Genomic DNA, 115,343 nt, shown 5'->3' on the forward strand with positions numbered 1-115,343 from the left:
AGCTCACAGCTCACAGCTCACAGCTCACAGCTCACAGCTCACAGCTCACAGCTCACAGCTCACAGCTCACAGCTCACAGCTCACAGCTCACAGCTCACAGCTCAGGAAACGACGGATCTCCGCCGTGATCTCGTCGGGGTTTGTTCCGCCATGAAGCGGACGCGGGTGACGATGCCATGGCGGAGGTGGGGCGCCCGAGCGCGCCAAGGTGCGACCGCGTCGGGGCCGCGCTGCCGGTCTCCATCGCGCACGCCCCGGTCTCCAGAGCAACCCGTCACTGTCCTCGTGTGCGTGGGTCCTCACCGTCGTGTGCGTGGGTCCTCACCATCGTGTGCGTGGGCCCTCACCGTCGTACCTGGCGGGCGGTGAGGACGGCCGCGGCCACGTCGTCGTCCGCACGGCCCGCTGCGATCGCTTCGTGCCGGCGCTTCGGCAGTGCGTCGGCGAACCGCAAGGGCATGCCGACGATCACCGATGATCAGCAGCTGGACTTCCTGCGACGCCAGGTCCTGACGTCGCGCTACGTGCGCGGCGGCTGGTTCAGCGACGTGATGCCGGGCGGGCTCGACCACCAGACCGAACACCACCTGTTCCCGAGCCTGCCCACGGTCCATCTACGCCGGGGCCGGAGTGGGTCCCCCCATCGGCCGGCAGCAGGCTCAGGCAAGAGGCTGAGGCGGCAGGAACCGCCGACCGGCGAGGAGAATCCGCGTCCGTCCGGGCATGTCACCACTCAGCCGACACCCGTGGGGCGATCGGGTGTCGATGCCAGGTGTCTTCCGCGGCGTAGCACCTGCAGCCATCATCCGGGGCCCGAGTATTGACTCGGAAGGCGGCACTGGCGATCCTCATGGCGCACAGTTTGCATAGGACATGACAAATCTATGCGCGGGCGCCTCCGGGTCCTGACCTCCTTTCCGGTCTACCGCGCATCACGCCGACCGAGGGACGTGGGCCGTGGCCATGACCAGACTCCCGTACCGCCGACGCAAAGACGTCACCGTAGTATCGCTGCTCCTCCTCGTATGGGCCGTCGTGCTCGGCCCCACCCCGAGTTCGGCGGCCGGAAACGACTGGTGGGTCCCGAGCGCACGACCGGCGCCGGACTCCCAGATCAACGTCACCGGCGAGCCGTTCACGGGCACCAACACCAAGGGCGAGGTACGCGGGTTCGTCGACGCCCACGACCACCTGTTCGCCAACGAGGCCTTCGGCGGGCGCCTCATCTGCGGCAAGACGTTCTCCGAGGCCGGGATCGCCGACGCGCTCAAGGACTGTCCCGAGCACTACCCGGACGGCTCGCTGGCCGTCTTCGACTTCATCACCAAGGGCGGTGACGGCAGACACGACCCGGTCGGCTGGCCCACGTTCAAGGACTGGCCCGCCCACGACTCGCTGACCCACCAGCAGAACTACTACGCGTGGGTGGAACGCGCCTGGCGCGGCGGCCAGCGGGTGCTGGTCAACGACCTCGTCACCAACGGCGTGATCTGCTCGGTGTACTTCTTCAAGGACCGCAGCTGCGACGAGATGACGTCCATCCGGTTGCAGGCGAAGCTGACGTACGACCTGCAGGCGTACGTCGACAAGATGTACGGCGGCACGGGCAGGGGCTGGTTCCGGATCGTCACCGACAGCGCGCAGGCCCGCGAGGTCATCAAGCAGGGCAAGCTGGCGGTCATCCTGGGAGTGGAGACCTCCGAGCCCTTCGGCTGCAAGCAGATCCTGGACATCCCGCAGTGCGACAGGAAGGACATCGACGCCGGACTGGACGAGCTGTACGCACTGGGCGTGCGCAGCATGTTCCTGTGCCACAAGTTCGACAACGCGCTGTGCGGAGTCCGCTTCGACTCGGGCGGGCTCGGAACGGCCATCAACGTCGGCCAGTTCCTGTCGACCGGCACCTTCTGGAAGACGGAGAAGTGCACGGGGCCGCAGCACGACAACCCCATCGGCTCGGCCGCGGCGCCCGGGGCCGAGGCGAAACTCCCGGCGGGCGTGAGTGTCCCCTCCTACGCCTCGGACGCGCAGTGCAACTCCCGTGGGCTCACCGACCTCGGTGAGTACGCCGTACGCGGCATGATGAAACGCAAGATGATGCTGGAGATCGACCACATGAGCGTCAAGGCCGTCGGCCGCGCGCTCGACATCCTCGAGTCCGAGTCCTACCCCGGTGTGATCTCCTCGCACAGCTGGATGGACCTGAACTGGACCAACCGGGTCTACGGCCTCGGCGGCTTCATCGCCCAGTACATGCACGGCTCCGAGGGATTCGTGGCCGAGGCGAACCGCACCAAGGCGCTGCGGGACAAATACGGCGTCGGCTACGGCTACGGCACGGACATGAACGGTGTCGGCGGCTGGCCGGGTCCCCGGGGAGCTGACGCGCCCAACAAAGTCACCTACCCATTCCGCAGCGTCGACGGAGGCTCCCTCATCGACCGGCAGACTACCGGCGAGCGCACCTGGGACCTGAATACCGACGGAGCCGCGCACTACGGCCTCGTCCCGGACTGGATCGAGGACATCAGGCTCGTAGGAGGCCAGGGCGTGGTGAACGACCTCTTCCGGGGTGCCGAGTCCTACCTCGACACCTGGGGAGCGACCGAGCAGCACCAGGCGGAAGTGAACCTCGCCAACGGAGCGTCGGCCAAGGCCAGTTCGACGGAGTGGAACCCGTTCACCAGCTACGCGCCGAGCCGCGCCGTCGACAGCGCACGGGACACACGCTGGGCCAGCGACTGGAGCGACGACCAGTGGCTGTGGATCGACCTGGGCTCCACTCACCGGGTCGGACGGGTCACGCTCGACTGGGAGCGCGCGTACGGGAAGTCGTACAGCATCCAGCTCTCGACGGACGGCACGAACTGGCAGACGGTCTGGTCGACCACCACGGGCGATGGCGGCCTTGACACTGCCTGTTTCACCGGCACACCGGCGCGCTACGTCCGCATCATGGGCACGGAGCGTGGCACCGGGTGGGGATACTCGCTGCACGAGGTCGGTGTCCACAGCACCTGACACCGGTTCCGCCGGCCCGAAGCGGGAGCCCGCCCACAACCGGTCCCGAACACGACTCGGCCCGGCGCTGCCGCTGCCCACGCGCCGGCGGCACCGCCGGGCTCCGGTGGACAGACGCACCATCACGTCCAGAGGCGGAGGCGTCACCGGCCTGCCTGGCGGTCGGGACAGCCAACGGGCGGTGCGCTGCGCGGAGCGCACGATCAGACGCTGTCCTGGCAATCCAGCCACGAGCGTTCGGCATTGATCCTTCCGGGTCCGGCCTCCACCGCGCATCGGCTTCCCGGCGCAGGAGTAGACGCCGACACCTCGGTCGACTCGGACGGGTACGAGGGCTGCTGCGAAGGGATGGGGCGATCCGCTGGGGCCGTTCGTGGACAACAGCCTTGGTGCGCCGCGAAGCCGAGTGCGGAACGTCGCGCTGATTTCGAAGCTCCCGCAGGGAAAATGCGCAACTGATTCCTGCGGGGTAAACCCCCGGTTCAGGCTCTTTTTTCGGCCTTCCAGCCAGGCTGTGCGAGTCGATGAGCGCCGCCGAACACCGACACGATCAAGTCGTGCGTCTCGTTGTCCGGGTCGATCACCCCGCCCACCTCGGGCACCCACAGCGGCACGCCGTAGTACACGAACAGCGCGAAGTTACTGCCGAACCGGGCGCCGTAGAAGGCCTGTTGCAGCTCGTCGAACACTACCGCGTCGAAGCCGCGCCCGGGGGGCGAACGAGCTACTGGAGCGCGCGGTGGCGTCAAGGCACCCGCAGGCGGTCACCGGTCCGTGGATCCAGTCTCACAGCTTGAGCACAAATTACATACTTCCCCCTCTTCATACTGGCCTCGATGGTCTAGATTGACCGTGCTTCAGCTGTTCGGACACGAGGCGACCATTAATGATCTATAGGTCCGGCTACGGAAAGCCAGCAGTCGCGTCCTCGGCGCCAGGCGTGGGGGTGATCAATTCCGGGAGCCCGAGAGGGGGCTTTGGGTGCGGGGAGCACCCGAGGTTTCGACGGGTTCCCGCGCACCTCAAGGGTCTTGCAGGACCTGCGAGTCTGCTGCCGCCAGGGTGGGTTGCCCAAGCAGCTCTGAAATAGCCGGGATGTCGTGCGTGGGGGGCGGGGGCCGCCCACGGGGAGGAACAGCGCGGCGCGGGGGGCGGGGGCCTCCCGACGGGAGGAACAGTGCGGGAGGGGGGGCCTCCCGAGGGGAGGAACAGTGTTGGGCGAACACGTCGAGCCACTGGGGACCTGGGGGGTTCTGTGCGGCAAGGGGGATTAGTCAGCCCGTTTCCGTCGGAGCGCGGGCGTCTGGCGAACGGGGCGATCAGCCAGCCCACGATCGATTGGGAGCAGCGATACCGCCGTACCGTGATCACCACCGATACCGTGGCCACCGCCTTCGTGGTGGCGGCCATCGGCAACTTCTTCGGGGCTCGGGACGCGGCCAACTGGCACGAGAAGTGGGGAATTCTCGCATTCGGCACCGAACTGCTGGTGCTGGGGGCGCTTGCGGTGAGCCGGTCGTGGGCTCCGGCCGTGCTCGGCCAGGGCGCCGAGGAATTCCGCCGGCTCGGACGCTCACTGTTCACGGCGACCGTCGTACTGGCGCTCGGCGGGATCGCCCTCACCTCGCGCAACATCAAGCTCTGGATCTTCGTCGCGATCCCCGCGATCGCGCTCATCACCATGACCGCGCGGTATCTGCTGCGCCTCTGGCTGCACAAACAGCGGAAGGAAGGACGGTGCCTGAGACCGGTGCTCGCTGCCGGGAGCCTGGCCACCGTGCGCGACCTGATCACCCGAACCCGCAAGTTCCCGCACCTCGGCTGGCGGGTGGAGGCGGTGTGCACGACGGACGGTCGCGGGCTCGACGGTGACCAACTGGACGGAGTGCCGGTCGTCGGCCGACTGACGGACGTCGCCAAGCACGTCCGCCACGACGGCTACCGTGTCGTCGCGGTCACGCCGGACCCGCACTGGTCACCGGACCGGCTGCAGCGGCTGGCGTGGAACCTCGAAGGCAGCGATGCCGAGATGGTCGTGGCCCCCGTGCTGATGGAGGTGGCCGGCCCGCGGCTGCACGTCGACGCGGTGCTCGGGATCCCGCTGCTGCGGGTCAGCATGCCGACCTTCACCGGGGGCCGCCGGGCGATCAAAGAGGTCGTCGACCGGGTGGGCGCGGCGGTCCTGCTGGTGCTGTTCTCGCCGCTGATGGCGCTCGTCGGGCTGCTCGTGCTGGTGGACAGTCGGGGCGGGGCGTTCTACCGCCAGCGCAGGGTCGGCAAGGACGGTCGCGAGTTCACCATTGTCAAGTTCCGCACCATGGTCACCGGGGCCCACGGGGCACGTGCGGAGCTGGCCGACCACAACGAGGGCGCAGGCCTGCTGTTCAAGCTCCGCCGGGATCCGCGCGTGACCCGCGTGGGAGCAATGCTGCGCCGGTACTCGCTCGACGAGCTCCCGCAGCTCATCAACGTGCTCACCGGATCGATGTCGCTCGTCGGTCCGCGGCCTCCTTTACCGGAGGAGTCCGCTTTGTACGACCCGGACATCCGGCGGCGACTGCTGGTCAAACCCGGGCTCACCGGCCTGTGGCAGATCAGCGGACGCAGCGACCTGCCGTGGGAGGAGGCGGTCCGGCTCGACCTGCGGTACGTGGAGGACTGGTCGCTCGCCCTGGACACAGTGATCTTGTGGAAGACGCTGCGTGCGGTGCTCCACGGGCAGGGGGCCTACTGATGCGCGGGGGTCGTCCGGCCGACGCGCGGACCGCAGGCCACAAGGGCCTGCCTGGGGGGAGAAACGAGTCATGAGGGTCAGCGTTTTCGGGCTCGGCTACGTAGGCTGCGTGTCGGCCGCATGCCTGGCCAGCATGGGGCACGAGGTCATCGGGGTGGACGTCAACCAGGTGAAGGTCGACCTGGTCAACGACGGCAAGGCCCCGGTGGTCGAGGAGCGGATCGGCGAGCTCATCGCCGAAGTCGTGCGGACCGGAGCGTTACGCGCCACCGGCGACGTCCGCGAGGCGATCATGGGCAGCGAGGTGTCGCTGGTCTGCGTGGGCACGCCGTCGGAGCCCAACGGCAGCCTGTGCACCACGTACTTGGAGCGGGTCACCGAGCAGATCGGCGCCGCGCTGGCCGAGAGGGGTGGGCGGCACACCGTCGTGTTCCGCAGCACCATGCTCCCGGGCACCTGCCTGAACCTGCTGGTACCGATCCTGGAGAAGTACGTCGGCGGCACGGCCGGGGTGGACATCGGGGTCGCGGTCAACCCGGAGTTCCTGCGCGAGGGCACGAGCGTGCGGGACTTCTTCGACCCGCCGAAGACCGTCATCGGCGAGCTCGACCCGGCAAGCGGCGATGCGGTGATGGCGCTGTACGACGGCTTGCCCGGCGAGGTGTTCCGGGTGCCGGTGCCGACGGCCGAGGCGATCAAATATGCGGACAACGCGTTCCACGGCCTCAAGATCGGCTTCGCGAACGAGCTGGGCGCGGTGTGCCAGGCGCTCGGGGTGGACTCGCACCAGGTGATGGACGTGTTCCTGGCCGACCGCAAGCTGAACATCAGCCCCGCCTACCTGCGGCCCGGCTTCGCCTTCGGCGGCTCCTGCCTGCCCAAGGACCTGCGCAGCCTGGTCCACGCGGCGCAGCGGGCCGACGTCTCGGTGCCCATCCTCTCCCACGTGCTGCCCTCCAACTCCGACCATCTGCAGCGTGCGGTGGACCTGGTCGAGCGCACCGGCAAGCGCCGGGTGGGCCTGTTCGGGCTGTCCTTCAAACCCGGCACCGACGACCTCCGCGAGAGCCCGCTCGTCGAGCTGGCGGAGAGGCTCTTCGGCAAGGGGTACGACATCAAGATCTACGACGCCAATGTGAGCCTCTCCAGGCTGCTCGGCGCGAACCGCGAGTACATCGAGAGCCGGCTGCCGCATCTCGCGCAGCTGCTCGCGGACTCCGTCGACGAGGTGCTCGAGCACGCCGAGGTGTGCCTGGTCGGGACCAGGGATCCGGCCGTGGTGTCGTCGCTGCCCCATGAGGACGGACCGGTGATCGTCGACCTCATCCGCCTTCCCGACGCCGAGGCGCGCCGGGCCGAACCGGGGTACATGGGCCTTGCTTGGTAACGCAACGAGCGGCGACGGGCGGGCCCGTCGCGCGCTGATCCTGGTGGAGAACCTGTCGGTGCCGTTCGACCGGCGGGTGTGGCAGGAGTGCACGACGCTGCGCGACGCGGGCTGGGAAGTGCACGTCATCTGTCCGCGGGGGGAGAAGCGGGACACGGAGGCGGAGGCGGTGATCGACGGGGTGCGGATCCACCGCTACCCATTGCGCGCGGCCACCGGCGGGCCGGCCGGCTACCTGCGCGAATACGGATCGGCGTTGTGGCACACGCTCCGGCTGGCCCGCAAGGCCGGCCCGGTCGACGTGGTCCACGCCTGCAACCCGCCCGACCTGCTGTTCCTGCCGGCACTGTGGCTGAAGCGGCGCGGTGCGCGGTTCGTCTTCGACCAGCACGACCTGGTACCCGAGCTGTACCTCTCCCGGTTCGACCGGGGCGAGGACCTGCTCTACCGCGCCGTGTGCGCGCTGGAACGGCGGACCTACCGGGCCGCGGACATCGTGCTCGCCACGAACGAGAGCTACCGGGACGTCGCGCTGCGCCGTGGCGGGAAGCGGCCGGAGGACGTCTTCGTGGTGCGCAGTGCACCCCAGATCGACCGATTCCAACCGGTGCCGTCGGAGCCGGAGTTGAAGCGTGGCAAGCCTCATCTGCTGTGCTACCTCGGTGTCATGGGACCTCAGGACGGCGTCGACTACGCCTTGCGGGCCCTGGCGAAGCTGCGCGACGAGCTCGGGCGGACCGACTGGCATGCGGTGTTCGTCGGCTCCGGCGACGCGTTCGACGCGATGGTGGAGCTGTCCGGGCGGCTCGGTCTCTCCGAGCAGGTGCAGTTCACCGGGCGCATTCCGGACGCCGACCTGGTGCGCTACCTGTCCACTGCGGACGTGTGCCTTTCCCCCGACCCGCGCAATCCGCTCAACGACGTGTCGACCATGAACAAGGTCCTGGAGTACATGGCGATGGGCCGGCCGATCGTCTCGTTCGACCTCCGGGAGGCGCGCGTCTCCGCCGGTGACGCCGCCGTCTACGCGCCCGCCAACGACGAGGCCGAATTCGCGGGGCTCATCGCGCTGCTCCTCGACGATCCGGACAAGCGGGCCCGGATGGGCAAGATCGGCCAGGAGCGGATCGGCGGGCCGCTTTCCTGGCAGAACTCGCAAGCGCAACTGCTCGCCGCCTACGCCGCTGCCTGCCGGGAGCATGCTCCGGTGTCGGCGGGTGGGCCGGTCCGTGCGGGGAAGAGGCCGCTCCATTGAACGATGACACGATCCGCCTGGTCATCATCGGGCGGATTCTCCGTCGGCGGTGGCGGCTTCTCGCCGTACTCGCCGTGGTGGGTGCGCTCGTCGGCTACGGCACCTCGGTGCTGGTGTTTCCGCCGCGGTACACGGCGTCGGCATCGGTACTGCTGCCGGGGCTGTGGGAGGAGCGCGAACTGCTGACCCAGGTGGACATCGCGACCAGTTCGGCGGTGGTCGACCGCGCGGCCGACACGCTCGGCTGGAAGGGCGTCAGCGGCGTCGAGCTCCAGGATCAGGTGAGCGCCAAGGCCGCCGACGGGAACATCATCAAGATCTCGGGCACGGCCGACACCCCGGAGCGCGCGCAGCGGCTCTCCGACCAGGTGGCCCAGCAGTTCGTCACCTTCGCCGCGCGGATCGCGGGCGGCAGTGCCGACCCCGCAGTGGCCACGGGGACCGAGGCGCTGCGGAAGAAGGTCGCGGAGACCAACCGCCGCATCACCGACCTGGCCAATGCAGCCGATCCCGGGCAGACCGTGGAGAGTGTGCAGGCCCGCACCGAGCTCGAGAAGCTGCGCACCTCGCTGCAGGACGCCATGAAGAAGCTGGAGGAGGCCGACCCGGCCACCAACAAGGCCAGCATGGTCGTCATGGGGCCGGCGCCCCGGCCGACCGGCGCGGCAGCCCCGACGAGGATGCAGCTCATCGTCGGCGGGGCGCTGCTGTTCTTCCTGCTCGCGGTCGTCGGCCATCTCGCCGCCGCGCGGGTGAGCCGCCGGCTGCGCACCGGACCGGAGATCGCGGCGGCGCTCGGCTCGGCGCTCCTCGGTACCGTCGACGTGCCTGGTGAACGGCGCGCGCACCAGCCGGAAAGCGGTGGCTCACGGGCCCGGATCCGCCGACTTCTCGGCGTCGACACCCGGTGGGACACACCGGCCCCGCAGAGGTCCGGCGACGAGGCCGACAGGCGGATCCGCTACCGCCGGGTGTGCGCTCGCCTCCGGGACCGGCTGCCGGCCCCTCGGCGGCTGCTGGTTGTCGTACCGGAAGGCGACGAGGTCGCCCGCCGGGCCGCCGGGCAGCTCGTCGTCGAGGCCAAGAGCGATCCGCTGCTGCGAGTGGTGAAGGTCTCGGTGGACCGGCCGATCGTGCCGGACCGCGGAACGGAGTCCGGTGCCCTGGTCGTCCTCAGCCCGGGCAGCTGGACCGCGGAGGAGCTCGCCGGCATCGCCGAAGCGTGTGCGGACGGCAGGCATGACGTCGTCGGCATCGTCGTCGCCGACACGGTCCGCACCGGTCCGACGCGGACTGCCGACCTTCCTTCGGACGGGCGGACTCCGGACCTTCCTTCGGACGAGGCCACTTTGACGTTCGCGGTTCGCGGCCACGCGACGGGAGGTTCAGCGTGACGACAAGCACGACTGCGGAGTCGTCGGCCGCCACTCCGCTCATCGACCTGCAGGCGCTGGTGGTCGCGGTCCGCAGACGCCGCCGTCTCTGGTCCGCCATGGCGCTGCTCGGGCTGCTGATCGGCGCGGCGGTGGCGGTCCTGCTGCCGCCGGCGCCGGCCGCGGTGACGAAGGTGCTGGTCGCGCACCAGGAGGACCAGCCGAACGACACCGGAACGCTGATCCGCACCGACGTCCAGCTGCTGGGGACCACGCGGATCGCCGACCAGGCCCTGCGATCCCTCAAGTCCCCGGAAAAACCGGAAGACTTCATGCAGGACTACCGGGGCACCGGGCTGTCCAACAACGTGCTCCAGATCGATGTGACCGGTGCCACCGACGCGGAAGCGGTGGCCCGGGCCAAGGCACTGGCCGATGCGTTCGTCGCGGACCATGCGAAGCGGGTACGGGACATTGCGGACGCCGAGGCCAAGGGCCTGATCACCCAGCGTGACCGCATGGAGGCCGAGCTCGCCCAGGTCAACAAGGAGATCGGCGGCCGATCGCCGGACAGCGACCCGAAGGCGTCGGCGAGCACCGAGTCGCTCTTCGCCCGCCGGGCCGAACTCACGTCGCGGATCGCCGATTTCGCCCAGCGCGCCGAGGAGGCGCGCATCGGCACGCCCCAGCTCATCGCCGGCACGCAGATCGTGGACGCCGCGCACGCGGTGCGGCACTCCCTGCCCAAGGCCGTCGTCACCAACGCCGTGGTCGGGCTCGTCCTCGGGCTCTTCCTCGGGCTCGCGCTGGCCGCGGTCGGTGTGGTGGTGGCAGACCGCCCCGTGCTGCGCCGGGACATCGCGGCGAACCTCGGTGCCTCGGTCATCGCGGAGCTGCCCCTCCGGTCGGGCAGGCCGTGGCAGCGCCGACGGACCCGGGTGAAACGCGAACGGCTCACCGCGACGCTGGCCCGCACCGTGCGCGGCTCCGCGGAACCGCTGTCGCTGCTGGAACTGGGCTGTGCGCGAAGAACGAGCGTGATCGCCCTGGGCCTCGCCCGGGCACTGGCGGCGGAGGGGCCGGTGGTCGTCATCGACGGTCTGCCCGGTCCGCAGCTCGCCAAGCACCGCCCGAAGCCAGGAGACCCGACCGTGGTCGGCGGCGAGCGTGCCGCGACCGTGTCGCCTGACGAGCGCCGGATCGGCGTCGGCTCGGTGGCGCCCGGCACGGCGTGGACCGACCTCGGGTATCTCGGCACCCAGACGGTGCTCGTCGTGCGTGCCGGGCGCGGCAGCGCCGCATGGCTGCACACCGTGGCGCGACAGCTCGCGGACCAGCGCATTCCCGTGATCGGTGTGGTGCTGATCGACCCCGATCCGCGTGACCGGACCGACGGCACCCTGTGGGACGGGCTCCAGACCGCGCTGCGCGGCCGCAGCGAGCGGCCTGCCCGGCACAACGGGACGGACCAGCGGCGGACGGAGCGGTTGCCGGTGTGGGCCGCAGGGGTCCCGGACAACGACCAGGAGGCGCGGTAGCACATGTGTGGCATCGCAGGTACTTACCGATGGCCGGACGGGAAGGCCGTGACCGACCGGCTCACCGACACCCTCGCCCACCGCGGCCCGGACGGGGCGGGCCGCTACGGCCACCCCGTCGGTGACGGCGAGGTGCAGCTCGGGCACCGCCGGCTGGCGATCATCGACCTGTCCGAGACCGGCGCCCAGCCGATGGTCTCGGACGGCCTCGCCCTGACGTACAACGGCGAGCTGTACAACGCGCCCGAGCTGCGTGCCGAGCTGGCAGCCGCGGGGGTGCGCTTCCGCGGTACCTCCGACACCGAGGTGCTCCTTGAGGCCTGGCGGCGCTGGGGCACGGACTGTCTGGCCCGGCTGCGCGGCATGTTCGCGTTCGGGATCTTCGACGAGCGCACCGGTGAACTGGTGCTGGCCCGCGACCAGTTAGGCATCAAGCCGCTGTTCCTGCTCCGGCGCGGTGAGGGCCTGGCGTTCGCCTCCGAACTCAAGGCGCTCGCCGCCGCCACTGTCGGGTCGCTGGAGGTGGACCATGCGGCGCTGGTGGCTTCGCTCCTCTATTACTGGGTGCCGGACTCACGGTGCGCGTTCCGCGAGGCGGAGAAGCTGCCGCCGGGGAGCTGGCTGCGGATCCGGCCCGACGGCCGGGTGGAGCGCGGCCGGTACTGGAACCTGAAGGACGTCGCCACCGAGGGACGGGAGCGGGCCCGCAGCGGTGAGCAGCCGGACCTGGCCGCCATCGTCGAGGAGTCGACCCGGCAGCACCTGCTCTCCGACGTACCCGTGGCGACCTTCCTCTCCGGCGGCCTCGACTCCAGCTACCTGACCGCCCTAGCGGCCCGCCACCAGCCCGGGATCTCCGCCTACACGATTGGATTCCGCGCCGAGGACGCCAAGTTCGAGGCGATGCCGGACGACCTGCGCTATGCCCGACAGGTGGCCGAGCGGTTCGGTGTCGACCTGCACGAGATCGAGATCGCCCCGAACGTGCTCGACCTGCTGCCGGAGATGACGTACCACCTGGACGAGCCGATCGGCGATCCCGCCGCGATCAACACGTTCCTGATCTGCTCGGCCGCCCGGGAGGCCGGGGTCAAGGTGATGCTCTCGGGGATGGGCGCCGACGAGCTGTTCGCCGGGTACCGCAAGCACCTGGCCAACCTGCTCGCGCTGCGCTACCAGCGCATCCCGCGGCCCCTGCGGCGCGGCCTGTCCGCGGCCGTTGACCGGCTGCCGGTCGCAACGAGCCGCCGGGGGTACCGGTCCGTCCGCTTCGCGAAGCGGTTCCTCTCCTTCGCCGACCTGCCGGAAGAGACCGCGTTCCGGCGCAGCTACACCATGTACGACCAGGACGAGCTGCTCGCCCTGCTCGATCCGGACCTGGCCCCGGCGGTCGACGACGTACTGACCGAGCACGCGGACGTCTACCAGGACAACGACCTCGACGACTTCGTCAACCGCATGTGCCTGGGCGACGCCCGGATGTTCCTGCCGGGCCTGAACCTCACGTACACGGACCGCTCCAGCATGGCCGCGTCGACCGAGGTACGGGTGCCGTACGTGGACGTCGAGGTGGTCAAGGCGGCGTTCGCCGTGCCCGGCGACCGGAAGATCGCCGGACGGCAGGGCAAGGCCGTCCTCAAGGAGGCGGCCACCTCGATCCTGCACCGGGAGATCGTCTACCGGCCCAAGGGCCTGTTCAGCGCCCCGCTGCGGGCCTGGATGAGCCGGGATCTGGCACCGCTGGTGCGCGAGGTGGTCAACGACGGCGTGCTCGTCAACTCCGGGCTGCTGCGCCGCGACGCGCTCGCGCGCATGGTCGCCGAGGACGCCGCCGGGCAGCGGGACTTCTCCAAGCATCTGTGGCATGTGCTGACCCTCGAGTACTGGTACCGCGACGCGACCTCCGGGTCCGGCCAGGGCGCTCGCTCGGCGGCGTAGAAGACGGCTTAGAAATAGGGGACTTCGGGTGAAACAGGTTGTGCAGAACTACAAGAGCGGCGAGCTGGCGGTGCTCGACGTGCCGGTACCGGGGTGCAAGCCGGGGGGTGTGCTGGTCCGCACCGCATACTCGCTGATTTCCACCGGGACCGAGATGATGAAGGTGTCCGAGGCCGGCATGTCGATGCTGGGCAAGGCCCGCTCCCGGCCGGACCAGGTGGCCAAGGTCATGCAGAGCGTGGCCACCAACGGGGTGCCCGCCACCTACCGCAAGGTGATGGGCAAGCTGGACTCGTACACGCCGCTGGGCTACTCGCTGTGCGGGGTGGTCGAGCAGGTCGGCGCCGGGATCGACGACGTCGCGGTCGGCGACCTCGTGGCCTGCGCCGGCAACGAACACGCGCTGCACGCCGAACTGAACTGGGTACCGAAGAACCTCTACGCCCGGGTGCCGGATGGCCTCGCGCCGCAGCACGCGGCCTTCGGCACCGTCGGGTCGATCGCGATGCAGGGCGTCCGCCAGGGCGAGCCGCAACTCGGCGAGGTGGCGCTGGTCATCGGCCTCGGGCTGATCGGGCAGCTGGTCGTCCAGCTCCTCGCCACCTCCGGAGTCCGCGTCGTCGGGGCCGACCCCGACCCGTCACGCTGCGAACTCGCCGAGCGCCTGGGCGCCGAGGCCTGCGGCGACCCCGCGTCCGCGGCTGTGGAGACCGCCGTCGCCGAACTCACCGACGGGCACGGCGTGGACCAGGTGTACCTGGCCGCCGGCGGCGGCACCAACCAGCCCGTCGAGCTGGCCGCCCGGCTCTGCCGGGACCGCGGCCGCGTCGTCGACATCGGCAAGTGCCGCCTGGACCTCCCGTGGAACGCGTACTACGAGAAGGAGCTCGACGTCCGGTTCTCGCGCTCGTACGGCCCCGGGCGCTACGACCCGGAGTACGAGCTGGACGGGCGCGACTACCCCATCGGCTACGTGCGCTGGACCGAGCGCCGCAACCTGGCGTGCTTCCTCGGTCTCCTCGCCCGCGGCAGCGTCGACGTGGAGCCCCTGGTCTCCCACATCGCCGACTTCGACGACGCCGTCAAGACGTACCAGCGCCTGAAGGACGGCGAGTTGAAGGCCGTGGCCGTGCTGTTCCGGTACGCCGACCAGGTGGCGGAAGGGGAGGTGGAGGCCCCGGCGGTCACCGTGCCCGAGGTGCGACGCAGCGGCGCGGCGGCCACCCCGGCCCGGTCCGCCAAGGCACCGGTTCGGCTTGCGTTCGTCGGCGCCGGGAACTACGCGACGTCGATGCTGCTGCCGCACCTGGCACAGCGCGAAGGCGTCGAGTTGTCGACCGTCGTCACCACGACGGCGCTGTCCGCAGCCAACGCGCAGCGGAAGTTCGGCTTCGCCGGGGCGACCACCGATCTCGACGCCGTCCTCGGCGACAAGTCCATCGACGCGGTGTTCGTGGTCACCCGGCACAGCTCGCACGCCGAACTGACCCGGAAGGCACTGCTGGCCGGCAAGACGGTGTTCGTGGAGAAGCCGCTGGCCCTCACCGAGGACGCACTGGCCGGTGTGCTCGCGGCGGTGGAGGAGTCCGGCAACGACCGGCTGCAGGTGGGCTTCAACCGCCGGTTCGCGCCGCTGCTGCAGGAGGCCAGGGACCGGTTCGGCGCCCGGACCGGTCCGGCGAGCCTGCGCTACCTGGTCAACGCGGGCCGGCTGCAGCACGGCAGCTGGTACCTCCAACAGGGCACCGAGGGCTCGCGGTTCGCCGGCGAGGGCGGACACTTCATCGACACGGCGAGCTGGCTGCTCGACGCCGATCCGGTCTCGGTGTACGCGGTCGCCCCGTCCGGCAACGAGGACCTGCAGGTCGTGCTGCGCTACCCGGACGGGTCCACCGCCACCATCAGCTACGTCACCACCGGTGCGGCCGCCTTCCCCAAGGAGACGCTGGACCTCGTCGCGGACGGCAAGGTGCTGCGGCTCGACGACTTCGTCCGTGCCTCGGTGTACGGCCGCAAGAAATGGGTCAGCTCGCGGCTGCCCAAGGCCCGGGACAAGGGCCAGAACGCCGAACTGGCCGCGTTCATCAAGGCCGTGCGGACCGGCGGCCCGATGCCGGTGCCGCTGGAGTCGCTGGTCGCCACCACGGCGGCCACCCTCGCCGTGCAGACCGGACTGGCCGGCGGCGCGCCGGTGACGTTGGAGCGGGCGCGATGACCATGAGCGCGGGCTGGTACCTGCGACGCCTTTCCCGGATGGGACCCCAGGAGGTCGCGGGCCGGGTGGGCGACGCGGTGCGCAGACGGCGGTGGCGGTCGGCGAGGCCGGACTGCCCACCGGTGACCGGCGCCCGGTTCACCGCGGTGCTGCCCGCCGGGACGATCGCCGCAGTACCTCCAGACGCCGCGAAACGCCTCATCGCCGAGGCGGACCGGCTGATGTACGGGCACGCCGAGTTCTTCGGGGTGGTCCGCGACGACCTGGACGACCCGGACTGGTGGTGCGACCCGAAGACCGGGCGCCGGGCTCCCTGGGGCTATGCCTTCGACGTGCCGTACCGGAACGAGGACGCGGTCGGGGACATCAAGCAGATCTGGGAGCTGTCCCGGCACCAGTACCTCACCGTGCTCGCCGCCGCCTACGCGATCACCGGAGACGAACGGTACGCCGAGCGCGTGGCCGCGCACCTGCGGTCGTGGTGGGCGGCCAACCCACCGCTGCGCGGCGTGCACTGGATCAGCGGCATCGAGCTGGGCATCCGGCTGCTGTCCTGGGTGTGGATCCGCCGGCTGCTCGACGGCTGGCCGGGCACGACCGAACTGTTCGAGGGCAACCCGGTGGCGGTGAACCAGATCTGGCACCACCAGCGCTGGCTGGCCGCCTTCCCCAGCCGGGGGTCTTCGGCGAACAACCACGTCATCGCCGAGACCGCCGGGCAGTTCGCAGCTGCCTGCGCGTTCGACTGGTTCCCCTCTTCGCCGCGTTGGCGGGCCGACGCAATGAAGTCGCTGGGGCGGCATCTGCGCGGCAACACCTTCGGCTCGGGACTCAACCGTGAGCTGGCCTCCGAGTACCACGGCCTGGTGCTGGAGCTCGGTCTGGCCGCGGTGGCCGAGGCCGACGCCGCGGGCGTGCCGGTCCCCGCGACCGTCCGCCTGGTACTGCTGCGGATGACCGACGCGCTCGCGGCCGTCGTGGACAACCGGCTGCGGCCGCCGCGCCAGGGCGACGCCGACGACGGGCACGGTCTTGTCGTCGACGGCGCGGGCACCGACCGTTGGGCCTCGCTCCTTGCCACCGGGGACGCCGTGTTCGGCAGGCTCGCCTGGTGGCCGTCAGTGACCGGCACCGATGTGCGCACCCCGCTGCTGGCCGCGCTCATCCGGCCGTACGCGAAGAACGGAACCTCACCGGCCGTGACCCGCCCGGCGAGCCGACCTGCCCACTTCGCCGACGCGGGGCTCACCATCCTGCGCGGTCCGGGAGGGACGGGAGAGATCTGGTGCCGCTGCGACGGCGGTCCGCACGGCTTCCTGTCCATCGCCGCGCACGCCCACGCGGACGCGCTGTCCGTGGAGGTCCGGCACGACGGGGTCGACGTGCTCGCCGACCCGGGGACGTACTGCTACCACGGGCAGCCCGAGTGGCGGCAGTACTTCCGCTCGACCCTCGGCCACAACACCCTGCAACTGGACGGCAGTGACCAGTCCGTCTCCGGCGGCCCGTTCTTGTGGACCAGGCAGGCCCGCAGCCGCGTCCTGACCGTCGACACATCCGACGAGGGCGTGTCCCGCTGGTGCGCCGAGCACGACGGCTACCAGGACTCCGTGCACCGCCGCCGGGTGGAACTGACGGCCGAGAGCCAGGAGTTGCGGGTGGTCGACGAGGTGCGCGGCCCGCGCCGGGCCGTGCGCCTGGCGTTCCACCTCGGCCCGGCGATCGCCGCGGACCTGGTGGGGAACCGGGCAGTGCTCACCTGGATCCGGAACGGCGAGGGACGTTCCGCGGTGCTCGACCTGCCCGAGCAGCTGTCCTGGCAGGCGCATCGCGGCGAGACCGACCCGCCGCTGGGCTGGTACTCCGCGGGCTTCGGGCGCAAGGAACCCACCACAACGCTGGTCGGCACCGGTTTCACCGACGGCACGGAGGGCTTCACCACCGTGCTCGGGTTCCGCGGCTAGGGGGGCGCGTGAGGAGCAAGATGCGGCACTGGACGTCGGCGGCGGCACCGCTGGCGCTGGCCCTGCTGGCGACCGGCTGTACGTCGAGTGCCGGGGCGGAGCCGAAGGCCGCGCCATCCACGTCCGCGTCCGCGTCCGCGGCCCGACCCGTGGCCCGGGTGTGCGCCAACCCCGCGGCCGGGCCGGCACAGGCGCCGGCGGGCGCGGTGACGGTCGACCCCGCGAAGGTCGGCGACCTGGCAGCGAAGACCAAGAGCAACCCCCCGAACACCACGTTCTGGCTGCGACCGGGCAAGCACAGGCTCGACCCGGACCGCTACGCCCAGGTCATCCCCAAGAAGGGCGACCGCTACCTGGGTGCGCCGGGCGCGGTGCTCGACGGCGGGAAGAAGAACCAGTACGCGTTCAGCGGCAGCGCCCGCGACGTCACCATCGGCTACCTGACCGTGCAGCGTTTCATGGCGCCACCGGACGAGGGCGTGGTAAACCACGACTCGGCCGACGGATGGGTGATCGAGCACGCGACGATCCAGAACAACTCCGGCGCCGGGCTGATGGCCGGTGCCGGCCAGCAGGTCCGCGCCAACTGCCTGCGCGACAACGGCCAGTACGGCATGAACGCCTACAAGGCCACCGGCCGTATCACCAACCTGGTGGTCGAGGGCAACGAGATCGTGGGCAACAACACCGGCGACTGGGAGCGGCGGCGCAAGGGCTGCGGCTGCACCGGAGGCATCAAGTTCTGGGCCGTCAACGGCGCCGACGTACGCGGCAACTGGGTGCACGACAACCGCGGAACCGGGTTGTGGGCGGACACCAACAACAACGACTTCCGCATCGAGAACAATGTGATCGAGGCCAACGACGGTGCCGCCCTGATCTACGAGATCAGCTACAACGCGGTCATCCGGAACAACACGATCCGGCGGAACAACTGGGTCGAGGGCCGCAGGGCGGCCAAGAGCGGCGACAACTTCCCGTTCGCGACCGTCTACGTGTCCGAGTCCGGCGGCGAACCACGGATCCGAGCCCGCACCGACAAGATCGAGATCTACCGGAACGTGCTGGAGAACAACTGGTCCGGGATCACCCTGTGGGAGAACGCCGACCGGTTCTGCAACAGCCCGGCCAACACCTCGTCCGGTGACTGCACTCTGCTGGTGGGGAGCACCCAGCGCTGCGCGAAGCCGGCGATCGCCAAGGCGCCGCTCTACTCCGACTGCCGGTGGAAGACCCAGCGGGTGGACATCCACGACAACCGCTTCGTGCTGGACAAGTCCGTGGTCAAGTGCACGGAGAAGTGCGACCGAATGGCGCTCCTCGCCAACTACGGGACCTATCCGGACTGGTCGCCGTACAAGGGCGAGCGGGTGGCTGGCGCGATCACCACCGGGCAGCACAACCGCTGGCACCACAACGTCTACATCGGACCGTGGAAATTCGTGGCCCAGGACACCAACCAGGTGCTCGACTTCGGGCAGTGGCAGGGGGCGCCGTACCAGCAGGACGCGGGCAGCACCCTCGACCCACAGGCCGGTGGTTGAGATGGGTACGCAGCACGGCGCCGAACCGCCCCGCGCCGGCACACCGAGGATCGTCGGGATCGTCTGGGGGCTGCTGGTCCTCAACACGCTCGGCTCCGCGGGGGCGAAGACCATCGTCCCGCTGCCCCGCTCCCTCATCCAGATGGTCACCATGGGCGCGCTGGTCAGCGCGTTCACGCTGGCGCTCACGGTCAATCTCCGACTGCGCATCCGGGCCAGCGCCTACCTGTTCCTGCTCACCCTGCTGCTGGTGGCGAGCGTGATCTCCAGCGCGAACCTGGAGTCCGGGTTCGGCGCGCTGTTCCGCTGCTTCCGACTGACTCTCTTCGTCGGCACGCTGTGGCTGCTCAGCCGCTGGTGGGACGGCAGCCTGACGTTCGTCCGGTACCACATCCGGGCGTACTTCGCGGTACTCGGATCGGTGGCGGCCGGCCTGGCCGTCTCACCGGGTGCGGCCCTGCCCGACCTCTACGGCGGCCGCCTCGTCGGCGCGTTGTGGCCGCTCACGCCGCCGCAGATCGGGCAGTACGCCGCGGTGATCATCGGGCTCACTGTGCTGCTCCTGCTGGGGCGCCGGACCGACGGGGCCGGCGCGGCGGTGGTCATCGTGCCGTCACTCGTCCTGCTCGCGCTGACCCATACCCGGACGGCCACGCTCGGCCTGCTCCTCGGGCTGGCGTTGGCGATCTGCTCACTCATCCTCACCAGCGCCGCCGCCCGCCGGTTCTTCACCTGGACGGTGCTGTGCGTCGCGGTGGCCGCGGTGGGGTTCGCATCCGCGCTGCAGTCATGGTTCCTGCGCGGGCAGAGCCAGGAGAACTTCTCCAGTCTCACCGGCCGGGCCAAGGTCTGGGACGCCCTGCTGGCTGCGCCCCGGTCGACCTCGCAGAAGTTGTTCGGCGTGGGCCTGGGCGACAAGTCGTTCGGCGGGCTGCCGATCGACAACAGCTGGCTGGCCGTCTACAACGAGCAGGGTCTGATCGGTGTCACCCTCGTCGCAGTGATCATCATCGTGCTGGGCGGAGTCGCGCTGCTGCGGCCACCGTTGCTTCAGCGGGCCTGCGCGATCTTCCTGATCAGCTACTGCGCGATCGCGTCGTACACCGAGGCCGGCCTGGGCGACGCCTCGCCGTATCTGCTGCATCTGGCCCTGGCCGCCTCGCTGTTGGCGGCACCCGCCGAAGCCGCTCCCCTCTCGACGCCCGACGTCCCTCGACGACACGTCCCGCGCTGGGCCCGTAGATCGGAGGTGATCTGAGCATGCACGTCCTCGTGGTGCACAACCGCTACGCCTCGGCGCAGCCGAGCGGGGAGAACAAGGTCGTCGACCAGGAGGTGGAGCTGCTGCGAGCGGCCGGCCACCGGGTCGAGGTGTTCGAGCGGCGCAGCGACTCCATCGCCGACCGCTCCCTGCCCGGCAAGGTCGCGGTGCCGCTGCTCGTGCCATGGAACCCGGCGGTCCGCAGGGAGCTCGCCGCCCGGCTGCGCGCCGAGCGGCCGGACGTGGTGCACGTCCACAACGTCTTCCCGCTCCTGTCGCCCGCGGTGCTCGCCGCCTGCGCCGACGCCGGTGTGCCCGCCGTCGCCACGCTGCACAACTACACCCAGGTGTGCCCGCCCGGCACGCTGCAACGGGACGGCCGGCCATGCACCGAGTGCGTCGGCTCTGCGCCGCTGCCCGCCGTCCGGCACGGCTGCTACCGCAACTCCCGCCTTGCGACGGTGCCGCTCGCGGTCAGCCTGTCGGTCAACCGGCGGCGGTGGTGGTCCGGCGTGGAGCGGTTCTTCTGCATCTCCGCGGCGCAGCGCGACGTCCTGGTGCGGTCCGGCATGCCGGCCGAGCGGCTGGCGGTGAAGCACAACTTCGTGCCGGAGCCGGGCACTTGCCGAGCGGGTGACCGCGAGCAGGTGCTCTATCTCGGCCGGCTCGCCGAGGCCAAGGGCGTGCGGCTGCTCATGGCCGCGTGGGACGAGGTCGCAGCGACCGGCGGTGTGGGCGTCCCGCTCGTGATCGCCGGCACGGGACCGCTGGAGGGCGACGTGACCGCCTGGGCAGCGGGACGGGACGACGTGCGCTACGCCGGCCTGTACGACACGGCGGAGTGCCAGAAGGCCATCGCGCGGTCGGTGGCCGTGGTGGCTCCCTCGACGTGGCTGGAGGCGTTCGGCCTGGTCGTCGTGGAGGCGATGGCGGCCGGGGTGCCGACCGTCGCCGCCGGTCACGGCGCCTTCGTCGAACTCGTCGAGGACGGGGTGACCGGGCTGCTGCACCGGCCGGGCGAGCCCGCCTCGCTCGCGTCCTGCATACGCCGGATTGCGGCCGAGCCGGACCGCAACCGGGAGATGGGCCAGGCGGCCCGGCGCCGTTACGAGCAGGGTTTCAGCCCGGCCGTCGGCCTGGAGCGCCTGCTGGAGGGGTACCGCACCGCGATCGCGGGTCGGGCGGAATCAATGGGGGACCGAATCAATGGGGGGCAGTAAATGACAAGTTGCCGACTCTGCGGCTCGGCGACGCTGGCGAGCGTCGTCGACCTGGGGGCGACGCCGCCATGCGAGAGCTTTCTCGCCGCGGACCAACTGGACCAGCCGGAGCCGGCGTACCCGCTGCACCTGCGGGTCTGCACCGACTGCTGGCTGGCGCAGATCCCTCCGCTGATCACGCCGGAGGAGACGTTCAAGGAGTACGCGTACTTCTCCTCCTACTCGACCTCCTGGGTGGAGCACGCGCGCACATTCGTCGCCGACGCCGTGGAGCGTCTGGCTCTCGGCCCGGACGCCTTCGTGGTCGAGGTCGCGAGCAACGACGGGTACCTGCTGAAGCATGTGGTGGACCGGGGGATCCGCTGCCTGGGCATCGAGCCGTCGGTGAACGTCGGCGCCGCGGCGCGCGACGCCGGTGTGCCCACGCTCACGGAGTTCCTGTCCCCGGACACCGGCTCGGCCGTCCGCGCCGGGCACGGCCCGGCGGACCTGGTCGTGGCCAACAACGTGTACGCGCACATCCCCGACGTCGTCGGGTTCACCCAGGGGCTGCGCGCCCTGGTCGCCGACGACGGCTGGGTCTCCATCGAGGTGCAGCACCTGCTGACCCTGATCGAGGAGAACCAGTACGACACGATCTACCACGAGCACTTCCAGTACTACACGGTCGCGTCCGCGATCCGCGCCCTCGCGAGCGGTGGACTCGCGCTCGTGGACGTCGAGTTGCTGCCCACGCATGGCGGCTCCATCCGGCTGTGGGCCCGCCCGAACGAGGTGGCCGGCGAGCCGACGCAGCGGGTGGCCGACGTGCTGGCCCGGGAGAAGGCCGCCGGGCTGCAGGAGCTGTCCGGGTACACCGAGTTCTCCGCCCGGGTGGCCAAGGTGCGCCGGGACCTGCTGCGGTTCCTCATCGAGGCGGCCGAGCGCGGCGAGACCGTCGTCGGATACGGCGCCCCGGGCAAGGGCAACACCCTGCTCAACCACTGCGGCATCCGGCCCGACCTGCTCGCGTACACGGTCGACCGCAACCCGTACAAGCACGGCAGGTTCACCCCGGGCACCCGCATCCCGATCCTGCCGCCCGAGCAGATAGCCGCCGACAAGCCGGACTACGTGCTCGTCCTCCCGTGGAACCTGCGGGCCGAGCTGGTCGAGCAGCTGTCCTTCGTGCACGACTGGGGCGGCCGCCTGGTCTTTCCCATCCCGGAACTGAGCATTGTCGAGGTCAAGTCATGAAGGTCGTCCTGTTCTGCGGCGGTTACGGGATGCGGATGCGCAGCGGCGCCGCAGACGACGTGCCCAAGCCGATGGCGATGGTCGGCCCGCGACCGCTGATCTGGCATGTCATGCGCTATTACGCGCACTTCGGGCACACGGAGTTCATCCTGTGCCTCGGCTACGGGGCGCACCACATCAAGAACTTCTTCCTCAACTACGAGGAGACGACGTCCAACGACTTCGTGCTCCGGGGCGGGAAGACCGAGCTGCTGTCCACCGACATCGCCGACTGGACCATCACGTTCGCCCAGACCGGCATCGAGTCACCGATCGGGGAGCGGCTGCGCCGGGTGCGGCACCACCTGGACGGCGACGAGATGTTCCTCGCCAACTACGCCGACGTGCTCACCGACGCCCCGCTGCCGGAGATGATCGACCGGTTCGCCCGGCGCGACGCCGGTGCGTCGATGATGGTGGTGCCGCCACAGTCCTCGTTCCACTGCGTGGAGCTGGGCGAGGACGGCCTGGTCGGGGGCATCACCGCGGTGAGTGAACTGCCTCTGTGGGAGAACGGCGGCTACTTCGTGCTCCGCCAGGAGGTCTTCGACCACATACCGGAGAACGGGGACCTGGTCGCCGACGGGTGTGCCCAACTGGCCAAGCAGGGACGGCTGGTGGCGCATCAGCACCGCGGCTTCTGGAAGCCGACCGACACCGTGAAGGAGCGGGCCGCGCTCGACGAGGCCTACGCTCGGGGCGATCGTCCGTGGGCCGTGTGGGAGCGCCACGGCGCGAGTGCCGGAGCGAGAGCGTGATCGGGCTCGGGGCCGGCCCCCTCGACCGGATCGTCGCGGTGGGCGCGCACTGCGACGACATCGCCATCGGCGCCGGCGGCACACTGCTGACGCTGTGCCTCCCGCGACCGGGTATCCGCGTCGACGCGCTGGTGCTCTCCGGCGGCGGCACCGACCGGGAGCAGGAGGAGCGGGACGCGCTCGCCGCCTTCTGCCCGGGCGCCGACCTGCGGCTGACCGTGCTCAAGCTGCCGGACGGGCGGATGCCCGCGCACTGGGAGGAGGCCAAGGCCGCGGTCGAGGAGCTGCGCGAGCAGACCGAGCCGGACCTGATCCTCGCCCCGCGCACCGACGACGCGCACCAGGACCACCGAGGCCTGGCACAGCTGTTGCCCACCGCGTTCCGCGACCACCTCGTGCTCGGCTACGAGATCGTCAAGTGGGACGGCGATCTCGGCCGTCCGTCGGCGTATCAGCCGCTGTCGCCGGAGATCGCCGAACTGAAGGTGCAACTGCTGCAGGAGCACTACCCCTCGCAGCGGCACCGGCCCTGGTACGACCGGGAGGTCTTCCTCGGCCTCGCCCGGATCCGCGGCATCGAATGCCACGCCCGCTACGCCGAGGCGTTCGCCGTCACCAAACTCACGCTCAACCTGGGGAACTGAACTATGCGCGTACTGCTGACCGGACACCAGGGCTACCTGGGCACCGTGATGGCCCCGGTCCTCAAGGCCGCCGGGCACGAAGTCGTCGGCCTCGACGCCGGCCTGTTCGCCGACTGCGTGCTGGGCGAGCCGCCCGCGGACCCGTCCGGGCACCGCGTGGACCTGCGCGACGTCACGGCCGAGCACGTGGCCGGGGTGGACGCCGTGATCCACCTGGCCGCCCTGTCCAACGACCCGCTGGGATCGCTGGCACCGGAGCTCACCTACGACATCAACCACCACGCGTCCGTACGGCTGGCCCGGCTGGCCCGCGACGCCGGAGTGCGGCGCTTCCTGTACGCGTCCACCTGCTCGGTCTACGGCGCCGCCGGCGGCGACGACCTGGTGACCGAGGAGGCCCCGCTGCGCCCGGTGACGCCGTACGCGGAGTCCAAGGTGCGGGTGGAGGACGACCTGCACGCACTGGCCGACGACGACTTCACCCCGGTGTTCATGCGCAACGCCACCGCCTTCGGCTACTCGCCCCGGCTGCGCGCCGACATCGTGCTGAACAACCTGGTGGGCCACGCCCTCCTGTCCGGCGAGGTGCTGGTGCTCTCCGACGGCACCCCCTGGCGCCCGCTGGTGCACGCCGCCGACATCGCCCAGGCCTTCACCGCCGCCCTGACCGCGCCGCGCGAAGCCGTGCACGACCGGGCGTTCAACATCGGCAGCGAGACCAACAACGTCACGGTCGCCGAGATCGCCGAACAGGTCGCCGAGGCGGTGTCCGGCGCGAAGGTGGTGATCACCGGGGAGACCGGTGCCGACCCGCGCTCGTACCGGGTGGACTTCTCCCGGTTCCGCGCCGCGATCCCCGGCTTCGACTGCGAGTGGTCCGTGAAGCTGGGCGCGCTCGAACTCGCCGACGCCTACCGGAAGTTCGGGCTGACCCGGGAGGACTTCGAGCGACGCTTCACCCGCCTCGCCGTACTGCGCGCGGCGTCCGACGCCGGTGCCGTCGACGACACCCTGCGGTGGCGCCGATGACCGAGACCGGCCAGCAGATGCACGAGCTGGTGGAACGGCTGTACCCGCTGTGCCGGAGCATCACCGGCGACGGTGTGCGCGCCACCCTGGAGATCGTCGGTGAGTACGTCCCGCTGCAGGTGCACGAGGTGCCGACCGGGACGCAGGTGCTCGACTGGACGGTGCCGCAGGAGTGGAACATCCGGGACGCGTACATCGCCGACACCGCCGGCCACCGGGTCGTCGACTTCGCCGCGTCCAGCCTGCACGTGCTCGGCTACAGCGTGCCGGTGTCGGCGACCATGCCGCTGTCGGAACTGCGCGGACACTTGCACACCCTTCCGGAGCACCCGAGTTGGGTGCCGTACCGCACGAGTTACTACAAGCCGGAATGGGGGTTCTGCCTGGCCCAGGAGACCCTCGACGCGCTGCCGGACGGCGACTACGAGGTACACATCGACTCCACCCTCGCCGATGGCCACCTCACCTACGCCGAGCATGTGATTCCCGGTCAGGTCCCGGACGAGGTGATCGTCTCCTGCCATGTCTGCCACCCGTCGCTGGCCAACGACAACCTGGCCGGCATCGCGGTGGCGACGTTCCTGGCCCGCGCGCTGGCGCAGGAAACGCCGTACTACACCTACCGGTTCATCTATGCGCCCGGCACCGTCGGGGCGATCACCTGGCTGGCCCGCAACGCGGAGCGCGTGGACCGGGTCAAGCACGGGCTCGTGCTGGCCTGCGCGGGCGACTCGGGACAGCTGACGTACAAGCAGAGCAGGCGCGGCGACGCGGAGATCGACCGGGTGATGCGGCATGTGCTGGCCGCCTCCGAACGCCCGCACAGCGTCAACGAGTTCACCCCGTACGGCTACGACGAGCGGCAGTACTGCTCGCCCGGGTTCGATCTCGGCGTGGGCTCGCTCAGCCGGACCCCGTACGCCGGGTACCCCGAGTACCACACCTCGGCGGACAACCCGGACTTCGTCTCCCCGGAGGCGATGGCGGACACGCTTGCCGTATGCCGCGAGGCGTTCGCCGTGCTCGACCGCAACCGTCGGTACCTCAACCTCAGCCCCTACGGCGAACCACAGTTGGGCCGACGCGGGTTGTACGACGCGCTCGGCGGCCGCAGCGACACCAAACAGGCCCAGATGGCCATGCTCTGGGTGCTCAGCCTCTCCGACGGCGAACACACTGTGCTGGACGTCGCCGAGCGGTCCGGGCTGCCGTTCGACACCGTCGCAGTCGCGGCCGACGCCCTGCGCGGCGCCGGGCTGATCAAGGCATGACGCCGATGACCATCGAGGGGGAGCAGACGACGACACCGTCGGACCGCGCCAAGGACACCCGGCGGACCGCCAAGCGGGCCCTGGTCGGCCGGCTGTCCTGGGGACTGGCCGACCAGGCGGCCTCCAGCATCAGCAACTTCGCGGTGGGCATCTACGTGGCCCGCTCGCTGGGGGTGACCGCGTTCGGCGTGTTCAGCCTCGCGTGGGTGACCTACGGCGTGGTGCTCAACGTCTCCCGCGGCCTTGCCACCGACCCGCTCGTGGTGCGCTTCAGCGGTGTGCCGGACGCGTCCTGGCGCGGGGCGGTGGCCCGGTCGACGGGTACCGCACTCGGCGTCGGTGCCGCCCTCGGCGCGGTGTCCGTGGTGGCCGGCCTCGCTCTCGGCGGCCGCGTGGGGCCCGCGTTCGCCTGCCTCGGCATCATGCTGCCGGGGCTGCTGCTGCAGGACGCCTGGCGGTTCTCGTTCTTCGCCGCCGGCACCGGGCGGAAGGCGTTCGTCAACGACGTCGTGTGGGGCGTCGCGCTCGTCCCGGCCATGGTGGTGGCGGCCCGCGTGGGCAGCGTGGCCGCCTTCGTGCTCGCCTGGGGCGCGTCCGCCACGGTGGCGGCGGGGTACGGCTACCTCCAGTCCGGCATCCGGCCCCGGCTGACCGAGGCGCGCGGCTGGCTTCGCGAACAGCGCGATCTCGGCTACCGGTACCTGGTCGAGAACGTCAGCCTCAGTGGCGCGAGCCAGCTGCGGGCGTACGGGCTCGGCGCGATCGTCGGAGTCGGCGCGGTGGGTGCGGTGCGGGGCGCCGAGCTCCTGATGGGCCCGTTCCTCGCCGTGCTGATGGGGCTGTCTCTGGTCACCGTCCCCGAGGCGGCACGGGTGCTGCGGCAGGCCCCGCAACGGCTCGGCAGGTTCTGCCTCCTGCTGGGCGGCGGGCAGACCGCCGGCGCGCTGCTCTGGGGCACGGCGCTGCTGCTGATGCCCGGCCGGTTCGGCGAGCTGGTGCTCGGCAGCGTCTGGCACTCCGCCTCGCAGCTCATCGTGCCGATCACCCTCGGCGTCGCGGGCGCGGGCCTCGGCACCGGCGCGGCGGCCGGGCTGCGCGCGCTCGGCGCGGCCCGGCGCAGCCTGCGCTGCCAGCTGTTCGCCTCCGCCTGTTACGTCAGCGGCGGGCTCGGCGGTGCGGCCGCTGCCGGCACGGTCGGCTCGGCCTGGGGCGTCGCCGCCGCAACCGTCAGCGGCTCGGCCGTGTGGTGGCTGCAGCTGCGGTCCGCGCTGCGCGAGCACGACCACGACCCCATCCCCGAAGTGAGGACCTCATGACCGCCCACCCCAGGCTGAGCATCGGCCTGCCCGTGTACAACGGCGAGGAGTACCTGGCCGAGTCGTTCGACGCCCTGCTCGGTCAGACCTACGAGGACTTCGAGCTGGTCGTCTCCGACAACGCCTCGACCGACGGGACTCAGGAGATCTGCCGCAAGTACGCGGCGCAGGACTCGCGCATCCGGTACCTCCGGCTGCCCCGGAACATCGGCGCCACGCCGAACCACAACCATGTGTTCGCCGAGGCCCGCGGCGAGCTGTTCAAGTGGGCCTCGCACGACGACCTGTACGGCCGCGATCTGCTGCAACGCTGCGTGGAGGCGCTGGACGAGCGGCCGGACGTGATCCTCGCGCACACCGACCAGGCGGTCATCGACGGCGACGGCCAGGTGAAGGTCCCCTACGAGTACAAGCTCGCCACCGACTCTCCGCACGCGCCGGAGCGCTTCCGCAGTCTGCTCTTCGAGCCGGGCGGCGACGACTTCTACGGGGTGATGCGGGCCGACATGCTGCGCCGGGTGAAGCCGATGGACAGCTACCACCACGCGGACCGCACGTTCGTCGCCGAGATCACCCTGCACGGGCGTTTCCACCAGGTGCCGGAGCTGCTGTACTTCCGCCGCGACCACCCCACCCGCGCCGAGCGGGCGAACCCTTCCAAGCGCTCCCGGTGCGTCAACCTCGACCCGCGCCGGGCAGGCCCGCTGCACCCGACGCCCCGGCTGCTCGCCGAGTACATCTGGGGCTTCGCCTCGTCGATCCGGCGGGCGCCGTTGTCCCCGGCCGACCGGCGCGAGTGCTTCCGCCACCTGGCCGCGTGGATGACCAGCCGGGTCCGGCCGGGCGCCGGCGAGCGGGTCGAGGACCGCGCCCCGGTCGACCCGGCCCTGCTCACGGTCTCCGTCGACGCCCTCGTCGCCGGCCGTGAGGGGAGGCAGGCATGACGTCCGCGGACGAAACCCCAGTGCGCGTCGGGGTGTTCGGGCTGCTCGGCTCCGGCAACCTCGGCAACGACGGGTCGCTCGAAGCCGTCCTCGGATACCTCCGCGCCGAACACCCGGAAGCGGTCGTGGACGCGCTGTGCGGCGGGCCCGAGGCCGTGACGACCCGGTTCGGGATCCCCGCCACGCGGCTGCACTGGAACCGCGCGGAGTACCGGACCGCGTCACGTGCCGGGGCGATCGCGGCGAAGGGTCTGGGCAAACTCGTCGACGTCTTCCGCACCGCCGCCTGGGTGCGCCGGCACGACGTCGTGATCGTGCCGGGCATGGGCGTCCTGGAGGCCACGCTGCCGCTGCGGCCGTGGGGCTTCCCGTACTCGCTGTTCCTGCTGTGCGCGAGCGGCCGGCTGCTCGGTACCCGGGTCGCGCTGGTCAGCGTCGGCGCCGCCGAGATCGGCAACCGGCCCACCCGGGCCCTGGTGCGCTGGTCGGCGCGGCTGGCCGCCTACCGGTCGTACCGGGACGCCCAGTCCCGCGACGCGATGCGGGCGATGGGCGTCGACACCGCGCGTGACGAGGTCTACCCGGACCTCGCGTTCTCCCTGCCGACGCCGCAAACGGGCGCCCCCTCGGGCACGCCGGGCCTGGTCTGCCTCGGCGTCATGGACTTCCACGGCGGCAACGACGATCGCGCCCGGGCCGATGAGATATACCGGCGCTACCTCGACGGGACGATCCGGTTCGTCCGCGCGCTGGTCGAGGAGGGCAGGACTGTCCGGCTGCTCACCGGCGACGAGTGCGACGCGTCGGTGGTCGCCGCGATCCTCGACGCGGTGGACTCACCACTGGTCACCGCTGCCGAGCCGGCCTCACTGGCCGACCTGATGAAGGAGATGGCGGCTGCCGACACCGTGGTGGCGATCCGCTACCACAACCTGATCTGCGCGCTGAAGACCGGTACGCCGGTGCTCGCTCTCTGCTACGCGGCGAAGAGCGACGCACTCATGGCACAGATGGGGCTTGGCGCGTACTGCCACCCGGCGCGCGAGGTCGACGCCGACCGGCTGCTCGAGCAGTTCCGGGCGCTGGAGAAGCGATCGGCCGAGCTGCGGCAGACGCTCATCGAGCGGAACCAGGCCGCCGCCCGGCAACTCGAGCACCAGTTCACCGCCTTGGCCGCGGCCCTGTTCCCGGCGACCGACCACACCCACGCCCACGCTCGGCAGGAGGCTCCATGAAAGCGACCGAAGTCCCGGCGATCGCCGGCGCGTACCTGTTCGAGCCGACGCCGTACGCCGACGAGCGCGGCTTCTTCTGCCGCACCTTCGACGCCGACGTGGTCCGCTCGGTGGGCCTCGCCCCGGACGCCTTCGTCCAGGACAGCCTGTCCCGCTCGGCCGGGGGCGTGCTGCGCGGCCTGCACCTGCGCTCCGGCGCCGGCGAGGCCAAGCTGGTGCGGTGCTCGTACGGGAGGATCTTCGACGTCGTCGTGGACCTGCGGACGGGCTCGCCGACCTACCGCAACCGGGCCTTCTTCGAGCTGTCCGGCGAGGCGCAGGCGACCCTGTACATCCCGGCGGGGTGCGCGCACGGCTTCCAGGCGCTGACCGAGACCGCCGACACCTCGTACCGGATCGACCGCCCGCACGATCCGGCCGAGGACGTGACGATCGCCTTCGACGACCCGGAGCTCGCCATTCCCTGGCCGCTGCCGGTCACATCGATGTCCCAACGGGACCGGGAGGCGCCGAGCCTCGCCGAGGTCCTCAAGCAACGAGAAGGTTGAGGTCGGCGTGCACACCGAAGACACCGAAGAGTTCCACCTGCCCCGCTCGCGGCTGGCCAACGAGCGGCTGCACGCCATGATCCCCGGGGGCGCGCACACCTACGCCAAGGGCGACGACCAGTACCCCGACAACCTGGCCCCGGTCATCAGCCACGGCCGCGGGGCCCACGTGTGGGACATCGACGGCAACCGCTACGTCGAGTACGGCTCCGGCCTGCGGTCGGTCAGCCTCGGCCACGCCCACCCACGCGTGATCGAGGCGGTGCGGCGGGAACTCGACCGCGGCAGCAACTTCGTCCGGCCGTCCATCGTGGAGGTCGAAGCCGCGGAACGCTTCCTGGCCACGGTGCCGACCGCCGAGATGGTGAAGTTCGCGAAGAACGGCTCCGACGCCACCACCGCCGCGGTGCGCCTCGCCCGCGCCGCCACCGGGCGCCCGCGGGTGGCCATCTGCGCCGACCATCCTTTCTTCTCCGTCGACGACTGGTTCATCGGCACCACGCCGATGTCCGCCGGTGTTCCGGCGGCGACCAACGAGCTCACCGTGGCGTTCCCTTACGGGGACCTGGCCGCCACGGAGGAGCTGCTCACCCGGTACCAGGACGAGGTCGCCTGCCTGATCCTCGAACCCGCCACCCACACCGAGCCGCCGCCCGGGTACCTCGCCGGCCTGCGCGAGCTGGCCGACCGGCATGGCTGCGTACTGATCTTCGATGAGATGATCACCGGCTTCCGCTGGTCCGAGGCGGGCGCCCAGGGCCTGTACGGCGTCGTCCCCGACCTCTCCACGTTCGGCAAGGCGCTGGGCAACGGATTCGCGGTCTCCGCGCTGGCCGGGCGCCGCGATCTGATGGAGCGGGGCGGGCTGCGTCACTCCGGCGACCGGGTGTTCCTGCTGTCCACCACGCACGGTGCGGAAACCCACTCCCTGGCAGCCGCGATGGCCGTGCTCACCACCTACGTCGAAGAGGGCGTCACCGCGCGGCTGCACACCCTCGGCGAGCGGTTGGCCGCCGGTGTCCGCGACGCCGCGGCCGCCATGGGCGTCGGCGACCACATCGTGGTCCGGGGCCGGGCCAGCAACCTGGTCTTCGCCACCCTCGACCAGAACCGGCAGCCGTCGCAGCAGTACCGCACCCTGTTCCTGCGCCGGCTCCTCGCAGGCGGGGTGCTGGCCCCGTCGTTCGTGGTGAGCAGCGCGCTCGGCGACGCCGACATCGATCACACCGTCGACGTGGTGGCCCAGGCATGTGCGGTGTACCGGAAGGCACTTGACGCCGCTGACCCCACCCCCTGGCTGGCCGGACGGCCGGTGAAGCCCGTATTCCGCCGCTTGGCGTGACGTGACGTGACGTGACGTGACGTGACGTCAGCGACGCTCCGGCCGACCGGCGTCGGCCGTCCGATCGACCAGCCGGTCAGCCATCCGGTCGACCAGCCACGCGGTCGCCGGTACCACCGCCAGCGCGGTGCACCAGCCGCCGAGGACGTCGGTCGGGTAGTGCGCGCCCAGGGCAACCTGCGCCCAGCCCATGACGGCGCCGGCAACCAGCGCCGCGGCGAGCACGAGCAACGTGCCGGCCGTTCTGCCGAGGCCGAGCCGGCCGGTCGCGAGGAGCGCCACCACGAGGGCGACCGCGGTGAAGAAGGCGGTGTGCCCGCTCGGGTAGGACAGGTTGTCGCCGTGGATGGTGCGTCCCACCAGGTACTTGAGCAGCGTCGCCGTCCCCACGGCCATGGCGACGCCGGCAACGATGAGCACCGCCGCGCGAGGACGCCGAAGCAGCAGGCACCCCATCACGGTGGCCACGACCAGCGTCGCCGCTCCCACGGGCTCCCCCAAGGAGTCCATGGCCAGGGCGACTTGCCGCCACGGCGGCTGCACACCGTCCACCGCCGCCGAGATCCGCGCGTCCACCATGCCGGGCTCGCTGTGGCCGGCATACAGGACTCCGAGCACGACGACCACCAGCGCGGCGAGGGCCGCAACCAGCCCGAGCCACACGCGCAGCGATGGGGGCAGCACCGCGGGCGCCGACCGGCCGGTCACACGCCCACCGCGTCCGGTCGACCCGCGGTGCTTTGCCGTGATCGGCAGACGGTGTCCCGGACCTCGACTCCTCGAGGCAGGGTGAGGGTACGGCCCTTCAACCGACCGGTGGGCAACCATGCATCAGCGACTTCCTGTTTCCCCTGCTCCAGGCCCTCTTGAAGACTGCCCGGCATGCTTTCGGTGACCGTCTTGTCTCCCATGCGCAGCAGTGGTTCATGTCCCAGTCCCCCTGGGACCACAAGCCGGTCGACGACCGGCGGATCGACCGGCTGATGCCCCCGCCGGCGACCGTGCCCCACGACGGCGGGGCGTTGTTTCCGGGCGACTCCAGTGACCGTAAGTCCGGGCACGCCACGTCCCATGTGTCCTGGCAGTACCTCGGCTCTCGCAGACAGGTCGGAAGCGGCATGGTCGCGGCCACCACCGCCCGGGCCGACGAGCGCGTGCACCACCCGCCGCACACCGTGCCCTACCTGCCGGCTCTTACCCTGCCCCAAGGGCCCGCCGATCCGGCGCTTCGCACCAGGGGCCGACTGGCCGCGCACCCCATGGTCCGGGCCCGCGCCGCGCGCATCGCGTTGCGGGCTCTGGTTACCGCCTACCGCTACAACCCCGGCGGAAGCCCGCACTTCATCGCCGAACCCGACCACGCCGTGACCCCCTACTTGGTGGCGGTCGAGCCGAACACCCCGCTCATGACCGAGACGGGGGAAAGCCCGCACACCGTCGCAGACCATCCGGCAGATGCGATGCACCTCCCCCTCCCGTCGGGGCCTACGCCATGTCACCCGCCGCCAGCGCGATGCCGCGCGCCCGAGAACTGCCCGCATGGGCCGGGCCGACATCCAGCCCGCTCCGGCCAAGCGATCCAACGGCCACTGACGCCGGCCGACGTGGCCTTCGGACTCTGCCGGCGCCAACTCCCCCACCAACGAGCCCCCGTCGTATCGGACTTGGCCCCGCCCGGGAGCCATTAGCCGGTGCAGCCCCGCACTCGCCGACCTGTCCCTCACCCTGGCCAAGGGCATCGGAATCAGTCCCTACTTGCCACCCTAACCAACAATGCGGTCGCGGCAAACCGCCGTCGGGAAGTCCGTGTGCCAACACTCCGCGAATTTGGCTCTGGATCGCTTTTCCGTACCGGAGCCATGGAGTGCCACCGAAACCGCGATCGTGATGCGTCGTGGATGACGCCCTCACGCGGACCTCGACTGGGCCCGGGGCACTTTGTCGGCACCGCTCGGCCCTACCGAGACCGTCGCCACACAGCGTCACGGCCCCCAGGCACGACCGGAGAGCGCACCGTCGGCCCCCGGGTGCGAGGTCATGGGGATCAGATCGACGTGCTCCGAGTCGGGCGCCACGGCGAGTGCGCGCAGCATCGGCTCCGCAGACGCAGCACGGGAGTCAGCAGCCCACTGGCAAGTCCCCCCAATGACGCATCGCAGACACCCCTCGCGCCGCCTCCGGCCGAGCCGCTGAGCCATCCTTTGACGAGCGGACATGGAGGCTGCGCGCATAACACGCCCCAGAACTATGCTGTCCCGCCATATGTGCCCCTGACGTGCGCGTTCCTACGGTGTCCCGACACATACCCGTCCCCACCGCACACGAGGAAGTGGCGCACATGACCTCCGGAACCACCGCTCCCCCACCCCCCAACCGGCCTACCCGGAGTCGCCGCCGCCAGTCTCATCGGCACCACCATCGAGTGGTACGACAACTCATTCAATCGGGGCTAGGACCTGCGGTTTTGCCACCGCGGCGGCCTCAAAGTCAGCACCGAGCCAGCACGGGAACTCAAGCGTGCTGGCTGGGGCAACATTCGAGGGCTCTACGCATCATCGGGGAGGAGATGCGACGACCAGTAGGTCTCACAGACTGTAGTCAACGTCCCGATGCGCGGGCGACCGTTCCCCATCGCCGTCGGGAGCGGTACACGAGCCGGCAGCGCCGGACGTGAGCAGGCCCTTGAGGCGGTCACGTCCGGGCTGAGACAGCCTGTTTCAAGTCGCCGGTTGCTGTTCATTTCTTCCCCGCTGGACGATCTCGTCGGCCAACTCGTACGACGCCAACCATGACCGGGACGGACGAAGTTTCCTGCAAGGACCGGGCCGGCTCCGGACCGTACTACCTGCTCTTGATTTGTACGCGCTTGATGTTCACCGGCAGCGTCGGAAAGCCGTCTCCCGGCCCGTTCTGGTCGTCCTCGCCGCCCACCGCGATCTTCTGGAGCACGTCGAGGCCCGCGGTCACTTTGCCGAACGGCGTGTAGGCGGGCGAGAGTTTGGTGTCCTTCCAGACGAAGAAGAACTGGCTTCCGTTGGTGTTGGGCCCAGCGTTGGCCATCGCCACCGTGCCGGCAGGATAGGTCGCCCCGGTCAAGTTCTCGTCGGGGAAGGAGTAACCCGGTCCGCCGCTCCCGGTGCCGGTCGGGTCGCCGCACTGGAGCACGTAGATGCGCGCGGTGGTGAGCCGGTGGCAGTGCGAGCGGTCGAAGTAGTCGCGCTGGGCGAGGAACTTGAAGGAGTATGTGGTGCAGGGAGCCTTGTCGGTCAGTGCCCTGAAAGTGATCGCGCCCTGGCTGGTACGCAGCGTCGCGCTGTACGGCTTGGCGGCCTTCACCGGGTCGAAGACCGGTATCCCCTTGAAGTTGTCTGCGGGAACGGCCGGCGTGTAGGTGCAGGCAGCCGACGGCGCGGCAGGGGGCGAGGTGTCGGCCGCAGCCTGCGTCGCGGTGCCGAGGAGGAGCAGGGCGGAGGCGGCGAGCAGGGCGCTTGGCTTACGGAGCACGAGACGGTTCCCTTCGAGTCAGCACCGTATGGGTATGTCATGGCCGCCTCATCCTGCCCGCTCCGCCGTCCGGGTGAAACCCCTGCGCCATGCACCGTCAACTTGGGCGGGCGGGCGCCACGGCAACCGGGCGACAGGACACGGACAGCACGACGGGCGGTCCTCCAACCGGCCCGCCGGCCGCGGCCGTGGCGGCGCCCCTGGCACACCTTGGATGGCCACTTCCAGGGCTCCCGGGCCTTCTGGGCGGCGTAGGCACAGGCGTGCCGACAAGCTACCAGCAACGCGAGACCTGCCCGCACACGCACGAGGGATGACCCCGGCCAGGACCGCGGGCCACCTCGTCGCAGCACGGGGGGGGCCGGAAGCTGTCCGGCCCGGGTCTGCCGGAAACCGTACCGGTATCAGCATCCAACCCATGGAGCAGCCGACGGCCCGCAACGTCCGCCTCAGCCAGCAGATCGCTCAGCAGATCCGGACCCTCGCCGCAAAGCTCGACACCGCCGACATGCCCTCCGACGCAGCCACCCCGCATGAGCTACTGCTCGCACTCGACGACGCGCTTCGCGACCTGCGTGAGCCGCTGCAAGCCCTACTCGCCGTCGCCACGGCTGGCAACGAAGAGATGGCCGACTTGCCCGCGAACGCCGATCGGCGGCTAAGAGCCTGTCGGGTGGCCGGTTGATTACGCCACGATGAGGTCTTCGATGGTCTTGGTTCCCGCGGTCTTGCGATGGGATTCATGGCTCCACCGCGATGACTGCCCGGCGCGCCGGACGAGCATCAGACGGATCATCGCGACCTTGATCACGGCCTCGGAGGTCGCGGTCAGCCGTTCATAGTCGCGGGCCGGCCGACGGTTTCGGACCAGCCAGCCGAAACTCCGCTCCACCACCCAGCGACGGGGCAGGACCTTGAAGCCCCTGACATCATCGGTCGCTTCACGATCTCCACGACGATGCCCAACGCGTCGCGGGCCCATGAAAGCAGCGTGCAGTCAACGGAGTTGGCGTATCCGCCGTCGGCCAACACCAAGCTGACCATGCGGAAGGCAGCCGCGAGCCGGGCCAGCACGGTGCGGCCCCCCGCGCGGTCCTGCACGGACGCGGAAGTGACCGCGACGACCAGCAGCAGGCCCATCGTGTCGACGATCACGTGTCCCTTCCGCCCTGTCGTTCGCTTCCCCGCATCGAATCCACGCGCCTCGCCGCCCTCGCTGGTCTTGATCGACTGGGCGTCGATCACGGCGGCCGACGGCTCAGGGTCGCGTCCGGCCCCGATCCGGAACTGGCGGCGTAGGTCATCGTGGATGCCGTCCCAGCTGCAGTCCCGGCGCCGCTCGGTGAACCAGCGGTGCGCCGCGTCCCAGGGCATCAGGTCGCGCGGGAGCATCCGCCACTGGCAGCCCGAGCGCAGTACGTAGAAGATCGAGTCGAGCACCAATCGGTCTCCGTACTTACGCACCCCGCCGCCTTTCGGCAGGTTACGCACGGGAAGGAGCGGCCGGATGACCTCCCACATCTCATCGGTCAGGCTGGACGGATGGCATGGGTCGCTGACGGCCTCGGAGTTGTCGCACTGGCACACACCACGTGATCATTCCGGGGCCGTCGCCGTGCCTGGAGGGCAGATCGCAACCGTCACGCGTCTCGCATGACCAGCCGGCCCGACACGCTCTGCGCCGCCGTCGAGGAAGCACGGTGGTCCCGTGGTGCCAGGAGCCCCACCAGACTCCGGCGACATCGGAGTTTGCCCGCACACTTCGTCTCCGCCGCTGGTCAGGATGGAGTGGCACCATGGCGCACATGTTGAACTACAACCTCGCCGTCCCCGATGTAGACGACGCCGGTGTCCTGTCCGCGCTGGTGGCTGAGGGTGACGAGCTCGACGTCCTGGTCAGGGCAGTGGACGACTGGTCCGTACCGACACCGGCACCGGGCTGGACGGTCGCCCACCAGATAGCCCACCTCGCGTGGGCGGACGCGAACGCACTCAGCGCCTTACGCACTCCGGACGCGTTCGGCGCCGAGCTCGGACGAGCGGAAGCCGAAGGCCGCGGGTATGCAGACAAGGCCGCCGCCGCGGGAGCGGCCAAACCGCGGTCGGTACTTCTGGACGAGTGGCGGGCCGGTCGAGCGGAACTGGCGGCGGCACTGCGCGACACGCCATGGAACCACGCATTCCCCTGGTACATGTCGAAGGTGACCCCGGCCCTGATGGCGCCCCTTCGTCTGATGGAAACCTGGGCACACGGGCAGGACATCTTCGATGCTGTGGGCGTGGCACACCGCCCGACGGATCGACTGCAGCACGTGGCGTCGCTGGGGGTGTTGGGACGGGCGCTGTCCTTCGCCGCCGTCGGACTGCCTGAGCCGGCGGACCTCTTCCGCGTCGAGCTCACAGCACCTGACGGACGGACCTGGCTGTGGGGCCCCGAGGCCGCCGCGCAACGGGTACAGGGCGACGCTGTCGACTTCTGCCTGTGTGTCACCCGGCGTCGCCCCTGGTCCGAGACCAACATGACGGCGACCGGGGAGGACGCCCAGAAGTGGCTGGAGGTGGCGCGCGTCTTCCTCTGAAAGCGTGTCGGGGTGCCTGGGTCATGCGAGACGCGTGACGGTTGCGATCTGCCCTCCAGACACGGCGACGGTCCCGATCACGTGGTATGTGCCAGTGCGACAACTCCGAGGCCGTCAGCGGCCCATGCTCGGCGCAAACAGCTGGCCACCCGACAGGCTCTTAGCCACAAATCGGACGCCATACGACTACGCCGTAGCCTTGCGGCGCACTCCCCCTAGGCATTGGCCCGGACGGCAGCGCCCGCACGGCGGCTCCCAACGGCCTGATCGCAGAGCACAACCGCAGCATCAAACTGCGGGGACAACAAGCCGGGCATCGGCGAATCGTCACAGACCACATTCAGAACAGACAGCACCAGACGAACCATCAACCAGTACGGTACGGGTGGTCCCAGGTGATAACCGGTGCCGACGAGTGCGCCAACCCGGCGAACTCCACAGTCTTCAGCACCATCAGTCGGCATCGAATTATGGGTTCAGGGCACATGGGGCAACGCTGCGGCAATTCCCAGCCTGGGCAACACCCAATGAACCCCCGTCCCGGCCCGGAAGTGACCGATATGACCACACCTGCAGTCCCCGCTCCAAACTTCGCGAAATGCGAAAAGTTGTAGCAGCGAGCCTCATCGGAACAACTATCGACTGGTACGACGACTCATCCGATCGGGGCTAGGACCTGCGGTTTTCCACGATTCCGGGCACCAGAGTCAGCACGGAACCAGCACCGGAACCCAACCGTGCCGGTTGGGGTGAGCAGACGAGAGCTCTATGCGGCGCGACGCAGGGAGTCCAGAAACCAGCGGGTCTCACAGCCTGTAGTCAACTGCCCGATTCGCAAGAGCGGTCTGCTGGTTCAGCCACGCGCGGGCCTGCCCGTAGGAGAGACGGGTCAGCCCTGCGTACGGGCAGACTTCGCGTGGGGAGACCGCCTTGCCCGGGCCGGGACGGCAATGGGTGACGAACACCGGCCCGCGCATGCGGCCCCGGATCAGCCTCGGCAGCGGGCGGTCGCGCCACAGCCCTGGGGGACCCTGCTCCGCCGTGCCATCGCCGCGCGCCCGGCGACACCTTGGCGGCTGCGTGCGGCACACGGGTCTGAGCCCTCACCCCGCCGACGGCCCTGTCCCGGCGGGCAGGTCCCGGCCGCGCCGGCGGAATGGAGTCGTCGCCGAGGAGGGATTCGTTCAGCCTGGGCGTGAAGTCGGAGGGCCTTGCGGCGCGGCTCGCAGGGTGACACCTCAGCGCAGACCCCCAGTCTCCGTGAGCCCCAGTACTCGGAGTCATCCCATGCCTCCCGCGTCGGCGCAACGTAAGAAGACGTGATGTCCAGTGCCTCGATGACCACCGCACGGTCGGAGAGCCTTGAGCAGAGGGGTTTCGGCCCCCGGTTCGTGGCCCCCGTGGTAAGCGGCTCGATACTCAACCCCATCAACTCGACGGTGAACGCCACCGTCCTGGTGCACATAGAGCGGACCTTTTCTGCGGGCGCCGCCACGACGGCCTGGCTCGTCGCCGGCCTGTGCATGGCGAGTGCCATCGCCCAGCCCGCCACGGGGAAGGTCGCCGACCGGTCCGGCGCCCGGCGGGTCTACCTCCTGGGTCCGGCGCTGGTCGCCGTGGCGGGCGCGGCTGACGTGCTGGCCCCGACCCTCGGCCTTCTGATCACCGTCCGGGTTGTCCTCGGCGTCGGCACTGCCGCCTACCCAGCGGCGATGGCGCTGGTGCGCAGCCAGTCCCGGCGCGTCGGCCGGGAGGCCCCGCGCTGGGCGCCCTGATCATCGCCGGACTCGGCAGCGCCGCGGTCGGCCCCGCCCTGGGCGGACTGGCGCCTTCGGCTGGCGGGCGCTCTTCGCGATGAACATCCCGCTCGCCCTGGTGGGCATCGCCCTCACCGTGGCTCGGCACCGTCCTCGACCGCCGACTGCGACACGCCCGACCCCAGCACGCATACTGAGCCCGTACTCCCTCCCCCTGCCGGGACCATCCACTTCAGCGTCGGCGGCCTGCTGTCGGCGATCCGCAGGACTACCGTTCGGGGTCGTCGGTCCCGCGTACCGCGCGGTTGACGGCGGAGACAACTGCTTTCAGCGAGGCCCGCGTGGTGTTGGCGTCGATTCCGATGCCCCAGACCACCGTGTCGCCGACCGCGCACTCGACGTACGACGCACTCTGCACGAAGGCGCCGTCATCCATGGAATGTTCCTGGTAGTCCAGGAGGCCCACGGTGATGTCGATGGACTCCAGCGCGTCGAAGAGGGCCGAGATCTGGCCCCGGCCGGTCCCGGAGAGGATGGTGTCCTCGCCGTCGACCGTGGCCTCGATCGTCAGGGTGTCCACTCCGTCCGCGTCCGTCGTCACCTGACCTGCCTTGAGGCGGATACGACCCCACGGATGGTCCGGATTGGGCAGATACTCGTCCTGGAACACTGCCCAGACCTCGTTCGGTGTGATCTCGTGGTTCTCGGTGTCCATCCTTGCCTGGATGATTCTGGAGAATTCAGACTTCATACGGCGTGGCAGGTCAAGCTTGTGGGCGCTCTTCAGAATGTATGAGAGATCGCTGGCGGAGGATTCGAGTCGAGACTTCGCGATTGCCAGGTGCGGGCCGATGTATCCGACGATCACGCGGCCGGTGCTGCCCTTGGTGTCGTCCAGGAAGTAGATACGCAGTGAGATGCCGCCCCCGGAGTCGGGCTTCAGGTGCATCTGCATCTCTGCCCGCCCCGCGGGCGCCACGTTCTTAGGCACGGGAAAGGAGCGATGCACACCCGGCCGGCGCATCGTGGTCCTGGACTCGGAGACTGCCAGCCACCTGGGGGGCACTGCCTGAGGGCTGCCCGATTGGCAGAACTGGTAGAAGCCGCCTTTGAAGCCGTCCCTCGTCGCTCGCCCGTAGGCGTCGAGCGCTCTCAGCCCCCTCCACGTCTTCTCAGGCCACCGCCGGTCCATACCCACCCTGTCGAGTGCGAGCACGTCCTTATGGTCAGCAGTGACCAGGATGCCCTGGAGGTTGTCGAGCCGTTTCCACAGTTCCTCGAATGAGTCCGGCGCCTGCAGCGGCACCTCGACCGCAGCGGCCTCCTCGTGCCCTTCCGGCTCACCGAGCTTTCGAACGATCCGAGCGGCTCTGGCAAAGGCTTGGGGCGTCTCGTGCTGTCCCCGCAAACTCGGACGGACCGCGTTGCCGCGCGAGGCCCTCGCAAGCAGTAAGCGGAAGTGATGCGCCAAGGTGCGGTAGAGCTCCGCCGCCCGGAGGCTGTCCTCCGGAGCTCTGGGAAGGGCGAGGGCCGTGGCGCGTGGTGGATTGCTCAGCATTTCTGCTGGTGGAGCAGGTGAGGGACGGCTTCTGGTCGCGGGCGGGAGGTCCGTTGGCTCGACTCCGAGCAGCCGTGCCGTGGTGGCCGCCGCGTAGGCGATCGGCCGGACACCTGTCGGCAGCGCTTCATGGGCCATCGGAGAGTGGAGGACGACCGGGATTCCGTGGGGGGCTTGAACGTGTGCGGCAAGGTGGTCGCTGAGGGCGAAGTGGGTCTCCCAGAGTTGGTCACGGGTGAGCAGATCGGTGAGGTGGGTCGCCGCTGCGGGGCGGAAGTGGTAGACCGTGTCGGCCGATTCCCAGTGAGCGACGGTCAGGAGGCCGGCGGTGAGGAACTCGGCGGTGTCGGCGAGAGTGGCCTCCGGGACCAGGCGGTCCCGGAGGACGCCGAGTACGGGCAGCGTGAAGGAGCCAAGCGGCGAGGCCGCGATGGCGAGGCGGACGGCGGGCGACTGGCGGTCGTCGGTGAACGCCTCGGCCCGGGCGCGTACTTGGTCGTTCGTAGGCGCCGTGTCGGGCAGGATGTGCCGGTCGGAATGGCGTTGACGCAACGGTGGTCGGCCGGTGGCGGGGACGAGGACGGCATCGCAGCCGGCCGGGTCGGTGCGCATCAGGGCACGGGCCCACGCCAGGATCTGGTCGGGATCGAATTGCAGGACGGGCAGCGCTTGCCAGGGTTTCGTGTCCTGGGCCTCCCGGAGAAGTCGTGGGCGTCTGTAGCAGAGGAGTCGGCCCGGGGAGGCGGGGACGGTCGCGGTCGCGGTGACCCGGGGAAGGTCGAGACCGGAGCGCTGCCAGAGCCGCCTGGGCAGAGGGTTGATGAGCGCGACCGGGGCGGTGCGGCCCCATACGTGAAGCATCCGCCACAGTACGTTCTTCCGCCAGGCCGCCGCCGCGCAGTCCGAGACGACGAGCAGGAGCCGACGGGCCGGCTGGATCTGCCCGGCGGCGTCGGGGTGCGTGGGGAGGGCCCGGCCGCGGTGGTCGTGCAGAACGGGGTCGTCACCGGGCGGATGGTCGAGATGCCAGACGCGGACGTCACGGAAGGCACCGAGGGCGCGAAGCATCTTGGTGAAGGTGCGCACCGTCTCGTCCCAGACTGCCATGGCGGTGCCTCGGTCCAGGACGACGACCACCTCCAGCCATGACTCTGGTGCAGGGGTGAGTCGGGGGACGAGTATCCCCGTACGGGTGTAGTGCTCGACGGTGGCGTCGACATCGAGGCGGCGGTGGACGCCGGAGGGCCAGGGGCGGCGCAGCGGTCGCAGCGCACGGCCGATGTCGAGGGAGCCGGGGAGGGCGGTGGCGCGGCCGACGCTCACTCGCTTGCCGCGCACGACACGGGCACCGACCTGGTCCTCCAACCAGACCGCGGCGGTGTCCCCCGCTTCCTCGCCGCCCGCTGTACGGACGGCTTTCCCGGGAGCGGCCGTGCCGACCCGGTCATGCTCCGGGCGCCGCACCGCGTCGTCGCCGGTACCGGAATCCAGGCTGCCGGGGACCTGATCGGCGTGGTTCCAGGCAGCCGCGAGGAGTACGGCGTCGAGGAGCTCCTTCACGTCGATGTCCCCGCTTGCCCGAGCGAGCCGCGCCAGCCGGGCGGCGGCGTTGTCAGCCACGCCCGAGTCCCCGCAACAGCATGTCCTCCAGGTTCCGCCACTGGTCGACGTCCGGGGCCTGGTTGCCGCGCAGCAGGTAAACAGCGTTCAGGAGCTGGTCGATGGCGACGTACTCACCGGTGTTCAGTTTCTGCAGGAAGGTCTGTACGAGGGCGTCGGTGGCGCTGTCCTCGACAGCGCCGAGGTGGGCCTCGATGATGTCGGTGAGTGTGTCCTGGGACAGCGGCGGCATGTCGAAGCGGACGCAGCGGCGCAGGAAGGGAGCCGGGAATTCGCGCTCACCGTTGCTGGTCAGCACGATGACCGGGAACTCTGTGCACTGCACCCAGCCGTGCTCGACGCTGTGCCTGCCGCCCTTGTCGGCGGTGCGGACCCGGATGTCGGGCTTCGGGTGCCTGGCCAGCTCGGGGATCTCGAAGCCGCCGCGCTCAAGAACGTCGAGGAGGTCGCTGGGCAGGTCCAGGTCACTCTTGTCGATCTCGTCGATGAGCAGGGCGCGGGGGCGGTCGCCCGGGAGGAGCGCTGTCCCCAGGGGGCCCAGCTGGACGAACTCGCCGATGTCGTCCTCGTGGTCTTCGCCGTGCGGCCGCCTCTTGGTGGCGAGAGTACGCAGGTTGTGGGCGTGGATGCGGCCGAGAGCGTCGTAGCGATACAGGGCGTCGGCGAGGGTGCTGCGGGAGGTGATGTGCCAGTGGAGCACCGTACCCAGGCCGAGCTCGGCGGCGATCTGGCGGATGATGGAGGACTTCCCGGAGCCGGCACGGCCGGTCAGCAACAGGGGACGGCGCAGGTGCAGGGCGGCGTTCACCGCGTCGACGAGTCCGGGGACCGGGCGATAGGTGTCTGCGGGGTCCGTGCGCGCATCGGTGTCCTGCTGCCGGGTAGGGGCGCGCCATGGGGGCGGAGCCGGCAGCTTCGGCAGATCCGCCTCGCTCTTCGGGGGGACTCCCGTGCCCTTGTAGTACGGGGTCCAGCTCATGCTCGCTCCTTGGAGGTCAGCTCGTCCGGTGCTCTCACGACCACTTTCGCCCGTCGTCGGCAGAACGCCTGCCAGTCCTTGTCGTGCCAGGCGGCTCGTACGGCCGCGAGTGGACCGAGGTCATTGTCTGCGTCCTGGCCGGCTCCGGTCAGCTGCTGCCGATAGGCGTGCGCGATGTGCTGTGGCAAGGTGCGCCAGTGCTTCCCGACAGACCTCCTGACCACCTGCTTGTCGCCAGCGAGCTGCTGGCGCGGCCAGACCAGTGCGGGTGTGTGCTCGAGGAGTTCTTGCGCCACGAAGTCCCAGTCCGCCTCCGGCAGGGAGTTCAGTGCCCAGACCTGTTGTCCGCAGCCGTGGTTGCTCAGGTGTTCCTGCAGTTCCTCAACGGTCCCCAGCTCTTCGATGTGGAGCCACTTGGGGCCGGAGCAGTTGGCGTCGTCCAGGGCGACCAGCAATTGTTCGCCCACCTGCAACATGTCGTCGACCGTGGTGTCGGGAGGGGGAGTCAGCAGGCCGGCCCAGCGGGTGGTGACGGTGTAGTTGGCACCCAGCTTCTGCTTGCGGACGACTTGTTCTTCCGGGGACCAGTCCAGCAGGACGAGGGTGGGTGCGGCCACATCGATGTGCCGCAACCGCTTCCCCGCGATGTTCGCCCACGGGGCAGCCCAGGCGACGGCTTCTGCCAAGGCCGCCTTCAGACCCTCACCTCCAGGACGGCAGACAATGCGTCGCCTGTCGAGTACGGCGCGGCCGAAGAGCAACCAGGCGTCCACGCGGACCACTCTCTCGCCTCCGTCGTCGGCCAGCACCAAGACCAGGCGTGGAGCCGACTCACCATGGGGCTGGTGGTTCAGCTCTTGCAGGTGACTGTTGACCGTGGTCGTGAGCTCAAGGTCCTGCGCCCAGGCGACGACATCCGCCGGCAGCCGGTCGCCGTGTCCCGTCGCATGGGCCATGGCCGCAACCACTCGGGCCAGTGCGCGGTGCTGGCCCCCTGCGGCACCCCCGCGATGAGCAGCGTGCTCGACCACGTCCCGGAGGGCCGGCGGTGGTTCATGCTGCACGAAGGACAGAGGAAGACCCGCCAGCATGCCGACGAGCCGCAGGCGGTCTTCTGTCAGGTCCGGGCCGAACACCTTGTTGACGACGTGCAGCGTCTTGCGGCCGGCCGCCAGCTCGGCCAGCACTTCGCGCAGCCGGTGGACGGCAGCCCAGGAGCCGCGGCCTGCGGTCTGCTCGTTCTTCCTCAGCCAGGCGGCGAGCTCGTCCTCAGTGGACAGACGTAAGTTGACGTCGACGCGCCGGACGGCATCCCGCACCGCCTTGCTCGCGATCGATCCGAGAGCGCGGCTGAGTGCCGCCGCGCGGTTCCGGGCCAACCAGAGGGCATCGCCGAGATACCCGCTTCCGTCGAAGACGTTCCGCCCCGGCTGCTGGCCGCGGATCCGGTCGCGGAGGTGCTCCATCAAGTCGTCGTCGAACTTCAGGAAGTCCCCGGTGCCGGGCAGACCCTCCTCGATCAGACGGGCGAGTTCCGTGCTCAGCCGCATGTCGAACGCCTGCTCCTTCGCGGTCGCCGCGAACAGGAGAGAGAACCGCACATGGCCCTCCTGCTGCCCGGCGGTGACTGCTGGAGTGGCCGGCACCGCGCCACCGGAGCGGCAGGTGTCGACGATGGCGATCAGTCCGGTGAGACCAGGGTGGTTGAGGGCGTCGCCGAGCAGGGCAGGGACGTTCACGTTGGACAGCGCCCCTGAGTTCTTCTCGCCCGATGTCACGAGGTACAGGGGAGCGCCCTCAGCGCCCTCGCCGTGACCGAGCAGGGCAAGCACGAGCGGACCACCGTCACGCTGCGCGCGTTGAGCGGCCTGCTCCACGGCGCCGTAGACCCGGCTCCTGCCCAGGCCGGTGCCGATCAGCAGGGACTCCTCACCGCGGTCGACGCAGCCCCCGAGCTTCGGGTCCACCAGAACGGTGTGCAGGGCACGGGCGGCGTCCTCCAGCCCTTCCAGTCTTGCGCCTCCCCTGCACTGTGCGCCCACGACGAGTACGTGGCGCGGCGACGCTACGTCGGTGCTCACGGCCGTAGGGCCTCGATGACCGGGCGGGCGACAGTCCCGTGTTCCAGATACTTGGTGGCGGTGTGCGTCCACAACCCCGGGGAGTCGACACGCTTGGTCTCGGCCTTGACACCGCTCTTGCTCGGGCCGATCCAGTCGGCCAGACGCGGCCGGCCCACCACGATGTCGTCACGGTCCCAGAAGTTCAGCCATGACGCGACGTTCTCCGGGCAGGACGCCGGGCGTGGCACCAGACGGTCGAGGACCACCCCTCCCAGCGCCAGCGGCGAACCCAGAGTCACCCAGAGGGGCACCGATCCCTCGTACTCCTGCAGTGCTTCGTAGGAGACGACCGTGCCCAGGCTGTGCGAGACCACCACGAGAGGCCGTGTGGGGTCTAGCCCCTCAAGCACCCGCGCCCGGATGGCCGCGCCCAGCTGCGCCTTCTTCGCCCTGCGGTCCAGGTAGCGGCCGACCTGAGCGAGCTGGGACAGCACCGCCCAGCCATTCATCCACTGCGCCGCCTGCCGCAGCCCCGGCAGGCGCAGCATGGTCGTCGTGACGCCGACCAGTCGACGGCCGATGTCTCCGGTGCCCTGCGCCTGCCGCCCTTGGACCACAGCGTCGAGCTGAAAGCGTGCGTCACTGATGACACGGGCGTCGTGGGGACTGGTCTGCGGCGGGAACTGTTCGGCGAGTTCCTCCAGCATCGAGTCAAGTAGCTCCGCGAGGAACGGGACTTCCTGCTCGTCCAGTGTCCCGGCAGCCCCGCCCTGGGTTCCCCGGCGGTTGAACAGATCGCTGTAGTTGGCGAAGGTGACGTCCGCCAGCCACCCCTGTGTCAGTGCGGAGATCACATCCGGCATCTGGGCGTTCCGCGCTCCTGCGGCAAGTGCCTGCAGCCACCTGCGGCGGTCAGAGACCGTGTCCCGAAGGCCGCCGATGCCGTGCAGAAACAGCAGTTGAGGCTTCCCCGTAGCCATGACGCCCCTCCTTCTTGATCCCAGGGACATTCTGCTGTATCTGGCTTCACGAGGCGGAGGAAACAGCAGATCTTCTCAGGCATACGAGCCGAGCGGCCCGTCACGTCGTCCGGATGCGGGGTGAGCCAAGACCCGCCCGTCTACCAGGCAATACTGTGCCGGCGGTCCATCGGCTGCGCTCACGAAGGCGTACCTCTTCCAGGAGCACCTGCAGGTCTGTCCAGGCTGTTCAGAAGGCGGCGCTCGGCTGGTGTGAACCGGGGGCGGTCCAGTGGCGGGCGGAGGGGACCGAGCAGGGCGGTCAGCAGCACTCTGGGTTTGACGAGCGTGATGGGCGGGGCCTGCAGGGCGAGTACGTCGGTCAGGGCCGTGGCTGCGTGGAAGGAAACCGTAGCGGTGCGGGACAGGCGGCTGACATAGCGGTGCAGGAGGCGATCGGCGAGGTTCGGACTCTTGCCCTTCGTGGCGGAGAAGTGGATGTCCTGCCCGGTGGCAAGGACCCACGCGTTGTCGATGGGGCGGGCGATGGCGCGCTGGGCGCGGCGGGCGAGCCCCGGGACGACGCCCTTGGCGAGCAAGTCCCGTAGCGCGAGGGCTCCTTGTGCCGCGACTGATATGCCTTGCGCATACACGGGGTTGAAGACCGCGGCCGAGTCGCCCACTGCCATAAGGCCCTCGGGCCAATGGCTGAGCCGTTCGTAGTGGTAGCGCCGGTTGGCGGTGCTGTGGGTGAGGCTGACGTCGGTGAGCGGTTCGGCGTGGCCCAGGAGGGGGCGCAGGGTGTATCCGCCGGGAGCGCCCATCAGGCTGACGTGCCAGCGGTTGTCTTCGATCGCAAGGATGCCGCCTGCGTTGCCAGGCCGGGACAGACGCGGGTCGGCTTGCCCGCCGGCCATGGGTCGGTTGCGGGTGGGGACAGGAGCACGATAGATCCGGGCGTTGCCATAGACGCCCGTGGTGAACTGCGTAATTTCACGGATGCGGAGCCTCGGGCCGTGCGGCGTACCGTGCGCATGAAACCTGTGCGCCGCACACGCGCAGTGCGCCTGCTCGGAGACCTCCGGCGGGTTACTTTCGACCTCACGGGGATTCACATGCGTATACGTGCCATGTCGGTAGCCCTTCCCGGCGCCATCGCCCTGTTCGCGCTCTGCGTTCCGGCAGCCGCCCAGGCGGCGGAGCGTCCGGATGCGGCGGCGAGGCTCGGCTCCTTCGCCGCCCACGACGTCCACCCCAGCACCTCGCTGGGCAACATCAGCTTCTCCAAGGCCGTCATCAACGGCGGCAAGGACATCGTTCTGGGCACCACCACCAAGAAATCCGTCACCGTGACGTACACGGCCACCAGTTCGAGCGGGGTCGCCCTCACGGAAGCCTTCCTCTGGCAGGGCACGGACAGCTCAAGCACAGACACCATCACCGGATCCCTGGGCACCGACGACGACCCCACCTGCACCGAGTCGACGACCCGGACCGGCGTCTACGCCTGCAAGGCCGTCTTCCACATCAACGCCGCGTCCGACCTGAAGAACAACGGTGTCGCAGGGACCTGGAAGCTGTTCCTCGGCGGGTACGACCTCTACGCCAACGCCAGTTACAACGACGACGTTGCCACCACCAGGATCAAGAAGGCATCCCAGCTGACCGCCGACGCCACCCCGGAGCCGGTGAAGAAGGGCAAGACCATCACGGTCACAGGAAGCCTGAAGCGTGCCGACTGGAACGACGGCACGTACGCCGGCTACGCAGGGCAGGCGGTGCTGCTCCAGTACCGCAAGAAGGGAAGCAACACCTACACCACCCTCAAGAAGGTCACGAGCAGCACCGGCGGCACGCTCAAGACCACCACCACCGCCACGGCCGACGGGTACTACCGCTTCTCCTTCGCCACCAACACCACCACCGCCGCCTCGACGGCGGCCGGCGACTACGTGCACGTCAAGTAGCCGCGGACCGCATCGCCCGTGAATCAGGCTGCTGCGCAGGCTCGCGGGCGTTGCAGGGGGTGACGGCCCTGTGCGTCGCGTGGAATGGGACAACTGGTCGGAAGCGGCAGGGGTTCATTGCTTCGCGGACGCGCGCGGTATCCACGAACTGCTCGAAATCGTTCCTGCTCTCGGCAAGATCCGTTTGAGGACGGACCCCAGTGCCGCATCAGGCAACGTTCGCCACGTCTGCCAGACTGCTCGGGTGATCGTCAGACTTGCGCGGGAGCAGGACTTCCATGGCCTTCTTGGCCTGGCAGCTCGGTCGAGCACTGGTTCGGCCCGGTGGTTGGGAATCCTGGTTTCCAAAGCGCCGTGGACAAGCAGACTCGCCGGTCTACGGCGCTCGTCGCCGTCTCGGGATCGGAGCACGACGAAGTCGGCGTCGTCCGGATAAGAGTCCCAGTCGACGCGTTCGGCGCCCAGGGGAATCAGTCGCGCCACTTCGGCTTCCTGATCGGCGGCGTCGTCGGCATAGAGGTCGAGGTGGATTCTCGGGTGTTCCTGCACGGGTGTCGTACTGAGGTCGAGGGCCCGTGCGACACCGGCGCCGTCGGCCGGCTCCAGTACCGCCCAGTCGTCCTTCACCTCACCATCGCGAGGGACGTAGCCCAGTGCCCGACTCCAGTACTCTGCAGCCCGCCACACATCAGCGGCCCCCATCACGATCGTTCCGATGCTCGGCATCCGCTGATTCTGGCGGACAACGACGGATCCACGTCCCCAACTACGAGGCGAACGTTGCCTGATGCGGCACTAGTGTGCCCGGCTCACGCCCTCATCTTGACGGCTGCCGACGGCACTGCTCACGCCGCACCCGACAGGACCTCACACCCAACCGCGCTGGGCGAAGGCGTGGTGGTCCGCGCCGGGGAGCGGGTGAGGATGCAGTGTCCAACACCCCGGGGAAACCTGGGACCGCGCCACCGGGGGTGGGGAGGGGTTCGGTCGGACCCGTGGTCTGCAGTGCCGTGATGATGTAGAGAAAGCATGCCACGGACAGCAATAGGACCGTCCACGCGATCGCGTCCGTCAGCAACTCTCTTCTGTCATGCCTGACCCGTCGTAGCTCATGCTGGACGCGGCGACCCTTGCCGTCGTCGGCGGCTGTCCGGAGCCTTCGTGGGTGACCACTCACGCACATCGTCCCATTCCTAACGGTCGTCTTGCAGTCGTTCCATTCGCAGCAGACGCGGCGGCGACGCCGACCATGTGACAACGAGTCACTCACAGGACATTGACTACCGCTGGGACCATGACATCTCGGTATAGGCAAACGATCGGCGTCAATGAATGGGCGAAAGCTGCGGCAGCCGGGGGCGACCGTGGCAGGGGGGAAGCCGGGGTAGTAACTTGAGTGGCCCTACGGCCATGTGAATCGGTTTGGCGCACTGCACATCGACTACAGACCCAGTGCCATACGTCAATGTCGCGCTCTCACCGGTATGGGCGAGTCGTGTGCCCCGTCGACCGGTTTGGCCCCGCGGCCGCCCTGATGAGCTCGAGCAGGTTGCTTCCCGTGAAGTATTCCCTATTTGCACGGGAGTTGGTGGCACGAAGGGGCGTGGATAGCGTGCGTTCGGTTTGATCTCTTGCGCTCTTTCCGTTGATTTCTCCGTCATCCGGGCACCTTCCAGCTCACCGGCACCACCGGAGCGGTCTTCCCGGGGGGCTACCAAGGGCTGCGTTGAGTGACTGTGAGCATCGCGGCTACTGCCGCAGTAGATGCCGGATCTACTGCGACAGTGCAGATCGGCGGTCGGGCGTCTGGCGGAACAAGCATGCAGCCGGCGAACGCCTACGTGAGGTGGTCAACAGGGCGAACGTTGCCTGATGCGGCACTGGGAGACAGCGTGACAGCCGTTCTCCTAGGTCGTGGCACTCCCGTCGGGGATGAGTCTCCGGGTGCGTCGGCGGTGGACCTTCGGCCTCCGTCAGGTATCGGTCTTCCCGTGCCAGCTGGTGCGGAGGGCGGTTTCGGCCCCGCCGCACCCGGCATTCACCCCGGACCCGGCTCGGGGGCGGGGGCCTTGGGGCTTTTGGCCTTTCTCCGCAGGGACATCCGAGGAAGCCAGGAGAAAGGCAGAGGAACGGCACACGGAAGGGGCGCCCGGGCTCCGCGTGCCTCAGTGCGGCACGCTGGCGCGGTCGGCGACCCGGCCGTCGACGACGTCGCACTGGGACCGATCATCGACGAGCGCCAGCGCGACAAGACCCACGCACTCGTCACCGACAGCGTGAAGGCCGGCGCCACACTCATGACCGGCGGCAGCTACCAGGGTCTGTTCTACCGGCCGACCGTACTGGCCGACGCCGGCCCCGGCATCCCCGCATACGACAACGAAGTCTTCGGCCCAGTGGCTTCGCTCGCCCGCTTCGAAACACTCGACGAAGCCGCCGCTCCGGCCCGCGACAGCGAATACGGACCCTCACTCGCCATTGACCTGATCGAAGCCGGGCCAGTGATGGGGAGGTGGCTCCACGGTTCAGGGTGACCCGGTTGTCGGCAAACCACTGGCGGTGGGCGTTGGCTTCAGGCGGTCGACAGGCTGGCATCCACGGGCCCCGGCGGCGTCCGCTGCAAACTCGACGCGGGACAACTCCGTGTTCTGGAGACGGGGTTGGATGCCGGACCAGCCGAGACCGGCTGGAATGACCAGTGCTGGACACTGGTCCGGATCGCCGAGATCGTACGCCGGTTCGGCGTCGAGTACACCCTGCCCGGGCCGGCCTTCTGCTGCACCGAATCGGCTGGAGCGTGCAGGTCCCCTCCCGCAAGGCCGCCGAGCGCGACGAGACGAAGATCGCCGTCTGGAAGGACGAGCAGTGGCCCGTCATAAACAGAGGGAACCGGGCTTGGGCGCTTGGCTCTATTTCGGGGACGAAGCCGGTCAGGGCCTGAGGCCGCCCAAGGGCCGCACCTGGGGCCACCGGGGCCACGCCCCAGTGGTGCGGGTCACCGTCCAAGGCGCCAAACGTGTCTCGATGGCGGCGCTGGTCGCCCACGGCTGGGATTTCATCAACTTGTGGTGTAGATAAGTCAGTTGTTGCGTCCCCTAGATTGCAACAGGCGGTGATCGCGGTAACTTCAGTCGTCCTTCCTGCGATCGCCGACCCCCCTCATGTACAGCGAAAGGCACATGTATGGCGAACAACCGCAGGATGCGCTACGGCGGTCGGATGCTGGCGCTCTCGGCGGCTGCCCTGGGCATGGTCGCGGCGATAGCAGTTCCGGCCTCGGCCGATGACCAGCCTACCCGGGCACAACTCATAGCCGACTGCGACTCGGGGGAAGGGAAGTGCACCTTCAACGAACCGCAGTTGGGCCAGGCGTATCTCGGAGCCTTCCACCGGGTCTCCGACTCGCTCTACAACTGCAGCACCTCGCCTGCCACCCAATCGATGACCTGGTCCGACACGGTCGGCTCCACGGACTCGGCGGGCGTATCCGTGACCGCCGGCGGCAAGATAGCGGGAATCATCGACCTCAGCGTGACGGCGACTTACAGCCACACTTGGTCGAGCACGCACTCGGAGACCAGCTCCGTCAACATGACGGTGAAACCCGGTGAAGTCGGCTGGATCTCCCGTGCACAGGTGATGCAGACCGTCTCGGGCACATGGCAGACCCATTACGACGACCGGAAGTGGGGTCACTACTTCTGGTTCGTCCCCGACGTCGTCACCGGGCCTGCTTCGAACGGGACGGACGGCCAGAGCAACGCGGTGGTCGTCAAGTCCAGGAAGATGACCGCTAAGGAGAAGCGGTCCTGCTCCAGCCGCTCCGGTAAGGCCAGGACGTTCGTCGTCCAAGGCTGATTCACCGATCGCGCGCCTGGCTGCCTCGCGGTCCGTATGCCCGCGAGGCTGCCGGGGGCAGCTCAGCAGGGCGGTCAGTGCGAGTAGCCGCGGTCCCATGAGGGCTTTCGTAGGCCGGCAGGGGCCTCGTGCCGGATGCGTGGCACGCGGTGGCCGCCTCGCTTGAACGCGGCGCGCTGTCGTTCGTGCTGAACAGTGTGTGCCCTCAGCTCACGGCTGCCGGGCATGTCCACCCTCAAAGATCATTACGTGACACCCAACTTGCACTCGCCCGGGTCGGTTGGCGAGGTGTACAGCCCTGTGAAGCTGCACGAGATCGGTTCCTGGCCCGAAAACGTTGCGGTTGTCGCAGCAGCAAGGAATCGACTCGGCATTGCCTGGGGCGCAGAGCATCCGTCACGATCCGACCCAGCAGGCGCGTTGAGGATCTCCAGCTAGCTGGACAGCGCAAAGGGTACGCGCTGGAGGTAGTTGGGGGGCGCACCACAGGTTGTCGTCCATTGCGGTGATCTGGCCCTGGTGCGCAGCCGGCCGCAGCGCTGGTGCGACAGAGTTCGCTACGGGGAGTGAGCATCCCTGGTGCCTGCCGAAGGTCCCGCAGTCAGACAGGGCGGCAGCTCCGCGTCCCCCATCCAGCACGAGATTTTCCATAGTTTCGTGATCCCCGTGTCGGGCGATCACTCCCGGTCAGCCACAGGGTTGCGGGACAGTCGACTACTCTCCCGTCGCCGATGGTATGCAGTTCGGCAAGTGCGTTGGCGGGCAGTTCGACGGCGGCCCGGGCAATGGTTCGGTGCAGGTGCCCCGCTGAGGACGTGCCGGGAATGATCAGCAGGTTCGGCGAGCGCTGCAGCAACCAGGCGAGCGCTGTGGCCACCAAAGGCCTGTTGCCGTCCCCGGTTCGGAAGGTCACGGTCCGGTTCCGGAGCGGGGCGGGAGTTGCCGCCTGGGTGAGCGGGGTCGATACCGTGGCACGGCGATCGTCTTGTGCGCGCTGCGCAGGGCGGTCGCCGAGAGTACTCGAGAAACGGGGATACCTTGCTATGGCTCACTCGGCCCGCTCTGCCCACATAGCCCGTGCCACGCGCATCGGCGTGTTCGCCGCGGCCGTATTTTCAGCCGCGGCTTCCTTGACCGGATGTTCCACCGCCGACGGAGTTCCCGGGCGCGCGGACGCCGCGCCGGCCGAGAAACCGTTGCTCACCAAGGCCGAGGCGAACAAGGCGGTGGACGCCTACCAGAAGGCCAACAACGAGGCCAACGCCCAGCGTTCCCCCTCGCTCATGGCGAGGGCGGAAGGCGGCGCTGTCCTTGCGATGGACCAGGCGTACTTCACGCAGATCCCAGCCCTCAAGAAGAGCGACGTTGCGGACAATCTCGCTCCGTTCGTGTACGTCAACCGCACCTTCTACATCCCGCCCGCTTCCTCGAAGGCCGACTGGTTCCTGGTGCGCACCCAAGGCGCGCAACTCACCCATGGCAAGCCGGGAAAGCTGTGGCCAAAGGACATCAGGTACCTCGTCTTCAAGCGCTCCGGCGACGGCTGGCGGATGGTCGTTGCCCGCGACTTCGAAGGGTCTGAGTTGGCCAAGGTGCCGCACATCGCCCTCGACAAAGCCGGGCTGATGAAGGTCGCCGACCCCGACGCCAAGATCGGAAGGACGGCCCCCTCGCAGTTGCCGGAACTGGTCACCGACCTGTGGGTGACAGGCGGCCGCGACACCCCGCTCGCCGACACCTCAGCCCGACGCGTCGGCAGGTCCTGGTACACCGAGCGAGCCGATAACCTGGGCGAGCACGCCTGGGTCGACTTCAAGAAGACCGCCCCCCGCGCCGGGGACGTCTTCGCCGCGAAGACCGCTGACGGTGGCGCGCTTGTGTTGTCCGACAGCGCCGTCGATGAGACCTTCCTCGCCAAGGACCTGCAGTCCTACATCAACCTCGGCGACTCGGACAAGCCGTTCGTCAAGCGCAACCCGGACGCGCGTATGTACAAGGTCGTCCGCCACTACGCACAGACGGAGATCGGAATCATCTCCGCTGACGGCAAACCTGCCGTCTACTCCATCAACACCCAGGTGACCAAGGTGGACGCCACACCGACTGCCGACATCTAGGAGCTCCTCTCTCAACGGGCCATGGATTGTGCAAGTCGAACAGGGTTCCTGGTCGGGTGATCTTCCAGTCGTGCGCACCTGAAGGCAGGGCCTCCTGGTAGCTCGGGGGTGCGACCCCACTCCGAGCGGTTCCCAGAGGCCCTGTTGTCGTTGTTGCTGGCTCCCGAGCCCGCGCACTTCAACTCGCCCGCCATGTCGTGCGATTGCCTCGGGCACGTGTAGGAAAACCGGCCGATCATCCCGACCGGGTTCGCCGGTCGGCCGACCCGGGCACCACCGTCGTACACACCCGCGAACGGTGGTTGCTGGACTACGGGTGCATCGCCGCGGGAACCGCCGTGCTGTTGCTGTTGCTGTTGCTGTTGCTGTTGCTGTTGCTGTTGCTGGTCGGCCTCACGGCGGCGTAGTTCGTGCTCAACATTGTTCCCGTCTGTGCGCGGGTCACCTTGAGTGTGACCTCGCCTGGCGGTACCCAGCCCGTCCCGAGGCCGGACAGGCGTTCTCCAACGCCACGGGCTACCCTTCACGCGCGTCGGGCCGGCCTCGCCCAGGCCGGGTTCGGCGCTGTTGCCCTGGGTGGGCTCGGTGTCGCGGCGGTCGGCGCGATCTGCTGCGGGGAGGGCAACGGGGCGAAACGTACGGCCTTTTCGCCAACAGCTCATTCGGCGATCAAAAAGCCCGACTGACATCATCTCAAATCCGTGGGCACTGCATGACTTCGGCTATCTCGTCGCAACTTTCCCACGCCGAGCGGTAGACGAACCCTTCCCCAGGTCCGACTTCACGAATGTCGGGGTTTTATCATACTGTCCGGGGGCTGTGTCCTTCGTGTCCGGCGGCGCGTCGCCGGTCCTTCCGCACCGTACTCCGGGGCGGTGGGTGAAGTCTGGCGGGACGTCCGGCCGTGGCCGAACCGAAAGGCCCCCGCCCCGGCAGGCCATGGACCGGACGGGGGGCGTCGCCACTCCTCGGCCGTTCGCAAAGGACAGGGAGTGCAGCCCTCATGCCACAACAGAACACGGCGTCGCCGGACGCGGATCCCGAACGGCTGGTCGCCGGCCGTTACCGCTTGCTGTCCGTTCTCGGCGAGGGCGGTATGGGCACCGTGTGGCGTGCACGCGATGAGGCACTGCACCGAGAGGTCGCCGTCAAAGAGGTACGCGCGCCCGCCGGACTGGCCGTAGAGCGGGTCGAGCGGATGTACACCCGCTTGGAGCGGGAGGCCTGGGCGGCGGCGCGCATCAGTGCTCGCGGTGTCGTGACGGTCCACGACGTCGCCACCGACGGCGGCCGGCCCTGGATCATCATGGAGTTCGTCCGCGGCCGGTCACTGGCCGATGTCATCGGCTCCCAGGGTGCCCTCATGCCGCGGGAGGCCGCGCGCATTGGTGCCGAGGTGCTGGCCGCGCTGCGCGCGGCGCATGGCGCCGGAGTGCTGCACCGCGATGTGAAACCCGCCAACGTCCTGCTCGCCGACGACGGCAGGGTGGTGCTCACCGACTTCGGCATCGCCACCGTGGAGGGGGATTCCGCGCTGACGATGACCGGCGAGGTCGTCGGCTCTCCCGAGTACCTGGCGCCGGAGCGGGCCCTGGGGCAGACCCCGGGCCCCGCGTCGGACCTGTGGTCCCTCGGAGCGCTGCTCTACGCGGCTGTCCAGGGCCGTTCGCCCTTCCGCCGGACCACCGCCCTGGCCACTCTGCGCGCCGTCGTCGACGACGAGTTGCCGCCGCCGCATCGGGCCGGACCCCTCGCGTCCGTCATCGAAGGCCTGATGCGCAAGGACCCAAACGACCGGATGCCGGCCGAACAGGCTGAGCAGGAGCTGCTTCTGGCTGGTGCCGAGGGCGCCTCCGGCGCCGGCACGGCCGCGCTCTCCGCCCCGCTCCCCGCAGCGGCCACCGAAGAGCTGCCCACCGTCGAGTCCCCGCTCGGGGGGAGCGCACCTGCCGCGGCCGGGACACCGGCCGTCTCGGCGTCATCGCCTGTCCCTGTCCCGGAAGACGCCATGGACGCCGGGGGCATGGCGGCGACAGTCGACGTTCCCACAGCAAAGGGACCTGCGGCTTCGGGCGCGTTGGCGAACACCGCCTCCGGCCCCACCGCGCAGGAGACAAAGACGACGGCCAGGGCCGACACATCCACGGCTACGGTCGACGTACCCACAGCAGACACGCCCACCGCCACGGTCGACCTGCTCACGGTCGCGGCAGACCTCGACGCGCCCACCGCCCCGGTGCAGCCCTCGCTTCCCGGTGCCGTACCGGCGACCACCGCCGAGAGGGCCGCCCCGGCGCGCCGCTCGCCCGTCGACGCTGCCTCCCCGCCCGTCGTCGACAGCCCCGTCGTCGCCCCTTCTCCCTCCCCGCCAGGTACCGCGCCGGAGGCCTCCTCGGCCGAGGGCATCGCCGAGTTGCCCACCGTATCGACCGGCCCGGCAGCATCGGGGCCCGTCCCCACGGCCGCTTCCGCGGTGCTCGCCGCGTCGGCGGTGCTCGGGCCCGAGGGCGCCGACGCGTCAGGCCATGGCCCCGGGCGGCGGAGTCGGCGCATCGGGTACCTGACAGGGGCGGGAGCAGTCGTGCTCGCGCTGCTCGTCGGCGGACTGGGCTATGCCCTCGGCGGCGACGGTGAGGGCCGCGCGGGCACCGGCTCGCCCACGGGGCGGGCGCAGGCCGCCGCCTCCGGTGCGGCGAGCAGCGGACCGAGCCGCACCGCCGAGCAACCCGTTTCGGTTGCCGTGACGGGGGGTGCGACCACGTACGTCGGAGACTGTCCCCCACAGGACTCGCAGGCTCCCCGATTCACCGCGACCTTCACGGTGTCCGAGTTGCCCTTCCAGTTCTCGTACCGGTGGGTCTCGACGAACGGATCCGTGATCGACCGGCAGTGGCGGACGCTGGCGTTCCCGGAAGGCGGCCCCCACACCCATCAGGAGACGGTGCGGCTGTCGACGTACGCGCGGAGCGGAACGCTCCGCAGCCAGATGGCTGTGGAGATCCGCTCACCGTTCGAGGCGGTGTCCAACCCGGTGCCGTTCTCGGTGACATGCATCTCGACTACGGGCGGCTAGTCAACGGGTATCAAGGCCGGCGCCGCGCAGCTGATTCGGCACCGTGCATCCGCCATACTTAAACCAGTACGAGTCGGACCACTGCCGGACCGACTCGGACATCGCCGGTCAAGTGAGCCCTGCTGGACCGGAGTTCTGTGGGAGTGCCCTACGGCTCCCACACCCGTAGCGGATCAACCGCAGGGTGCGGTTGATCCGGCCGCACCCGGGACTTTCGCAAGGAGTTTCTGTGTCGTCGGTCATCGTGGGACGCACGGGTCCCTTCGCCGGTCAGAGCGTGGTTCTGGGCAGCGCTCCGCTGCGATTCGGACGCAAGAGCGACAACGACGTAGTCATCGTCAGCGTCAGCGCCTCCCGCCTGCACACCGAGATCGTGGCGGAGGACGGCATGTTCGTCCTCTACGACCGCAGCAAGAACGGAACCTTCGTGAACGACCGGCGCGTCACCCGCCATGTGCTCGCGCCCGGCGACTCCATACGCATCGGCGACGAGACCTTCCTGTTCGAGACGCAGGAGGCCCTGGAGACGGTCATCGACCTCTCCCAGCTCGACCTGCCCCGCGCCGACGCCTCGGCGAACCCGGGCACCCTGCGGGTCACGGTGACCGGAGGAGGCCCGGTCGGCCTTGCCTTCGCCCTGTTGCTGGAGAGCGCCCTGCCGGGAAGGGCGTCCATCACCGTCTACGACGGTCGATGGACCAAGAACGGCTCCACCGTGGTCTGGCAGGACGAGACCCAGGGCAACGTCCGCCGCCAGCAGGTCGTCACCGTCCAGAGCCGCCAGTACCTCGCGCTCACCGAGGAGATGCAGTCGGCCCTGTTCGACGCGGGCGGATACTCCGAGATGTGGCCCCTGGGACCGGACTCCGTGGACGGCCGCCCGCCCCGCAACATCCGGATCGCATACATCGAGGACAAGCTGCTGGAACTGGCCAACACCAAGTCCGCGATCCATCTGGTGCCGAAGCGATTCGATCCGTCGGAGCAGCAGCACCGGCTCTCCCAGGAACACGTCCTCGTCATCAGCGAGGGCGGGCGGTCGCGCACCCGGGAGCACTTCGGGGACCGTTTCGGCGCGGCCGACTCCTCGATCTACTCCCTCGACGGGGAGCACCTTCAGGACCTGGTGCTGGGGCTGCGGGTCAAGTCCCAGCTCACGGATCCCATGAGCGTCCTGCTGACCGTGGCGCAAAACCGGTTCCTGCTCAACTCGCTGCGTGGCGAGGGGTTCCTCAACATGAGGCTGACCCGGGAGGAGGCGCGCAACGTGATCGGCATCGACCCGGTCCGGCAGGTCTTCGAGGAGTGCATCGCGGCTCGGCCCTGCCTGATGAGCCGCCACGAGGACAACGAGTTCGTCTGCTCGACCCATGGGACCCTGTTCCTGCCCGCCCTGCTGCGCAGCTCGTCGCTGTGGAAGCGGATCGAGGAGGGCCTGAGGCTGTTCGGCGTCGCCGAGGACGATCTCAGCGCCGTCACCTCGTTCCGGCTGGACATGGTGCAGCGTCCCCGGTTCACGGCCCAGCTCACCCGCCCCACCGGCACAAGCCCCGGAACGTACGGCTTCCTGCTGGGCGACGCGGCCAACGCCATCCACTTCTGGCCCGGACGCGGCCTCAACAGCGGTCTCGCCTCGGCCGTTTCGCTCTCCCGCTCCCTCAGCCGGGTCTGGCGGGGCCGCCCGCTTCGCGACGCCGACTTCATCCGGCACGAGGCGGCGATGTCCATGCTCCAGTACCGGCACAAGAGCCGGGCCTGGAACGCCATGGTCACCACCGACGAACGAGGCGTGACCCGCGCCATCAAGGACATCATCGCCGGCAGCATGGAAGCGGATCGGGTCGTCGCCGAACCCGACGTCGAGCGGTCCGATCTGGAGAACCTGCTGGACCGCATGCGCGCGATCCGCGAGCGCCTCGCCCCCCGCCTCCCCGGAATGCCCAACGACGCGGAACTGCGCAGCCACCTGTCCACCCTCGCTCCGTCGACCCTGCGGACCCTGCAAGAGAGCGGCGCCTGGGACACGCTGATCGTCGGCGGCGAGGAGGCCGATATCGACATCTTCTACCAGTCGGACGCCCCGGTCTTCGTCGGCCGTCCCGTCGATCCGCGCATCATCGGCCAGGCGGCAGGACCGCGGTAGCCGAGGGCGGTCGACCCGGCGTGATGCGGGCACTCCGTCCCTGAGCCCGAAGGTTCACATCTCGTCTCTACCAGAAGAGGGGGCCCGGCACAGCCGGGCCCCTTCCGTGATCCGCCGCGCTCCTGCCCCTGGCCCGCACGCCGCCCCGCCCGAACCAGTCGAGGTCCTAGGCCCCGTCTCAAGTCGTGATCAAGACGTGGGACGCCTCTCCGGTGGTTGTCCTTGGCTGGTGGAGACCCAGTATGGCGCGTACGGAACTGACGGACGATGACTGAGAGTTGATCGTGCCGCTCCTGCCGATGGGTAGGAGCGGCCCGTATCCGGAGCATCTGCGGGAGCAGTTCGAGGGTTGAGTCGTTCTTTCTTCGCCTGATGGTGTGGGGTGGGGGCGGAATTCGCGGGTTCGCGGTGCGGGGTCTGCTGGGGTTGGCGGGGTGAGTGAACGCAAGCCGTGTCCCCGCGACTTATCGGACGAGCAGTGGTCGTTGATCGAGCCGGTGATCACCGCGTGGAAGCTCCGGTACCGCTCGGTCAGTGGTCATCAGGGCGCCTGCGACATGCGGGAGATCGTGAACGCGATGCTCTACCAGGGGCGGACCGGCTGCCCGTGGGCCTACCTCCGCACGACCTGCCGCAGAAGAGCGCGATGTACTACTCCTTTGCCGCCTGGCGGGACGACGGAACCGACAGGGTCGTTCATGAACTGCTCCGCTGCCAGGTCCGTGAACGCGCCCCCGATGGGAGGAGCCGACCCTGGTGGTGCTGGACACCCAGAATGTCCACGCGGCCGTCGGGATCCCCGCCTCCACGACCGGCCACGAGAACCCGATTGCGAACCGCGAAGCCGACCGCACCTCTCCGATCCGGGTTCGACCGGCACTCGACCACCACCTCCGAGGCCAGCGGACGGTACTCGAGCCGATCCCGACTTCCCCGTGCCGAGCCGAAATGCACGCCCTCCCAAGGATGCCCGTCAAGAGGTCGTCGCTCGCCGCGCGGCCCCGGTCGCGCGTGTGCCGGCAGCGGGGTGAATGCCCTTGCCCTGGAGTCGCGGGCCCGAGGTCGTAGGGCCATGACACTGGCACGCAACACCTCCACGCCCACCTCAGGACCGCTGGCGCGAGCCTGACGCAGCGCGGCCCCGTGACGGATGCGCTGACATCAACGCCTGCCCCGGCCTCGCCGCTCGCCGGCGCGACTCCACCGGCGGGTCGCCGGCAAGGAGAGCCCATCCTGAGGCGGACGATGACCCGACGTCGCACTGAGAGCCGGAAGTCCACTTCAGGCGACCGCTTGACAACGAAGTCAAGCAGTCGCTTGAGTTCAATCGTGAGGCCAGAAAAAACGGACCTTCGCCGCGAGGCCGGCCGGCGAACGCGCGACGACCTGCTGGCGGCTGCTCTCGAGCTGCTCGCACAACGGGGGCAGGAGGGGGTGACCCTCCGCGAGATCACCCAGAACGCCGGAGCCAACGTCGCCGCGGTGAGTTACCACTTCGGATCACTGAAGGCACTGTGCGACGTGGCGATCGAGCACGCGCTGGAGCGATACCTGGACGCGCAGATTCAGGAGCTCGACGCTCTGGCGGGGAGCGCGACGCTGAGCGAGTTGGCCGAGGCATTCGCACGGCCGATGGTGAGCGCACTCGCGGCCGGGGGGCGGGATCTGGCCGTGATGCGGACCGTGGCGCGGGTGGGGATCGATCCGCCCGAAGGGTGGGAGAGGCTGGCCGGGAAGTTCGAGCAGGCCCGACGGCAGGCGGTGCGGGTACTGGCGGTGAACCTTCCCGAGGCCGACGAGCGGGAGCTCGTCTTCCGTGTCCGCTGTACGGCCGGGATGCTGAACTGGCTCGCGCTGGCACCCATAGGGGCCGAGCTGGGCGCCGAGCCCGCCGAGCGGGTGGAGCGGATGCTCATCCCCGTGGTGGCCGGGGCGTTCCGGGGAGCCCGGTAAGCGTCTGCATACCGCCGAATGGGCCGCGCCGGCCCAGCCCCACGATGAATTCAATCGCTTGCTTGACAAGACGGCCGAAGCCCTCCCATGATTTCAATCAAGGGTTTGAATGGATTCTCTCGTATGGGAGGGCACCATGAGCACCGACGCCGAGACTGTGGTCCGGGCGGCGTACCGAGCGGCCGAGGGCAGCGTCCTGGACGTGCAGGGCTTCGTGAACCTGTTCGCCGAGGACGGCGTCTTCAACAACGGCGTCGCCGGCGAGAGCCACCGCGGTGAGCACCGTGGCGCCCCGGTCGCCTTCATGGGAGCGCTCGCGCCCGATGTGCACCGCGAGCTGCACCGGTTTCATGTCATGGGCAACGTCGTCTCCGTCGAGCTGACGATCCAGGGCACCTTCACCCGGCCGTTCGAGACACCCGCCGGCACCATCCGGCCGACCGGCGCCGAGCTGAACATCCCCACCGCCGACTTCTGGTACATCGAGAACGGCAGGATCAAGGAGTTCAACTGCTACGTCGGTCTCAGCGTCATGCTCGCCCAGCTCGGTGTGCAGCCCGACTTCGCCTCCGTCGTCACGGCGTCGGCCCCCGTGACGAGCTGACCGAACCGCTCCGGTCGATCCCCGCACCATGCTGCTGGGCACCGCGCCCGCCCGATCACCGGCCTTCCGGGCAGCGCGTGTCCCGCAGACGCAAGGCACCGCGAAGAAGCAGGCACACCCTGCCCACCATCGGCATCATCCTCGGCAGCACCCGGCCCAACCGCGTCGGAGATCAGGTGGCGTGCTGGGTCCACGACCACGCCTCGCGCCGGACCGACGCCGGCTTCGAGCTGCTCGATCTGCGCGACCACCCCCTCCCGCACCTCGATGAACCGATGCCGCCCTCGCTGGGCCAGTACCAGAACGAGCACACCCGGCGCTGGGCCGAGACCATCGCCGCGTACGACGGATTCGTCATTGTCACCCCCGAGTACAACCACGGCGTCCCCGGCGTTCTGAAGAACGCCCTGGACTACCTCTACGCCGAGTGGAACAACAAGGCCCTCGGCCTGGTCTCCTACGGCGCCGCAGGTGGCGCACGTTCCGCCGAACAAATGCGCCTGGTCGCCGCCGAGCTCCAGATGGCCGACGTACGCCAACAAGTCACGCTCTCCCCGTTCACCGACTTCGAGGGCTTCAGCGTCTTCAAACCCAGCGACCACAGCCTGCGCACGCTGAACACCATGCTCGACCAGGTCATCGCCTGGGCCTCGGCCCTCGCCCCGCTACGGACGGCCCCGCTCGTCGCGACCTGACCCACTCGGCCGCGCGGACCGGTGGACCTCCGCTACAGCGACCGACCGGCCCACACGAACGGACTCACCATGACCCGATCCCCCGCCGATCTGATGCGAGTCAACCTTCTCGAGGTGTTCAACGAACCCGACTCGGATCGTCGGGCCGCGGTCATCGCCGAGAACTACGCGGAAGATGTGGTGTGGCATGAACCGGACCGCATCAACCGTGGGCGCACGGACCGCACCTCCGTACCGCCAGGCCTTCTTCTCCTGTCCGCAGTGCCCGGCGCGGTCCAGGCGCCGAGCGGAGCGAACCGGCCGCCTGCCCGGCCACTGACCGGGACGGGCCCGTCCCGGTCGCTTCGCGGTCGACCAACCAGAAAAGATAAAAAACGATAAAAAGGGAATATGCGTGGAGTTTCAGGTCGATCCGGGCATGATGTCTCCGATGCGCCCATGAAGTCTCATCGGCCCGGTCGGCTCCGTCAGGGGGGAGCGGAGCGGCGGTCGGCCTCGCTGCTGAGCGTGCACAGTCTCGCCGGCCAGGTCTTCCTTCTGCAGCTGGCGGTCGTGATGGTGCTCGTCGCCGCGAGCCTGGTGGCGCTCGTGGTGCAGGCCCGACGCGACATCATGGCGGACGCCCGGCACCGCACGCTCACCACGGCGCAGACGTTCGCGAACTCCCCAGGCGTCGTGACGGCGCTGAAGAGCGCGAACCCGACCGCGATCCTGCAGCCGCACGCCGAGGCGGCCCGGAAGGCCGCAGGCGTCGACGCCATCATCGTGTACGGCCTGAACGGAATCACCCTCACCCACAGCGACCCCCGTCAGATCGGGAAACACACCATCGGGCCCTACGCGGCGGCGGCGACCGGCAAGCCGTTCACGAGCACCTTCAAGGGGGCACTGGGGCTCTCCGTGATCTCGGCGGTCCCCATCAGGGGTCCCGACGGCTCGGTCGTCGCCATCGTCTCCGTGCCCGTCACGGTCGAGACGGTGCAGCACAAGCTGGACCGGCAGCTGCCGGTCCTCCTGGGCGGCGCCGCCACGGCCCTTGTCGTCGCCGCAGCCGGGTCGGGCCTGGTGAGTCGGCGGTTGCGGCGGCAGACCCATCGCCTGGGGCCGGCCGAGATGACCCGGATGTATGAGCACCACGACGCGGTCCTGCACTCCGTGCGCGAAGGGGTGCTGATCGTCGGCGGTGACAGCCGGCTGCTGCTGGCCAACGACGAGGCACGCCGGCTGCTGGACCTGCCGACGGACACGGAGCGGCGGCACGTCACCGATCTGGGCCTGGATGAGGACCTCGCCGGGCTGCTGGCCTCCGAGCGCCCCGCCACCGACGAGGTGTACCTGGCGGCCGACCGGCTGCTCGCGGTCAACAAGCGGCTCACCGCACCTCACGGCCCCGTCGGCAGCGTGGTGACGCTCCGGGACACCACCGAGCTGCGGGCTCTCTCCGGCCGGGCCGAGGCGGCCCGCGAACGGCTGAACCTGCTCCACGACGCCGGACTGCGGATCGGCACCACGCTGGATGTGAAGCGCACGGCCGAGGAACTGGCGGACGTGGCGGTGCCCCGGTTCGCCGACATCGTCACCGTCGAACTGCTGGACCCGGTCCTGCGCGGCGAGGAGTCCCCCGGTACGACCGCCGTGATCACCGAGTTGCGCCGCAGCGCCGTCGTCGGCCTGGACGCGGACGATCTCCTCCACCCCGCCGGCGAGCTGATCCGGTTCGTCCCGGTCCACCCCGTCTCCAAGGCGATGGCCGACGGCCGGCCAGTCCTGGTCGAGGACCTGAGCACCTCCGACGGCTGGCGGGCCCAGCACCCCGAACGCGCCCGACGGATCCTCGACCACGGAATCCACTCCCTGCTCGTGGTTCCGCTGCGAGCCCGCGGCGTGGCGCTGGGCGTGGTGTCCTTCTGGCGCGCGGAAGGCTCCCCGTCGTTCGAGGACGAGGACGTGTCCTTCGCCGAGGAGCTGGCCGCCCGGGCGGCGCTGTGCATCGACAACGCCCGCCGCTACACCCGCGAACACACCATGGCCGTCACTCTGCAGCACAGCCTGCTGCCCCGCGGGCTGCCCGATCAGTCCGCCCTCGAGGTGGCCTACCGCTACCTGCCGGCCCAGGCCGGGGCGGGCGGGGACTGGTTCGACGTCGTCCCGCTGTCCGGTACCCGGGTGGCGCTGGTCGTGGGCGATGTGGTCGGCCATGGTCTGCACGCCGCGGCCACCATGGGCCGGCTGCGCACCGCCGTGCACAACTTCGCCAGCCTGGACATGCCCGTGGAGGAACTGCTGAGCCGGCTGGACGAGCTGGTGACCCAGATCGACTCCGAGGAAGTCGCCGCGGACGAGGGACAGGGGACGATCACCGGGGCGACCTGCCAGTACGCCATCTACGACCCCACCTCCGGGCGGCTGGTCCTCGCCACCGCCGGCCATCCGGGACCGGCGGTGGTCCGGCCCGACGGGACCGTCGACTTCCCCCAGCTGCCCGTCTCCCCGCCACTGGGGCTCGGCGCCGGCCTGCCTGTCGAGACCGCCGAGCTGACCGTGCCCGAGGGTTCCCGGCTGGTGCTCTACACCGACGGACTGATCGAGGACCGGACCCGGGACCTCGACGCCGGCCTGGAGGCCCTGCGCGATGCCCTGACCGGGCCCGATCGCACGCCGGAGGCCACCTGCGAGACGGTGATGGCAGCCATGCTGTCCGACCGGCCCAGCGATGACATCGCGCTGCTGGTTGCCCGCACGTGCCGACTCGGACCAGCGCAGGTCGCCGAGTGGGACGTACCCCGTGACCCGGCGGCGGTGGGCCCCGTGCGCACCGCCTGCGCCCGCCGGCTGACGGAGTGGGGTCTGGAGCACGTCGCCTTCGCCGCCGAACTCATCCTCAGCGAGCTGATCACCAACGCCATCCGCTACGGCGCCGAGCCCATCACCGTCCGGCTGCTGCGCACGGAGCCGATCAGCGGACCCGCCGCAAGCACACTGATCTTCGAGGTCTCCGACGGCAGCAGCACCTCGCCCCGGCTGCGCCGGGCGAAAGCCACCGATGAAGGCGGCCGCGGACTGTTCCTCGTCGCCCGGTTCGCCGAACGCTGGGGGACCCGCTACACGCCCACCGGCAAAGTCATCTGGGCCGAACGGTCTCTCCACGACAGCGCCACGACGGAGGCGGAAGGACTCGACGACGTCCTGCTCGGCCAATGGGACGACACGGCACTGTGAGGAGGGCGTTTGAGTCCGTCTACGGTCGCGCACGCCGCGTGCCGACACGGGCGCGAGTGGGCGCCGAGGGCGTACAGAGGCGGCGTCCCGCCGGGGAAGCGCGCTGATCGCAGGCTTCCCGAGCGGGATTCCGCCATCGAGGCGGCCGGGTACCCTGGCCTCGATGACCACTTCGCGGCGCAGTGGGCCCTTTGCCTGTAAAAGTTCCGGAACTCCACGGCCGACCACGACTGCACCGGGCATTCCTCCGGCGGCCCGAGGCACCCTGTAGGTAGCAGACCTCCCTCGGTGACAACCCCATCCCCACGCCCTGGAGCAGTTGTGACCACACCCCGTGCCCGAGCAGCGGCCGCCCTCGGCTGCTTCGCTCTCGTGGCACTGGGCCTGAGCGCCTGCGAGAACACACCGACCGCCGGACTCGTGAAGCCATCGGTGGCCACCTCCGCCGAGAACGTGGGCGGCATGCGCGCGCTGATCGCAGCAGCGAAACAGGAGGGCACACTCAGAACGATCGCGCTGCCACGTGACTGGGCCAACTACGGCGGCCTGATCGACGGCTTCGAGAAGAAGTACGGGATCAAGGTCAGTGTCGAGGATCCGCTGGGCCACAGCGAGGACGAGATCGATGCCCTGAGGAAGAGGGGAAGCGGGCCGACAGCCCCCGACGTGATCGACGTGGGCGACGCGTTCGCGCGGAACGCGGCGGCGCAGAATCTGCTCGCACCGTACAAGGTCGCCGCCTACGACTCGATCCCCGACAATCAGAAGGACTCGAAGGCCCGCTGGTCCAACAACTACGGGGGCTACATCTCCATCGGCTGTGACGCCAACCGGGTCAAGCCCTGTCCGGAGACCTTCGCTGATCTGCTGAAACCCGCTTACCAGGGCAAGGTCGCCCTCGAAGGCGACCCGCCCCGATCGGCCACCGCCTTCGCCAGCGTCTACGCGGCTGCGTTGGCGAACAACGGGTCGTTCGATGACATCCAGCCCGGCCTCGACTTCTTCGCCAGGCTCAAGAAGAGCGGCAACCTCAATCCGCTCCATTCCAACTTGGCAACGGTCAAGGACGGCCGGACCCCCATCAGCATCAACTGGGACTACATCAACCTCCACTACGCCGACCAGCTCCGCGACAAGGGCGTGAACTGGCAGGTCGCGATCCCCTTCGACGGCAGCTTCGCCCAGTACTTCGCGCTGGCGATCAACAAGAACGCCCCGCGCCCGGCGGCTGCCCGCCTGTGGCAGGAGTACCTCTTCAGCCCAGAGGGCCAGAACCTCCGGATGCGCGGCTACGCCCGACCGGTACTCATGGACGCCATGAAGCAGGACGGCACCCTCGACAAGGCCGCCGCCGCACGACTGCCGACGGTCGAGGGAACGCCACAGTTCCCGACGGACGCGCAACTGGAGAAGGCAAAGGAGACGGTCGCCCGGGGCTGGGCGAAGGCCGTCTCCGGCTAGGGCCTGGCACGAAAGTGGATCTTGGTCGCGATGATCACGGCATGTTTCCGACGGCCATTGACACGTCGACGTGGTCAGCACCAAGTCAGCACGGCGCCTCCACCACCGTCGAGTGGTACGACAACTCATGCGATCGGAGCTAGGACCTGCGGTTTTCCACGAACCCGATCACGAAAGTCAGCACGGAACCAGCACCGGAACTCAACCGCGCCTGTTGGACCGAGCAGACGAGAGCTCCGTGCAGCGCGAGGCATGGATTCCGGAGTCCGGCGAGTCTCACAGACTGTAGTCACTTTCCGATTCCAGGCAACGCACCGCACGTCACTGCGTGACCACGCATGTGTCGGCCCCGCTTCACCAGCAGCAACCCGGAAGTCGCTGGGAGGTCAGCCGATCCGGTCGAGCACGGCCTGGAGGTCTTCGAAGGCGTAGGCCCAGTTGTGGCACTTGAAGCTCCGCAGATCCGTGATCGCCTCTCCGCAACCGTGGCACCGCAGTCCGGCGATGGCCTCGGGTGCCTCGGTGTTCACGTACTTGTGCACGCCCAGGATCACTTCCGCAATCATGGCTCGCTCATGCGTACGGGACAGTGCCGACGAGACGATGTCCAGCCAACTGGGTTCCCGGCCGCACGATCCACAGGCACGGGAGTCGCCGCTCACCCAGAGGGGTGCGCCGATCGTCCCGGCCTCCATGCCGAGGAGCTCTTCCACCTTACGCACGTCCTCGTCCTTGGTGACCCAGCGGTGGCGGCCGGGCAGCGCGGCGGGCGAGTCGTAGACGACCTGGAACACTGCGTTGCTCACTCTGCGGGTTTCACGCTGTGAGGTCATGGAGATTGCCTTCCAGCTGGGTCGTTCACGGAAGTCCGGGCTGCCCCGGTCCCGAGGGGTCCGGCACTGGCCGGTGTCGTGTGCCTCGCCTGCTTAGTGACCGCTGCGGGGCCTGCTCGCACGCAATAGCCCCGGAGATCGTCCGAGAGGATCGCCCCGGCACACCATTGGAGGACATGCCGTAGAGCGTCGCGCTGTCGGGCTGCCGTGTGTCCCTGTCTCGCAATCGGCACGGCAATCGAAGTGATCAGGCACGTGCATGACCTCAGCCCCCCATGTGCCGACTCCTGCCCGTCGCGCACGAGGAAGTGACGCATGGCCGAGCCGGCTGGACATCGCTGCTCAGAGCGGTGGCGGCCTCAGTGATGCCACGTCGGGGAGCAACTTGGGACGGTAGACGGACAGCGCGGGCACCGGCCGGGTATGCCACGGCCGAGTCGGGCACCTCAACCCGCTCCACCCGCCGCACCGCGTTCAACCGCACGGCCAGGCAACCGACGCGGTCTTCTTCACCCAAAGATGAATTGCACACCGCTGCGCAACAGCCCGGACGACACCGGCCATTGCGCACGCGACTCCCCCTACCCGCGCATCAACAGCCGGGATGGCAACAGGTCCTGCGTTCCGACGAACACCGCTGTCCGCGACGGATCCATACGCCACGCGTCATCGTCGCGATCCTCGCCGCCCGTAAACACGTGGACCCCCACCACCCCGGACAGGCCGCCGCTGCCAATCCACTCCCGCACGACCGCCGCCGTCTGCTCGACCAACGATCGAAGCGGCAGAACGAAGACCAGCCAGCGGGCCTCTCTGGGCACGCGCTTCGGAATCGGAATGCTCCAGACGGCGCCACAACCACGCCAGCACCCCAGCCGCCGTCATACCCGCAAGCCGGCCGCTTCTACGCCCGCCGAAGACCGGCTCGAGCCGGCTGGGGACAGCCCCAAGCCGCGGGCTCAGCAGCCTACACACAGTAATCGCCAGCCCCCCGGCCAAAAGGGGCGCGCCGCTCGGCGCAGGTCCAGGATCCAGCGCACCAGGGAACACCCGACTCGGCGGGGACGACGCGGACCGGCGTGGGCGACTCGTGCGTTCGGCTTCCGGTTCCTCAGCCCGCATTCGCGCAGCCGCTTCGCGGGCTTCCAGCCCTTCGAACGACGAAACCCGTCGCCCTCCGAACCGCATCACACCCCGGGCCTGGTGGGCGAGGAGTTGATCGCCCGCGCAGCCGAAGGTGGCTCCGCAGCTTGCGAAGAGGGCGGAGAATCCGAGGACGAACAGCAACGTCCCAAGCACCATGCGGCCCCGGCTTTCCTCCCGGCCCGCTTGGACGCCAGCGGCGGTTATGCCGTCTGCCAACCTGTTCCAGCCCGGGAGTGTCTCAAGGTCGTGGTACTGCGTCGGGGAGCGCAGGTAACGCGTTGCCCGTCACCACTGCCGCTTCGTGTCGTTGGTGCTCGCGTGGCGTTGTCGTTCAGCCAGGGGCATCGTGAGTGCGCTCCAGCAGATGGTGCGTTCGGCAAACCGCCCGTGTGAGGAGCGTTCTGCAGGGGGGATGCGGTGGTGTTGGCGGGTGAGCCGGTGTTGCGGATTCGGGATGTGTGCAAGAGCTACCGGCACCGTCCTGTCCTGCGGGGCGTGTCGCTCGATCTCCGCGCGGGCCAGTTGGTGGGCATCGTCGGCGAGAACGGGGCCGGCAAGAGCACCCTGCTGCGCATTCTGGTCGGGGATCTCGCCGCCGACAGCGGCGTCGTGGAGCGGGCGGGAGTGCTGGGCAGCTGCCCGCAGGACACGGTCCTCCACCAAGCCTTCTCCGTTGACCAGCATCTGAGGTTCTTCCAGGCCGCTTACGGCCTGGACAACCTGGACAGAGCTTTCGAGCTACTGGAGCAGTTGAATTTCAGCAGCTACCGGAACGAGCGGGTGGAGTCACTCAGCGGCGGCACGCGCCAGAAGCTCAACCTGGTCCTCGCCCTGATGCACAATCCCCAGGTGCTGCTCCTGGATGAGCCGTATCAGGGCTTCGACTGGGAGACCTATCTGCGGTTCTGGGACCTGGCAGCGGCCTTGCGGAACCGGGGCTGCGCGGTGCTGGTGGTCTCGCACCTCGCCTACGACGCCTCCCGCCTGGACACCCTGTACCGCCTTCAGGCAGGAGTGCTGCAGGAGAAGGAGCAGACCGGATCGGAGGTGGGGCCGGTATGACGCGGTGGTGGTCCTGCTTCCGTACGGCCTTACGGTTCGCGCTGATCGAGCAGGCACGCAACAGGCTGGCGCTGCTCATTGTGGTCCTGTTCGTGCCGTTGTGGACGACGTTGGCGTTCACGGTGGTAGCCCGTACGCCCTTGCGGTTCCGGATCCGTGCGGTGGGGCGCACGGTGGTCATGGACGGCAACATTCTGGTCCAGATCAACGGCGCTCTCCAGGCCCTGTCACTGGTCATCGCGTTCATGATGTTCGTCGCCACAGCCCGTGCCGCACTGTTCGACCAGCGACTGGTGCGAGCCGGCTATCCCCGCTCGAGCCTCGCCCTGGCGAAGTGCACCTCGCTCCTTCTGGTCGCAGCCCTGGTCGCCGTCTACACCACTGCGTGGATGCATCTGTTCTGGCGCCCCGAGCGGCTCCTGGTGCTCACTGCGGGGATGTTCACCGGTGCTCTGATCTACGGGGGCATCGGCATCGTGCTGGCGGCTGTGCTGCGCAGCGAGCTGGCCGGCATGTTCCTTGCCATCATGATCAGTTCCATCGATCTGGTGCTGCAGAATCCCTTGATCAACCCGGATGCGGACAGTCCCGTGGTCCGCTTCCTGCCGGCTTACGGGGCGGTGCAGACCTCTGTGGCCGCCGGCGGTTTGCAGGTGGTGCCGACCAGTTGCCTGCTGCTGGGTGCGGGGTGGGCCGTGGGCATGGCGGCGGTGGGCATGGCGGCCTTCGCCATCCGTACACGCACCCACCACTCGCGCACGGGACGGGGAATGCCGACTGGCATCGAGCAGGCCGTGCGGTTGCCGTGACTGGCCCGGTGAGGGCGTCGTTTCGATGGTGAACGGCCGCACGCGGCGGCAACACCACGTGAGGGGTGGGCTTTCAGAGGTGTCGCAACACAACGCTGCGGCTTCGGCTGCTTCACCTGCCCTGTCCGCCCCGCCGCCCGGCTCTTCCCACCCAGCCGGGGGCGAGGTGGTGCCTCGCTCTGCGGCGCGCTGGGCTTGGCTGCTCAGTGACGGCGGTGAGCCCCGTAACTGGATTCTGGTCCTGGCTCCGCTGCTGGGCCGGCACGCCGACGGATGGGCCGGCATCGGATGGGGGATGGTCGCGGCGGTGTTCACCGCGGTGCTGCCCACGCTGATCCTGGGGTTCGGTGAGCGCCGCCAGTACTGGGGCGACAGACATGTGCGACGGCGGCAGGACCGTATCGTGGCCGCCCCCGGGGTGATGGCCTCGGTCATCACCGGCACCGCGCTGCTGTACGGGCTCAAAGCTCCCGCCGAGGTGACGGCCCTGGTGATGGCGATGCTCGCCGTCCTGCTCATCCTGTTGGTGATCACCTTCTTCTGGAAGGTGTCGGTTCACTCCGCGGTCGCTTCCGGTGCCCTCGCCATCCTCAGCTCGGTCTTCGGCCCCTGGATGCTTGTGCTGACTCCCTTGGTGGCGCTGATCGGCTGGTCCCGCATCCGGCTGCGTTGCCACACCGTTGGCCAGGTCACCGCCGGGGTGCTGATCGGCGCGGCAGCCAGCGCACTGGTCTTCGACTTTCTGAGGTGATGGGTATGAGCCGGTTCCCGGATCCGAGCCCCGCTGATCTCGTCATGGTCAAGGCCGAACAGCTCGCGGAGCACCCGGACGCCAGCTCGACGGTCGGGGTGGTGCTGCACCTGACCGGAGCCGTGCCCGATCTTGGCGCTCTGCGCGAGCACGTGACCGCGCGTCTTGCCGATCTTCCCTGTCTGACGCATGTCCTGACCGGCGACGGGCCAACGGCACGGTGGATGCCTGCCGTCCCGGACATGGCCCGGCATGTTCGCGATCAACAGGTGGCCAGCGAGCGGGAGGCTCTGGAGGCAACCGTGCGGCTCCTCCTGCAAGAGCCCTGGACCGAGGGAGCCCCGGCCTGGCGCATGATCCTCCTGCACGGTCACGCGCCCGACGGGTTCGCCCTGCTGTATCTCACCCATCATGCTGTCCAGGACGGCGCCAACGTCGTCACGGTCATGGAAGTGCTGTTCGGGCCGCGGCTGTTGCCGGAACAGTTCTCAGTGCTCGCCCGCGACGTCTCCCCCATGCCCAGGCCCCGCCTGCGCCAAGTCCTGCGCAGCACCGTGACCCTGTTGCGCCACGCGCGCCAGCACCATCTGTGGCAATCCTCCTCGCACCCGCTGTCCAGCCGCCGTCACCTGCTGTGGACTCAAGCGCCCTCCGTCAGCCTGCGTACAGCGGCCCGCGCCGGCGGAGCCAGCACCAACGACGTCTGCCTCACCGCTGTGGCCCACGCGATCACCCAGTGGGCCGAAGACGCTTGGCCTCGCGCAGCCGTCGTCTCGATTCCCGTGATGGTTCCCGTCAATCTGCGCACGCCCGATGAGGTAGGGGCGCCCGGCAACCGGCTGTTCCTGACCCGGCTCGACCTGCCCGGCGGCACCATGCCTGTGGGCCGGCGGCTGGCGCGTACGCGAGCAGTCACCTCTCCCCTGAAGTCGGCCGGACACAAGACAGTGCTCCGGGCTGCTCTCACTCGCCCTCCCCTGCGGCTGCTCCAGCGCCTCGTGTCCGCAAGCACCGTCCCGGGCCGGCTCACCGTCTGTGTCTCCTATCTTGTGGTGCGTCGGCGTCTGCACTGCGGCGAGGCAGTAGTGCACCGCATGGACCCCATCATCTGCTGTCCGCCTGGCGTCCCCATGGCCGTTGCGGCGGTCAGTTACGGAGATACGACCAGTGCATGCTTCCGAATCGACCAAGCCCTTCCCGACGCTGACAGCCTTCCCGCACGCTGGCGCCAGGCTCTCGTGGAACTGATGGTCACAGCCCCGCCGCCCCCGGGTTGCTCTCCCGCGCCCGCGGGGCGCACACCGGCCGGGCGCGCAACGTCTGTCGTGCGTGCGCTGGTCACATGGCTCGCTCAACGCCCCACAGCGGCAGATGCTCGAAGAAGGTGACCGCCTCCTCACGCCACCGTGACCGCCAGCCGGAGGCCACTGCGGAAGCCTGCTCTGCGTAGCGCCGCATGTCCGTCTGCATCCGGACGGTCACACCGCGGTTCTCGCCGATCTCCCGGACGGCGGCGATGGTTTCCGGTGTGCAGGACCGGTCACCGAGCGCGGCTTCTACCAGCGCACGCTCGGTGCCGTCGATGGCGGACATCAGGGCACGGACGGTGTAGGTGTGCTTCCCGTCACGGATGTCGGTGCCGGTCGGCTTGCCCATGGTGGCCGCGTCCCCGAAAAGGTCCAGGTAGTCATCCCGCATCTGCCCGCAGATCCCCACCAGCCGTGCATAGTCGTGCAGTTCCTGCTTGAACAGTGCCGGCTGTTCGCCCGCGGCCAGGAGTCCGAGTTGCATGGGTGCGAGGATCGAGTAGCGGGCGGACTTGTAGTCGGCCACGCAGTGCAGGATCTGCTCGCCGGCGGTGGCGGTGAAGTCGCGTTCCAAGTCGATGATCTGGCCCACGAACGTGTCGGCGGCCGCCCGCGTCTGTACCTCGATCATGGGCTGCCGCACCGCGACAGGCAGCTTCGCGTCCAGCAGCACCTGCAGGGACAGAGCGAGCGCGAGGTCGCCCGCGAGTACGGTGAGGCCAACGGCCGTCTGCGGGCGGCCGGGGAACCGTTCACGGTAGGCGTAGTAGGTGGAAGGGCCGCCGCGGCGGGTGGGGCTGTCGTCGATGAGATCGTCGTGCACCAGGCCGTGGGTCTGCAGTAGCTCGATGCTCAGCGCCGCGGCATCCAGCCCTTCGACCGGCTCGCCGGTCACCAGGCGAGCTGCCTCATGCAGGAGAACGACCCGCATCCGCTTGCCGCCCCGCATGGACAGTTCCCGCAGCAACTGCAGGCAGTCCGGAGTGAAACGGCTGAACGACGGTGCATCGATCACGGCGCTCAACGTGTCGAAGTACTCCTCGAAGAGCGTGTTGAACCGGCGCTCGTATCCGGCGACACGATCGAGAACCTGCTGGGTCATGACGAGTTCTTCCTGCTCGGGTTGGGTGACACAGCTGTAGACGCGCGGCGGTGAAGGCTGGTGCCCGGGCACGCGGTGCGATCTCAGGAGGTGTACTGGGTGGCGGTGACCGCCAGGCCGCGCAGGGCACGGTCCGCGGCGTGCGGGAAGTCAGCCCCGTCCAGGACCCGCAGCACTTGTTCGTAGCGGGCAGCGATCATTCGCTCGATGTGCTCCCGTGCCCCGGTGTCCTGCAGGATCGTCCGTGCCTCGGCTGCTTCGCGCTCCCCCAGGTCGGACCGGCCCACGAGGTGGCGGAGCCGCTCCCTTTGTACCAGGTCGGCGCGCTGCAGACCCAGCGCCAGCAGAACGGTCCGCTTGCCTTCCCGTAGATCGCTCAGGCCCGGTGAGCAGGCGCCGTCCGGGCTGCCGAACACGTCCAAGAGGTCATCCCTCAGTTGGAACGCCTCCCCCAGCGGCAGGCCCAGCCGCGTGAAGACATCCATCGTGGCCTCACCGGCCCCCGCCACAGCAGCGCCCAGCTGAAGAGGCCGCTCGATGGTCGCGGTGGCGGTCTTGTAGCGGACGATCCGCAAGGCTGCCTCGACATCGTCGGCGCCACGACCGGTACCCATCACATCCAGGTACTGGCCGTACATCACCTCCTCCAGCATCGCGTCATTCAACCTATGCACCAGCCGCTGCACCCCCGACTCCAACCGGGCGGTATGCAGCAACTCCTGCGCCCACATCAACGCGAGGTTTCCCACCAGCAGCGCGCCGCCCGCACCCAACCGCTCAGCCCGCTCGTCCTCTCCCAGCCGGGCACGCATCACGCGATGGACCGCGGGGCGGCCCCGGCGACTGACCGAGTCGTCCATGATGTCGTCGTGGATGAGAGCAAAGGCCACAAACAGCTCCAACGAAGCCGCCACACGCAACGCCGACGTCGCATTCCCGTCTCCGCCTGCGGCATGCCAGCCCACCACACACAGCAGCGCCCGGATCCGCTTCCCGCCCGCTGCCATGAAGTCCCGCACGGTCTGCACCACCTCTGGTGGATGCCCCCGACCAGCCGCCGAACGGGTCTTTTCAGCAAGGAAATCTCCAAGCACTGCATCTACCTGGCGCTGCACCGCGCGCAGATCGATCGCCTGCGCGTCGACCACACCCGAAGTCACCGATTCACCACTCCCCACCGGGCGGAGTCAAGCCCCATCGGGACCGAGGAAGGTGATCGTGGGGGCTGCGCCCTGCGTCGGGACTCCGGTGACAACCTGGGCTGTTGGCCAGCCGCATCACCCATGTGGTCTGCATGATCCATCCAACGACCCAGACCGCTCAAGAACACGCGCCGAAGCAGCCCCTGCTGACACACGGGCCGACCCTTCGCCGCTGCGCACCATGGAAATGCGGGCCAGCGGGTACGGCCTCCTGCCACGCAGCACCGCTTGAGTTGGATGTCGTTGCTTGGGCTGCGAAGTCGTGGTCCGGCTCCGCTGCGCAGGACGGTCAAGGACACATGTGTCCTTCGGCTCCCGGGTCCGCGACGCCGCCCCCGCGGCTGCGGCCCATCTCCTTGGCATCGACGAGCGGGCCTGTCGCGCGCCTAGGCAACCCGTTCCGCTGGCTGGTCCTGCTCAGGGATTCGATAGCGACGCACCGGATGTCGAGGTCGGGAGCCGCACTCAGTTCGATGGATCGGGCCCTGGCCCGGCGGGAATTGCAGGCTCAGCTGCCCGGGTCCCGCAGGGATGTCAGGGCGTGGATCCACGCATTGAGGTCGTCGCGGTAGGCGAAAATCCCGGCTTCGCCCAAGGACTCGACGAGCCCGCGGGTGGGATGGGCGACGACTCCACCGACGATTACCGGCGCGCGAAGTATCCCTTTTCCATCACGGTGTTGAGGACTTCGTTGATCGCGGCGCTCTTGCGCCGTGCCGTCCAGGTCGCAGCTGCCTTGCCCTCCAGCTTGCGACAGTGTGCGTCCGGGGCCCGTCGCAGCACCGGCATCCCGGGGGGCTTCGTGGTGGTGGTTCAGTTGGGTGGTGTACGGGTGATGGCCCTGTTCCAGATGGGTGTACTGACGGGCGGTCGGACAGCGCGGCGTTGTCTGGTCACACTCACCTGCCAGACGGCGAGGAGCAGCAGCGTGCCGGTCTCGGCGAGGAGGCTGAGGACGGCTTGTGGCGCCGGCTGCAGACCGCGCTCGGTGAATCCGAACACGCCTACGGTGCGCGAAGCGGTGAAGCCGCCGAGGGCACCGAGCGCGACGTCTGCCTCGGAGATCCTCAGCAGCAGGGTGGCGTCCCGATCAGCAGCAGGGCGGCGGGGGCGAAGGATGCGCCGGCCTGGAGCAGGAACAGGGGGCCAATGATGTGGATGGAGCGGTACCCGTCCGTGTAGAGCTGGGCGTGGATGTATCCGCCCGCGGCGAGGGTTGCGGGCGGTCGCCGCCCGCAGGGCGGGGACGAGGAATCTTCGGGTGTTCATGCCAGCCTCTGGTCCTTGATGGCCAGTTCGCGGTCGCCTTGGCGGTAGCCGACGCTGCGGATGCCGAGGGCGTCTCTGAGCTGCCGGGCAGGGACGACCTGAGGGGTGGGGGCGGGGGCGCGGCCCGGTTTGGGCAGGGGGTAGGCGGTGGTGGTGGCGGAGTGGAAGGTGATGTTGCCCTCTGTCTTGGTGAACAGCTGGTGGACGTGCCCGTTGAGACAGGTGACGGAGGAGAAGCGGCGCAGGAGTGCGATGACCTTGAGGGCGTCGTCGGTGCTCCAGCCCCACTGCGGGTACATGGCGAACAGCGGGATGTGGCTGAAGACCACGACGGGGGTGTCCGATGGCAGTCCCGCCAGGTCCTTGCGTACGAAGTCGATCTGCGCGTTGCCGAGGTGCCCGAGTTTCTCCAGGCTCAGGGTGTTGACCAGGGCGATGAAGTGCACGCCGTGGGTGTCGAAGCTGTACCAGCCATCGCCGAGCGTGCCCATGCCGAAGGTCCGCCGGTAGGCGCGGCCTGCATCACCGATGGAGTCGTGCTCGCCCGGCACGGTGAAGACACGGTCTGTCTTCATTCCGGCCATCATCTGCTTGACCTGGTCGAACTGCCCGGCCGTGGACAGATGGGTCAGGTCGCCGCTGTGCATGACGAAGTCCGGTCTGAATCCGAGTGAGTTGACCTGGTTGATCGCTTCGGTGAATGAGCCGGCCACGTCCATGTTCGCCGGGCCCTGGAACCCGATATGACTGTCGGAGACCTGCACGAACCGCAGCGCGCCGCTTCCCGCTGCGACGGCCTCTGCGGCGGCCCCGGCGTTGGTGTCGCGGGAGTCCGCGATGTGGCTGATCACCTCTCCACTGGCCACGGTCAGCACCACCGCGCCACCGAACCAGCCTGCATGCCGAATGAGTTGACGCCGAGTCATGCCGTGTTCGGTTTCAGGCCGTCCGGCGTCGTCGGGCGATGCTCCGTCGTAACTGTCGCAGTAGTCGGTCATCAGGTCACCTCCACGGTGGCGGTCATGAACGGATGGATGGTGCAGAGGTAGGCGTAGGTGCCGGGCTTGGTGAACCTGTAGCTGTAGGTGGCGTGGGGGGCCAGGGCGGCCGAATGCAAGGGGCCGCCCGATCCGGCGCTGGTGACGGTGTGGGCGTCGGTGTCCTGATTCGTCCACGTCACCGTCGTGCCCTTTTTGACCTTCAGCGTGGCCGGAGAGAACGCGAAGTTCTTGATCGCCACGGCATTCCCGGTCACCGGCGCGGCCGCCGCGCCCGTGCTCGAGGGACTCATGGGCATGCTCATGCCGGGCATCGGGGAGGCGCCGGGACCGGAGCCCACCGTTGTCCCCGACCCCGTGGCACCTGGCATTCCTGCCGTCTGGTGCTGACCCGGACCGGGCGTGATGGCACCGGCCCCTGTGGACGAGGAATGCGACGACTGGCCGCATGAGCTGAGGAGCCCCAGCGCACCGGCAGTGGCCATGGTGGCGACGGCCAGCCCGGCCGCAGCACGTGATCGCCGACCTGGTGGGCGAAGGTTCAAGTACATGGTGTCCGTTCCTCACTGATCAGACGGAGACAGGAACTGCGCCGGCTCGGGCGCACGCAACCGCGGGGATGTGTGTGGTGGATGCCGTGTTCATGGGCACGCGTCCCTCACGGACCCGGCGAACGAGCCTGGGTGCTGCGCCGCGCCGGCTGCCCGCCTCGACGTGGGGTGCTGCCCGGTGCCGGCTGGCCCGGATGGAGCTCTGCCCCCGGTGGTCGCGCAGCCCCCGATTACTGTGCGTAGGGCCATCGCCGTGGTGTGTGCTGGGCACAGGCCGGGGCTGCAAGGCGGCACCGGCTTCGATGCACGGGGGCGGGGTGAGCGTGGCCGGTGGCGAGAGCACGTGCGTCGCGTGGTGCATTTCGGTCACCTCCATTCCCTCCTTTGCCGCACGGGGAAGCGATGAGGATTTGCGCGCAAGTCGGTTCTTGCCCGTCTCCACGGACGGTGAGGGTCCCGCGGTTCGGTGGATACGCACCTTTTGTGAGATCTCTCGGGATCGCCACAGAACAGCCGACCCCGTGCCCCGCGCATGCTTGATCCTGGTGAGGCCGTAACGCCGCAAGGACGCGCCACCCCCGACGCTCACAGAGCGTGATCGAAGGCGAGCTACTCGTACAGGACAAAGCGGCTCATATGCGTGATGATCGCCTTATGCCCTGGAGTTCCCGAAAACGTGGTCCAAGGACCGATCCGGATCGCTCCGCGCACCGTGTCTCTGGTAGAGGGACCCTTTCGACCGCAGATGAGGAACTGCTGCGCACTCTGTACGCGGAGCACGCAGGACCCCTGTTCCACTACGTACTGCGACTGACCTCAGGAGACTGGCAATGGGCAGAGGACGTGGTGCAGGAGACACTGCTGCGAGCGTGGCAGCATCCCGCCGCGTTCGACCCCGCACGCGGCCCGGCCCGGGCATGGCTGTGTACGGTCGCCCGGCACCTGGTCATCGACGCCCACCGGGCCCGGCAGTCCAGGCCGGCCGAGGCCGGCGGCGATGCGCTGGAGCGAGTCGCCGAGCAGAAACCGGGCAAGGACGAGATCGAGCAGGCACTGCAGAGCTGGGCGGTTGCCGACGCCGTCCGGTCACTGTCCCCGGACCACCGCGCCGTCCTGCTGGAGACCTACTACCGGGGCCGGACCATGGCGGAGGCCGCACAGGTGCTGGGCATCCCTCTGGGCACCGTGAAGTCAAGGACGTACTACGCCCTGCACGCCCTGCGGCTGGCGCTGCAGGAACGGGGGATCGAGCCATGACCGTGGCGGGCAGGAGGCGGCGACCATGAGTGCGGAGCACGACGCCCTCCGGCTGACGCTGGGAGGATACGTCCTGGGCACGCTGCCCTCGGCGGAAATGGAGCAGGTGCGCGTCCACCTCGCGGCATGCGCCGAATGCCGGGCCGAACACGCCCAGCTGGCGGGATTGCCTGCGCTGCTGGCGACGGTGACCGAGGCCGAAGCCTCGGGCCAGGCGGTGCCGACGGCCGACAGGGACCTGACCGACCGGCTGGTGGCAAGGGCGGCCGAAAGCGCGCAGGGCTCCCGGCCCGAACGGCCCGCCGCGCCCGCGGTGTCGCAGACGCCCGAAATGGGTGTGCTGGAGAGGCTGCTCCAGCAGGCCGCGGCCAGGCGTCGCAAGTCCTGGCGTCTGCAACTGGCCGGCGCGGCAGCCTCGCTGACGCTCATCGCAGCAGCGGCCGGCGGCACATGGCTGGCGACCATCGGATCCGTGGGCAGTCAGGCGAGGCCGCCCGGGCCGACCGCGCCGACTGTCTGGCGCACCTTCTCCGGAAGCGACCCCACCACCGGCGTCTCCGCCTCGGTGAAAGTCTCACCCTCTGCCTGGGGCAGTCTCCTGGAGATCTCCGCCAGGGGGGCACCCGCCGGAATCACCTGCCGACTGCAGGCGGTAGGGCCCGGCGGTGCCAGGACGGACAGCGCTACCTGGCGGGCAGGCGAGTACCCTCCCCGCACCACGATCCCAGGAGCGGTCGCCATGTCTCCTGGAGCCATCGAGCATTTTGAGATCCTCGCAGGCAACGGTCAGAAGCTGGTCACCATCCGGGCGTAAGAGCAGGCCAGGGCAGTCATGTCACTGGACGGCCCGGCCGCCCGGCGACATGACGACAGCCGTCGGGTGTGAGCGCGTGGTGGCACAAGAGGCCAAGAAGACGTCGCCTGCGAAAGGCCGAGCCCTCAGCGGAGAGGGAGACCCGGACAGTTGACAACATCCGGGCCGCCTCAAGACCGGCGGACCGGGCTGGAGGAGCGCACACAGGACGCCCGGCCGATGGCCATCGAAGAGGTTTCTGCTCGTGACATCGGCTGTACAGGCACGCTCGTGATCCCCCCGATGCCACCACACCGCACGGCACCGGGATCGGCGAGACCGTCCGACAAGAGCTCCCGGCCGATGAGCGCGGCGGCCTCCGAGGCCGACACCCGCACCTCTATGGCCGAGGCGCTGATCGGCACCAAGCGCACGGAGGCGGCCGGTGGTCGAAGCAGCCGCCACCGGCCGGGAAAGGTCACCCCGCGGCCGGGCTGATCAAGGTGAAAACCATCCGGGTGCACGACCAGCGGGTCCAGGGGCGGGTTCAAGCAGCCACCCGATCGATCTGCCCGCCGTGGTGCCACACATCGCGGGGCCGGTCAGCTGCTGCGGCTGCTTCGCCTGCACAACCTGTCATCGGGGGGGGACCGCGTCGGTATCGGGGCAGTTCTGCAGCTCGGTCGCGGGGCTCTGGCCCGCTTCCGGCACGCGACTTCCGCAGTGGCAGGCCGACCACCCCACGCCGAGCCCCTCGGATGCCGGCCGCTTGCACGGGCGGGCACGGCTGCGCGAGGGCCGGCCGCACACATCTCTCAACGTCCGCCGGAGGAGGCGAAAGCCGGCGCCCTGGTCCTTCCCGCGACGCGCCGGCGGTTTCCGGGCCCTGGTCACTCTCGCCCCCGCTCCGGCGAACCGGCCGAGTCCGCAGCTGACTTCATGCACGAGTGGGCCGACAGGGCGTGCACCACTCTTCTTTTCCTCCGAAGTCCGTACAGCGCGGAGAAGAGGATCCAGCCCGTCTGCACGCCGAGGACCGCGACCCAGCCGAGATACGGGCAGGGGCGTCCGCCCCGCTCTACGGCGCAACACTCCCACAGGCCGTCCTGAAGATCACGGACGAGGGGACCGAGCTGCCGGTGCCCGGTCCGGCCGTTCGGCAGCGAGCTCTGGGCAAAGGCGGCTGAGCCCAGACAGGCGCCGACATCGACACGACTCTCAAGAATCCGAACAAAAGAGGCGAACAGCTCGAACCGTCCGGCATGCGTCGTCCGTGGAACTGAATGAGCGCGCCCAGGCAGGATCAGGATCCGGCCTACCGACCGCCCCCGAAATTATTTGCGGTCACCCCGTTCCGGTCTCCGCACATCCACAGAAGAGTCAGAAGACCATGTTGGTAACCGATACCGCCAGCCCGACTTCACTGCTCGACCGGCCCTGCCGCCGCCAGGCACAGCTCACCCTGCCGGCGCAGGAGGCGCACGTCTCCGCGGCTCGTCACCTCGCGGCCGATTTGCTGGAGACCTGGAGTGTCCCCGTGAGCGAGCGGGACTCCGCCGTTCTCATCGTCGACGAACTCGCCGCCAACGCTGCCCAGTACGGCCATGAGAGCATGACCCTGCTGCTCGCCCTCGACCACGAAACTCTGCACATTGTGGTCGCTGACTCCGGCGCGGCCGTAGAGCGCCATCGCCCCAACATCGCCCCCGACGAACACGGCCGTGGCACCGGCATCGTCCAGTACCTCGCCCAGTCGACCGAGATCCGCCAGACACGCAGCGGCCGCGAAGTCCGCGCCTGCCTGAGGTGCTCGCCATGACCGGGCCAGACGCTCCGCACGAGCTGCGCACCCCTGCCGGGGCCGGCACTGCAGCACAGCGACGGGCTACCGGGGGCGGCCGCGGCGCCGGGTCACCCGACGCCCCCGCGGAGTGAGCCTTCACGACCCACAAGCCGTGTGCCCCGACACAATCACGCTCGCGTGGCCGGCCCGGATGAGCCACGTGCATGACCACCAGTTGCCACAACCCGCCACCAGCGACAAGGAGCCACTGAACATGGGTGGAAAGCAGAAGACACTCGCCATACTTGCCGGAACCGCACTGGCTGCCGGACTCACCAGCCCGGCCTTCGGGTCCACCACCGCTCACTCGCCGGCCCTGCGCACCGCCGCGACGGGGTCGGGGATGTCGGTCGTGGAGTGGAACCGCGAACTCATCACCATCCTCAGCGACCCGAAGGCGCAGCCGTCCACCGTCCAACCCACACGCAGCTTCGCGCTTCTCCAGGCCGCCGAGTACGACGCCGTGGTATCGATCACCCGGACCGGCCCCGCCTACGTGTTCTCGGTGTCGGCGCCAGGAGGCGCTCGTGCGGATGCCGCAGCGGACCAGGCAGCCCACGATGTACTGGTCGCCCTGTACCCGGCCAAGCGCGCAGGCGTGGACCAGCGGCTGAGCAGCCAATTGTCCGCGATTCCGGGCGGCCCGGGCAAGCAGGCGGGCATGGGTGTGGGAGCCGAGGTCGCCCGCCGACTGATCAGCCTGCGGTCCGACGACGGGTCCTCAGCCAAGCCGCCGCGGTTCCGCCCCGGCGACAAGGCCGGTGACTACCGGCCCGCCCCTCCAGAGTTCCCGACACCGGTGTTCGCCAACTGGGGCTCGGTCAAGCCGTTCGTGCTGGCCAGCGGACGCCAGTTCCGCCCGGCACCGCCGCCGGCCGTGAGCGGCGCCGCGTACGCCACCGCCTTGAACGAGGTCAAGGGCCTGGGGAGCAAGACCAGTACCACCCGCACCCCCGATCAGACGGCAGCCGCAAAGTTCTGGGCGGCAGCACCCGTCTGGAACGTCTGGAACCAGGTCGCGCAGGGCCTTGTCACCTCCCAGAACGCGAGCCTGGAGAAGGCGGTGAAGGTCTTCGCCCGGCTCGACCTGTCCCTCGCCGACACCACAATCGCGATGTACGACGCCAAGTACGCCTACCGCGTATGGCGGCCCGTGACCGCCATCCGGCTCGGCGGTACGCATGACAACCCGAGCATCGTCGGCGATCCCAACTGGACCCCCCTGCTGCCGACCGCACCGGATCCGTCCTATCCCGGCGCTCACGGCGCTCTCAGCCAGGCTGCGGCAACGACGCTCGCCGGGTTCTACGGTGCGCGGCATCATCTCGCGGTGACATCGAAGGGCGTCACTCGAACCTTCGCCGGCTTCCAGGACGCCGCCACCGAAGCGTGGCTCAGCCGGATCTGGTCCGGCCAGCACACCTCCCTCGACAACCGCGCGGGCCAGCAACTCGGCACCCAGGTGGCCGATTTCGTGGCGCGTCGTCTCTGACCGCCCCCACCGCGCGACAACCGTGCACAGCATGGCAGTGGCCACAAGCCAGTGGTCCCGGCGCCACGCGTCGACCAGCAGCATCACACCGTCACCGGTCAGGACCTTGGCGGCATCGGCCTCGAATGCCGCCGGATCCGCCGCGTCGGCCACGCCCGTCGATCTCGACCACCTCGCGCCCCATCGTCGTGGCCTCGTCCGCGAAGTGCCGTAGCAGTGTCGACTGTGCCGTTCCCGGCCGGACCGGTCAGGAACAGCACTCGTGGGAGTCGGACGCACGCAGCGCCGAGCGGAACGCAACCAGCTCCGCAGTGCGGCCGACGAACACTCGAAGCCGGTCGGCGCGCAGATGCTGACTCAGGTTGCGGGGCCGTGGACCGTCTCTCTTCGCCATCGTCGGACGGAGGCCCAGCACCGGTCGGGGCGCGGGCCTCCCTGCTCCTTCCGTGCTTGTTCTGTCTCGGCTGATCAGGCGCTGATGGCTGGGCAGGTGGGTGGAAGACCTGCCGCTGGAAACGTATGGGCTCAGGTCGACATGACCCTAGGCGGTCGTCACGACCGGCCTCATCGCCGCGCTGCTGCTCGTCCCGCTCGACGACGTCTTCAGCTCGACATACGGCCAGCTCCTCCTCGTCGAGATCGCGCCCGTGGCGGTGGCCACCGCCCTCGCCCACACAGCCCGCCGCCACCTGCACCGGATGCCAGGCCGCCTCCCCCACCGTCCGGCACGGGCCTAAGCCTCCGCCCTGGCCGTCGTACTCGCCCTGGCGCCCACGCTCACCGTGCTGCGCGCACGCACGGACACAAACCGACCACTGTCCTTCGCACCCCCGAGACCCGACCCGGTCCTGCCCGCCGGCACCCGCGCAGGAGAGATCGGCATCAGCGCCCGCGCCAGCACCGGCCGGCTCATCGTCGAGCTGACCGCACCCAACCCCCTGGTCACCCGCACCTTCGTCGACCCGGAGTCGGAGGAAGAACAGGGGCATCAGCACTGACAACTGGAGCCCAACCGAAAGAGCGTTCACAGATACCGCTTAACATCACCACGATGACCAGCCGACCGCAGTACAGGCCCAGCGACGCGTGGCGGACCACGCGGACCGCGGCGCTGTGTCCTGCCCTGGCCGTGCTGCTCACGATGCTGGTGATCTGCCTGGGTGCCGCAGCCCATGCCGCCAGTGACCTGGCCGCCGCGCCCATGACCTCCATGGCGGCCACCCAGACACCGTCGGGCCACCCGGCCGAGCACTGCACGGTGACGGCGACACAGCCCGGCGACGTCCCTGGCGGCGACATGTGCTGCGCTCAGGAAGCGCACGGTGTCCGGGCGGTGCTCCCCACTCCGGCGCAGCCCGCGCCGGCGGTCCTGCCCCGTATCCCAAGCAATCCCGGCCCTGCCGCCCTCACCTGTTCTCTCGGCCTCACGCCCACACGCGGCGCTCCCGATCTGCACGTCCTCCAGGTGCAGCGGACGTAGACGAACGCCACGCCGTGCGCTCACGCGCGCGGCCCACAGCGTCCGTCCATCCACCCTGCACCCACCGCCGCCCGACGATTCCGCGCGGCGGGGACGAGGAACACACCGCCATGTCCAAGACCAGCAAGAAGCAGGCCGCCGCCGACCGCAAAGCCCGCATCGAGGCGATGCGCCGCGCCGAACAAGCCCGCGAACGCCGCAACCGCATCATCACCATCACCCTCAGTACGGTCATCGTCGCCGGTCTGGTCGGCTGGGGCGCCTACGCCGTCGACAACGCCGACCGGAAGAAGGAACAGAAGGCCGCCGAGGCCGCGAAGCCGATATCCGGCGAGAAGGTCTGGGACGTCAAGAAGCTGGGCCGCAACCACGTCCAGGGCAAGGTCAGCTACCCGATGAACCCGCCCGTCGGCGGCAACCACAACCCGGTGTGGCTGACCTGCAACGGCAACGTCTACACCAAGGCCGTCCCGAACGAGAACGCCGTCCACTCCCTCGAACACGGCGCGGTCTGGGTCACGTACAACGACAAGGCGACGAAGGCCGACATCAAGACCCTCGCCGACAAGGTCTCCACGACCCCGTACACGCTGATGAGCCCGGACAAGGCCCAGTCCGGAACCATCGTGCTGAGCGCCTGGGCCCACCAGCTCAGTGTGAAAACGGCCTCCGACCCCAGGGTCGCGCAGTTCCTCACCAAGTACGTCCAGGGCCCGCAGACCCCCGAGCCGGGTGCTGCCTGCACGAACGGGCTGACCGCGTCATGACCGCTGCGACCGTGACGTCCCCGGACGTGGCGGACCCCGCCGCCGACGGACCCAGCCGCACTCTGGGCAGGTGGCTGACCGTCGGCGCGGCGATCCTGGTGGCCCTCGCGCTGGCCTTGTGGCTCCTGGCCGCCACCAGCAGCGACAACACCAAGGCGGTCACCGTCCCCACGGCCGGCTCCGCCGACGCCGGCTTCGCCCGCGACATGGCCGTCCACCACCAGCAGGCCGTCGAGATGGCGTACATCGTCCGCGACCGCACCACCGACGAGGACGTCCGCCGCCTCGCCTACGACATCGCCCAGACCCAGGCCAACCAGCGCGGCATGCTGCTCGGCTGGCTCGACCTGTGGAACCTGCCCGTGACCTCCCCCGACGGCTACATGACGTGGATGCAGGGCGGTCACATGGACCACCGGATCAAGGACGGCTCCCTGATGCCCGGCATGGCCACCAACACGGAGCTGGGCCAGCTCGGCAAGCTGAACGGCAAACAGGCGGAGATCCTCTACCTCCAGCTCATGTACGACCACCACATGGGCGGCATCGACATGGCCCGGGCCTGCGCCCGGCAGTGCACGGTTCCCCAGGAGCGGAAGCTGGCCCAGGGCATGGTCGACGCCCAGCAGTCCGAGATGAAGGTCATGGCCGACCTGCTACGGGAGCGCGGCTCGGCACCGCGATGACGGAGGACGCCTCCGCGAGGGCCCGGATCACTCACTGATCCGGGCCCTCGTCCTACGGCTGGTCAGGCCGCTGAGGGGACCAGCGAGGCGCGCTCGGCGTTTGTCCAGCCACTCGTGGCCGCCGTGCTGCACGCCGCCCGGTTGCGGTGCATGGTGGTGCCATGGACCAGCGTCCCCCTGTGGTCGTGCTCCCGCCCGCGCCCGACGGCAGCCGACGGGTCACGATCCACGGCAAGTCCGTGGGCACCGCCTACAGCCTCTTCGACGTACTGGAGTTCCTCCGCCGCGCGGGCGTGCCGGACGAGGACAAGGCCATCGACGACCCCGAACTGATCGAATGGCGCGGCGGCGGACCGTACGACTGGAACACCGCCCCCTAGCCGTCCCGCGCGCCGACCTTGTCCGTGCCGCACCGGTTCCAGCCCTTGTGTGCCTCAGACGGTGGCGACGACTGCTTCAGCCCCGCTGGGACGGCCGTCGCTCAGGGCCGCGAGGTACCGCTCGGCATCCAGGGCCGCCGCGCAGCCGCTGGCGGCGGCGGTGATGGCCTGGCGGTAGGAGTGGTCGACGACGTCGCCCGGCGAAGACTCCGGGGATGTTCGTGCGGGTGGTGGGCGAGGCGACCTGGATGTAGCCGTTGTCGTCGAGGTCGAGCTGGCCCTTGAACAGCTCGCTGCGCGGGTTGTGGCCGATGGCGATGAACAGGCCGGTCGTGTCCAGGTCACGGGTCCTGTCGGTGAGGACGTCGCGCAGGACGAGGCCGGTGAGCCTGCCGTCTGCTTCCTTGAGCTCGGCGATCCCGGTGCCGAAGGCGAAGGAGATCTTGTCGTCGGAGAAGGCGCGGTTCTGCATCACCTGCGAGGCACGCAGCGTGGAGCGCCGGTGGACGACGGTCACGGAGCGGGCGAAGCGGGTGAGGAAGGTCGCCTCCTCCATGGCGGTGTCGCCGCCGACGACCACGATGTCGCGGTCACGGAAGAAGAAGCCGTCGCAGGGGCGGACGGCTGTCGGTGGGGATGTCTCGCTCTCGCGCATCGGCCTGAGAACGTGCAGGTCACCATTCGCGCACCAGGACACCCCGCGGCCGGACAGCTCGTCCTCCTTGGGCAGGCCGAGCTTGCGGTAGCCGGAGCCGGTCGCCACGATCACGGTCTTCGCGCGGCGCAAGGTGCCCGAGCTGTCGGTGACGGTCTTGATGTCCCCGGTGAGGTCGGCCTCGATGATGTCGTCGTCGACCATCTCCGCGCCGAAACAGACCGGCCGCTCTCCCCGGCTTCACCGCCCGGGCAGCTTGGACTGCCCGGCGTCGCGCGCGGCCCCGCCGTCGCGCGCGAGGGAACCAGCAGGCGCCCGATCCCCTCGCCCGTCACCCGGCCGGCCTGCCCCACCCCCACCCGCTTTCCTCCTGCTGTGGGCGGCGTGGTCGGGGGCGTAAGAGGGGATGTCGGGCTCCCGACCACGCCCCGGCAAGCATGGTGACCTGCACGTTCTCAGGCCGATGCGCGAGAGCGGCGGACGGCTGTCGGTGGGGATGTCGGCCCCGTCGGCAGAGGCGTTGTCGCATCGTGATCGTGGTCGGGCCTTCGTGGTCGGTGGTCTGGCCGGGGCCAGCTGCTGGCCTGTCCGGTGGGCGCGGCGCAAGGACGGCGCTGCGCCGGACGGGAAGCGAACGGATGGCGATGACCCACGTGGACACAGGCAGCGGCGACCGGCCGGCACTGGCGGTACTGGTGCAGTACCGGATGGCCACCACCGAGCAGATGCACCGGGTCATGGCTCCCCAGACGCGCATCGAGCAGACCCGACGCCGACTGGCCAAGCTGCGCGATGAGGGCCTGGTCGAGCGCATCACCCTGCCCCGCTCGGGACGGCTGCGGGTGTGGTTTCCCACCCGGTACGGCATGCAGATCGCCTCGGAGTGGCCGGAGTTGCGGGGGGTGAGGCCGTCGAAGACGGCGTCCGATCCGACCGCCGCGCGCCTGCGGGTCGGTCACGCGCTGACGGTGACCGAGACCGCGCCGGCCTTCCTCGAGGACGCCCGCCGCCGCGGCGAGCTGCACCGGCCGCTGGACTGGATGCCCGAGGCCTACCACCCGCTCGGGAGCCGCGGGGCCGTGTTCCCCGACGCCCTCATGTTCTACCGGCGCGGCAGCGAAGACGGCGACAGCGGTGCGATGCTGCGGGCGTTCGTGGAGGTCGACCGGGCCACCATGGGCCCCGAGCGCCTTGCCGCGAAGCTCACCGCCTACGCCCGCCTCCACCGTTATGTGCCGGTGCCCATCGCACGGCATCGGCTGGCCGGCCAGAAGCCTCCGCGGGAGGAATGGCGCAAGCGCTACCCCCTGTTCCCACGACTGCTGTTCGTCCTGGACCGTACCGGCCCCGCCGGTGTCGCAACCCGTATCGAGGCCCTGCGCGCAGCCGCCGCCGATCCGGCGCTATCCGGCTTCCTGCGCGACGTCCCCGTCCTGGCAGCGCCGCGGGCCGACCTGCTCCAGCACGGCCCTTCCGCGCCCGTCTGGCACTCCGTCCAGAACCCCGACAGCTACGTCAGCTGGAGCCAGTCCCGGCATCTGTAGGCACTCCGACTCTGCACGCGTACGCGAGTAGCGCTTCTGGTTCAGCGTCTGGATGTGTAGGTGATCAGCGCGGCAACCGTCACCTGCCAGCCCTCCCGGTGATCACTGATGGAGCCGAAGAGCCCCTTCGCCTCATGCGAGATCCGGCCGAAACCGCTCATCCCCCCATGCCCCCGGCCGACGGTGCAGAGCGGCCGTGGCAGCCACCAGTCCCACGGCGCGTAGGGACTCGTACAGCGAACGGGCCCGCTGCTGGCCGTGGTCGGGGTAATGGCCGGCCCAGACCATGACCCCGACCACGGACCTCGTACTCCCATTGTGACCCTGGTCGGGGTCTCATGGTCGGTGGTCTGGTCGGCCTGCGGGTTTCCTCAAGGCCAGGAAGCACACGTTCTGACCGGAGTTCGACCACGTCCCCTGGAAAACAAGCTGGGCGACGCGGCGGCTGCTGCGATGACCGCGAGCGCCCAACTCGACACGATGCGGCACCACGTATGCCTGCCGCGTCTGCCGCCGGTCACCGCCACCGCCTACGCGACCGAGCCCCTCAGCTCGGCGTCGCCGTCCTATCCGGCCAGACCACTCGCGGCCGTCACCTCGTCCAAGCCCATTGCCGTGCAGCACAGCTGCCAACGCCGACCCGGCCAACCATGCGCAACTGTTCCTTGGTGCATGGTGTGCAGCAGCACCGAGGACGCGGGCTGTGCGCAGACGCAGCTTGCGCAGTCACTCGCACCGACATCGATCTGCCCAAGCTCCTCCACGATGCGTAACCGGTGCCTTGGTCGGTGACGGCTGTGCGCAGTGGCAGTGCGCGGCCAACGGCTCGGCACCGCGAGGTCGTCGTGCGCTGGAACTGTCTCTTCACAGGGTCTCGCCGCGCAGCGCAGCGAGGGTTTCGGCGGCGGCGTCGTTGGCGGGGGTCGGCCGTCGGCCACGGGAGGTTGCGGCAGCGGCGTTGACGATCATGCAGTAGAGGAGCGATCGTCGGCCCTGGCCTTCGGGGAGTATCTGGCAGGCGTCGGGAAGGTGTTCCTCGGCGAGCGCATCAAGCTGGCGCAGTCGGGTGTCGAGGGGGACCGGGCGGTCCGCGCAGGCACTCACGGATGCGGCGAGGGCCGGGACGGCCGGGGCGACGAGTGGCAGCACCCGGCAGCGGCTCGGGCAGGTGGCGCAGCCGGGCAGCTCACGGGGCGGGCGGGAGCCGATGGTCCGGCTCAGGTCCGCACGGATCTCGGAGAGCAGCTCACATGCCGATCTGTCGAGTTGCTCCGCCTTCAGCCAGCCCTCCCCCAGTCGCGCCAGGATCCGGGCGGCACGGTCACGCTCGAGGAACTCGGCACCGCGGTCGGCTACCCCGAGGCCGTCCAGCCGACGTCTGGCGGCCTGCGCATAGGTGCAGTACGCCAGGCCTCCCGCGGGCACGGACGAGCGCCAGGCCGTCCAAGCTTCCCACAGCTGCTCCGGTGTGCCCAGCAGCAGACGGTCGAAGAAGGGGGACAGGGCCTGGTCCGCGGCGGCTCGTGCGCTGTCCCGGTCGGCCAGGTGCAGCACCGTGCAGGGCGCAGGACAGCGGCGGCAGCCGCCGTGTCGGTGCAGATACGCCCGGTCGGCCTCGGCCGGTGCACCGGGCGCTCCCTGTACCCGCACGGCCAAGGGCTCGGGCGGCCGCATCCTGGCCAGCACCGCGGAGCCGATCCGTTCGTCGTGGACGACGGCCTCACCGGGCGGCAGAGTGGCCAGATGGCGGCTCTGCTGCTCCGTGAGGTTGACCGTCGCGGCGACGACCGCGCGGTCGTCGGCGGCGACCAGCCGGTGCAGGATCTTGACGTTGGAGTTCTTGACGATCTCCGGCGCAAGCTTGGTGGGCACCTGGTCGGCGACGATGAAGCCCTCACCGTACGCCCGCATTTCGGCCAGCATGTCGGTGAACATCGCCACCGCCTTGGCCTGCGCGTCGGGGGTCTCGGCACCGGACGGCGGCCGGGCGGCACGCAGCAGCCGGTGGGCCTCCTCGATCAGCGTCAGGTGGCGCAGCTCCTCGCCTGCCGGCATGGGTGCCCCCGCACGTGACTCGGCGTACCCGTACAGGCGGCACAGCAGCAGGGCCATGACGAAGGACTTCTCCTCGTCGTCGCCGAGGTTGCGCAGCTCTATCAGGGCCGGCCGGGCGAAGAGGTCCTCCACCGGCACCGAGCGGCGGGTGTCCAGTGCCATGCCCTTGGCGCCCACCACCAGGCTGCCCAACCGGGAGCGCAGTGCGGCGCCGAGGTTCTGGTGGACCTCGCGTCCATAGGCGCGCCGCTCCAGGACTTCCTCGATCTTGTCCTGGAGTTCCCTGATGGTCGGGGTGAGCGCGGCGACGTCCGGTGCGGAGGGCCGCGCGCCGAGCAGCTCGTTGGCGGAGGTGTGCAGATCCCAGCCACGCTCGGCGTAGACCTCGAGCATTGCGTCCTCAAGGACGTAGGACATGCCGGCGAACATGGGGAATGACGCGTTGAAAACGGCCTTGAGCAGGTCGATATGACGCGAGAGCGGCACGGAGGCGACTGGGGCGAAGGGGTTGAGCCGCAGCGGCAGCGGGGCGTCCGGGCCGATGCCGTAGACACGCAGTCTGCCCTTGAGGGCCGGGTGCTGGGCGAGTTGGCGGTACTCGGCCTTGGCCGGCTCGATGACCAGGAACGGCACGCCCAGCTCGGTGTACGCCTCGACCAGCAGGTTCTTGGCGGTGGTGGTTTTGCCGTACCCGGTCATTCCGGTGATGAAAACATGCCGGTTCAGCGCCCGGCTTGAGACAGTGACCTGCTGGTACTCACCGCCCTGGGCGTCGGTGACACGGCCGATGGCCACGGCCTTCGGCTCCGGTGGCGGAGCGGAGAGGGGGAACTCGGCGACGTCACGCATCGGCAGTCCGGCCATCGGCCCGCGTGGAAGGCCCACCAGGACGGCGAGTTCGGCCGAGGTGAGGCAGGTCGCCAGGGCGTCGAAGGCGGGACCCAGGGGATGTCCGATGCCACCGGACGCGGGCGCCAGGGGGAGGATGCGGCCATGCAGGGCCGCATTGCGGAGGGTGGCCGGCGGCAGCCGCAGCACCCGCAGCGGGTCGAGGGCGGTGGCTTCGCCGCTGCAGGTGCCGCGCAGCGCCCCCGCCAGGGACTCCAGGGTGCCCTCGCTTTCGGCCGCCAGGTAGACGGCGGTGCGCCACCAGCCCTGGGCCCGGGCGGTCTCCAGCCGGTCGATGTGCTGCTGGAGCAGTTTCTCGCAGGCCTCGGCGGTGGCGTCCAGCAGCTCCGCGTTGTGGCTGTGGTGGCTCGAGACGCCCTTGGACTGGGTGGTGTTACGCGGGCCGCCGGTGATCGAGGCGATCTGGAGGACCGAGGGGGCCGCGGTTGCCAGCGGGCGCACGGCCGGGAAGATGCCGGCCAGGGAGCAGAACACCGCGATGGCGGTGAGGCAGGTCGACAGGCCCGGTTCGGATCCGGCGGCCTCGGTGGTGGAGGTGGAGCTGGTCTCCACCTGCTGGCTGCCGACGGTGTGCCGGACCAGGGCGTGGATTTCGCTGCGCAGGCGACGACACTGGTCGAGGGTGCGGTCGAGCTCCCCGGAGGAGAGGGGTTCGGCTGCGGCCACCACGGCGTAGCGGCGGGCACCGACGGCTGCGGCGAGGCGGTCCAGCGACTGGAACGGGGCGGGACTGCGGCCGTGGACGGGAGCGGGAATGCCGGTGATCAGGGCGAGGGCCGGAGCGGTGCGGACGAACGCGGCCAGCTCAGCGTGGGAACCCTTCTCGAACGAGTCGGGAGGGCCGAGCTCGAGTCCCGGGACGTGGGCGCGCAGCACCCCGGCCTGGCCCTGCAGGAAGTCCTCGGTGGAGCCCCTGGAGACGCCCGCGAGCCGACGCCCGCCCCAGTGGATGCGGTGCCTGATCCCGTCACCGTGGACCGCCACACTGAGCAGATGGCCGCCGCTGTGGCAGGCGGTGAGGACGTGCGGGACTGCAGCGGCCCAGTCCGTCTCGGCGGACGGACGGCCGAGGGCGCGGATCTCGTGCAGCAGCGGCCGGGACCCGTCCCCGGATGGCGGTTTGACGGTCCACCGGGTGGCATCGAAGTCGGTGAGGTAGCGGCGTTCCAGCAGGCCGAGCAGCAGATGCGGAACGGCCTCGGCAAAGCCGGCCGACCCCACCAGCGCGTCGACGGCAGCGGTCGGACTCCCGGGCCCGTGGGGGTGTACGGGTGGCTGAGGCAGCGGTCCGTGGACGGCTGGGGTCTTGGACGTCATCGTGGCTCCGGCTTGCGTGGGGTCGTCAGTGGCTGCGGCGCATGCAGGACCGGTGTGTCGCCGACGAGGGAGCAGGGCCGCCGTGGCCGGTCGCCTTCGCGGCGGATCAGCGGCCTCCCGCGACGGCAGGCTTCACTCGTGGCACGGCGGGCCGCGGGGCCGACGTGCTGGTCGGATGCCGCCACGCGGCAGGGTGTGATCACCGGGTCTCCGGTGAGGCGGACCAGCGCTCCCAGGGCGGGAGGTCGTCGGGGCCCCGTGCGGCGGGGCCGTCGCTGGGGGTGGAGGCATGGGAGGGATCGCCCGGCGCCGGTGCGGTGTTGGGTGCCGCCGTCGGCAACCGGCCGCGGAACTCCGGCCAGTAGGCGGCTCCCGCGGCCAGGTCGGCCGCCGGGGCAGGGCTTCGCCACACCGGCGCGAGCCTCGCCAGGGCGTCCCGCAGGTAGGGCCACACCCCGCCCACTCCCCCGAGAAGGACCAGTTGGGCCTGCGGCGCGGCACCTTCCGCCAGGGCCTGTACCTCACTGACGGTGCCTGCCACCTCCGGCCGTCCGGCCAGTTCGTCGCGGTGCAGAGCGAGCGGAGTGAACATCCGGTCGGCCAGCGGGCCGTACCAGGGCACCACCGCCTCGGCGTCCAGCAGGCCCGCGCACTCCAGGGCCGCGTCCAGCAGTGCGAGCAGTTCGTGGGCCGGGGTGCCCGGGTCGCAGCGGGCCAGTACCTCCTGGGCGACCAGGTCGGTCCACGCGCCCGCGCCCGCCGCGTGGACGGCGTCCGCCGCACGACGGTCGAGCAGCGGTTGTCCGTCGGCGTTGGCCACCTGGTAGGGCGCGAGCACGGTCCATCGCTCCCCGCACACCACGGCCAGCACCGTGGCCCGTTCGGATGGCACCGCATCGCTCTCCGCCAGCCAGCGGCAGACCAGGGCATCGGCGGCACCGATCCGCGACGGTCTGCCCAGACCGGATTCCTCGCAGCGCTGTTCGGCGTCCGCCGGGGTTCCCGGGCCCGTGCACACGACGGTGTGGCAGCCGAGAGCGGGGGTGGTGCCGGCCAGGCCCAGGTAGCGTGCGGTGCGCCGGTGCATGCCGCGCAGGAAGCCCTCGGACCAGGGGTCGCTGCGCCAGGCAAGGAGCCGCTCGGCCGTGGCCGGCCCGTCGCCCAGCAGTTGTTCGGCTGCCGCACTGCCCCAGGCGTCGTCGGCGCGGGCGTTGGGGATCAGGGTCCGCCGGCCGTCGCCGAGCAGGGACAGCCGGGCGGCCCCGGGCCTGCCTTCGCGGAGTGCCACGACGCTGCGCGCGTACTGCAGGTCGATGCCGAGGACGCCGGTCATGGATTTCCTCCGCAGCTGTCCAGGCAGTCGGTGAGGTGTCGGTGCAGGGCCTCCAGGACGGTGAGCGGGCCGGGGTCGGGGTCGCTCGGGGCTGGGGTGAGGGGACGGCAGGCGCCTCCCAGCAGCTGGAGGATCCGGTTGCGCCGTTCCCTGGCGTGCCGTGCGGCCGCGGCTGCTGCGGCCAGGATGTTCACCCTGGTGCTTTCCCGGTCGGGTACGGCGGACTCGGCTGCCTCCTTGGCCCGTTCGACCGAGTCGGCCGCCGCGTTGACCACCTGGTCGATGGTGCGCAGGGCTTTGGCCGACAGTGAGGGCATCATCGAGCCGATCCGGCCGCTGACGGTGCGCCTGAAGCTGTTGGTGCGCAGTTCGGGCAGGCGTCCGGCGAGCCGGCCAGGCACCTCGACGGTGGCGACGGGAGGCCGCAGCAGCTCGGCCAGCCGCCGGGACTCCGTCTCGGTGAGGGCCGCGTGCCGGGTGGCGTCGGCGCTCCGGTCCAGTGTCCGGGCCAGGGAGTCGGCGAGTTCGGCGGATGCCTGCTGCAGCTGCTCGGTGAGCAGGCGCCCGTAGCTGCCGTCGCGCTGGACCGGACCGGTCGTCAGCAGCTTCGCGACCTGTTCACCGCAGGCGCGGGCGCGTATCTCCCACTGCCGTGCGCAGTCGTCCACAGCCCGCTCCACCTGGGAGCTGAAGAGTTCGCCCGCGGTGGTGAGGTCGGCCCGCAGCAGCTCGTTGCCGGCGCGTTCCTGTTCCAGGACGGACCGCTGCTCGCGGATCCGGAAGACGGCCTCGTCGACCAGGGGGCGCAGCAGCGCAGCCGCACGGGCTCGCCGGGCGGCTGCCACCGCCGGGTCGGCGTGGCTGATCCGGTCGAGGAGGGCACGGGCCTCGGGGCCGCCGAAGTGGCCGGGGTCGGCGGCGGCCGCGCGGGCGCTGACGAAGACGAGTCCGGCGGGCAGATCGCCGTCGAGTGCGTGGTGGAGCCGGGCCCGGTGGTGGCCGGCCCTGGTGGCCAGGAAGCGCTGCCACTGCTCGGGGGTGTCCTCGGTGAGGAAGACATTGACCAGCAGCACCACCGAGTCCGGTCCGTGCCGTTCGCGGTGGGCCCGCAGGAAGTCCTCCTCGACGGTGGAGATCGGCTGCCGGGAGTTGACGACCCAGACCAGCAGGTCGGCATGGGCGGCGACCTCGGCCGCCCGGGTGGTCATGGCCTCGGTGTCGTTGATGCCGGGTGAATCGACCCAGCGCACGCGGTCCGGGACCGGGCAGTCGGCCAGCTCGATCACCAGGCGGCGGCTCTCCAGCACCTCGCGGCGGTAGTCGCCGTCGGCGGCGACGAGGGAGACGGCATCGGCGATGGCGTCGGTGGTGCAGGGCAGCTCGGTGCGCCGGCGCGCACGGACGACGGTGACGCGGTCGGCGGGCCCCTTTCTGATCACGCAGGCGACTCCCGTCTCCGGGAAGTCGTTGACCGGCAGGAGCGGGCGGCCGACGAGCAGGTTGAGCAGGCTGGACTTGCCTGCGCTGAAGTGGCCGCCGAAGACCACCGTGGTGCCCGGCGCGGCCAGCACGGTCCGTACCCGCTCCAGTTCGGTGGTGAACCGTCGGCGACAGGCGTCGCCGTGGTGGTGTGCGAGCTCTCCGGCAAGGGCCGGCGGCAGTGCCACCGCCGGCCGTGCGGGACTGTGGGTCCTGGTCACCGGCTCACACCTGTTGGGCGGTGGTGAGCGCCTTCTGCAGTTGAACCAGGTGTCCGGCGACCGACGTCTTGGCCTCGCTGAGCCGGGTCAGGGACTGGTCGCGTTCGTCCTGGTCGCGCTGGTTCTCCTCGACCATGGACCGGATGTTGTTCTCCTCCTCCTCGATGGTCGTGGTGATCTCGTGGGTGACCAGATTCTCCAGCTCCTCGAAGCCCGCCCGGACGCGCTCGGTGAGCTGGGGGCCGAGTTGTACCGGCAGATCGCGCAGGCCTCCGTCAGCGTCCTCGACGGCCCTGCGCTTGAGACGCTTCTCCAGGTTGAGGCTGCCGACGCCCATGCTGCCCAGGAGCGAGGCGGCCAGCACCGCCGGGATGACGATCGGTGCGGCGGGGCTGACGCCCAGCATGCCGAGAACGACTGCCGCGCCCAGGGCACCGCCCGCACCGCCTGCCGCGCCACGCCAGCCGGCCGCGCCGCCGGCCACCGCACCGCCCAGTCCGCCCAGCGCGAAACCGGCCACCGCGGCCAGCACGCGCTCGGTGGTACCGACCAGCGGCTTGCCGCCCGGGGCGACCTCCCACCCGGTCAGTTCCAGGTGCAGGGCGTCGAACTCCCTGCCTATCGCTGCGATCTCCACCTCGATGTCGTCCGCGAGGTGCTTGAGCAGCGGTGCGAGCAGGTCCTGCGCCTCGGCATCGGCCCAGGCCGACAGACTGTCGGTGATGTACTGCTGGACCGCCCCGGCGATGGTGGCCGCCGCCTTCTTCTGCTGAATCACTCCGAGCATCTTGCCGAGGTTGACTTCCACCCCCTCCACATGGTCGGCCAGGCCGTCGCGCATGGCGGCGATCCGCCCGGTGAGGCTGGTGGTCAGGGCGGCCTCTGCCTCGGCACGGTAACGGGCGAAGAGCGCCGGCAGCTTGGCCGGGCGGCTACGGATCGCCGAGAGGGTGGGCAGCATGCCCGCGTACGCCTCACGCAGCCGGGTCTGGTCGGTGCGGGCGGCCCTCACCCGCTGGTCGATGTGCTGGTCGACCGACTGGGCGAGATGGGTGGCCTGAGTGGTGTACCGCTTGAGATGCACATGGTGGCGGTCACGCAGGAGGAAGTCGCCGAGCCGCCGCTCGAGTTCGGCCAGTCCGGATGCCTCGACCAGTTCAGGATCATTGCCGTAGACGCCCTGGCGGGCGCGTTCGGCGTCGACGAAGTAGATGTCACGAGAGGCGAGTTCCTGGCCGGCCCAGGCGGGACCGCCGAGCTGGTCGCGCACATACCTGTTCCAGACGAACCCCTTGAGCCGGTCGTCGGCGGCGCGGCTGTGGAAGAGGTTGACCACAGTGAAGATCCGGGTCCCCTCCCGCACCAGGTCGGAGGCGTTCATCAGCTCGTTCTGCCCCATCAGCACATCACTGCGGTAGACCAGTACGGCGGCGTCGCAGCGCTGGGTGGCCTCTTCGGTGACCTTGGTGCGGGTGGGGTGTTCGTCCAGTCCCGGCGAGTCGTAGACGATGACGCCGGCCTTGCAGAGCCTGGCGGGAAAGCCCATCTCGAACTCGCGGATGTGCCGGAAGCGGCGCTCGCTCTCCTGCTCGTCGATGTCGAGCGTGGACTCGCGCAGATACCGGTCCAGGGACCAGGACTCGGACTTGCCCTCGAAGCTCCACGCCTTGATGTACGGCTCGTCGGCGTACCGGACCCCGGTGAGGGTGGCGGTGGCGGGCAGATCGTCCACGATCATGGGGCCTTGGTGCCCGGCGAGGTCGACGGGCTGGGTCGTCCCGCCGAGCAGGGCGTTCAGCAGGGTGGACTTCCCGTTCTTGAAGCGCCCCATCACCATCAGGTTGAAGGTGTCCGACCTCAGCTGAAGGGCGGTCGTCTCCAACCGCGAGGCGGTCTCCTTCATCTCCAGCCCCCGCGCCAGCGAGGCCAGGCCGTCGATGGCCACGCCGGCCTCCCCGGTGGCCCGCTCGGCGCCCTGCTGCATCATCTCCGCGAGTGTGCTGCTCGTGTGCTGTGCCACGGTCTCCCCTCCCTGTTCTCCGGGCGTGCGTCGAGCGGCTCGCCCGGCATGTGGCGCGTCCTCCGCCCCGCGGGACGGAAATTCTCAATTCCGTACGGCGGCGAGACGGCGCCGCAGGGCGTCCAGCTCGGCGGTGGCCTCCGCCGTGGCGCCCGAGCCGGTCGCGTGCCCGGCTTCCGGCATGTCTTCACCGCTTGCCTGCGGCGGGCACAGGACGTCCAGCTCTCGTCCGGCCCGGTCCAGGGTCTGCTCCACGGTCCTGCGCAGCGCGCCGACTTCCCGGCGCATCTCGCCGGGGAGGATCTGTGTCAGGACGGCGATGCGTTGGCGTACGGCGCCCTGCCCGTAGTCGGTCGCGTCGGCGAGCTGCTGTTCGGCCTGCCTGTGGTGCAGCATGCCTCCGGCAGCGGCTCCGATCCCGGCGCCCAGCACGGTGCCGAGTCCACTGGTGAGCACCGCTCCCGCGGCGGCGCCGAGCACCCCGCCCACCACCACCTCGGCGGCCATGCCGGAAGAGCGCCCGGGGGCGACCTGGCCGACGGAGGGGTTGACGGAGGCCATCAGGGCATCGTCGAGGGACACCGTGGGCACCGTTCCCACGATGTCCTCACTCGCCCCGCACCCCCTGAGCGCCTCGTCCAGCCGGTGGAAGAGCTCGCTCACCGCGAAGTCGATCCGGGCGGCCCTGGCCCTCAGCCCAGGGCCGGTGGTGGCAGCCCAGCGGTGGATACCCCGGTCCACACAGCTGCCGACGAGGCTGGGCCACCGGGCGCGTTCGGACAGCTCCTCGCGATGGCGCTCCAGCAAGCGCTTCACATCGCGCTGCAGGTCCTGCTCCAGCATCCGCAGCGCAGCGGCCACCTCCCGCTCGGCCGCGGACGCCTCGGCGTCCAGGGTCCGCAGCAGTTCCCGGCGGCCGGCGGTCAGGGCGGTGCGGGCGGACACGCCCTGGTCGGCACGGCGCCGGGCCGGATCGGCGGGCCGCTCCCGGGTCTGCTCGGCGATCAGGTTCGAGGCGAGGTCCAGCAGATGGGCTATCCGGTACGCCTGCAGCCGGGCGGGGGCCGCCACCTCGGCGGTCATCCGCTCCTCCAGCATGGCGGCGTCGCGTGCCAGGCGCTCGCGCAGCAGCTCGGGTGCCTCGGCAGCGGCCCACAGCAGGCATTGGTGGTCGATCAGATCGCCCCCGGCCCACTGCTCGTCGGGCCCCGCGTACAACAGGCGCCAGATACGGCGGGCCACCAGGTCCAGATCGCCGTCGTCGGTGAGCGCCTCGGCTCCGGTGAGCACCACGACCACCGTGTCAGGCGGGCGTGCCGCGAGTGCGGCGGCGGCTTCGGCCGCCTCGGGACCGAGCAGCTCCGCGCAGCCGAGGGCGAGTACGACGCGATTGGCGCGCAGCGCGGGCGCCGGGTCGGCGTGCAGGGCCCCCAAGGGGGCGCTGAGCGGTTCCTGGGCGTCCGAACAGGTGCGCAGCCGCTCGGCGAGCGCCGAGACGTCCGCCTTGGGCGAGGCGCACAGCAGTACGGTCCGGTCGTCCGGTTGCGGCAGTGCGGCCGCGGCCTCGGTGACGGCCGTCCAGCCGTGACGTTCGGCAGCCTGGACGACGGCGGCGAGCAGCGTGTCCAGCTCGGCGGCTGCGGGGGTTGCGAAGTCGGGCATCACCGCTCCAGCCATGCGTAGAAGTCGGGCGTCAGGGCCAGGGACCAGTCCCGGCACTCGCGGGGCACCACCAGGGCGAGGGTGGCAGCGAGATCGCCGCGGACCGTGGGATCGCCGGGGCTGCCCGCCAGGAACGACGGCAGCGCCCGGTCCATCAGGGCGTCGAAGAGCCGTTGGTCCTCGCGGACCGCGGAAAGGGGCCGGCCGCTCGGGGCCACGGTCACCGGGCCGCCCGGCGGAGAGTCGCTGAACGGGGCGGCGGAGACCAGGGCGTACACGAGCAGCCGCGGCCGTGTGATGCCGACCGCCCACCAGCGGTCAGGGGTGTCGATTCGCATCGGCTGCCGCGGGGCCCGTACGGCGGGGGCCGCGAAGACCGCGTAGGCCGGGGTGCCCCAGCGCAGGGTGGGCAGCGGTGCGGAGACGTAGTGTTCCAGCGGCACCTCGGCCGCGCGCAGCGCATGCTCGGCCACCCCCTTGCGAGCCTGCTCATAGGGCGTACGGGCGTGTTCGGACGGAGTGTCAGCGGTGTTCACAGCGGGGTCCTCTCCCCTGGGACGGCAGCATGGACCTGGTCGGTGACCACGCAGTTGCCTCCTGCCCCCAGCCAACTGTCGGCCATGGTCGCGGCGTCGACGAAGCGGGCGGACTCGCCCGTGCCGCTGTCGTTGACGAAGAATCCCTCGATCTCCCCGGTCGCCGGGTCACGGGCGACCCCGATGGGCACGACCGCGTGGTTGGCCTGGCCGGCGTCCCAGTAGGTCGCGTCGTCCCAGAGCACACCTGCGTTGGCGGCGACGATCACTCCGTGACCCTGCTCCAGGTCGGCGGCCAGGTCTTCCAGGGAGTCGGCGGTCTCCACGTGGGCGGGCACGCCGTAGTCGGACAGGATGCGGGCCTGGTCGGGCAGTGTGGTGCCACCGCATGACGCGGCGTCGCCCCCGGTCTCGCACAGGCCGTGAGAGACGGCGTGGGCGACGACATCGTTCTCGGTGACGTCGACACCGAACTGCCTCAGTACTCCCTCGCAGGAGCACAGCCCGCAAGTCCCCTGGAACCCGAAGGAGTTGTCGCCCTGACGGTGGGTGAAATCGGCGTAGGTGCCGACATCGCCGATGATCAGGGCCTCCCGGCCGTCGGGCAGGGTACCGAGTGCGTAAGGGACGTCGATCCCCGCGTCGACCGGCTGGGTGACGACGTCCGCCGGTAGCTCGTGGAGCGGCTCTAATGGTGACGCCTGGTCCACTGTCCCCTCCTCCGTGGCTGCTGGCCGATCGCTTGTGACCCTTCACCGGTTGCAGACCCCGGCGGGCACAGTCGCATTACCGACTTCGTGGTGCGAGGCGGTGCCTCATGGCATGGCCAGGTGTCCGACGACCTTGGTGCAGGCGGAACGCAGCAGCGTGGGCCAGTTGCGGCGGCGGTGGTCGGAGCGCCGGTCGAGGACAGCACGCCGGAAGACGTCGGCCTCGGCCTCCGTGAGCGGGTCATGCTGGACACGTGCGGCCTGTGCCATGGCGTGCCTCAGCGCGGACTCGCCGCCGAGGAGTTCGGGATGGTGCAGGAAGAGCGCGACTCGAAGCTTCACGACGGCCCGGCAGTGGGCGACGGCGCAGCGCGAGCCGGGCAGGTCCAATGTGGTGCCGATCTCGTCCCAGGTACGGCCCGGTAGCGCGAGCCTGGCCCGGACGACGGCGTACTCGGTGGAGTTGAGGTCACCTCGCCCGCAGGCCTGTTCGGCCACTGCGGGCAGCCAATCGGCACTCGGCGGGTCCGCATGCGGCGGGCCGGCGGCCGTGACCGTCTCTCCGTGCCGGTCGAGCGGCACTTCGCGTTCGGCCCGTCTGAGTCGATGCGCAGCCAGTCGCGCCGCTTCGCGGGTGGCGATGGCCATGACCCAGGTCAGAAAGGCCGACTCGCCCCGGAAGGTGGCATAACCGCGCCAGGCCCGGATGGCCACGGCCTGACCGAGGTCCTCGGCGTCGGCGGCGTTGCCCATCGTGAACCTGGCATAGGCGACAACATGTGGCCGAGCGGCGATCCACTTCTCTGCAAACTCGTCATGTTCAGCAGAACACTTGCGTATACACGGGCCGGCGCAACCCTCCCGGCCCACCCCTTCCGGGAACAGCTGTGCGTGCATGTGCGTCGGCAACCCCCCTGGCGCGACACATATCCGGCCCATCCGGGCCGATGGGCTGCCAGCATAGGGAGAGGGGGTACACCTTGGCGGTCTGTGTACCTTTTTGCTCGCGAATCCACACTTCCTGACTGATCCTGTCGGATTGCGACCATCTCGAAGGTCGACGGATTCCCGTGCAGGGCGCAGGAGCCGCCAGGAGAGAAGTGATGCGGGTGATCTCCTCTCCCTCTCTCCAACAAGTGCCTGACCAGTTCTTTGGACGCCAACGAATGCTGGGGAGGATCCGGGGAGAAACGGCTGGCAGCCCACGCCATGCGCTTGTCGCAATAGGCTCGCACAGCCCCCTGTGCGACCTTCCTGCCTGAGTCCGCCGACCCTGTGGTGGATCACGGACAGTGACACAAACGTACCGCCTCGGCACCTCCACCAGCTGGTGGCTCGGGCTCGATTTGCCGACCCGGAAAATGCCGCGGTGGCGGGTGCGCCGATGCACGGTGCCGCCAGAACGCGCCCGACAGGCCGTCCGGGGATCGGTGGCATGACGGCCAGGTCGTGATCGGCAGTGCGAAGTTGAGCCAGCCCGATCGGGTGACTCAAGGCCGGTGTGGCGCGGGTGTCTCGGCCCTGGGGAGCAGGCGGATGGGTTGAGCGGGATCCGGCCGCTGAAAGCGTGCCGACGAGGCTGAATCTCCGGCCCTCGCAGTCCAGTCGCAGCAGGGAGCACCACCACCGGCATGGACGTTCTCTTCATCACGAGCGTGACGGTGATCGTCGCCGACCCGCCGCTGAGCCGCAAGCTGTTCATCTAGGCTCTTGGCCTCCCCCTGAAGGGGGAAGGCAACGGCTACTACTCCAGCGGGAGCGTCCCCGGCAGCAAGCACTTCGGCCTGTGGCCGCTCTCGCAGGCAGCCGAGGCATGCTTCGGCACGGCCCAGTGGCCCGCCGACCGGGTGGTCCCGCAGGCATCGATCGAGTTCGAGGTGGCGAACGCGGAGGCCGTCACAGCCGCCGGTGCCGAGCTTCAGCGCGCGGGCTTCCAGCTGGTGCACCAGTTCCGCACCGAGCCGTGGGGCCAGACGGTGGCCAGACTTCTCACGGCGGACGGCTTGATCGTCGGGATCTCCTATGCCCCCTCCTCGCACGACTTGCGGGACGACCAGCGCCGCGGGTGAGCCCGGCCCGAGACCGGTGAAGGCGCCGCAGATCCCTGGCGTACTCCTCGCCAGGGACAGCCACCGTGACGTCTCCCCCGGGGAAGTCATGTCCTGAGGCGTCCCCTGGAGTGTGGACACGGAGGTTCATGCTGCGAGGGTGAGTTCGCGATCTTGCTGGTGCCGCTGTTCAAATTGGGCCGGCGAGAGGTAGTCGAGGGCGTTGTGGAGCCTGCGGGCGTTGTTGTAGGTGAGCCCTTGGAAGACCTCCAGCCTTGCCTGGCGCATCGTGGTGGACAGCCTCTGGTGCGTCGTCCTTCTCTTGAGTCCTTGCCGGAACGACTGGGCGAGGGCGTTGTCCGGGCTCGAGACGGCCCGGCTCATGCTCCTGCGGATCCTGCAGCCGTTGCAGACCTGCGCGAACGCGGCCGATGTGTACTGCGAACCTCTGTCCGCGTGAAAGATCACCCCGTCCACGTGGCCGCCGCGGGTCACCACCGCCATCTTCAGGGCGTCGATGACCAGTTCGGTCCGCTTGCGGGAGGCCATCGACCAGCCGAGGGCTCGGCGGGAGCAGGTGTCCAGGACGCACGCGAGATACAGCTACGTCCCGCCGACCTGCACGTATGTGATGTCGCCGCACCACTTCTCGTCCAGCCGGGCGGCCTTCTACACCAAACTGTTCCGCGACCTGCGGACAGAACTCACCACCGCCGCGCAAAGCCCCCGCACAGCCCGCCAGAGTGTGGCCCCAGGACGTCACCACGTCCGGATTCAAGTTCTCCGATCTGTCCACCATCACCGACGACGTCGTGATCATGCCCAAGCTGTTCCGGCGGCTCCTGGACTTCCTCCAGTTCCGCATGCCCGTCCGCGGCTTCCCCGCGTACCTCGCCGGCAAGGAGGACAAGGTGACGGTCCTGTCCACCGGCGAGCGCATTGTGGGTCTGCACCACGTCGTCAACGTCACCAACGGCGACACCATCCACATGACACACCCGGTGGAAGACCTGCTCTTCGACGAGGGCTGAGAGACGCGGCCGCCCCGTGGGCACCGACCGACCTCAACCGTCGCCGACGCCCACACAGGCTCCCAAGCCCACCCCGCCGTCCTGGGACCGTGGCTCCCCGGCCGTCATGGTCCGCCGGCCCGGCAGTACCCACCCGACGATGAACACCTCCATGCCCGGGTACTAGGCGACGCATGACTCGTCGTTTCCACCCCTCGGTCGGCCGGCGTCATGCAGCAGGCGGTGAAGGGGCGGCTCGTCGGGTGCGGCCTGGAGGCGCTGTCAGACTGCCCTGCCGTGAGCGAGATATGGGTGAGAAGGACCCAGGCCTGTCAAAGGAGCTCACCCCTCGATCGAGAAGCTCCTCGGTCGCCTGAGCACGTCTCAGCGCCGGGCGCTGAAGGACGCCGGGTTCGGGGTGGGGGCGCTGCGCGCGATGGCCTCCACCCCGGCGGGCTCGGAGCCGGGTCTCGGCGACGTCTGCGGTGACGCACTTCTCCGCTCACAACTCCCGGCCACGCTGCACTCCGGGTGGTCTCCCGGCCCCACCGGCCCTGGCTACAGTGACCTCAGCTCGTTGTGGACGTCGAAAGCCGTAGTTCGGCCCAGATCGTCTTGCCGTCGGGTCTGTGTCGGGTGCCCCAGTGGTCTGCGAGCTGGGAGATGATGAACAGACCGCGGCCCCCCTCATCCGTGGCGCGGGCGTGGCGCAGGTGCGGGCTGGTGGAACTGCCGTCGCTCACCTCCAGGGTGAGTGTGCGGTCCAGGATCAGACGCAGGTGCACAGGCGGGATGCCGTAGCGGACGGCATTGGTGACCAGTTCGCTGACGATGACTTCGGCGGCGAAGACGGCTTCGTCCGGCAGCTGACGGCCGGTGAGCCAGTCACAGGTCAGGGCACGAGCAAATGCGGGTGCCTCATGGTCGGCTTCGAGGCGCCAGGCGGCGGTGCGATCCGCGGGAAGGGCATGTGAGCGGGCCAGGACCAGGATGGCGTCGCCATCCGTCGGCCGGCTTCGGTCGGACGCGTAGACGATGCTGTCGCACAGATCCTGCACCGACGCTTCGGACCCAGAGAGGAGGTGCCGGATGTGCTCGGGATCCACGGCGTCCAGCAGGGCGGGGGTGGCGAGGACGAGGACACTGTCCTCGGCGACGCCGAGGGTGGTCGCAGCGAAGGGGGTGACGTCCGTGCTGCCCAGGCGCGGCCCGTCGGGAAGTTCCAGGGGGCTGACGGTCCCATCGGGGTGGGCGAGGAGCGGAGGAGGAAGGCCGGCGCGGCCCGCGGTGCAGGTGAGGGTGACGGGGTCGTAGGCGACGTAGGAGTGGGCGGCGGTGAAAGGCTCGCCGTGCGGGGCGTCGGCGGTCGGCAACGTCCCTCGTTCGTGGGCAAGTTGAAGGACGGTGTCGTTGAGACGGGCGAGCAGGTCAGCGGTCTCCAGATCGAGCGCGGCGAGCGCATGGACGGCCGTGCGCAGCTGGCCCATGGCGGTGGCCGCGTGGATGCCCTCACCCGTCACCTGGCCGATCACCAGCAGGGTGCGTGAGCTGGACAGCCGGATCACGTCGAACCAGCTGCCTCCGGCGCTGCGACCGGGCTGGTACGCGTATGCGGTGTCCAGCCCCGTGTGGGCGACCGGACGCTGCGGCAGAAGACGCCGCTGCACCGTGGCGGCCAGGGCGCGCTCGCGGGCGTACCGGCGGGCGTTGTCGAGGCAGAGCGCAGTGTGCGCAGCCAGCTCCCCGGCCAGCCCGATGTCCTCGTGTTCGAACGCGGGCGAGGCGCGGCAGCGGGCGAGGGCCAGCAGGCCCAGCAACGTCCCCCGAAGCGCCAGGGGCACCACGAGCAGGCTGTGCGCCCCGGCGTCGCGCAGTGCCTGAACGCCGGCCGGGTCGTCGACCGGCCAGTGGCCTGCATCGTCCACCGGCACCAGGCGTGGGCGCAGGTCTCCTGTGGAAAACTCCCGGGCCCGGCGCAGTCGGCCCGCTCAGTGGGCCGTCCATCCGCCGTCGAGCACCAGTGAGGTGCCGGTGATGAAGGACGCCTGCGGGCTGCACAGATAGGCCACGGCATCGGCGACCTCCTCCGGCTCGATGAGCCGCTGCACCGCGCTGTCCTTCAGCAGGACCTCGGACAGCACGCGGTCCTCGGGAATGCCGTGCGCCTGGGCCTGGTCGGCGATCTGCTGCTCGACCAGTGGGGTCCGCACATAGGCCGGGTTCACGCAGTTGGAGGTCACACCATGGGGGGCGCCCTCCAAGGCGGCCGTCTTGGAGAGACCTTCGAGACCATGTTTGGCGGCCACATAGGCGGACTTGAAGGCCGAGGCGCGCAGCCCGTGGACGGAGGACACATTGACGATCCGGCCCCAGCCCTGGGCGTACATGTGCGGAAGGGCACCGCGGATGAGCCGGAACGGTGCCTCGAGCATCACGGTCAGCACGGTGTGGAAGACGTCGGGCGGGAACTCCTCCAGGGGACGCACCAGCTGCAGCCCGGCGTTGTTGACCAGGACGTCGGTGCCGACGGCGGCGCGCTCGGCGGCGTCGAGGTCGGTGAGGTCCAGGACGTGGGGTACGACGGTGCCGGCGAGCCCCTCGGTCCGCCGCGCGATGTCCGCCAGCTCGGCCAGGCCCGCAGCGTCCCGGTCGGCCGCTCTCACCTCGGCCCCGGCCGCGGCGAGCCGCAGCGCGCAGGCGCGGCCGATGCCGCCGGCGGCGCCGGTGACGAGGGCGGTGCGGCCGCCGAGGTCGAGGGAGGGGGACGGGGCAGGGAGGTGGGACCCGGGCAACGGGCCGGAGGGGGTCATGTGCCCGACCCTAGGCGGAACCCATCACTCACTACATGTGGTGGGCTCCCATACCTCCGCCAACACTCATAGGGTCGAACCATGTGGGTGCCTCGGACATGGCCTGCTTGATCCGGAACAGTCCGAACTCGTTCAGATCGGGCAGGGCGTCCACCGGGAACCAGCCCACCTCCAGCGACTCGTCGTCGTTGACCCGGGCCTCGCCGCCCACCGCCCGGCAGCGGAAGGTGATGTCCATGTACTGGCAGACGTCCCCGTTGCCGTAGGTGACCGGCTCCACGGCCTGGACGAGGACGACCCGCTCGGGGACGCAGTGCACCGCCGTCTCCTCGAAGACCTCCCGCACGGCACAGGCCGCGGGCTGCTCACCCGGGTCCGGGATGCCCCCGATCACCGACCACCTCCGGTTGTCCGACCGCCGCCCCAGGAGGACCCTGCCGGCGTCGTCGAAGACGATCGCGGTGACCCCGGGGAGCCACAGCAGCTGACGACCCGCGGAGGCCCGGAGCGTACGGATGAAATCAGGAGTAGCCATGGCTCGACCCTAACGGGCCGGTCCGCCGACTTCGTGGCCGCTCAGGGGCGCACGGCGCCTGTACCGCTACGCGTCACCGGTGCGCCGACTGCGCATCCCGGACCCGATCGCCCAGCCCAGGCCGCCCGCGGCGACCAGCACCAGCGCGATCTCCGGCAGGATGCCCAGCTCGGTCGCGGGGGTCCTGGAGGTGCGCAGCGGCACCTTCTGGACGAGGTAGGCGGGCACGAACATGCCGGTCTTCTGAGTGATCTTCCCGTCCGGCATGATGACCGCGCTGACGCCGCTGGTGACCGGCACGGTCACGGTCCGGCTGTGCTCGACGGCTCGGACGCGGGACATGGCGAGCTGCTGGTAGGTCATCTCGCTGCGGTCGAAGGTGGCGTTGTTGCTCGGCACGGAGATCATCTCCGCGCCGTGGGTCACGGTGTCCCGCACGGCCCAGTCGAAGGCGGCCTCGTAGCAGGTCGCGAGGCCGACCTTGGCGCCGTCGATGTCGAACACGCCGGGCTTGCTGCCCCGGCTGAAGTCCTGGCGGACCATGCCGGTCCAGTTCTTGTTGATCGCACCGACGAGCCCGCGCAGCGGAAGGTACTCGCCGAACGGCTGCACCTGCCGCTTGTCGTACGTCTGGGTCGGTCCCTTGGCCGGGTCCCACAGGATCTGCTCGTTGAGCAGCCTGCCGTCCTTCTCGACGACTCCGCCGACCGAGATGGGTACGCCGACGGCCTTGGCGGCACCGTCGATGACGTCGGCCGCGTCGGGGTTGGTGAAGGGGTCGATGTCGGAGGAGTTCTCCGGCCACAGCACGTAGTCGGGCTTCGGCGCCTTGCCCGCCTTGATGTCGGCGGCGAGCTTGAGCGTCTCGCGCGCGTGGTAGTCGAGGACGGCCCGGCGCTGGGCGCTGAACTCCAGCCCGGACCGCGGCACATTGCCCTGGATGACCGCGACCGTGGCGGAGCCGTCCTCGGCCTTGTCACTCACCAGCGGCCGGGCCGCGACCGCGCCCGCCACCGGAACGGCCACGCTCAGCAGCGCGGCGGCCGCGGTCCCGCGCCGCACGGCCCGGGTACGGCGCCCCTCGGCGACCACGCGCCCGGCCGCGTACAGACCGAACCCGCACAGGACGACCGCGAAGCCGAGCACGGGGGTGCCGCCCACCGCGGCGAGAGGCAGGAAGATCCCGTCCGCCTGGCCGAAGGCGATCTTGCCCCAGGGGAAGCCGCGGAAGGGCACGCGCGCGCGTACCGCTTCGCCGGCGATCCAGACGGCCGCGGCCCACACCGGCCAGGCCGGCAGCTTGGACACCGCGGCAATGCCGACGCCGACGAGGGCGACGAAGACCGCCTCGATCGCGACCAGCGCGAGCCAGGGACCCGGACCGACCTCCACTCCTGTCCACACCAGCAGCGGCAGCAGGAAACCGAGCCCGAAGAGGTAGCCGAGGCCGAGGGCCGCCTTCCAGCCACGGCCGCGCAGCACCCAGGCGAAGCCTGCGAAGGCGGGCAGGGCCAGCCACCACAGGGGGCGCGGCGGGAAGCTGACGTAGAGCAGCAGTCCGCACAGCGCGGAGGCGACGGCCGGGACCAGACGCCGCAGCCGACTGCCCCACGCGGTCGGCGCGGGGGACGGCTGGAGCTGATCGGACTGGTCAACGGAGGTTGCGGTGACGGTCACCCGGGGAGTGTACGGCGGCTGACCTTGTCACCGACAGCGTGGGCCGTACCGGCCCCCAGGGGCCCGTATCGCACGGGAATCACGACGTTCCTGCGCAACTCGTGCACAACCCGGGCATCAGCCGTTACGGTGTGCCCCAGCCTCAGCGGTGCGGCCGGTCCAGGTACGCACGGCCGGGGCCGGCCAGAGGTCGGGGGACCGGGGTACGAGGGGCGACGGGTGGGGTCGACGGGGACGAGGTCTGCGGCCGGTGCGCACGGTGCGGATGCCGGCAGCGCAAGGCGAAACGTTTCTGATGGGGCGGGCATGATCCTCTTGGGGGCATGTGCCGCCTGGTCGCTGATCGCGGCTGCGGCCCACGACGGGCGGCCCGAGGGTGTTCTGCTCGCCGTGCTTGCCGTGGCCGCCGGCTATGCCGCGGGCCGGATCTCCGGGTCACTCCTTCCGGTGGCCGCGCCCGGCGCGGGCGCGGCGGCCGGGCTCGTTCTGGCCGTGGTGGTGCCCGACCTCACCCTCGGTCCCCGCTACGCCGCCCCGCTCGGACACTCCGGCGCCACGGCCGCCCTGCTGGCGCTGGCCACCGGTGCGGCATGCTGCGCCGCCTGGGCCGCACGCGGAGGAGTGTTGCGGCTCGGCCTGCGGCTGCTGGCCGCGGGAATCGTGGTGACCGGGGCCGCCGTGGGGTCGCCCGGCGGCTGCGCGGCCAGTGCCGCCGTACTGCTGTGCTCGCTCGCCGCGGGCTCGATGACCCACCGGGGTGCCGGCATCGTGGGTCTGGCTCTCGCGGCGGTCCTGGCGGCGGGGACGATCTGGGCGCTCGCCGCGGACGCCCTGCCCGCCGGTCTCACCGGGGCGCTCGAGGGCCGGCTCACCGCGCACCGGGTCCAGCTGTGGCAGGACGCACTGCGAATGGCCCACCGGAACACGGGCCTGGGCATCGGCCCCGGCCGCTTCGGCGAACTGAGCACCACGGTGCCCCTGGGACAGCCGCCCGACGCCAGACCGCACTCGGCACCGCTGCAGCAGGCGGCCGAACAGGGGCTGGTCGGTGCACTCCTGCTGGCCGCCACGTTCGGCTGGGCCCTCTACGCGCTGTGGCGCACCACGCGCTCGACTCCGGTCGCCCTGACCGCGGGCGCGGCCCTGACCGTGCTGGCCGTGATCGCGTCGGCCGGCAACGCGCTCAGCTTCACCGCCGTCACGGCCGGTGCGGGGCTGCTGGCGGGATGGGCGACGGCACGGCCGTGGACGGGCGACGGCACGGACCCCTGAGGCGCGATCCGCACCCGCCCGAAGGAGTACGTGCAGGAGGGGCACCGAAGGGACTCGACGCTGCCGCCGTGCGTGACGGGACCCCGGGACAGGCGCAGTCCGCGCGCAGCAACCGCGGCCGCACGCCGCCCCCGGAACGCCGCCCGTCGCGCCGGACGGTCCGTCGTACGGCAGCCGACCAGCAGCCGGGCGGCACAGTCGTACAGCAGGCATCCCGCCGGCGGCCCGGCGGCGCCGTCGCACGGCATCCACGCCTCGAAGGTGTGCTCGCCTCGGCAAACGACCAAAGTGCATACAACCGGAGTGGGGAAGATCAGCGGGTCGTGCCCGGTGTGGTCGTCCGCAGCCGGGACCTGATCGCCAGGACCGCCGACTCTGCGTCGTCCACGGTGATCGTGAAGGTGTGGCCGTCCCACAGGCGCAGCACGACGCCCTCGCCGCGGCGTACGACGACCGCGGTGCCCTTCTCGGGGCGCCAGCGGTAGCCCCAGCCGCCCCAGTGACGCGGAGTGACATGCGGGGCGAAGTCGGCGCCGGCGACTTCGGAGAGCGGGATACGGCGGCGCGGCACTCCGATGTGGCCGCAGCGCACCTCCAGGGACTCCTTGTCGAGCTTGAGGTCGACGTGGACGAAGGCGAGGGTGCCGAAGAGAACGAGCAGGCCGGCCGCGATGCAGCCCACGACGGACATGGCGAGCGCGGCGATGCCGGAGGTCCAGGCCGACTCCACGGCCAGCTCGATGCCGAGCGCCATGCAGGCGGCGCCGACCAGCGCCAGCAGCCACTGGATCCGGTTGGTGGCGCGTCCGGTCCAGACGTCGGGGTGCGAGGCGTCCTCGGCGTGGCGGTGCTCCCTCATGTTTATGAGGTTACTCAGCTTTCGCTGCGCGGGTACCTGCTCGCGGAGGGTGACTGCTCCGGGCGGCGCAGCCGGAGCAGCCGGCGTGACCGTCGGGTCAGCGGACCGGGATCACGGCCTGGAGGAAACGTCCCTCGTCGTAGGCCAGGGCCGTGGACGGGAGGGTCGCCTCTCGTCCGCTGAGCAGCACGGTGAGGGTGGTGTCGGCGGCGGCCTGAGGTGCCGGTTCGGCGCCGATGCGGCGCAGCGCCTGAGCGGCCACCGCTCCGGCGGAGCCGTGGAGCATGAGCGGCGGACGGCCCGGCCGCCGGACGGCCGCGCGGATGCGCTCGGCGACCAGTTCGTAGTTGGTGCAGCCGAGGACGAGGGTGGTCACGTCGTCCGGAGTGCGCGCGGCGGCCCTTGCGATCGCGGCGTCGATCGCGGCGTCGTCCGCGTGGTGCACCGCGTCCGCGAGCCCGGGGCACGGCACCTCGGTGACGGTCACGCCGTCGGCGAACTGCTCGATCAGACCGCGCTGGTACGCGCTGCCCGTGGTGGCGGGGGTCGCCCAGATCGCCACGTGGCCGCCGCCCGCCGCCGCCGGCTTGATCGCCGGCACGGTGCCGATGATCGGCAGGTCCGGCTCGAAACGGGCTCGCATCACCGGCAGGGAGTGCACGGACGCGGTGTTGCAGGCGACGATCAGGACGTCGGGGCCGTGGGCCGCGGCCGCTTCGGCAACCGCGACGGCCCGCTCGGTGATGTCCTCGGGAGTGCGCGGCCCCCAGGGCATCCCGTCCGGGTCCCACGAGAGCACGAGATCGGCGTCGGGCCGTAGTCGACGTACCGCGGCGGCTGCGGGGAGGAGGCCGATTCCGGAGTCCATGAGCGCGATCTTCACCCGGCCACGATAGACGATGGACCCTTGCGAGCCGGTCGGGTGGGGCAGACTGCGGCCGTGAGCGCGATCGTGTGGACCACCGTCGTATCCCTCGTCGCCTGGTGCTGGCTGCTGCTGTGCCAGGGCTTGTTCTGGCGCACGGACGTCCGGCTGCCGCCGCGCCGGGATCCTCGTCGGTGGCCGTCGGTGTGCGTCGTGGTCCCGGCCCGTGACGAGGCCGCGGTGCTGCCCGCGAGCCTGCCGTCGCTGCTCGCGCAGGACTATCCGGGGCGGGCGGAGGTGTTCCTGGTGGACGACGGGAGCGCGGACGGCACCGGGGAGCTGGCCCGTGAGCTGTCCCGGCGGCACGGCGGGCTGCCGCTCACGGTGGACTCCCCCGGCGAACCGCCCGCGGGCTGGACGGGCAAGCTGTGGGCGGTGCGGCACGGCATCGGCCTGGCACGCGCGCGTGAACCCGAATATCTGCTCCTGACGGACGCCGACATCGCGCACGCGCCGGACAGCCTGCGGGAGCTGGTGGCGGCGGCCCGCACCGGGGGCTTCGACGTGGTGTCGCAGATGGCGCGGCTGCGGGTGGAGAGCCCGTGGGAGCGGCTCGTGGTCCCGGCGTTCGTCTACTTCTTCGCGCAGCTGTATCCCTTCCGCTGGATCGGCCGGGAGGGATCGCGGACCGCGGCGGCGGCCGGCGGCTGTGTCCTGCTGGGCGCGGGCTTGGCGGAGCGGGCGCGGATCCCGGACGCGATCCGGCACGCGGTGATCGACGACGTCGCGCTCGCGCGCGCGGTGAAGGCCGCCGGCGGTCGGGTCTGGCTGGGGCTGGCCGACCGGGTGGACAGCGTCCGTCCCTATCCGCGGCTGCACGACCTGTGGCGGATGGTCTCGCGCAGTGCGTACGCCCAGCTGCGGCACAGCCCGCTGCTACTGCTCGGCACGGTCGCCGGGCTCGCCCTCGTCTATCTGGTGCCGCCCGCGGCCGTGGTGACGGGCGCGGTCACCGGCAGTGCGGTGACGGCGGCGGCCGGTGGGGCGGCGTGGGCGGTGATGGCGGGGACGTACCTGCCGATGCTCCGTTACTACGGGCAGCCGCCGTGGCTCGCGCCGCTGCTGCCGCTCACCGCCTTCCTGTACCTCCTCATGACGGTCGACTCCGCGGTGCAGCACTACCGGGGGCGCGGGGCCGCCTGGAAGGGCCGCACGTACGCACGCCCGGATGCCGTCCCCGACGAGGGCTGACCGGGGTCATTTGCGGCCGGGAGTCCAGTTCATGCCCCACCCGTAGGTGCGGTCTATGGTCCGCTGCGGGCTCACTCCGCGCTCCGGGACCAGGTAGCGCGCCTCGCGCTGGACGACGAGGTCGTCGCCCGTGCGGGTGATCAGGGCGAGCGCGCACACCGTGGAAGGGACCGTGCACTCGTCCAGCGAGAAGTCGATCGGGGCTCCGTGCTGGGGCTGGAGGGTGACCGTGGCGTGCAGGTCGGCGAAGGAGGCGGCGCCCTCGTAGATGGTGACGAAGACTAGAATGCGCCGGAAGTCCTGTTTGTGGTCGAGGTTGACGGTGAGGTTCTCGCCGCTCGTCACGGCGCCGGTGCGGTCGTCGCCGTCGAGGTGGATGTACGGCGGGCGGTGCAGGGACCCGAAGGCGTTGCCGAGTGCCTGTACGACGCCCTTGCGGCCGTCGGCGAGTTCGTACAGCGCGCACAGGTCGAGGTCGAGGTTCCCCTGCCCGCCGCCCCATCGGCCGCCCCATCCCGGGAACTGCTTGCGCACCTGCCAGTTGAGGTTGACCCGCAGGGCACCGGAGGTGCCGCCCTGCTTGGCCAGGGACACGGACGGGGCCGCCTTGGTGAGGGTGACCTTGGAGAGGCGGACCGGTGCGGCCGGAGGGGCCTGCGGGGGCGGCGGCAGCGGGACGGGAGCGGTGGTCGGCGGCGGCATGGTCGCCACCGGCGGGACCGGCGGCGCGGCCGCGGGCGCGGGAGGGGCGGCAGCGGGCGGGCGGGGCGGTGCGGCGTGCTGCGGCTCGTCGACGGTGATGCCGAAGTCGGTCGCCAGGCCTTCCAGTCCGCTGCTGTAGCCCTGTCCGACGGCGCGGAACTTCCAGCCGCCCTGGCGGCGGTAGAACTCGCCGAGCACGAAGGCCGTCTCGACGGTCGCGCCGG

Annotated in this window: 86 protein-coding genes and 9 pseudogenes (1 of these 95 only partly in view); 59 read left to right on the forward strand and 36 right to left on the reverse strand. The window is 69.9% G+C overall.

Annotated elements, in window-relative coordinates; genetic code table 11:
- Positions 1-440: 440 nt before the first annotated feature.
- Both AB0H32_RS00145 and AB0H32_RS00150 read left to right on the forward strand, forming a co-directional pair.
- Positions 441-824 (forward strand): annotated as a pseudogene (locus AB0H32_RS00145) (fatty acid desaturase); the annotation flags it as partial.
- Positions 825-963: 139 nt separating this feature from the next.
- Entirely contained in the window at positions 964-3,021 is a 2,058-nt protein-coding gene (locus tag AB0H32_RS00150) for a discoidin domain-containing protein (RefSeq protein ID WP_361111635.1), read from the forward strand.
- A gap of 482 nt (positions 3,022-3,503) precedes the next feature.
- Here AB0H32_RS00150 and AB0H32_RS00155 read toward each other — a convergent pair whose 3' ends face one another.
- Complete coding sequence (locus tag AB0H32_RS00155) at positions 3,504-3,710, reverse strand: hypothetical protein (RefSeq protein ID WP_361111638.1); 207 nt, start codon at positions 3,708-3,710, stop codon at positions 3,504-3,506.
- Positions 3,711-4,276: 566 nt separating this feature from the next.
- On the opposite strand from AB0H32_RS00155, the gene AB0H32_RS00160 reads away from it, so the two are divergent.
- The 21 genes from AB0H32_RS00160 (at position 4,277) to AB0H32_RS00260 (ending at position 31,812) form a co-directional block, all read left to right on the forward strand.
- On the forward strand, positions 4,277-5,755 hold the full coding sequence (locus AB0H32_RS00160) for a sugar transferase (RefSeq protein WP_361111641.1): 1,479 nt from the start codon (positions 4,277-4,279) through the stop codon (positions 5,753-5,755).
- 70 nt (positions 5,756-5,825) lie between these two features.
- Entirely contained in the window at positions 5,826-7,142 is a 1,317-nt protein-coding gene (locus AB0H32_RS00165; protein WP_361111644.1) for a nucleotide sugar dehydrogenase, read from the forward strand.
- Positions 7,132-8,397, forward strand: coding sequence for a glycosyltransferase family 4 protein (locus AB0H32_RS00170; protein ID WP_361111647.1), 1,266 nt, complete (start codon positions 7,132-7,134; stop codon positions 8,395-8,397). The genes AB0H32_RS00165 and AB0H32_RS00170 overlap by 11 nt, the downstream gene beginning before the upstream one ends.
- On the forward strand, positions 8,394-9,791 hold the full coding sequence (locus AB0H32_RS00175) for a Wzz/FepE/Etk N-terminal domain-containing protein (RefSeq protein WP_361111650.1): 1,398 nt from the start codon (positions 8,394-8,396) through the stop codon (positions 9,789-9,791). The genes AB0H32_RS00170 and AB0H32_RS00175 overlap by 4 nt, the downstream gene beginning before the upstream one ends.
- Positions 9,788-11,308, forward strand: a complete 1,521-nt coding sequence (locus AB0H32_RS00180) for a Wzz/FepE/Etk N-terminal domain-containing protein (RefSeq protein WP_361111653.1) — start codon at positions 9,788-9,790, stop codon at positions 11,306-11,308. The genes AB0H32_RS00175 and AB0H32_RS00180 overlap by 4 nt, the downstream gene beginning before the upstream one ends.
- A 3-nt stretch (positions 11,309-11,311) precedes the next feature.
- Entirely contained in the window at positions 11,312-13,246 is a 1,935-nt protein-coding gene (gene asnB, locus AB0H32_RS00185; protein WP_361111656.1) for an asparagine synthase (glutamine-hydrolyzing), read from the forward strand.
- Between the two features lie 28 nt (positions 13,247-13,274).
- Positions 13,275-15,461 (forward strand): bi-domain-containing oxidoreductase, encoded by a 2,187-nt coding sequence (locus AB0H32_RS00190; RefSeq protein ID WP_361111659.1) that lies wholly within the window; start codon positions 13,275-13,277, stop codon positions 15,459-15,461.
- Positions 15,458-17,425, forward strand: coding sequence for an alginate lyase family protein (locus AB0H32_RS00195; protein ID WP_361111661.1), 1,968 nt, complete (start codon positions 15,458-15,460; stop codon positions 17,423-17,425). The genes AB0H32_RS00190 and AB0H32_RS00195 overlap by 4 nt, the downstream gene beginning before the upstream one ends.
- Positions 17,426-17,445: 20 nt before the next feature.
- The gene (locus tag AB0H32_RS00200) at positions 17,446-18,969 is read left to right on the forward strand and encodes a right-handed parallel beta-helix repeat-containing protein (protein WP_361112212.1); all 1,524 of its coding nucleotides are present in this window, start codon (positions 17,446-17,448) and stop codon (positions 18,967-18,969) included.
- 1 nt (position 18,970) lies between these two features.
- Positions 18,971-20,227, forward strand: a complete 1,257-nt coding sequence (locus tag AB0H32_RS00205; protein ID WP_361111664.1) for an O-antigen ligase domain-containing protein — start codon at positions 18,971-18,973, stop codon at positions 20,225-20,227.
- A gap of 2 nt (positions 20,228-20,229) precedes the next feature.
- The gene (locus tag AB0H32_RS00210) at positions 20,230-21,450 is read left to right on the forward strand and encodes a glycosyltransferase (RefSeq protein WP_361111667.1); all 1,221 of its coding nucleotides are present in this window, start codon (positions 20,230-20,232) and stop codon (positions 21,448-21,450) included.
- On the forward strand, positions 21,451-22,686 hold the full coding sequence (locus AB0H32_RS00215; protein ID WP_361111669.1) for a class I SAM-dependent methyltransferase: 1,236 nt from the start codon (positions 21,451-21,453) through the stop codon (positions 22,684-22,686).
- Complete coding sequence (locus AB0H32_RS00220; protein WP_361111672.1) at positions 22,683-23,483, forward strand: glucose-1-phosphate cytidylyltransferase; 801 nt, start codon at positions 22,683-22,685, stop codon at positions 23,481-23,483. The genes AB0H32_RS00215 and AB0H32_RS00220 overlap by 4 nt, the downstream gene beginning before the upstream one ends.
- Positions 23,480-24,127, forward strand: a complete 648-nt coding sequence (locus AB0H32_RS00225; RefSeq protein ID WP_361111675.1) for a PIG-L deacetylase family protein — start codon at positions 23,480-23,482, stop codon at positions 24,125-24,127. Before AB0H32_RS00220 ends, AB0H32_RS00225 begins: the two co-directional genes overlap by 4 nt.
- Positions 24,128-24,130: 3 nt before the next feature.
- Positions 24,131-25,156 carry an SDR family oxidoreductase gene (locus AB0H32_RS00230; protein ID WP_361111678.1) on the forward strand — a complete coding sequence of 342 codons (1,026 nt, stop codon included), beginning with the start codon at positions 24,131-24,133 and terminating at the stop codon, positions 25,154-25,156.
- Positions 25,153-26,427 (forward strand): DUF4910 domain-containing protein, encoded by a 1,275-nt coding sequence (locus AB0H32_RS00235; protein ID WP_361111681.1) that lies wholly within the window; start codon positions 25,153-25,155, stop codon positions 26,425-26,427. The genes AB0H32_RS00230 and AB0H32_RS00235 overlap by 4 nt, the downstream gene beginning before the upstream one ends.
- Positions 26,428-26,432: 5 nt before the next feature.
- Positions 26,433-27,743 (forward strand): hypothetical protein, encoded by a 1,311-nt coding sequence (locus AB0H32_RS00240; RefSeq protein ID WP_361112215.1) that lies wholly within the window; start codon positions 26,433-26,435, stop codon positions 27,741-27,743.
- Complete coding sequence (locus AB0H32_RS00245) at positions 27,740-28,687, forward strand: glycosyltransferase family 2 protein (RefSeq protein ID WP_361111684.1); 948 nt, start codon at positions 27,740-27,742, stop codon at positions 28,685-28,687. The genes AB0H32_RS00240 and AB0H32_RS00245 overlap by 4 nt, the downstream gene beginning before the upstream one ends.
- Positions 28,684-29,922: a polysaccharide pyruvyl transferase family protein gene (locus AB0H32_RS00250; protein WP_361111687.1), complete on the forward strand. Its 1,239-nt coding sequence runs from the start codon at positions 28,684-28,686 to the stop codon at positions 29,920-29,922. Before AB0H32_RS00245 ends, AB0H32_RS00250 begins: the two co-directional genes overlap by 4 nt.
- The gene (locus AB0H32_RS00255; protein ID WP_361111690.1) at positions 29,919-30,470 is read left to right on the forward strand and encodes a dTDP-4-dehydrorhamnose 3,5-epimerase family protein; all 552 of its coding nucleotides are present in this window, start codon (positions 29,919-29,921) and stop codon (positions 30,468-30,470) included. Before AB0H32_RS00250 ends, AB0H32_RS00255 begins: the two co-directional genes overlap by 4 nt.
- A gap of 7 nt (positions 30,471-30,477) precedes the next feature.
- The gene (locus AB0H32_RS00260) at positions 30,478-31,812 is read left to right on the forward strand and encodes a glutamate-1-semialdehyde 2,1-aminomutase (RefSeq protein WP_361111693.1); all 1,335 of its coding nucleotides are present in this window, start codon (positions 30,478-30,480) and stop codon (positions 31,810-31,812) included.
- 27 nt (positions 31,813-31,839) lie between these two features.
- On the opposite strand, the gene AB0H32_RS00265 is transcribed toward AB0H32_RS00260, so the two are convergent.
- Both AB0H32_RS00265 and AB0H32_RS00270 read right to left on the reverse strand, forming a co-directional pair.
- Complete coding sequence (locus AB0H32_RS00265) at positions 31,840-32,520, reverse strand: phosphatase PAP2 family protein (RefSeq protein WP_361111696.1); 681 nt, start codon at positions 32,518-32,520, stop codon at positions 31,840-31,842.
- 2,133 nt (positions 32,521-34,653) lie between these two features.
- On the reverse strand, positions 34,654-35,316 hold the full coding sequence (locus AB0H32_RS00270) for a peptidylprolyl isomerase (RefSeq protein ID WP_361111700.1): 663 nt from the start codon (positions 35,314-35,316) through the stop codon (positions 34,654-34,656).
- Between the two features lie 418 nt (positions 35,317-35,734).
- Between AB0H32_RS00270 and AB0H32_RS00275 the strand changes: the two genes are divergently transcribed.
- A complete protein-coding gene (locus AB0H32_RS00275) occupies positions 35,735-36,001 on the forward strand; it encodes a hypothetical protein (RefSeq protein ID WP_361111703.1) in 267 nt (88 codons plus the stop codon).
- On the opposite strand, the gene AB0H32_RS00280 is transcribed toward AB0H32_RS00275, so the two are convergent.
- Positions 36,002-36,226, reverse strand: coding sequence for a transposase (locus AB0H32_RS00280; RefSeq protein WP_361112218.1), 225 nt, complete (start codon positions 36,224-36,226; stop codon positions 36,002-36,004).
- Complete coding sequence (locus AB0H32_RS00285) at positions 36,145-36,903, reverse strand: IS5 family transposase (RefSeq protein ID WP_361111707.1); 759 nt, start codon at positions 36,901-36,903, stop codon at positions 36,145-36,147. The genes AB0H32_RS00280 and AB0H32_RS00285 overlap by 82 nt, the downstream gene beginning before the upstream one ends.
- A 209-nt stretch (positions 36,904-37,112) precedes the next feature.
- Between AB0H32_RS00285 and AB0H32_RS00290 the strand changes: the two genes are divergently transcribed.
- A complete protein-coding gene (locus tag AB0H32_RS00290) occupies positions 37,113-37,895 on the forward strand; it encodes a TIGR03084 family metal-binding protein (RefSeq protein WP_361111710.1) in 783 nt (260 codons plus the stop codon).
- 836 nt (positions 37,896-38,731) lie between these two features.
- Here AB0H32_RS00290 and AB0H32_RS00295 read toward each other — a convergent pair.
- A pseudogene (locus tag AB0H32_RS00295) lies at positions 38,732-38,902 on the reverse strand (site-specific integrase); the annotation flags it as partial.
- 315 nt (positions 38,903-39,217) lie between these two features.
- On the opposite strand from AB0H32_RS00295, the gene AB0H32_RS00300 reads away from it, so the two are divergent.
- A complete protein-coding gene (locus AB0H32_RS00300; RefSeq protein WP_361111713.1) occupies positions 39,218-39,670 on the forward strand; it encodes an MFS transporter in 453 nt (150 codons plus the stop codon).
- A 250-nt stretch (positions 39,671-39,920) separates the two neighbouring features.
- On the opposite strand, the pseudogene AB0H32_RS00305 reads toward AB0H32_RS00300, so the two are convergent.
- From AB0H32_RS00305 to AB0H32_RS00330, 6 genes and pseudogenes are all read right to left on the reverse strand, one after another.
- A pseudogene (locus AB0H32_RS00305) lies at positions 39,921-40,451 on the reverse strand (alpha-isopropylmalate synthase regulatory domain-containing protein); the annotation flags it as partial.
- A 948-nt stretch (positions 40,452-41,399) separates the two neighbouring features.
- A pseudogene (locus tag AB0H32_RS00310) lies at positions 41,400-42,830 on the reverse strand (SAV_2336 N-terminal domain-related protein); the annotation flags it as partial.
- Positions 42,823-43,809, reverse strand: coding sequence for an AAA family ATPase (locus tag AB0H32_RS00315; protein WP_361111715.1), 987 nt, complete (start codon positions 43,807-43,809; stop codon positions 42,823-42,825). The pseudogene AB0H32_RS00310 and the gene AB0H32_RS00315, both read right to left, overlap by 8 nt.
- Positions 43,806-45,890 carry a hypothetical protein gene (locus tag AB0H32_RS00320; RefSeq protein ID WP_361111718.1) on the reverse strand — a complete coding sequence of 695 codons (2,085 nt, stop codon included), beginning with the start codon at positions 45,888-45,890 and terminating at the stop codon, positions 43,806-43,808. Before AB0H32_RS00320 ends, AB0H32_RS00315 begins: the two co-directional genes overlap by 4 nt.
- A complete protein-coding gene (locus AB0H32_RS00325) occupies positions 45,887-46,852 on the reverse strand; it encodes a hypothetical protein (RefSeq protein WP_361111721.1) in 966 nt (321 codons plus the stop codon). Before AB0H32_RS00325 ends, AB0H32_RS00320 begins: the two co-directional genes overlap by 4 nt.
- Before the next feature lie 179 nt (positions 46,853-47,031).
- Entirely contained in the window at positions 47,032-47,946 is a 915-nt protein-coding gene (locus AB0H32_RS00330; RefSeq protein ID WP_361111724.1) for a hypothetical protein, read from the reverse strand.
- Between AB0H32_RS00330 and AB0H32_RS00335 the strand changes: the two genes are divergently transcribed.
- The gene (locus AB0H32_RS00335; RefSeq protein WP_361111727.1) at positions 47,947-48,798 is read left to right on the forward strand and encodes a hypothetical protein; all 852 of its coding nucleotides are present in this window, start codon (positions 47,947-47,949) and stop codon (positions 48,796-48,798) included.
- Between the two features lie 405 nt (positions 48,799-49,203).
- On the opposite strand, the pseudogene AB0H32_RS00340 reads toward AB0H32_RS00335, so the two are convergent.
- Positions 49,204-49,524: pseudogene (locus AB0H32_RS00340) on the reverse strand (VOC family protein); the annotation flags it as partial.
- Positions 49,525-50,966: 1,442 nt separating this feature from the next.
- On the opposite strand from AB0H32_RS00340, the gene AB0H32_RS00345 reads away from it, so the two are divergent.
- The 12 genes and pseudogenes from AB0H32_RS00345 to AB0H32_RS00400 all read left to right on the forward strand — a co-directional run bounded on the left by AB0H32_RS00345 (position 50,967) and on the right by AB0H32_RS00400 (position 67,921).
- Positions 50,967-51,332 (forward strand): aldehyde dehydrogenase family protein, encoded by a 366-nt coding sequence (locus AB0H32_RS00345; protein ID WP_361111730.1) that lies wholly within the window; start codon positions 50,967-50,969, stop codon positions 51,330-51,332.
- Positions 51,333-51,595: 263 nt separating this feature from the next.
- Positions 51,596-51,739, forward strand: coding sequence for a hypothetical protein (locus tag AB0H32_RS00350; RefSeq protein WP_361111733.1), 144 nt, complete (start codon positions 51,596-51,598; stop codon positions 51,737-51,739).
- A gap of 242 nt (positions 51,740-51,981) precedes the next feature.
- Positions 51,982-52,656, forward strand: a complete 675-nt coding sequence (locus tag AB0H32_RS00355; RefSeq protein ID WP_361111736.1) for a hypothetical protein — start codon at positions 51,982-51,984, stop codon at positions 52,654-52,656.
- 1,130 nt (positions 52,657-53,786) lie between these two features.
- Positions 53,787-54,773 (forward strand): hypothetical protein, encoded by a 987-nt coding sequence (locus tag AB0H32_RS00360; RefSeq protein WP_361111743.1) that lies wholly within the window; start codon positions 53,787-53,789, stop codon positions 54,771-54,773.
- 1,003 nt (positions 54,774-55,776) lie between these two features.
- Positions 55,777-57,846 (forward strand): protein kinase, encoded by a 2,070-nt coding sequence (locus tag AB0H32_RS00365; RefSeq protein WP_361111747.1) that lies wholly within the window; start codon positions 55,777-55,779, stop codon positions 57,844-57,846.
- A gap of 229 nt (positions 57,847-58,075) precedes the next feature.
- Positions 58,076-59,989 (forward strand): FHA domain-containing protein, encoded by a 1,914-nt coding sequence (locus AB0H32_RS00370; protein ID WP_361111750.1) that lies wholly within the window; start codon positions 58,076-58,078, stop codon positions 59,987-59,989.
- A 434-nt stretch (positions 59,990-60,423) separates the two neighbouring features.
- A pseudogene (locus AB0H32_RS00375) lies at positions 60,424-60,811 on the forward strand (transposase); the annotation flags it as partial.
- A gap of 507 nt (positions 60,812-61,318) precedes the next feature.
- The gene (locus AB0H32_RS00380) at positions 61,319-61,942 is read left to right on the forward strand and encodes a TetR family transcriptional regulator (protein WP_361111753.1); all 624 of its coding nucleotides are present in this window, start codon (positions 61,319-61,321) and stop codon (positions 61,940-61,942) included.
- Positions 61,943-62,078: 136 nt separating this feature from the next.
- Positions 62,079-62,546, forward strand: a complete 468-nt coding sequence (locus AB0H32_RS00385) for a nuclear transport factor 2 family protein (RefSeq protein WP_361111756.1) — start codon at positions 62,079-62,081, stop codon at positions 62,544-62,546.
- A gap of 119 nt (positions 62,547-62,665) precedes the next feature.
- Positions 62,666-63,241: an NAD(P)H-dependent oxidoreductase gene (locus tag AB0H32_RS00390; protein ID WP_361112221.1), complete on the forward strand. Its 576-nt coding sequence runs from the start codon at positions 62,666-62,668 to the stop codon at positions 63,239-63,241.
- A 438-nt stretch (positions 63,242-63,679) separates the two neighbouring features.
- The gene (locus AB0H32_RS00395) at positions 63,680-66,460 is read left to right on the forward strand and encodes a SpoIIE family protein phosphatase (RefSeq protein ID WP_361111759.1); all 2,781 of its coding nucleotides are present in this window, start codon (positions 63,680-63,682) and stop codon (positions 66,458-66,460) included.
- Positions 66,461-66,838: 378 nt separating this feature from the next.
- Positions 66,839-67,921, forward strand: a complete 1,083-nt coding sequence (locus AB0H32_RS00400; protein WP_361112224.1) for an extracellular solute-binding protein — start codon at positions 66,839-66,841, stop codon at positions 67,919-67,921.
- 386 nt (positions 67,922-68,307) lie between these two features.
- On the opposite strand, the gene AB0H32_RS00405 is transcribed toward AB0H32_RS00400, so the two are convergent.
- Together AB0H32_RS00405 and AB0H32_RS00410 are read right to left on the reverse strand one after the other, a co-directional pair.
- A complete protein-coding gene (locus tag AB0H32_RS00405) occupies positions 68,308-68,727 on the reverse strand; it encodes a hypothetical protein (protein ID WP_361111762.1) in 420 nt (139 codons plus the stop codon).
- Between the two features lie 608 nt (positions 68,728-69,335).
- Positions 69,336-69,575 carry a hypothetical protein gene (locus AB0H32_RS00410; protein ID WP_361111765.1) on the reverse strand — a complete coding sequence of 80 codons (240 nt, stop codon included), beginning with the start codon at positions 69,573-69,575 and terminating at the stop codon, positions 69,336-69,338.
- A gap of 820 nt (positions 69,576-70,395) precedes the next feature.
- On the opposite strand from AB0H32_RS00410, the gene AB0H32_RS00415 reads away from it, so the two are divergent.
- The 4 genes from AB0H32_RS00415 (at position 70,396) to AB0H32_RS00430 (ending at position 73,910) form a co-directional block, all read left to right on the forward strand.
- On the forward strand, positions 70,396-70,962 hold the full coding sequence (locus AB0H32_RS00415) for an ABC transporter ATP-binding protein (protein WP_361111768.1): 567 nt from the start codon (positions 70,396-70,398) through the stop codon (positions 70,960-70,962).
- A gap of 80 nt (positions 70,963-71,042) precedes the next feature.
- Positions 71,043-71,771 (forward strand): ABC transporter permease, encoded by a 729-nt coding sequence (locus tag AB0H32_RS00420; protein ID WP_361111771.1) that lies wholly within the window; start codon positions 71,043-71,045, stop codon positions 71,769-71,771.
- Between the two features lie 169 nt (positions 71,772-71,940).
- Positions 71,941-72,522: a hypothetical protein gene (locus tag AB0H32_RS00425; RefSeq protein WP_361111774.1), complete on the forward strand. Its 582-nt coding sequence runs from the start codon at positions 71,941-71,943 to the stop codon at positions 72,520-72,522.
- A 5-nt stretch (positions 72,523-72,527) separates the two neighbouring features.
- Positions 72,528-73,910 carry a wax ester/triacylglycerol synthase domain-containing protein gene (locus tag AB0H32_RS00430; RefSeq protein WP_361111777.1) on the forward strand — a complete coding sequence of 461 codons (1,383 nt, stop codon included), beginning with the start codon at positions 72,528-72,530 and terminating at the stop codon, positions 73,908-73,910.
- Here the strand turns inward: AB0H32_RS00430 and AB0H32_RS00435 are convergent.
- The 4 genes from AB0H32_RS00435 to AB0H32_RS00450 form a co-directional block, all read right to left on the reverse strand.
- A complete protein-coding gene (locus tag AB0H32_RS00435; RefSeq protein ID WP_361111780.1) occupies positions 73,861-74,931 on the reverse strand; it encodes a polyprenyl synthetase family protein in 1,071 nt (356 codons plus the stop codon). The genes AB0H32_RS00430 and AB0H32_RS00435 overlap by 50 nt on opposite strands.
- Before the next feature lie 83 nt (positions 74,932-75,014).
- Positions 75,015-76,079 carry a polyprenyl synthetase family protein gene (locus AB0H32_RS00440; RefSeq protein ID WP_361111783.1) on the reverse strand — a complete coding sequence of 355 codons (1,065 nt, stop codon included), beginning with the start codon at positions 76,077-76,079 and terminating at the stop codon, positions 75,015-75,017.
- 1,319 nt (positions 76,080-77,398) lie between these two features.
- Positions 77,399-78,400, reverse strand: a complete 1,002-nt coding sequence (locus AB0H32_RS00445; RefSeq protein ID WP_361111786.1) for a metallophosphoesterase — start codon at positions 78,398-78,400, stop codon at positions 77,399-77,401.
- Entirely contained in the window at positions 78,400-78,693 is a 294-nt protein-coding gene (locus tag AB0H32_RS00450; RefSeq protein WP_361111789.1) for a plastocyanin/azurin family copper-binding protein, read from the reverse strand. Before AB0H32_RS00450 ends, AB0H32_RS00445 begins: the two co-directional genes overlap by 1 nt.
- Before the next feature lie 912 nt (positions 78,694-79,605).
- Between AB0H32_RS00450 and AB0H32_RS00455 the strand changes: the two genes are divergently transcribed.
- From AB0H32_RS00455 to AB0H32_RS00505, 11 genes and pseudogenes are all read left to right on the forward strand, one after another.
- Positions 79,606-80,208 (forward strand): sigma-70 family RNA polymerase sigma factor, encoded by a 603-nt coding sequence (locus tag AB0H32_RS00455; RefSeq protein WP_361112227.1) that lies wholly within the window; start codon positions 79,606-79,608, stop codon positions 80,206-80,208.
- Between the two features lie 25 nt (positions 80,209-80,233).
- Complete coding sequence (locus tag AB0H32_RS00460; RefSeq protein ID WP_361111792.1) at positions 80,234-81,022, forward strand: zf-HC2 domain-containing protein; 789 nt, start codon at positions 80,234-80,236, stop codon at positions 81,020-81,022.
- 342 nt (positions 81,023-81,364) lie between these two features.
- Positions 81,365-81,499, forward strand: coding sequence for a hypothetical protein (locus AB0H32_RS00465; RefSeq protein WP_361111795.1), 135 nt, complete (start codon positions 81,365-81,367; stop codon positions 81,497-81,499).
- 892 nt (positions 81,500-82,391) lie between these two features.
- Positions 82,392-82,820, forward strand: coding sequence for an ATP-binding protein (locus tag AB0H32_RS00470; protein ID WP_361111798.1), 429 nt, complete (start codon positions 82,392-82,394; stop codon positions 82,818-82,820).
- A gap of 238 nt (positions 82,821-83,058) precedes the next feature.
- Positions 83,059-84,336 carry a vanadium-dependent haloperoxidase gene (locus AB0H32_RS00475; protein ID WP_361111801.1) on the forward strand — a complete coding sequence of 426 codons (1,278 nt, stop codon included), beginning with the start codon at positions 83,059-83,061 and terminating at the stop codon, positions 84,334-84,336.
- Positions 84,337-84,893: 557 nt separating this feature from the next.
- A pseudogene (locus AB0H32_RS00480) lies at positions 84,894-85,073 on the forward strand (CopD family protein); the annotation flags it as partial.
- Positions 85,074-85,118: 45 nt separating this feature from the next.
- A complete protein-coding gene (locus AB0H32_RS00485; RefSeq protein ID WP_361111804.1) occupies positions 85,119-85,334 on the forward strand; it encodes a hypothetical protein in 216 nt (71 codons plus the stop codon).
- A 53-nt stretch (positions 85,335-85,387) separates the two neighbouring features.
- Positions 85,388-85,816 carry a hypothetical protein gene (locus AB0H32_RS00490; protein WP_361111806.1) on the forward strand — a complete coding sequence of 143 codons (429 nt, stop codon included), beginning with the start codon at positions 85,388-85,390 and terminating at the stop codon, positions 85,814-85,816.
- Between the two features lie 110 nt (positions 85,817-85,926).
- Entirely contained in the window at positions 85,927-86,583 is a 657-nt protein-coding gene (locus AB0H32_RS00495) for a DUF3105 domain-containing protein (RefSeq protein WP_361111809.1), read from the forward strand.
- Entirely contained in the window at positions 86,580-87,269 is a 690-nt protein-coding gene (locus tag AB0H32_RS00500; RefSeq protein ID WP_361111812.1) for a DUF305 domain-containing protein, read from the forward strand. Before AB0H32_RS00495 ends, AB0H32_RS00500 begins: the two co-directional genes overlap by 4 nt.
- Positions 87,270-87,430: 161 nt before the next feature.
- Positions 87,431-87,649 (forward strand): hypothetical protein, encoded by a 219-nt coding sequence (locus AB0H32_RS00505; protein WP_361111815.1) that lies wholly within the window; start codon positions 87,431-87,433, stop codon positions 87,647-87,649.
- 54 nt (positions 87,650-87,703) lie between these two features.
- Here the strand turns inward: AB0H32_RS00505 and AB0H32_RS00510 are convergent.
- Positions 87,704-88,544, reverse strand: a pseudogene (locus tag AB0H32_RS00510) (FAD-dependent oxidoreductase); the annotation flags it as partial.
- 398 nt (positions 88,545-88,942) lie between these two features.
- On the opposite strand from AB0H32_RS00510, the gene AB0H32_RS00515 reads away from it, so the two are divergent.
- Positions 88,943-89,848, forward strand: a complete 906-nt coding sequence (locus AB0H32_RS00515) for a replication-relaxation family protein (RefSeq protein ID WP_361111818.1) — start codon at positions 88,943-88,945, stop codon at positions 89,846-89,848.
- A gap of 864 nt (positions 89,849-90,712) precedes the next feature.
- Here AB0H32_RS00515 and AB0H32_RS00520 read toward each other — a convergent pair.
- From AB0H32_RS00520 to AB0H32_RS00555, 8 genes are all read right to left on the reverse strand, one after another.
- Positions 90,713-94,129 carry a helicase HerA-like domain-containing protein gene (locus tag AB0H32_RS00520; RefSeq protein ID WP_361111821.1) on the reverse strand — a complete coding sequence of 1,139 codons (3,417 nt, stop codon included), beginning with the start codon at positions 94,127-94,129 and terminating at the stop codon, positions 90,713-90,715.
- 199 nt (positions 94,130-94,328) lie between these two features.
- The gene (locus AB0H32_RS00525) at positions 94,329-95,462 is read right to left on the reverse strand and encodes a hypothetical protein (RefSeq protein ID WP_361111824.1); all 1,134 of its coding nucleotides are present in this window, start codon (positions 95,460-95,462) and stop codon (positions 94,329-94,331) included.
- Positions 95,459-97,162: a dynamin family protein gene (locus AB0H32_RS00530; RefSeq protein ID WP_361111827.1), complete on the reverse strand. Its 1,704-nt coding sequence runs from the start codon at positions 97,160-97,162 to the stop codon at positions 95,459-95,461. The genes AB0H32_RS00525 and AB0H32_RS00530 overlap by 4 nt, the downstream gene beginning before the upstream one ends.
- Positions 97,163-97,166: 4 nt before the next feature.
- Positions 97,167-99,182, reverse strand: coding sequence for a dynamin family protein (locus AB0H32_RS00535; protein ID WP_361111829.1), 2,016 nt, complete (start codon positions 99,180-99,182; stop codon positions 97,167-97,169).
- Positions 99,183-99,266: 84 nt separating this feature from the next.
- Complete coding sequence (locus tag AB0H32_RS00540; protein WP_361111832.1) at positions 99,267-100,844, reverse strand: hypothetical protein; 1,578 nt, start codon at positions 100,842-100,844, stop codon at positions 99,267-99,269.
- Positions 100,844-101,380 (reverse strand): hypothetical protein, encoded by a 537-nt coding sequence (locus tag AB0H32_RS00545; RefSeq protein ID WP_361111835.1) that lies wholly within the window; start codon positions 101,378-101,380, stop codon positions 100,844-100,846. The genes AB0H32_RS00540 and AB0H32_RS00545 overlap by 1 nt, the downstream gene beginning before the upstream one ends.
- Complete coding sequence (locus tag AB0H32_RS00550) at positions 101,377-102,090, reverse strand: hypothetical protein (protein WP_361111838.1); 714 nt, start codon at positions 102,088-102,090, stop codon at positions 101,377-101,379. Before AB0H32_RS00550 ends, AB0H32_RS00545 begins: the two co-directional genes overlap by 4 nt.
- Positions 102,091-102,195: 105 nt before the next feature.
- Positions 102,196-103,527 (reverse strand): sigma factor, encoded by a 1,332-nt coding sequence (locus AB0H32_RS00555; RefSeq protein WP_361112230.1) that lies wholly within the window; start codon positions 103,525-103,527, stop codon positions 102,196-102,198.
- A 440-nt stretch (positions 103,528-103,967) separates the two neighbouring features.
- Here AB0H32_RS00555 and AB0H32_RS00560 point away from each other — a divergent pair, with 440 nt between their 5' ends.
- Positions 103,968-104,159 carry a hypothetical protein gene (locus AB0H32_RS00560; RefSeq protein WP_361111841.1) on the forward strand — a complete coding sequence of 64 codons (192 nt, stop codon included), beginning with the start codon at positions 103,968-103,970 and terminating at the stop codon, positions 104,157-104,159.
- A 126-nt stretch (positions 104,160-104,285) separates the two neighbouring features.
- Here the strand turns inward: AB0H32_RS00560 and AB0H32_RS00565 are convergent.
- Positions 104,286-104,795: pseudogene (locus AB0H32_RS00565) on the reverse strand (IS3 family transposase); the annotation flags it as partial.
- An 86-nt stretch (positions 104,796-104,881) separates the two neighbouring features.
- Between AB0H32_RS00565 and AB0H32_RS00570 the strand changes: the two are divergent.
- On the forward strand, positions 104,882-105,169 hold the full coding sequence (locus AB0H32_RS00570; RefSeq protein WP_361111844.1) for a hypothetical protein: 288 nt from the start codon (positions 104,882-104,884) through the stop codon (positions 105,167-105,169).
- A gap of 548 nt (positions 105,170-105,717) precedes the next feature.
- Here AB0H32_RS00570 and AB0H32_RS00575 read toward each other — a convergent pair.
- From AB0H32_RS00575 to lnt, 4 genes are all read right to left on the reverse strand, one after another.
- Positions 105,718-107,073, reverse strand: a complete 1,356-nt coding sequence (locus tag AB0H32_RS00575) for an ATP-binding SpoIIE family protein phosphatase (protein ID WP_361111847.1) — start codon at positions 107,071-107,073, stop codon at positions 105,718-105,720.
- A gap of 63 nt (positions 107,074-107,136) precedes the next feature.
- Positions 107,137-107,958, reverse strand: coding sequence for a 3-hydroxybutyrate dehydrogenase (locus tag AB0H32_RS00580; protein ID WP_361111850.1), 822 nt, complete (start codon positions 107,956-107,958; stop codon positions 107,137-107,139).
- 31 nt (positions 107,959-107,989) lie between these two features.
- On the reverse strand, positions 107,990-108,493 hold the full coding sequence (locus AB0H32_RS00585) for an NUDIX domain-containing protein (protein ID WP_361111852.1): 504 nt from the start codon (positions 108,491-108,493) through the stop codon (positions 107,990-107,992).
- A gap of 66 nt (positions 108,494-108,559) precedes the next feature.
- Entirely contained in the window at positions 108,560-110,170 is a 1,611-nt protein-coding gene (gene lnt, locus AB0H32_RS00590; RefSeq protein WP_361111855.1) for an apolipoprotein N-acyltransferase, read from the reverse strand.
- A 306-nt stretch (positions 110,171-110,476) separates the two neighbouring features.
- Between lnt and AB0H32_RS00595 the strand changes: the two genes are divergently transcribed.
- Positions 110,477-111,442, forward strand: a complete 966-nt coding sequence (locus AB0H32_RS00595) for an O-antigen polymerase (protein WP_361111858.1) — start codon at positions 110,477-110,479, stop codon at positions 111,440-111,442.
- A 313-nt stretch (positions 111,443-111,755) separates the two neighbouring features.
- Here the strand turns inward: AB0H32_RS00595 and AB0H32_RS00600 are convergent, their stop codons facing one another.
- A complete protein-coding gene (locus AB0H32_RS00600) occupies positions 111,756-112,301 on the reverse strand; it encodes a hypothetical protein (protein WP_361111861.1) in 546 nt (181 codons plus the stop codon).
- Between the two features lie 97 nt (positions 112,302-112,398).
- Positions 112,399-113,184 (reverse strand): aspartate/glutamate racemase family protein, encoded by a 786-nt coding sequence (locus AB0H32_RS00605; RefSeq protein ID WP_361111864.1) that lies wholly within the window; start codon positions 113,182-113,184, stop codon positions 112,399-112,401.
- A 57-nt stretch (positions 113,185-113,241) separates the two neighbouring features.
- Between AB0H32_RS00605 and AB0H32_RS00610 the strand changes: the two genes are divergently transcribed.
- Positions 113,242-114,417, forward strand: coding sequence for a glycosyltransferase (locus AB0H32_RS00610; RefSeq protein WP_361111867.1), 1,176 nt, complete (start codon positions 113,242-113,244; stop codon positions 114,415-114,417).
- A 6-nt stretch (positions 114,418-114,423) separates the two neighbouring features.
- Here the strand turns inward: AB0H32_RS00610 and AB0H32_RS00615 are convergent, their stop codons facing one another.
- On the reverse strand, positions 114,424-115,343 hold the 3' portion of the coding sequence (locus AB0H32_RS00615; RefSeq protein WP_361111870.1) for a TerD family protein. The gene runs 391 nt beyond the window's last position; 920 of the gene's 1,311 nt are visible here — the last part of the coding sequence; its start codon lies beyond the right edge, outside the window; it ends in the stop codon at positions 114,424-114,426.

The sequence above is a fragment of the Streptomyces sp. NPDC020362 genome (genome assembly GCF_040642095.1).
Lineage (GTDB): Bacteria > Actinomycetota > Actinomycetes > Streptomycetales > Streptomycetaceae > Streptomyces.

What these genes read in the sequence shown, in the direction of transcription:
- AB0H32_RS00150 (WP_361111635.1), top strand. Translation starts at nt 964, where the DNA reads ATGACCAGACTCCCGTACCGCCGACGCAAAGACGTCACCGTAGTATCG.
- AB0H32_RS00165 (WP_361111644.1), top strand. Translation starts at nt 5,826, where the DNA reads ATGAGGGTCAGCGTTTTCGGGCTCGGCTACGTAGGCTGCGTGTCGGCC.
- asnB (WP_361111656.1), top strand. Translation starts at nt 11,312, where the DNA reads ATGTGTGGCATCGCAGGTACTTACCGATGGCCGGACGGGAAGGCCGTG.
- AB0H32_RS00195 (WP_361111661.1), top strand. Translation starts at nt 15,458, where the DNA reads ATGACCATGAGCGCGGGCTGGTACCTGCGACGCCTTTCCCGGATGGGA.
- AB0H32_RS00200 (WP_361112212.1), top strand. Translation starts at nt 17,446, where the DNA reads ATGCGGCACTGGACGTCGGCGGCGGCACCGCTGGCGCTGGCCCTGCTG.
- AB0H32_RS00205 (WP_361111664.1), top strand. Translation starts at nt 18,971, where the DNA reads ATGGGTACGCAGCACGGCGCCGAACCGCCCCGCGCCGGCACACCGAGG.
- AB0H32_RS00210 (WP_361111667.1), top strand. Translation starts at nt 20,230, where the DNA reads ATGCACGTCCTCGTGGTGCACAACCGCTACGCCTCGGCGCAGCCGAGC.
- AB0H32_RS00215 (WP_361111669.1), top strand. Translation starts at nt 21,451, where the DNA reads ATGACAAGTTGCCGACTCTGCGGCTCGGCGACGCTGGCGAGCGTCGTC.
- AB0H32_RS00220 (WP_361111672.1), top strand. Translation starts at nt 22,683, where the DNA reads ATGAAGGTCGTCCTGTTCTGCGGCGGTTACGGGATGCGGATGCGCAGC.
- AB0H32_RS00230 (WP_361111678.1), top strand. Translation starts at nt 24,131, where the DNA reads ATGCGCGTACTGCTGACCGGACACCAGGGCTACCTGGGCACCGTGATG.
- AB0H32_RS00235 (WP_361111681.1), top strand. Translation starts at nt 25,153, where the DNA reads ATGACCGAGACCGGCCAGCAGATGCACGAGCTGGTGGAACGGCTGTAC.
- AB0H32_RS00240 (WP_361112215.1), top strand. Translation starts at nt 26,433, where the DNA reads ATGACCATCGAGGGGGAGCAGACGACGACACCGTCGGACCGCGCCAAG.
- AB0H32_RS00245 (WP_361111684.1), top strand. Translation starts at nt 27,740, where the DNA reads ATGACCGCCCACCCCAGGCTGAGCATCGGCCTGCCCGTGTACAACGGC.
- AB0H32_RS00250 (WP_361111687.1), top strand. Translation starts at nt 28,684, where the DNA reads ATGACGTCCGCGGACGAAACCCCAGTGCGCGTCGGGGTGTTCGGGCTG.
- AB0H32_RS00255 (WP_361111690.1), top strand. Translation starts at nt 29,919, where the DNA reads ATGAAAGCGACCGAAGTCCCGGCGATCGCCGGCGCGTACCTGTTCGAG.
- AB0H32_RS00275 (WP_361111703.1), top strand. Translation starts at nt 35,735, where the DNA reads ATGGAGCAGCCGACGGCCCGCAACGTCCGCCTCAGCCAGCAGATCGCT.
- AB0H32_RS00290 (WP_361111710.1), top strand. Translation starts at nt 37,113, where the DNA reads ATGGCGCACATGTTGAACTACAACCTCGCCGTCCCCGATGTAGACGAC.
- AB0H32_RS00300 (WP_361111713.1), top strand. Translation starts at nt 39,218, where the DNA reads ATGTCCAGTGCCTCGATGACCACCGCACGGTCGGAGAGCCTTGAGCAG.
- AB0H32_RS00315 (WP_361111715.1), bottom strand. Translation starts at nt 43,809, where the DNA reads ATGAGCTGGACCCCGTACTACAAGGGCACGGGAGTCCCCCCGAAGAGC.
- AB0H32_RS00325 (WP_361111721.1), bottom strand. Translation starts at nt 46,852, where the DNA reads ATGGCTACGGGGAAGCCTCAACTGCTGTTTCTGCACGGCATCGGCGGC.
- AB0H32_RS00335 (WP_361111727.1), top strand. Translation starts at nt 47,947, where the DNA reads ATGCGTATACGTGCCATGTCGGTAGCCCTTCCCGGCGCCATCGCCCTG.
- AB0H32_RS00355 (WP_361111736.1), top strand. Translation starts at nt 51,982, where the DNA reads ATGGCGAACAACCGCAGGATGCGCTACGGCGGTCGGATGCTGGCGCTC.
- AB0H32_RS00365 (WP_361111747.1), top strand. Translation starts at nt 55,777, where the DNA reads ATGCCACAACAGAACACGGCGTCGCCGGACGCGGATCCCGAACGGCTG.
- AB0H32_RS00385 (WP_361111756.1), top strand. Translation starts at nt 62,079, where the DNA reads ATGAGCACCGACGCCGAGACTGTGGTCCGGGCGGCGTACCGAGCGGCC.
- AB0H32_RS00395 (WP_361111759.1), top strand. Translation starts at nt 63,680, where the DNA reads ATGAAGTCTCATCGGCCCGGTCGGCTCCGTCAGGGGGGAGCGGAGCGG.
- AB0H32_RS00430 (WP_361111777.1), top strand. Translation starts at nt 72,528, where the DNA reads ATGAGCCGGTTCCCGGATCCGAGCCCCGCTGATCTCGTCATGGTCAAG.
- AB0H32_RS00435 (WP_361111780.1), bottom strand. Translation starts at nt 74,931, where the DNA reads ATGACCCAGCAGGTTCTCGATCGTGTCGCCGGATACGAGCGCCGGTTC.
- AB0H32_RS00445 (WP_361111786.1), bottom strand. Translation starts at nt 78,400, where the DNA reads ATGACCGACTACTGCGACAGTTACGACGGAGCATCGCCCGACGACGCC.
- AB0H32_RS00450 (WP_361111789.1), bottom strand. Translation starts at nt 78,693, where the DNA reads ATGAGTCCCTCGAGCACGGGCGCGGCGGCCGCGCCGGTGACCGGGAAT.
- AB0H32_RS00455 (WP_361112227.1), top strand. Translation starts at nt 79,606, where the DNA reads ATGCCCTGGAGTTCCCGAAAACGTGGTCCAAGGACCGATCCGGATCGC.
- AB0H32_RS00460 (WP_361111792.1), top strand. Translation starts at nt 80,234, where the DNA reads ATGAGTGCGGAGCACGACGCCCTCCGGCTGACGCTGGGAGGATACGTC.
- AB0H32_RS00465 (WP_361111795.1), top strand. Translation starts at nt 81,365, where the DNA reads ATGAGCGCGGCGGCCTCCGAGGCCGACACCCGCACCTCTATGGCCGAG.
- AB0H32_RS00470 (WP_361111798.1), top strand. Translation starts at nt 82,392, where the DNA reads ATGTTGGTAACCGATACCGCCAGCCCGACTTCACTGCTCGACCGGCCC.
- AB0H32_RS00475 (WP_361111801.1), top strand. Translation starts at nt 83,059, where the DNA reads ATGGGTGGAAAGCAGAAGACACTCGCCATACTTGCCGGAACCGCACTG.
- AB0H32_RS00490 (WP_361111806.1), top strand. Translation starts at nt 85,388, where the DNA reads ATGACCAGCCGACCGCAGTACAGGCCCAGCGACGCGTGGCGGACCACG.
- AB0H32_RS00495 (WP_361111809.1), top strand. Translation starts at nt 85,927, where the DNA reads ATGTCCAAGACCAGCAAGAAGCAGGCCGCCGCCGACCGCAAAGCCCGC.
- AB0H32_RS00500 (WP_361111812.1), top strand. Translation starts at nt 86,580, where the DNA reads ATGACCGCTGCGACCGTGACGTCCCCGGACGTGGCGGACCCCGCCGCC.
- AB0H32_RS00505 (WP_361111815.1), top strand. Translation starts at nt 87,431, where the DNA reads ATGGACCAGCGTCCCCCTGTGGTCGTGCTCCCGCCCGCGCCCGACGGC.
- AB0H32_RS00515 (WP_361111818.1), top strand. Translation starts at nt 88,943, where the DNA reads ATGGCGATGACCCACGTGGACACAGGCAGCGGCGACCGGCCGGCACTG.
- AB0H32_RS00520 (WP_361111821.1), bottom strand. Translation starts at nt 94,129, where the DNA reads ATGACGTCCAAGACCCCAGCCGTCCACGGACCGCTGCCTCAGCCACCC.
- AB0H32_RS00525 (WP_361111824.1), bottom strand. Translation starts at nt 95,462, where the DNA reads ATGACCGGCGTCCTCGGCATCGACCTGCAGTACGCGCGCAGCGTCGTG.
- AB0H32_RS00540 (WP_361111832.1), bottom strand. Translation starts at nt 100,844, where the DNA reads ATGCCCGACTTCGCAACCCCCGCAGCCGCCGAGCTGGACACGCTGCTC.
- AB0H32_RS00555 (WP_361112230.1), bottom strand. Translation starts at nt 103,527, where the DNA reads ATGCCACCGATCCCCGGACGGCCTGTCGGGCGCGTTCTGGCGGCACCG.
- AB0H32_RS00580 (WP_361111850.1), bottom strand. Translation starts at nt 107,958, where the DNA reads ATGACCCCCTCCGGCCCGTTGCCCGGGTCCCACCTCCCTGCCCCGTCC.
- AB0H32_RS00585 (WP_361111852.1), bottom strand. Translation starts at nt 108,493, where the DNA reads ATGGCTACTCCTGATTTCATCCGTACGCTCCGGGCCTCCGCGGGTCGT.
- AB0H32_RS00595 (WP_361111858.1), top strand. Translation starts at nt 110,477, where the DNA reads ATGATCCTCTTGGGGGCATGTGCCGCCTGGTCGCTGATCGCGGCTGCG.
- AB0H32_RS00600 (WP_361111861.1), bottom strand. Translation starts at nt 112,301, where the DNA reads ATGAGGGAGCACCGCCACGCCGAGGACGCCTCGCACCCCGACGTCTGG.